Source organism: Paenibacillus farraposensis, from assembly GCF_020736845.1.
GTDB lineage: Bacteria > Bacillota > Bacilli > Paenibacillales > Paenibacillaceae > Paenibacillus > Paenibacillus farraposensis.
Genome location: NZ_JAFFQR010000112.1, coordinates 971924 through 1072450 on the forward strand (window position 1 = coordinate 971924; position 100527 = coordinate 1072450).

Below are 100527 nucleotides of genomic sequence, written 5' to 3' on the forward strand. Positions count from 1 at the left end.
GTTGCAGTATTTGTTGGCGTGGTAGTCCATCTTCTGGCCAGCTACCACATCCAAATGTTCCGTACGTTCTAAAAAACTTTTGCATCTCTTCTCTACCTTAAAATCGGTACATCCTCCTTTAATTTTGAGCATGCAAAAAAAGCTCATTCCTACTCATAATTCAAGTCGGAAAGAGCTTTTGAAAGTTTGGTTTTAAGTATTTGTGTTTGTTGCTTGTATTTTACGATCTTGTTGTTGGGGTCGTAAACCCATTAGTAAACTGAATAAGTTCTACTCACTTAATTTTTCTACTGTTACTCCCCTGCTAATAACCGATAACCATGGTACTTCTTGGTTAACGGTATAAATTTCCATATGCACTATATCTGATTTGTTATTTTTTTTATGAAATCACTTTCCTTAACCAGTCTGTAATTTTGAATGGTATACCAACTCATGCTGAATGAGTGCTTTTCCTCCTCTTGAACATTTAACAAGTTTATCATTACACTTCACCTCTACTTTTCAAAATAAAAATGAGTCAAATCTCTCAGTTCTTGTTTCGTAGCATTTGATGGGAAATTGCTAAACTCATCAAGCCATCCCCCACCCTTATTTTGGACTTTAAAATATGACTTTCCATCTGCTGGATTAGGCATAATTCGTATCACATCTCCATTTTCAGGATTAGTATTGTCCATATTGTTATATATGGTCATATTGATCACGCAGCAGCTCATACCGATTAACGGGGCGACCAACTCCGCCATAATGCACAACAAGGCGAACAATACCCCTTTTCTCCAGATAATCCAGGTATCTTCTTGCCGTTACACGGGCAATACCAACTCCCTCCGCGGTTTCTTCGGCAGACAGCTTGCCACCATGCTGCTCCATGACCGCAAGTACCTGCTTTAAGGTAGCAGCATTCAATCCCTTTGGCAGCTCATCGTAAGACATGGCCCATTCCTCGTATATTGGAGCAGGGTTGATTGATTCGCTGGCAGCTTCTCCATTTTGCATAATGAGGTCCAGCTCTTCCTGGGTTCCTACTTCTTCCCCCCATAATCCGGCCTGCTGCACCCGGTAACGCTCCAGCGTATGATGGATACGCTTTACCTTAAACGGTTTAATGATATAATCGAACGCTCCGTTTCGCATCATTTCGCGGATCGTCTCCGTGTCCTTCGCGGCGGTCACGACAACCACATCTACAGGCAATGCCATGGAACGGATACGCTGCAAGGTCGATATCCCGTCCAGCGACGGCATGAACACATCAAGAAAAACCAGATCAGGCTTCAGCTCCTCGATCAGCTCCACCCCCCGCAGTCCATTGGAAGCCACACCAATGACCTGGAACCCGTCAATCTGTTCGATAAACTGCCGGTTTACCTCTTGTACCATTGGATCATCCTCGACCAACAGCACACGAAAAGATGATTTTATATGTTTACTCATCGTCGCTCCCTCTCTCCTTTAACGGGAATAGAATCTCTATCGAAGTTCCCAAGCCGAGTGAAGACTCGCATGTCAGGCGGCCATTCCCCTTGTTGACAATTCCGCTCAGCAAATACAGCCCCATACCGCGGCTCTCTCCGTCCTTGGTCGTAAATCCGCGTTCGAGCATTCGTTTCTGCGTCGGCTCCGACATGCCACAGCCGTTATCCTCGACCAATATGGACATATATTCGTCATCCTGCCGGATGCTGACATAAATCTCCTTGGAGCTGGCCTCTGTATCTGCCAGCGCATCAAAGGCATTCTCAATTAGGTTTCCGAGCAACAAAACGAAATCATGCCGATCAACCAGCCAGGGAAACCCATTCATTTTGCTGTCAGGATCGATCCTAATATCAATGCCAAGCTCTTTGCCACGGCTAATTTTGCCTAGCAGCAAACCTGCAACTCCATCGTCATCGAAATGCTTCTGCAGGAAGCGTGTCATCTCCTCTTGCTGCTCTGTCACCTCGAACAGATAGTTCAAAGCCTCGTTCTGCTGTCCTAGCTGGAGCAAGCCGGCAACGGTATGCATTTTGTTCATATGCTCATGGTTTTGTGCACGAAGCGCATGGACAAACTCTTTCACGCCTGTGAGCTCCTCAGCCATTCGCGTCACCTCGGTTTTGTCCTGAAATATGGAGATCGCCCCCATCGTAACTCCCTGTTCGCGAATGGGAATTCGGTTGCTCCAAATAATGGTCTCGCCAATTTTCAGCTCCTGGCTCAAAATCGCAACTCCCGACTCAAGCACCTCTGGCAAACGGGTATCCGGAATGACCTCACGGATCGGCAATCCTGTTACGTCGCGGTGAATATCGAAAATTTGTTTGGCCCGCTCATTGAAAATGGTAATGATACAGTTGCGGTCAATGGCAATGACCCCCTCGTGCATTGCCTGAAAGGCTGCACTTCGCTCACGAAACATTCTCGCAATCTCCTGCGGCTCCAGATTGAACATCTGGAGCTTTATATGGCGAGCCAGCAAGGCAGAGCCAATCACACCAAACATCATCGACAGCAGCGAAGTCATGATGATGGATTGTTTTTCCTGCCGGATGATTTCCGTCACGCTTGGCAGCAGGCCACCCGCTACAACGACACCCACCTGCTCCGAGGAAGAATTCATAATCGGGACAAAGGAACGTAATCCGATCCCCGCTTCGCTGCGAACTTTGGAGACATACGTATGCTCAGCAAATGCGGCATCATCATCCCTGGCCTGAAACGTTCCGCCAATTCGCTCTGAAAGCGGATGAGACAACCGTTTGCGGTTCATATCGAGTACGACAATATAAGACGCGTTGTTTAATATCCGAATTTTGTCCGCCATAGGCGCAATCACGACAGAAGCATTCGGATCATTAATTCGTTCCACTACGTCCGGCAGGTTCGCAACGGTCTGAGCCGTAATCGTAAGGCGCTGTTTGAGTTCCTCTTCCTTGATCCGGGTGGCGATACCCAGCAAAAAAAGACCGCCAATCAAAAGAGAGAACAGCACGACCCCAAATGAAAGTATCATAATTTTCCAATACATGCGAAGTCTGTTCATCATTTTATCCTTCCCTACTAAAGCGTTTACCTTTGAATATCATTGTGAAATAATGGATCTAATATAGCAACAGAGGGGGTTACTTTGTGAAAAGAGCTGTTGGATTTGCCGTTTTGCTCATACTGGGCATTCTAACGGCTTATGTGATTGGTATTCAAAAAGATTTTGGTGAAGAGCTCCCTTATGACGATGAATTTACCGGTCTGAAGGATCGGATTGTGATCAAATTCAGCCATGTCGTGGCCGAAAATTCGCCCAAAGGACTGGCTGCTGCTCGTTTTGCACAGCTTGTCAAGGAAAAATCCAAAGACCGGATTGAGATTCAGGTGTTTCCCAATGGAATTCGCTACTCAGAAACCACGGAAGTGGCTGCACTGCAACGGGGAGAAATCCAGATGATAGCTCCTTCATTCTCCAATTTGAATGCGATTGATCCGGCCTGGCTGGTGATGGACCTCCCGTTTGCCTTTGAAAATCAAGCTGAGGTCGATCAGGCATTAAACGGGCCACTGGGCAAGCGGTTATCGCAAACCCTTGAACCCTATGGAATGAAAGGTATCGCTTTCTGGTCCAACGGCTTTCGGCAGATCACCAACAACACCCGTCCCATTCGCCAACCCGCAGACTTTAAGGGTTTGAAATTCCGCATCCAGCCAAGCCAGGTACTGGAACGTCAGTTTGAAGCGCTCGGGGCATCGACCATTAGCACGCCTTTCAATGAAATATATCACAACCTGGAGACAGGCACAGCAGATGGGCAAGAGAACACGATATCCAATATCCTTACCAAACGGTTTTATCAGGTGCAACGTTATATGACCGTCAGCAACCACAGCTATCTGGGTTATGCCGTCATCTTTAACAAATCCTATTGGGACAGTCTCCCAAGTGATGCTAAGCTGGTGCTGCAGGAGGCGCTTGAGGAAACAACGCGTTGGAACCAACGGGAAACCGATGAAAATGCTAATTGGCTTAGCCAGCTGCAGCAGAACGGAAACATTACAATTACCCGTCTGTCCGAGGGCGAGCGTGCACGTTGGAAGGAGCATCTGCGCGTGCTTTATTCAGAGTTCACTCCCCTTATCGGATCAGACCTGATGAGTATGATTCAAGGACCATAAAGACCAAAAAGAACGTTATGACCGTATTCTTGTTCGCCAAAAACATAGCTCTTACACTGGGGATACAGAAAATAAAGCGTTTTCAAAATTCAAAAGAAAGCGAGAGCGTATCCCTATGAAACTGAAAATAAATTTTAAAAACTTGACGGTTCAGGTCGTTATCGCTATTATTCTGGGCATTCTCCTTGGCCACTTTTTTCCTGCAACAGGTGAAAAGCTCAAAGTGCTCGGAGACGCCTTTATCAAGCTCATTAAGATGGTCATCGCACCCATTGTATTTTTTACGGTCGTGCACGGCATTGCCAGCATGGGGGACATGAAAAAGGTCGGTCGTATCGGCGGCAAGGCGCTTCTCTATTTTGAAATCGTTACCACGATTGCGCTGGCCATCGGTCTGATTGTGGTCAACCTCGTAAGACCGGGAGCGGGCATTGATGTGAGCAAGGCAACCGGAGACGTATCTCAATACGCTCAAAAAGCAGCGGAAACAAGTCATGGATTCGTTGATTTTATCGTCGGTATTATACCTGAAAATGTAGTAAGCGCTATGGCAGGCGGAGAGCTGCTGCCTATCCTGCTCTTTGCCATCCTTTTCGGGCTGGCTCTGACGGGCATGGGAGAGCAAGCCAAACCCGTCATTGTCCTGTTCGACAGGCTGTCGCAAGCCTTCTTTGGCATCGTCAATATGGTCATGAAATTGTCGCCAATCGCGGCATTTGGTGCTATGTCCTATACCATTGGCAAATTCGGTATCGGATCATTGACCTCTCTTGGCAAGCTGATGGGTTCTGTTTACCTGACGATGGCCTTATTTGTGATCATTGTGCTCGGCCTGATCGCTCGCATGTATGGTTTCAGTATTTTTAAGTTTATTGCTCACATCAAAGAAGAAATTTTGCTTGTACTCGGCACTTCATCGTCCGAATCTGCCCTGCCGCGCATGATGGACAAAATGGAGAAATACGGCTGCTCCAAGTCGGTGGTCGGGCTGGTTATTCCGACGGGCTATTCGTTTAACCTGGATGGTACGGCCATCTATTTGTCCATGGCCGCCATATTCGTCGCTCAGGCATCCGGTGTCGATATGACCTTATGGCAGCAGCTGACACTGCTTGGTATTCTTATGCTGACCTCGAAAGGCGCAGCGGGCGTCACAGGCTCCGGGTTTATCACGCTGGCAGCTACACTCGCGGCGTTCCCTTCCATCCCGCTGGCGGGAATGGCATTGCTGCTCGGTGTGGACCGCTTTATGTCCGAAGCACGCGCCATCACCAATCTGATTGGCAATGGAGTTGCTACCGTCATCGTCGCCAAGTCGGAAAATGAGTTCCATCCCGATAAACAAGTGGAGATGACCCCGGCAGCGACTGAGTTTGAACCTGCCCCCTTAAACAGCCCGGTTACGAAATCCGTATAAAAAATAGACATAAAAAGGGCTGCCCCTAAAGTGGTCCTTTTTATGCCTTAGCTACATCCTTGCCTAAGAGCCTTGCTTCTCCAACTGCCCCTCATATAAAGCGCTGTAAAAGCCCTTATGGGCCAGCAATGCATTATGAGAGCCCTGTTCAACCAGACGTCCGTCCTTCAGGACCAGAATCCGGTCAGCCCATTTAAGCCTTAATAAAGCTTTGTATCTGCCCTTGGCAAGGATTGGATAAGCCATTTGAAAGGCTCTAAAAATGAAAAATAGCAAGCCTCCAAATAAGCAGAGGCTTGCCATTTTCTAAATTCAATCATGATACATGCGGCGAAAGGTCTCAGGCTTCCGGTTTGCTGTTATAAACTCTCTGCTGGGTCTGCCGAGTCTGACTTCAATTCCTTCGCATCTCTTTCCGCTTCATCTACTTTTTTTACATCGATTGCCTTGCCATCGACCTCCGATGCCTCTATTGTTTCCGCTTCGTCGCTGTTCTCTTCTTCCATCAAGGCTCTTGGCGTGTAGAGCTTGGGAATCGGCACCTTCGCCCAATCCATATCGGATGCGAAGTAAAAGCTCGTGTAGGACGGCTGGTTATAGCAGGTATTTTGACGCGCTACTTCCGCCCGGTACTGCCGATCATGCATCAGCGTATATAATTTATGCGCTGTAGGCTCGGTGCTCAAATAGATACGAATCGCCGAGCTATCCGCTGTACGGACGAGCATTTCCTCCCGCCAGTCTCCGAAAATGTCAGCTACCAGCGATGGTGTTCCTTTCGTATAGTTGTTCGTCTTGGTGCCCGTTGCCGTCAGCAATGTGCCTCGCTTCCAATCTTCAATGGCCGGGGTTACGTCGATCGCCCCGTTCACGATTTGGGTCGTCATATCCGCTGCCCATTTGATGCTCATATTGGTACCAGGCATCCTCGTATCAAGCTGCTTGCCAGCAGCGGTCCATAAGCCTATGGCCCATGTTTCCAGCCCCCGCTGATCAGAGTCTATATCGCCAACCATACCCCGACCTGTATCTTTGCCCGAATAACCGCCGTAGATGACTTTGCCTGTCTTGGCATCCCGAAGCGAATAGCCATAAGGTGCATAGGTGCCGCCCTCATGCACCATAAAGATTTCTTTCCCCGGACGATCCGGGTCAATATCAGTCACATGCAGCGCATCCCCATGTCCCAGTCTGGCTGTTTCGCCGGGAATCGCGCTTTGCGGAGGCATGACGTCAAATGAGCTGTACAACAGGCTGCCGTCATGGTCAAGGGTGGCAGACCCGTATACGATTTCGTCCTTGCCGTCACCATCTACGTCCGCGGCGCTAAGTGAATGCGCTCCCTGTGTGGTCAAGGTACCGAATTTCGGGTCCGTTCCGTCACGCCCGTGCGGGCTGTCGTTAAACGGATTGGTCATCGGTGTCCAGCCGCTGTCCACCATCCAGTGCTTTTGCAGATGGTGTCCGTCCCATGTATAGGTGACCAGCGTGGAACGGGTATAATAGCCGCGTGCAAATACAGCATAAGGCTTGCGGCCGTCCAGATAAGCCACCCCTGCCAGGAAACGGTCGACACGGTTGGCGGGTTCAATCCGGGCCATAGCGTAATCCCCCCACATGAGACCATCGTCATGACGTTCCGGCTCATAGCGGATGGTATCCAGTTCAGCTCCCGTTTTTCCTTTGAAAATGGTCAAATACTCCGGCCCATCCACAATGAAGCCTTCGAACTCTCTCAGCTTGTTTTTGTCGCTCCGTGCAGGCGCGTATACATCCATAAAGTAATCCGTCAGGCTTTTCGCATCCTTTCGGGATAACGGATAGCTATACTTTGGTGGAATACCAAAGCATTCCTCCAGCGTAGCAGGCCACTGGCCTTTGACCACTTCTTGGTGTTTGGTCCAGTTCATGAACATGTTCACCACATGCTCATAATAATCCTCACGGCTTAAGCGGTAATCATCCTGATGCGTAATGCCTGCTTTGTGATCCTCACGGGGCAAAGTAATATACTTTTCTTTTTTGGGCTTACCCTTCTTGTCAAAAGTAATCGTTTTGGTGCCCGGAGCTGTCTTGAACATCAGTTCGGCTTTACCGTCGCCGTCAAAATCGTACACCATCATCTGTGTATAATGAGCACCTGAGCGAATATTTACCCCCAGGTCAATCCGATATAACAGCTTGCCCTCAACCGTATAGGCATCGACATACGTATTTCCGGTATACCCCTTCTGCGATACATCTTTGGAGTTGGACGGGTCCCATTTGACAAAAAATTCATATTGTCCGTCTCCGTCCACATCTCCCACACTCATATCATTTGCTGAGTAGGTATAGGATTCACCCGCAGGTGTGACTCCATCGCCAGGCTTTTGAAGAGGAAGCTCATAGTACCCCTGCTGCCATGGCTTCACCTTGGCACTGCAATCCTTTTCCTTTCCATTAACGACCGAAGCCACCCTGTACACCGCATTTCCGGTTCCTTCCTTATCGACATAGTTGGTGCTGTCGGTCACCATCGCAATCTTTTTGCCGTCACGGTATACGTTAAAGTTCGCTCCCGTCAGCCCTGTCGAGCCGTAGCCATTCACTTCCTGGGCCAACAGCCGCCAGCTTAAAAACACACCCTCCTGCGTCACTGCAGCTACCAAACCGCGATCCAGCTTTTCCAGCTGGATGCTGCCACTGCGATACTGTCCAGTAGCAATTGCTGATTCCGCCTGTAGCGTCGTCGGCTCAGACAAGTCTTCCGCAGCCACACCTCCGGTCGTGCCCGTCATCGCCAGCATCACTGCCAACGCGGCGGTCAAGCTTTCCTTTCGCCATGCGCCTTTCCTTTGAGCCATCCAAGTCGTCCTCCTCAATTGTATTGTGATGACAAGCAAATACCCAAAATGATTGCGCTTACATAATTTAAATTCCTTTTTATTATAGTTTTGCTATTATCCCAAAAGCGTTTAAATATCCGGGGATTTCTCTACACAAATCCGTGTTGTTGACCAAACATGGCAGAATGAGAGCTGATTGAGAATTTTGCAAAAAATGATCTATATAAGTTGAGCATGAGCAGGCTGTAAGAGAATATACTACGTTCTATAACCACGAGCTCTTTTTAGAAAAAACTAAACAACCGTTCCCCGGTTGAATACCAGGAAACGGTTGCTGCATGGGTGATTTGCCACTTGCATCTTCTCTGACTGTGCCAGCTAATCAGGAAATATGCGTGCCAGCTGTTCCCCTGAGAGCCGAAACAGCATCTTCGATTGAACATATAATGGTGTGTTTTCCTTGTTCTGCAAAGGATATAGCCGCCTCCATCTTCGGTCCCATACTGCCTGTGGAGAAATGTCCCTCCTGAACGTACTGTTTGGCTTCCTCCATACTGATATGGCCTAGCGTCTGCTGCTCCGGCTTTCCGTAATGAATGAAAACATTTTGCACGTCTGTCACCATCATGAAGATATCGGCGTTCGCTTCCTCGGCCAATTTGCGGCCGCTGCGATCCTTGTCTATTACCGCTTCGATGCCTTTAATCGTGCCGTCCGCTTGCCGAATAACCGGAATGCCTCCGCCCCCGGAAGCAATGACAATCGCTCCGCTCTCGACAAGCCTCATAATGGTTTCTGCCTCCAAAATAGACTGCGGCTGCGGCGAAGGAACGACGCGACGCCATCCCCGCCCCGCATCTTCCCGCATGTTCCAGCCTTTCTCCTGAATCATTTGTCTGGCTTTTTCTTCGCTGTAGAAGGTGCCGATTGGCTTGGTCGGATGCTGAAAGGCTTCATCTTCCTCGAATACCTGCGTTTGTGTCAGCACACTGACGACCTGCTGCGTCAGCCCCCGCTTCCGCAGTTCATTCTTCAAGGATTGATCGAGCATGTAGCCGATTAATCCTTGGGACTCCGCACTACACACGTCCAGCGGAAAAGGAGAGACCACCTCTTTCGCTTCTTCATTTTGCTGCAAAATCAATCCCACCTGCGGACCATTACCATGTGTAATGACGACTTCGTAGCCCGCCTCCACGATATCAGCAATCTTTTCACTGCTGCTGCGTACATTTTCAAGCTGGTTCTCATAGGTTGCTTCCTGGTGAGGCCGCAAAATGGCGTTGCCCCCCAATGCAATCACAACTCGTTCTGACATGTTTATACCTCCTTAGGGCCATGATGGCATTGGCGATCCCGAATGCCGTATCGATTCCGGAACTGTGTCCGGTTTGCAGCAATAGCGAAAGCCTGGTTTGAAAATAAGAGGCATCTTTCATAACCATCGCGTTCAGTACCCGGGTTATCTTGTCACTGAATTGGCCGTGCAGCGCATGAAGTAAATAGGCTTTGCTTACGTCTGTCGTAATTGCTTCTGTTTCCAAAATATGATGCAAGATGGGCACAAACGCTGAGTTAAAAGCGCCGGTCAGCCTATGAACGGCCAACAATCCGATAAGGAAATCGTCTCCCGACGGCGTTAGTCCTGGCCCACGCCCCAGAAAATAGCGCAAAGGCGCCTCGATGGCCTGGACTTCATCGGATAACAAGGCGTCGAGCAATTGTTCCGTTTGCCTTATCGTAGCGTACTGTCGATCATCTGGCCTGTAATCACTCGCTAGAAATCGGTCCCATTCGACGCCGAGTCCGGTCGTCATCCCCCAAGTGAGGCATATTTTCATGAATGTATCCACGTGAAATAAATCAAGAAAACTACTGTAACGATAGGCACTGATTTCATAATGGAATGGCGTGGCTTGCGATAGATCAAGTGTCACCGGATATTGGGGATGACAGAATTGAAGCATGTCCGGCGTCCTGGCAACAACTTCGTCATTGCACTTGATATAAAAACGCAGCCTTCTGACACTTTCTTGTCCCATATGAATGCCGAATGGAACTCTGCCGTTTTTCGTTGTTCCGACAAAAATCAATGCATCTTCCATAGCCAGGTTGATTCCGTTCTCGAAGATGCTGTGGACACGGCCAATCGGCCTCCGCGAGAGGAGTGCCGTAAGTCCGGCATGAATCTCCTCTCCCATGAGACAAGACGTATAAAGCGGCGCTCTACAGAAGTCCGAGCTTTGACGCATAAGCTTCAAGCGCCTTCTCAAAGCATTCGACAGGCGGACGAACTGTACCTGCGCCGATCTGCCCCACACCCGGCTCCTTGTGGGCTATACCAGTATTAATGACTGGCGTAATTCCCGTTTCCACTACCTTTCTGGCATCAATACCAAGACAAATTCCGCGGAAATTCCAGGTCGGAACAGTAAAGTTGGAGTTCTGGTCGATCGAGATTTCGACCATTTCATTGCTCGTTGTCAAGGCATCTTGAAATCCTCCGGCCCCGACGAACCGCGTAACGCCTGGAGCTGCAATCATCGCCATCCCCCCAACGCCAAACGTTTCCGTAATCGCGCTGTCGCCGATGTCCGGGTTGGCATCCGCTTGTGAAAAGCCGGTAAAGAACAACCCCTGCGGCGTATTTACGGGTGCGGTAAACCATTCGTCTCCCATGCCGCTAATGCGGATGCCAAAGTCCTGTCCGTTCCGGCACATGGCGGTTACGACCGTGCCTGCTTTGATCGTGCGGGCCCCATCCATTACAGCCTTGGCCGCCGCCATCATGATATTAAGGAAGAATTGATCGGTATCCGCCAAAAATTTGATAACACTTTGCATCTCCTGTTTGTCCATATCAAGATTGACAATATAAGGGCTGATTTCTTTCAAAAAGACGAGCGAAGCGGCAATGTTGCGTTGATGGAATTCATCTCCCATCGTAACGGCTTTCGCGATCATGACGTTCAGGTTAAGACCTTCCTTCGTCGCATGGAGCGCCCGGGAAAGCGTCGGACCAAGCACATCCTTCATCCATGTCAAGCGGGTGATGACTTCTTCTGAATAAGCGCCAAAGCGAAGCACCTTGCCGATCCCTTCGTTCATAATGCAGTAAGCCTCATTGCCTTCTGAACGGTTATTGACTACAAATACCGGCATATTACCCGATGTGATTCCCCCCATAGGCCCGACTGCCTTGACATGGTGGCACGGGATGAAATGGATATCGCCCCGTTCGAGCATGCTGCGGGCCTCCATTTCATCCTTGGCCCAGCCTTCGAATAAAGCAGCACCTACGCACGAGCCTTGCATGGGGCCCGTCATGTCCTGATATGCTATCGGCGGGCCCGCATGCAGCAGCGTCTTGCCTTCCAACTCCGGAATGACGGTATGTGCCGGTACTACATCGACGAGAAACGGTGCTCCGCCAGCAATTTTGTCAATAACCGCCCGATTGGCTTCATCAATTGTCTGATATTTCATATGATATTCCCTCCTGGGTGCTCATCTGCAACGTTGATTGTTCGACATAGAAGCAGTTCATAGGCAGTTGATTATCGTTAACTCGTAAAGCGGTAATCTTTTAATTGATTTAATATATGCTGCATCTTTACGCTGCCGCCCGCTATCGGTCTCCAATCGTACTGGATTGCCGGAGCCCCGCTTGCAGTAATGGATTCTGTAAATTTTCGCAGCCCCACATTAATGACAGACGGCTTCCCGGCAAGCAATGCTTCGATTGCGGCAGAGGCAGAGAACATCTCAGGAACGGTCTTGGCTGCCGGACGGTGCGTCTTCGGCACGTCTTCGAGAACGAGCTGCATCATAGCCAGCACGGTGCGTACCGCCTGGTTGTTGCTCTCTTTGACTACCACGCCCGCCTGTTCGAGCTTGCGCTTCTGCTCTGCATACGACTGCGGATCTTGATGGGTACCGCACAGAGCAGCTACAAAATAGAGGTTGCGCCCTTCAGTCTTCGCCTTGGCTGCGGCCTTCTCAATGGCCGGAGCCAGCACGCCCGCCACGTCGTCATGACCGCCGTACCCCAGCACGACGTCGAATAAAATGACCGCAGTGGCTGGATCTTGCGCAGCCTTCTCAATATGCTGAATCCGGGTAGCCGGATCGATCATCGGATGCGGCTTGCCTTGCGTGTACATATCGTCGCCTAAATCAACTATGACATGGCCGTTTGATCTGAGGACATAACCCGCTTCATGGATAAGCCCATCCTTCAGTTGAAGGGCATCCGCGATGAGCATAGCTGCTTCGGCAGCTAATGTGCCGCCTGCATACAAACCCTGAATCGAGGTTTGCCCCGGGTTCAATGCGGTCTTCGGCACATCAATCGGCATGCTATATAACGGCTGCACGGCGGCGCCTTTTGCCAGATCAATCGCAATCATCGCCGCTTCCTCCAATGTATAAGCTTCATAGACATTCCCTTCATGCCCGGACGGTTTCTCCCCCAGGAAGAGAGTCACCACCGGTTTCGGCAGCCCCTGTAGCTGACTTACGACCTTCTCGCGCACCGTCTCGGACGGCGGCTTGGAAATAATGACGATTACCTCGGTCTGTTCGTTATGCGCTAGTCCGCGGATGCTGTCCAGCATGGTAATCGCTCCAACGCCCTCCGAGAGGTCACGCCCCCCGGTGCCAATCGCGTGACTGATCCCGCCGCCCATGCGGTCGATCAGCGTAGTCACTTCTTGAATGCCTGTGCCCGATGCACCGACGATACCGATATTGCCCGCTTTTACCCGATTCGCGAAGGCGAGCGGAACGCCTGATATCACACCTGTACCACAATCAGGGCCCATCACGAGCAACCCTTTGTCATGGGCCTTCCGTTTCAGACTCAACTCTTCTTCTACCGGTACATTATCGCTAAAAATAAAGGCATGCAGTCCGTAATCAAGCGCTTTATCCGCTTCTGCCGCCGCGTATTGGCCGGGTACCGAAATAATCGCCAAGTTGGCATGCGGGTTCTCCTTCAACGCGCGCTCCCACGAGCGTACGCTCTCGGTTGAGGACTGGCTGCTGTTGACAGATTGATCGCTTAAAAAGCTGTCAACGGCAACGAGAATATCATCCAGTCCGCTGTGCGTCTCGGTATCGATGACAATGCACATATCGTTGGCCCCGGCCGGCTCCAGCTCATCTGTATACAACCCGGAATTGCACATAATGTCTTTGTTAGCTGGCGTCCCCATCATGATAGACGCTTGCATCACACCTTCAAGCGCAGAAATATAATTGGTCAAGAGCATCAAATTGACCGAATCTTGATACGAATTTCTTTTAATGATTGTATGCAGCATTCCTGGTTCACCTCACTTGTCCGTTTTGATTAATTAACATTTCTTATCATGCAAGTGTTACGTTGCAAAAGGATCTTTATGATCATACGTGTTGTTATGAACGACATCGGATACAAGATAGTCATATACCTCGGCTACAATCTCAATGCCGTTAACTTCGTTCTCCTGCTCGATCAGGTCATAATTCTGTCCCGGATAGAGTACCCGCTCAAAGCCAGGCGCCGGATTAATGCCGTTCAAATCACACATCGTTTTCGAAATATTGTGCCGGAACGTATCCAAATCGGTAAAAAAGGACGGGTTAATCACAATATGAAGCTGGCCCAGATTGCGGCCTTCGGTCAGGTCGTGGTACATAGAGCTGACCTGATTGCCGAACGGTAAACCAAGAAGGATGCCGGACAGCACATCGACCATCATCATCAAGCCGTACCCCTTTGGCCCTGAAATCGGAAGCAGTGCGTGCACTTTAAACGGGTCATCCGTCCTTACGCCCCGTTCATCCACCGCCCACGTATCCGGAATCGGCTCGTGCTTTGAACGGGCATGCAAAATCTTTCCCCATGCCTGGACGGTAGTCGCCATGTCGAAGGTAATGAGTGCATTGCCTTCTCCTGGTGCGGCGAAGGCAATCGGATTCGTGCCGTAATAAGGCTCGGCCCCGCCGAAAGGCACGACCATCGGGTCGGATTGGCAGACTGAAATGCCAATTAGCCCTTCCCGTGCCGCTTGCTGCACATAGTAAGATAGGGAGCCGCTGTGCCCGATACGTCTTACCCCGACTACGGAGACACCATTTTCCTTGGCGATATTCACTGCCTCTTGCATCGCCTGCTTGGCCGCCACATGCCCGGCTCCGTTATCCCCGTCGAAGACGGCGGAGCATGGTCCTGTCTTCTCGAACACAAAACGGGGATTTACGTTCGTTCCGCCTTTCACAATGCGCTCCGCATAATATTCGACACGCATGGCCCCATGCGAGTGAAGACCGCGGGCATCGGCATGAACGAGCACGTCCGCCACCACATCCGCATGGTCGGCAGACAATCCGGCGCGGGACAATTTTGTTTGGATAAGCTCATGCAGTTCTCGTTTGGTTACTCTCATGTCTATCCCCTCTTTGCACGTATTCCACCCTCTGCTGCCGATTCGGACGGCAACAGAAGGCAGTCAATTCCTGTCCTTTATAGGGAGGCATCCCGATTGCAATCTTTGGAATACAAGTAGGCGAATGGCTCTCTGCCTACAGCGTAGGTCGCTTGCGGCACATAAGGTCCCATATACAGGTAATCTCCTTTTTTAATCGGAATCCACTCATTGTCCAGATTGTAGACGCCTTCACCGGACAGCATAATCGCCCCATGCTCCTGATAATGCGTCTCCACGAACGGATGACAGCCGCCGGGTTCAAACGACAGAATATGAAAATTCATATCAAATGCATGATCAGTTGGAAGTAAATCCTTCAGCTTTACATTCGTCATGCCGTCATAATCGATCTGCTCAAGATCGTGCACGTTCCCTGAAACAATCCATGGCGAGGAGTCTTTTCCTTCAAGCGGCGTATATTTCTGCTTGTACAAAAACAACCGGGTATCTTCAGCCTGCTCGTTCTTCAAGTACAGCTTTACGCCTGGCGGACAATACAAGTACCCGCCTTCCTGCAGCAAGTATGATTCTTCATCCGCAGAAGCCTTCACCCGCCCTTCCATACAGTACACGAATGTTTCCACGCCAGCTTCACCGAAGCCTTGCACGTTCTTGCCGCCCTCGTGCATCGTCACCACATAATCGACGAATTTGGCGCCTAGACGCGGAGAAGCCAGTATCGTCAAATCGCATTGTTCAAAGCCAGGCACAATATTTTTAACCAAACCCTCCGGCGGAATTAAGGCGAAGTTGCCACGCTTGATAATGGAACGGCTCGATAACAAATCTTTTGGATAACCCATGTTACACACTCTCCTTTTTTTAATGAACCTGATTCCAGGACGGATTGTACAATCGCAGATGTTGAAAACCGGGAAACTTTAAGATAACTGAGGCTTCTTCTTCATATTGGTCAGCAGCATTACCGCCGCCCCGATGACAATGATGATCGTCGCCAGATAGAAGCCCAATACCTTGCTGCCCGTCGCATCAGATATGAGACCGGTGACGAAGGGAGCAACAACAGATGAAATCATGCCGAAGAAGTTGAAGAAACCAAATGTTGCCCCTACCCCTTGCTTTGGCGCGATATCCGCTACATACGAGATTAAGACAGGCTCGACGGCAAGCTTGCCAAGAAAGCCGTACAGCACAAGGCAGACGATAAGCAAGGTGTTCGTATTTACCGAAACAGTCAAATATAACATTGTCGCAGCCAGCAGTTCCAAAATGATAATAAACGTAATCTTCTTGTGCATAAACTTGTCGGACAGCCGGCTGAATAGCAGGGCTCCAGGTATGGCGCTGAAGGCAACCAATGCCGCTGCAAAGCCGATGGCTGACCCTTGAAAGCCCCGTTCATTCTGTAAATAAGATGGAAGCCAGGTCACGATCATGTAATATCCGTAGCAGGTCGCAAAATAAAGTACATAGGAGGCAATCATCTTCGGATCGGCTAGCAGCCGTCTCCATGTTGAATTATCTTTAGCCCCCTCTTCCGTGTCCTCCACAGCCGTTTTTGACGGCGCCGCGGTCTTCCTGATATTCTTGGCGAACACCAGCATTAGGCTGAAGGCCAGACCTGCCGTAATAAAAAGCAGCACCCGCCAATTCCAGCCGGCATCCTTCACAAGAAAGCTCGAGCCAATGAGACCTATGGCCATGCCAATGGCGGAACCGCTGTTAATGATGGCCGTGGAAATGCCACGCTTCTCCTTGGGGATTGTCTCCGACGAGAGAGAATATGCTGGACCGTAATAAGTACCTTGTCCCAGTCCCGTGACGAAGCTCGCTACCAGAATGAACATGAGCGAAGTGGAGAACCCGACGAGCAGAGCCCCGGCGGTGAACAGGATGAAACCCGGTATGATAATCGACTTCCGTCCGAACCTATCCGCCAGCAGTCCTGACGGAATTTGCATCATCGTATAGGCAAAGAAAAATACACTGAAGATGAGACCCATACTCGCATCTGATGTCACATTCAAATCTCGTTCAATTTCGGGAAGAATCGGATTCAAGATCGTGCGATAAATCCATATTACTGTCCATCCAAGACAAAGCATGACGATGACTTTTTTCCAATATTCCGACTTTCCCTGTTGGCCTGCGTCCCTCACATTTCCCACTCTCCTCAGCGCAGATTGATTTGTGCTTGCCTGCTTGTCCTGTTTTTCACTGCAATCATGCTTGATACGCCAGTTCATACAGCGCATGGGTCAAAGCTTGAATCCCGTCTGCAAGATGTTCCGGGCGGGTATACTCTTCCGGATTGTGGCTGATTCCATTACGGCTTGGAACGAACAGCATCGCCGTAGGCACAAACTTCGCCATAATCTGAGAATCATGACCTGCTCCGCTATGCATCAGCTTGAACGGAATGTTATATTCCTTACATTGCCGTTGCAATACGTCGATCATCCGACTATCCATCGGGACAGGGTCCTCATCCATCCACATGTCTATCTTCAATTCCACCCCGCTTGTGCTGGCGGTGAGCTGCATCAACTCTGTCACCTCGTCCGTGAATCGGATCAGCTCCGCTTTGTCCGTATGCCGAATATCGAGGGTGAACAACGCTTTGCCCGGCACGACATTCACCACGTTCGGCTTCACTTCGATCTTGCCGACCGTTGTCACCAGCGGATCGCCATGCGCTTGTGCCAGGTCCAGAATTTGTTTAATCATCCGGCTCGCTGCATGAACGGCATCTTTGCGGTATCCCATCGGCGTCGTGCCAGCATGATTCGCTTCTCCCGCGATCTCGACTGTAAAGCGCCGCTGGCCAACAATGCTGTGGACGACACCGACTGACAGGCCTTCGTGCTCCAAGACGCTGCCTTGCTCGATATGTAACTCGACAAAGGCTGTAATATCGGTGCGCGGCTCCGCCAGCTCATCGCGAAAACGAAATCCCGCTTGCTCCATCGCTTTCGGAAACGGAAGGCCATTGAAATCCGCAATGTCCTGAACATCCTCCTTTTTTGCTACACCGGCAAGGTTTTTACTGCCCCAGAAGGCATAAGGAAAGCGGCTGCCTTCTTCTTCTGCGAACGATACCACCTCCAAAGTACGAAGTGGTTGACCATACTGCTGATTCAAAGTCCGCATCGCCATCAAAGCGGCGATAATGCCATATTGCCCGTCATACTTTCCGCCATTGCGAACCGTGTCTACATGAGAACCGCTCATAATCGTTTGTTCAGGGTATTGGCTTCCTTCCAGCCGCCCGTACAAGTTGCCGATCTCATCGTAATAAGTGCTGAACCCTGCCTCTTGCATATACTGCTCCAGTGCTTCCTGTGCAGCCGTCCACTCCTTGGAATACAGCAGGCGCGAGACGCCACCAGCCGGGTCATGGCCGAATTGGCTCAACCACTCGACAAGGCGAACGGTTTCCGTTTGGATCTTATCCATGATCTTATCTATCCTTTCTGTTAGATATGCGCGTTTCCCGAACGGAATAATTGGTTTTTTGCTTATCCGCGGCGCAACTTTTTAGAGGTTGTTCAAACAATCCACTTTTGATTGCAAAGCACGAAGCAGGAAGTGACCTTTTTGAACTCGCACTTTTTAAGGCCATTTTTTGCTTGCACATTAATTGTAAACGCTTAAAAAGGGGATGACATCGAGGCATCCCGATAAAAAGAGCCCTGTCTTTTTATCCATATCGGATAAATGGACAACAAAAAAGCTCCGTTTCACGGGAGCTTCTTTCCCCTCATGAAGCGGAGCTTTAATAGAAAAGCCATATTCTACTCACACGTTTGCATGATCTAAATGCCAAATGACAGGATTATCGCCAATCAAGACGAGAATTTTCAAGCCGACTTGCACAGACAGTACCTCGTCCGGATCTTCCAGATCAATGCCTGTAATTTCCTTGATGCGCTCAATCCGGTAAGTCACTGTCTTATAATGGACGTACAGCTCCTCGGCTGTTTTAGCGCCGTTTTGATGATGCTGCAAAAAAGTTTGCAGCGTTTTGATTAAATCCTCCCTGTTCGGCTGCTTGTAGGCAAGCAATTTTTTTAACGAAGGCGGAATGAATTTCGCCAACTCTCCGGTGTCCTCAATTTGACATAGCAGACGGTATATACCCAAATCCGAAAAGGCTGCGATTGCGGAACTGCCATTCATCAACGTCCCAAGCTGCAAAGCGTCCTGGGCTTCCTTATAGCTGCGGGGCAGCTCTGTTATCGAATGGGCTGCATTCCCGATGCCGACCTGCAAATTGAGATGCTGAAAGCTTTTGTAAAACTTTTTCTGAATGCTCTCGGCTGCTTTCTTGATTTTGCGCACACAGGCTGATTTGTCTTCTTGATCGCTTTCCACATTCCACAAAACAATGAGTTGATCGCTCCGGACCCGGATGGTGCCTTCCGGAATCTGCCGATGAATGAATTCATACAGCTTACGCTGATATGGATTATGTAGTTCATACAGATCGGTCTTCATCGCATCGTATCCATCTGCGGCCCGCAAGCGGAACAGCACGACGACATAGATCTTGTTCAAATCCCAGCCAATCAGATTGGCCCGTTGATATACGCTCTGCAGTGATTCTATTTTGGCATGCAGCAGATCATCAATTAAGTCATCTTTGAATTTCATTTCGACTTCAGCTACAGCATATTGCTTGACGAGATCAAGCGACAAGGAAGTGGCCGCGTTCTCAATCGCAATGAAATCAAGTGCCTCTACCGCCTTGTATGTTTCATGAATAACGAGATGAATCTTGATATGATTCATGGTTTCAACCGGAATGACAAAATGGTTGCATATTCGACCGTCCCAATCCGGATAGCTCACGCGCTGCCGATAAAAAGGGAACTCCGTATCCATCCGGGCAGCATCCGCTTCCTCGTGTTCCAGCACTTCAAACTGCACCAAATGAGGATCGGTTGACGAAATGGAATGGAAGTTCCGATCATATAAAGTCACTGGATTGCCAATCAGCTTTCTTAGGGAGGCAATAATATGTTCCGAGCCTTTATTGGCAAGTGTAAGCGCAATAAATTTGTCATGGGCTTCCTTAAAGTATTTGAGCTTTACCACCTGGTTGTTAAAAAGGGCTTCCATCACCGGATATATGATCTCTCGGTAAGGGACCTGTTTCGGAATCTGAATAACAGGCAAATGGAGCGTCTCCGACGCTTCGATGATGCCGGCAGGAATATCGTGGACAAATCTCCCAGTTTTTATAATTAATGCGCTTGCTTGTTTTTTGGATAACTGGGCCATAAAAGCTTTCTGTTCGCTGACATTGTAGGATTGCAGCGGGTACAGACTGCTCAGCAACAATTCTCCCCCGCTAATCCACTCGGCAATATCCGGCGCCTCTATGATTGTCACTCCGCGGATCGGATTGTTCAGACCCTGCTTGCCACTGATGACGAACGCTTGCTTTAGTGTATCGATTAGAAACAAATCCTTTACCTTAAATTCCATCATTTCCGGCTCCCATCGATATAGAAGTTGATTAGTCGAGGAAAGAAACAAGCCCAATCTCTTATTTCCTTGGTATCTATTAGTACGTGTCTTCGATCAAAATTCACCTCCTGTTTCCACTGCTAATTCTTAGGAAATTTTCTATCATAATAATACTGTAATCGTTTTACTATCTCCAAATCTATCTTTAGAGTTTTAAATAGTACAGAATGAAAAAGCTATATATACGAAAATAAAACGCAATTAATTACCATGATACCTGCTATAATTCAATTCGGATTCAAGCGAAACCAAATAGCCAGTCGCCGATTGGTTTCCGATGACTGGCCGCTTAAGCGTGCATAGCGGTTTCATCACTGTATTTGCCAGGAGTATTCAAATAGTATAAGAATCAAATGAAATGCATGCAGTCTATCCTTTGGAGAAACAATTATTTCGGGTACGATGGAATATCCCAGTCCGTGGCGAACCATTTCCTTGCAGGTTTCATAGCTGTCTACCTTTATAGAAAAAGGTGGCGGCATGACTAGTCTTTCACTCCACCACACCTGAACGGATTCGTTGGACGAGAAATACATGTGACCGGAAAACGGACCAGGGAATGATCTTCATAGCCCGTTTTTCGTGTTAAGATTTATGAAAATTCGTCTGTATTTCTCCCGGTTAGTGAGGGACAAATGAGCTGAAATCGTCCCGACTGGACTGGTCTGCATGATAAAACACAATATCTCCATCCTGTAAATGAAAGGTATGACCGTACGGGTCTTGTATCTCTCTGCGGTAGCCCTCCAAATGCCATTGGTTCAGTAGCGGGCCATCAATATATTGCAAATGTGGGTGCCCAGTGTCTCCCTGACGAAGCGACTCCAGATTAAAGCGAACCACGATGTAGCCTGTTTTCTTGAATATATTTGCGTGTTCGTTCAGCACCCGGTGACGGCTTTCATTACGTAAATTCGTCCCTTTGGTGACCACATACACATCGGCAGGCAGACTATATTCACCATACCAGCGCTGAATCGCTGCATTCGCGCGATCGACATCCACACCCTCCGGCAGATTTGTCTTCGGGCCGATCAAGGTTCGCACAGCTGAGGGCAGCACCAGCCAATCGTAGCGGCCGATCCATGTTTTTTTACGTGTGATGCGCTGGGCATACAGCGCTATATAACGTTCCAGCGTCAACTGGCTCCGCTGTGTTTCGCTCAGTTCATACTTGTACTTGTAGGCGGCTGTATCCTGCATTTCGTCTGACGGTACGTTGCGCAGTCGCTCATTCAGAATAACATACCGCTTCTCTCGATCCTCTGCCGATCCCAACCGAATAAATTTGCGGCTTCCCGCATGTGTATATAGATCCACTTCTTCCCGCTGGCGGCCATCCCTGCTTACCCAATAAAACGATGGCGTGATGCGGATGCCATCCTTGGCGCCGAACATATTGCCTTTGGTTTTGAGATCAAACTTAAAATGGTAGCCTGTTTTGACTGCCACATTTCGGTATCCTTCATACGGATGACTGCCAGGACGTATAGGCAGAGTAAAAGGCTCCGGATTCCCTCTTGGCAATCCGTCGATGCTGCCTAGCCCTGTCCAATAGGACAAGCCGCTATGCACCGGGCTTCCCTTGTGCTGACGGAATACCCGCTCCCAATGATAATCGGCAATATCGGTGATATGAAAATCATACATCCGTCCGATGACCTCAATATTGACCACATCATTGGCAACATGATGGGCAAGGTCTTTATTGGCATGGCGCTGTTCGGTGAACCCGTCCGGTGCGTTTTCAGCAATAGTACGAAAATCCACTGTATAGTTGCCTTCATCCACCCATACGGGCAAATAAAAGTCTGCGTCCAGCTGTAGCACCGGGATGTCGATCCAGGTTCCCCGTGCATAGAATTGTGTTTTTCCTTGGTTATACACGTCAAACGGGAACCGTACCTGCTTGGTTCGCACATACTTGGCATATTCCCGATCCCCATAGCCGGGAATATTTAAATGCGGACCAGCCGTTGAAATGCTCACTCGGAAGGGACGCTCCAAAATAAGCGCCGACCGCCCCTTCGTAGGCTTGGTTTTTTGATTATGCGCAGCATCGTCTGACACACGAGACAGATTTACTACAGGAGTATGAACAGTCACTGTGTTGATCCCCTGTATCGTAAACGTCTTATCCGCACCGCCACGAATATTCCCTTTAAGAATTGCGAAGGTAATGTCACCGCTACTAACCGTGTTGGCCTTATTGATCTTGTGCTTATCAATCACGTGCCCCGGATTGTAAAGGACATCCGGCCCAATGGTCCCGGAAGTGGGAATAACACCCGGCTTTGGACCATTCACCTTCACACGCTCCGGATTCATAATGATCCTGTTCTCGAAGATCAGCGTATCGTTCTCCACTTCAATTTCCTTAACAGCTCCTTCTGCCTTGGATTGTAGCGCACTGCGTTCGTCAGGTACACTCGGCTTGCTGCTGCCCCCGTTCTTGCTGCGACTACCTGCATCCACTGTTCCCGGTGCAGGAGGCGGATAAAAGTTGCCCTCAGTCACTGCAATATAGGAAGGCGGGGTATAGAATTTCGGACGAAGGGTGATCGCTTCGTTAGGTAACGAATAATTTCGGAGCGTTGCCTGTTGGATACCGTACACCTCCAAATTATCTATCGTCCAATAAGAGTAAGGACGGACGATTTTGTAGGTATAGGTTTTTTTCACCGTTTCATTCCGCCGGGATTTTTCCTTGGGCCGCCAGGTCAACCGATATTCCCGTTTTAGGTTCACCGTATATGTACACTGACCCGTCATGTTCACAAACTTATGCTGAAAAAGGTATCTCTTGGCCTGCACCTGACCATACAAGCTCTCAGATGTAGGAATACCTTTGGACACGTCAAATTGTTCCCGACCACGCTGATCTGCTTTAATAACAGCAGATACTGTCGGTTCCAGATCGGCAGTCTCCAAGCGCAAGCCAGGAACGGGTCGGGAGCAGACAACACCTTTTGGCGGCTGTTCCTCATCTTCGCAATCTGTGGGCACTCCCTCTTGGCTTTCCCCGGGCTTCGGGCAGCCCTGACCTTCTTTGTAATACAAATAAGCGGTAAACTGCCCAAAAGAACCGTCATAGGTGAATCCGGGGACAATTCCCGGCAAAATATCTCCGCTCGGCGGTTTGCCTGTCGTGCTTTTTTTATAGCCCACATACTCATATTTTGAATGGGTTGGTGGGGTGAATTCATACGCTTGATCAGGTTTCAGTTCATCCTCAATTGGTGTAAATACGTTGTTAAGAGACTTTCCATCAGTTGTAAAATGCTTGACGATCAGGTTGCTCTCTAGTTCGATCTTGAACAGGATGGGCTGGTAGATGCGGTATGCTTCAACATTAGCAGCACAATTCGGACAGGATTCTAATTTTATATCCCTAGGCCTCTCAGCATTTAGTCTTATATTTACCGAAATAGGAATTACAGTACTGTCAGTCCCCAAACCTTTTTTTTGAAAAGGTTGTATATCAGAATCCTTAGTCCCTCCTTTTGGCCCCCCACTTATTGAACTCATATAGTCTTCATAGCTATCTGAACGAGATTTCTCAAAATATTCAGGATTGTTAGTTGGTTCGTATAATTTAGCCTCTACGTTCTTAATCTTTCGACCCGGAAATTGAAACTTATAAGTAAATGTAGCCATCCCCTGCATGTTCTTGTTTGGTTGTTTTCCATCATCAGTTACCCAACCACCAGCAGTATTCTTCCACATGTCGAAATACATCATGCCTACAAAGTATCGATTATTCTTTTCCGCAAAATAGTTCAAAGGAGTAACTTCTTCTGTATTAGCTAATACCTTCTGTATCGAAAATGAAAAAGATGGGAGTCGTAAAAGTATCAATACCCCTACCAGTATTAACAACAAAATGCGTTTGGTAGTCTGCATATATTAATTACCCTTCCATGGGTTGGCCATTAATGGTACGTAGTCTGTAGACCCACCATAAAATCCGATATATTGAATATCTTGGAGTTTAAAAGATTTATAATTTTTTATTCCATAGTACATTTCGTCAACAGAAGAATAAATTTTATAGTAGATCATCTTTGTCCCGTCACCGTTATCTTGCGTAAGTTCATCCATAGGATAACGATACCTCGTATCGTTATCCTTCGTGATATAAAATAATGGACTTGCTGTAGACGTAGTTTTAATCCTGACTTTTAAGTAGGGAACTCCTTCTAAAGAAGTATAAGGTTCAACTGAATAGATTTCGCGCAATAATTTGACAGGAAAATCTGATTGTTTAAAAATTATAGCTTTGCTATACTCTTGACCTTTTCTATTTTTAAGTAAAAATTGATCTTTAGAAAATGCCTTCTTATACGGCTCAATACTCACCGCATGATGCCCCGTATCCTCCAGCGTAGCGATTCCCTTCTTCCCAATCCAGACCCAGCGGCTAACCTTATCCCACTCCACGGTCTGACCTAAGCCTTCACTTACAAGCCGTAACGGCACAAAAGTACGGTTCTGCTTCAAAATAATCTTCGTTTCATATGTTTTGGTCTGTCCGTCCACAGTGGCAGTGTTTTGTCCGACTGTCATGCTAACGGCATGTGCCTCATTTTTGATCGACACAGCCAATTGACCGCCTGTTTTCTCCCACCCGACCTTCGCTCCCAAGGCCTCGGATACAAAACGAATGGGAACCATCACGTAATCGTTACTATCTTGAAAAGGTTTAGCGTCCGGGAACTGCATCTTTTTTGCGTTTAACAACACCTCAATCGGTTTTGAACTGCTGCCTGCCGCCTCCGTCGTTGGCATTGTACATGTCGTACCCCATAGCAGCATGACTGCGGTCAAACTCAACATCCATTTTTTCATAGTCATATCTCTATCCCCTTTGTCAACTTAAACTATAAACTATGTATATCAGCCGTACTCTCATAAACCTATCGCATCCCCCACTTTCGGAAAATACTGGATGCAACTTATATATTATATGGTTTCCCTATTACAAAATCTATAAGGAAATTCCAAATAGATGGGTAACTTTCAATTGGCTAATATAGCAACGTTTTATTTCCTTAATATCAGAGGACCAGTTCCTTTAAGTAGTTAAATCTCTCAAAAATCCCTCAAAAAACCAACAAAAAAGGACTGCCTCTCCCTAGTTAAGGAAGAAACAGCCCGTGTACTTCACGCGCAAACAACTATGAAATAAATCAGTTCATAACCCAATTGTTCCAGCACCATCCAACATTTTCTCTATCATAAATCATAGTCGACTAAAAATCAAACTCGTAAACCATCTCAAATGACATCTACCCAACGCTAACCTTCAGCCAATACCACCTCGTTCAGTGCGAACGGTCTAGCTTTTATACGTGCTTTTTTTGCTTTAAGCATCATCTTCCGTTTCTCCTTTAAGACGAATTAGGAATGTAAAAAAAGTAAGCACATATCAGCATAACTAGCGATTATACGCTATACTCCGCTGCCAGAGGTTTGCTCTCACTGCTGGTACAACTGCGTTCGCGCCTCTGTAATGCCGGGATGAAACTGAATTAGCCCGTTCTTCCGTGTAAAATCGACCTCGCGGATCGTCCCTCCTGTACCCGCTGTTCTCCTTTGGCTCCGCCGAGTCCGACTGCGTGGACCATGGAAGCGGCAGCCAATCGGCCTTAGCCCATGGCGACCAGGCCGATTTCGATGCCGGTAATATTCCCGGCAACGTACAGTCCTTTGAGCGAGGTTTCCATTTGCTCACCGTGAAGTGGTACATGCCCGCTCAACTCGGGGTTGTATACGAATTCGCACCCGGCGACCGCCGCCAGCTCGGCGAGCGGATACAGTCTGCCGCTCAGCGCTACGAAGTCGGCGGGTTCGACGCGCTCGCTGCCGGGAATAGGCGAGCCGTCCGGTTTGACATGGACCAGGGTCACGGATTCGATCCGGTCCCGCCCGTTGACGGACAGCACGGCCGTCCGCAAACGAATCGGGATATCCCACAGGCGGAAGCCTCTGTAGGGATAAGCGTGCGATAAGTCCCTCCAATCGCATCGCCGCTGCCGGCTTCCCGCGATACGTATCCAGGCGGCTGGGTCCAGACCTGACAGCTGAAGCAGCAGCTTCGCGGAGGCTGTTGGATTTGCCGCCGCACCAGCCAGCGGATGGGTGCACGGAAGTGTAATCGCTACCACCTTCACCCCGTCGACGGACAGCTCGCGGGCAATCGCCATGGACAGGACGTTCATGCCTACAATAATGCCGCGTTCCCCTGGCTTAACATAATGAACGTTGGTCATCACCTGCGCGGCCCCGCTGGACATCACGCCTGGCAGCGTCCAGCCGTCCAGCGGCAGCTCCGGTGGCCAGTAATACGTAGTCGGCAGTGAATAATCCACAGGAGGTGGAAATTTCCCATGTTGTCGTATATTCCATGCCATGCACCGATACGCCATAGCGGATGTCAACCCCAAGCTCGCTGCAACGGGTGATCAGGCTCATCGGACACATGCTTTCTAACCCACTATCCTTTGCTGCCTTCCTCATGATATTGTCCGGGCATCCTCCCGCCTGGCTCAGTAAACTCATCCAATACCATGACCGGCAATCCTTGTTCAGATGCTGTAGCCGCTGCTGACAATCCGGCGGGACCTGCTCCAATGACGATGAGATGCGCCATTTTATTCATGTCACGATTCTCCCTGTAATTTCATTCGAAAGCTGTCTGCCTGATTCTACGATCATGCCTCCCTCCAACCTGGACAGACAGGAGCGGACAGTGCCGAGCGAATGAATCGTCATCGGCATTCGTTACAGTGTCCAATGGCGGAATATACGCCCCTGGCTGTGCCGGATTCCTCTTGCCTTCTCAGCAAACGAACGCCGCTCGCCAGCAGCGCTGCCGAGAGCGACTCTCCAGCCAATCCCTGCATGGGAGGACCGTCAAAAACAAAAGACACCTGGCTCCGCTCCGGCTTCGTTCCCAGAATAGGATGGTTCACAATACGCGCGCGACTCATAAAGAATCCCCCTCTGCCAGCTGACCAACGGAGGATATTCCCTCCAATGAAGTTTCCTCCAATAAAGAGATTTCCTTTGAAGATTTTCTCACAAATGAACTGCATAAAGTGATAAGCAAATAGTACAACACTTCGACGATTTGAATAAATTCACAGTAACTTATGATGAAACATATGAAATATGGACATCATTGACCCCTTCAGAAAAAGCGTTAACTGTTTCCAGTCCAGTAAATGCGGCTCTCACTAAATCTGCTCGTGACAAAGCGTACCAATACACTAGAAATAATTATGGTAGAAGTGGTTCGGGAGATGTTTCAGATGCTTTTCGGCATGCTGTCTGGAACGCTCTAATGTGTAAATATATTAGCAAAGATTGGGCAAAGGCGATGGCTACGGCACACGAGGATAAGGATGCGGCCTACTTTAGCAAAGTTTTTCCCGATGGATTCACTGGAAGGCAACACACCAATATGGACCTAAATAATAATCAGAAAGGAAGGGACTGCTGGAATGTTTTAACGGATAGCCAATTCTTTGTATCAGATGGGGATCTATAAAATAGAGTTATCGCAAAAATCAGAGCTGAGGAAATGGTAGCCCTACGGTAAATATTGTAAAATATCATGGAGACAGAGATAACATCAACTGTCTCTATGATACTTTAGTATAAGAAAGGGGAACTTATAATGGGTAAAGTTTTACCCATATTTATTTTTTTATTTATAGTGAGTGGCTGTGACCTTTTTAAAAGTACTTCCTTACCAAGCATGACTGCAAAGTCTGACGATACGGAAATCCCAACAGTTTTAGTGTCCTACTTATGGGGTGCAAAGACTCAGTATGGGATCCCTTGGGAAATTATGCAACCAAAGCCTGCTGTTACTGTACCGAAAGGTGCAACTATAAATCTTGTATTTGATTCTGAGCCCAAAGAGGTAGCTGCTAGTGAAATTCTAAATAAAAAGGACTTTAAAGAAATTGATATAAAAGATAAAAAAATAGTTGTCCCGGAAACAAAAGGTATCATATTATTTTCGTTTATGCAACATGGGCTAATAGTAGAACCGCAGATTATGCTTTAAAGATTCATGTAAAAGAGTAAACAAAAAGCGTAAGGATACACCAGCATCGTTAAAATTGAGATTATTCAGAAATTTCTCTAGTAAAATCATTTTGTAACTATTACTTTTGATAACCCAAAAAATCTCGAGATTTGATTATTTCGGGGCTACATATTCAGAAGATAGGTTAGAGAACTGTTAGCGTCCTTTAACACCATCTTCGGGCACACAAGCCATACAAGGCGTAAGCAGCTTGTGCATATGCTGCTAAAGAAAATTACAGTAACTGGGGATAGGAAAATTAATCGAATTGAATTAAGGTTCGACAAGATACCTATCCAATTACTAATTAAATATGAAGTGTCAACCAACGAAAGTTAAACACTCGACAAGGCCATCCTTTAAAGAATGGCCTTTCGTTGATACACCGTGTACTTTTGTACAAGTAATTCTATTTATAAAAAGTAAAATTACTATAAATCAAACCGAATTTTATCTGTTTTTTCCTCAAGAATCGAGAGCGTGAAATATTATGTGTAAATAGAAACAGGAAGACCTTTTCTAGTAGAATGAAGTCACCACAACGACATTCACAGAAAAGAGGTCTTCCCTATGAATCATTTTACAACAGATTTAGTCCAGGCTCCTGTCACCAAACAGGATGTTACTCAGGTTTTCCGTGAGGCAGTCCCAACCGTGCCTGTTCGTCGAACAGCTTGCAGTTGAGTGGTTACCACACCGTTACGTTAGAGCTCCCACTACTCTGATACCCCTCTGTTGCTAACACCTGGTAAGACCAGCTATTCCCCAGATTCATTCCTTTGCTCGCCCATGCTTTCACGTGGTTGCTGAAAGTGATCGTGGAGTTGCCCCCGGTCGGTCTCTTCGTCTGTCGAACACTCCAGTACTGAATAAACGTCGATTTTTGGCCTTCAATGGAAGGTGCGTCGTATCGCATTGTTGTGTAGATGTCATATGTGCCTCCATCACTGGTCACCGTACCTTTATACGTTCCGGTAGGTCGATAGGTCCCCCAGCTATCAACGACGTAATATTCGATGAGTGAGTTTCTCGTCCACCCGTAGAGAGCCAAATATCCATTACCGGACGGCGCCCAGACACCGGCATTGTAGTTAATCGTTCTGTTTGGCGATCCAGTAGTCCAGCCTTTGCCGACAACAAAATTCCCGGTATTCTTCCATGTTACGCTGTAATTACCGCCTGATCCATTAACAGCATTGACCGTTCCGCCGCCATCGGTCCAATTTTGCCAATAGTCTGTCGCTGCACTTGAGGTTGTTGCAAACAACCCAAAACTCATGGAAGCTGCAAGAACTACCGTCATCATTTTCTTACTAAACTTAAACATACTCTACCTCCTAAAATTTTTGTGTTTGTCCTATACCCTGCTCGTTGGGTTGATTCTCTTTGCAGTATCACTTACTCGTGCCATATTCCGTATTTTTTTACTTTTACCTCCTTTCTGAGTGAAATTATACAATGACAGCGGTTACATAAAAACCTAGCAAATTAAAGCTTTAACTCTATTATGTTTAGCTTTCATTGAATTTTATAGAACCCGTCGAAGGGTAATCAGGCCTCGTAACGTTGGAAGAAGGTCTTCGCTGCTTTTTATTCATTCGAGCAATAGGCGAATTCATTTTTTATGTTTTCCTTTTTAGATATTCACCTAATCAGCAACGATACCAAGTTCTTGTCCTTTAAGGCAATGGAATCAAGTCCTGTACTCCGTCACCTTTGTAATCTTTGGTTGTTGAGGGTTTTCCGTAGGTTCTCAAATTATTCATTTTACCTGTAACGTTTAGGATTATCCGTCTGACCGAGAATAAAGTCGATGCTCACCTTGTGGAAATCCGCTAATTTGATTAAGACAACACTGGGGCGGTCCAGGTTCCCTTTTCATAATCGGGAATAGTTCGTTTGTGAGATATGTAAAAAGTCGGCACCAAGTTGAACAGGAACGAATGGGGCGAATGGGGCGAATGGGGCTGTACAAGCAATAGCGTTCGCCTTTGTGCCCGGATTTCAACCTTTTTAGTTTGATTAAGAAATCCGGGCACAACAGCGATGGGAAGTACCATCCGACCGCGTAGTGGTGTCTAATGTACATTTTTAGCTCAGTTTGTATACTAAAAAAATTTATGCGAATAGCGCATAAATATCAATATGTAGCTTCTACGTGTAGTAAACTTTGCCTTGGGTGATGATTTACGTGAGGAAAAAAGACTTAGCACAACAGAATTTATAGAGAGGCATGATAAACATGATTTTGGAGGATATGTATTAAAGTCAATTGTTCCTTAACCACCGCAGGGTCAGCTTATACGTGTCTAGCTTGTTATCAGCTTCATTTTTGTCCGCGATCAGCTTAAGGATGGAGCCTTGGACCCAGTTTGCAGTACGCCCTGCAATTGCAAAAGGGAGATGGCGCTTTGCCATCTCCCTTGCTCTTATTCTTATTCTTACTATACTCCCTGCTTAAAAACATATTGCCTGCACAGGTGATCGTAAGCGGAGCGGGCAGAATTGTTCCGGAGAAGCGTAGCGGTCGGCTAAAAGCTTTCCGAAGGAAAGCTCGCATCGTAAGCATAAGCTGTCCCCGGATTTTCACCTCTTCATTCCTATTCCAATGAAAAATCCGGGGATAACAGCGATCGGAAGAATAATCTGCACGCGCAGCGACTCCCCGACACACACCGAAACAAGCAACTGTATTTTTAATCCCCCACCCGATTCAAAAACATCTTCGTCCGCTCCAGCTGCGGGTTGCGGAAAATCTGCTCCGGCGTGCCGGATTCGGCAATTTCGCCATTGTCCATAAAAATGACGCGGTCCGCCACATCTCTTGCAAAATTCATCTCATGGGTCACGATGACCATCGTCATATGCTCCTCAGCCAGCTTTTTGATGACTCGCAGCACCTCGCCTGTCAGCTCGGGATCAAGCGCCGAGGTCGGCTCATCGAACAGCAAAATGTCGGGATTCATCATCATCGCCCGGGCAATCGCCACCCGTTGCTTCTGTCCGCCCGACAGCCGGGACGGATACGCATCGGCTTTATCCGCTAAGCCGACTTTGGCCAACAGCTCGGCGCTTTGACGGCGCAACTCAGCCTTGCCTGCCTTTTTCACCAGTTTGGGAGCCAGCTCCAGATTATCCTGCACCGTCAAGTGAGGAAACAGATTAAAATGCTGGAACACCATACCCATCCCGGTGGTGATGCTTTTGATGTCACCAGCCGAGGCGTACTGACCATTTTCCACCAGTGCTTTATCGTGAATGCGGATCGTCCCGCCCGTCACATCCTCCAGATGCACCAGGCTGCGCAGCATGGTACTTTTGCCTGAACCTGAAGGACCGATGACGGCTACAACCTCCCCCGCCTTAACGTTAAAGCTCACTCTTTTCAGAACATCGAGCGTGCCGAACGATTTTTTTAAATCGGTAACTTCTATTGCATTAGTGTTCATATCCCGACATTCCTTTTACTCAAATTTAAACCGTTTTTCCAGTACCCTGAAGAATAGCGTCAGCACCAGAGCCATCAACAAATAAATAACCGCCGCTACAACATAAGGTACAATCGTAAAATCCCGGTTCACAGCCGTATTGGCAAAATGCAGCAGTTCCGGTACCGCCACCGCATAGAGCAGCGCCGTATCTTTCACCAGCGTTGTCGCCTCATTGGTGACCGAGGGCAAAGCAATCCGCACCATTTGCGGTACAATGACTCTGATCAACGTCTGTGACTTGCTCAAGCCCAGCACCTGCGAAGCCTCGTATTGACCTTTATCAATCGACAACATCCCGCCTCGGAAAATTTCAGCAAAATAAGCAGCATAATTCAGCACAAATGCCAGCACCGCTGCCGTTGTCCGATCCAGAACGAGATATTCCCCGATGACAGGCAGCATAGGCAGACCAAAACAAAAGAACAACAATTGCAGCAGAAGCGGCGTGCCGCGTATAACATAAATGTACGTATGCATCAGCCAGGCAATTGGCTTAATCCGGCTTTTCGCTAGCAACGTAACGATAAAACCCAGCGGAATGGACAGAACGAGCGTGATAAAAAATAAAATAACCGTCATCTGTGCCCCTTCAAGCATAGGCTTCATAATTCGCAAAATATATTCCATACTCATAACTTTCGACTCCTAAACCCTTAGTTCAATTCATTACGTATTAGTTCAATACTTTATCTTCACCGAACCATTTTTTTGAAATCTCAGCGGCTTTTCCGTTCTTGTGCAGCTCATCCAAGGCGGATTGCAACTGTGTCAACAGCTTTTCATTTCCTTTTTTCACACCGATGCCGTATTCCTCAGGAGCCAGTGATTCATCAAGCAGCTTATACGTTCCTTTTTCCTTGGACATATAATATTTGGCTACCACCTCATCAATGACAACCGCATCCAGACGTCCTGTCTTCAGGTCCGTCAAAGCGAGAACGTTATCCGGATACTCGGGCACTTGCTTCAATTTGCCTTTGATCGAGCTTGCGTCCAATGCATCGGCTGCCGAGGACAACGTTTGGATACCCACAGTTTTGCCCGCCAAATCAGCCAGCTTGGAAATACTGGAAGCAGCCGGAACGACAATGACCTGACTATTTTTGAGATATGGCTTCGTGAACAGCACTTTTTGCTTACGCTCATTGGTAATGGTGTATCCATTCCAAATGAGATCAATACGTCCGCTGTTCAGCTCAGATTCCTTGGAAGACCAGTCAATCGGCTGAAATTCCACCTGTTTGCCCATCTGTTCCCCAGCCGCCTTCGCATAGTCAATATCAAAGCCGGTCAATTCATTATTTTCATCTCTAAAGCCCATCGGCGCAAATTTATCATCAATTCCAATAATCAACTTGCTGCTATCCTTACCGCCGGAACACCCGGCCAATATGATCATAATCACTCCAATCATCATTGTAAACATGACTGTTTTTCTCATCTTTTTCCCCTCCAGCGATGGTGACCTCCGTATCCAAGGACAGACTGCAAACACTTTAGTTCGTTAACACGTTATCAGAGTATCATCATAACATACCGCAGGATATTCGTCGAGAGAAATACGCTGAATCTTGGCCTTATAAAGATGGAAAACCTGTGACAAAAATTTGACCGATGGTCTATAAATGTAAAACCTTACCTTGACACGTCACCTAAACCGTTTTATTTTCCCTAGCCTCAAACAAAAAGGCGCAGCCTTCCAATCCAACAGAAGCACTGCGCCTTCTACCATAATCCACGGTTCATCACAGCCTTTTTCAAGCTTGTAATAAAACGCTTCGAGGTCTGTGTGTTCCGGCAGCCCCGAAACCTGTCCGTCCCCCAATTGACCAGCTCTGTATCAAAACCAAGACTGCATGCAACCTCATATTCTTCACGGTAATCCATATCCACACTTTTGGAATCCAAAGGGTCGCTGCAAAATAGAAGATGCATATGATCTTTGCCTATGCTCCGTTTCTATTTAACTTGTTCATTTTATCTATAAATTTATAATCCCATCTCTCTGATCCAACCCGGGTTTTCAACAATTCTTTAAACCGCCGACGCTCTAATCTACTTGAAAATTCGCTTGGGAACCAATACAAACTTATGATGAGGCAGCAATATATAAAAGGCAGTCAGCGTACTAATAACCCCCTTTACTTCATCCCAGTTGTAACCCGCAGAGTATGTAAAATGGAGGCCCTCTTTTGAAAATTCATATTCTTTTTCAATAGACCATTGTGGATGATTAAGGTATTTTGCTTTCACTTCCTTGATAGTAAAAAAAGGAATTACTATAAAAATTAAGAATAGAAAGAAGAACTCCGCTATCGTATTAGGAGCAACTTCATCATCTATTATAATATTATATGTAGCCATAATGACCATTAAAAACTGAATTGAAGCAAAAAGCTTAAGCCTCGTAGACTTCTGATACATCAAACAAAAATTGAACAATAGGATATCTTCTCCGATTAGCGAGTTTTAAAAGTCCAACTGTTGCTCGCTGATTTCCAGAAAAAAAGCTGTAGATGGTATAGATATTGTCACTGAGCATGCCGTCACCGATGCCGACGACGTGTTCTCCCCAGCCTGCGGCTGCGCTGGAACTAATGTCCGAACCTGCGTCACCAGTGCAGTCCCACGCGACAAAATAAGACCTGCACCATATCCGGCAACAGTCTGGGTCGTTTTACCTAAAGTGTGTTTTCCCGCAGATTGGCTATCAGGATGATTCGTCCGGATTGTTTGTCTGCTTGGCAGGGTCGCCAGTGAAGCTTTCATCTTCTTCGTCGTCCGTATGCGATGCACTGGCGTTCATCGCCGCTGCCAAAGCTGTCCAGAAGCCGCGCGTGCTCTCACCATCCGCATTTCTGAACTTTGCAGCAATGCTCTTCAGCTCGATTTCAATGGATTGAACCTTGTTTAATGCAGAAGAAAGTGTATATTTAGCTGTCCGATAGTCGTTATAAAAGCGATTTTTCTCCATACCGTCCCACTGGCTGTGAAGGTTGCTCATTATGCGATCTAGGCCATTCAGCTGGTTATACAGCGTTCGGTGGGCATTGGCAAATTGGGAGGCCAAGCTGTCCAACTGCTCCGGGTTAACTTGGATTTTTTTCATGATAATCACAACCCATCTACGAAAATAGGAGATAGACATTAGATTTTACAATAATCCTCATTTCATATTGTAAGCTATAAAAGTCAGGTATTCATGAGGATTTATACGTATTTGTATATTCACAAGCAGATCCTTTGATATAATGAGTCCATATGAATCAATTTCGACAATAACAATATTGAAAGTTAGGTGCAGGGACATGATAGACAAAAAAATCATCTTTTTCGATATCGATGGTACATTGCTGGACGATGACAAGAAAATGCCATTAACAGCAAAAAAGGCTGTCTTTGCTTTGAAGGAGCAAGGGCATGAGGTAGCTATTGCAACAGGCCGCGCGCCTTTTATGTTCAAGGAAATTCGTGAGCAGTTGGAAATTGATTCCTATGTCAGCTTTAATGGGCAATATGTGGTGCTGCGCGGGGAAGTCGTAGCTACCAATCCGTTAAACAGAGAAGCTTTGCAGGCGATGACAGATCTGGCCCTCACACATAATCATGCTCTCGTATATATGGATCATATGGCCATGAAGGCCAATATTCCTAACGATGAACTTGTGGAGAAAGCAGTCCAAACGCTTAAGGCCAAAATTTCGGTTGGGTACGATCCGCTCTATTTCCAGGGAAAAGATATCTATCAGACGCTGCTGATGTGTACGGCCGAAGAGGAGCCGTTTTATGAAGCGGTATTCAACACTTTTGATTTTGTACGCTGGCATCCGAGTTCTGTGGACGTTGTTCCTCACACTGGCTCCAAAGCGAAGGGTATTCGTGAAATCACAGCCAGACTGGGCATTGCCGAAGAGAATCAATACGCTTTTGGCGATGGATTGAATGATGTCGAAATGTTGGCCACTATACATAATAGCGTAGCGATGGGCAACGCTTGTGATGAGGCCAAGGCTGCGGCTAAAATGGTGACCAAACGCGCAGATGAGGACGGCATTTTGTATGGGCTGCAAAAGCTTGGTTTGTTAAGCTAACAGGCGATGGGCTAATTGGATATGTTTTAGGAAAAATAAGCTTTTTCGAAAAACTTACATCTGAGAAAATAGGGGGTTGTGTTTGGAAATGGAGACGGAAGGCTTACGTAATGTCGAACAGCTAGCTATGAAGAAGTACAAAATTTACAAGCAAAGCCTGCTCCGGTATTTGGCACGTTCCATGCTGGCAAGTATGTTCATCGGCTTCGGCGTCATTGTAGCGTTCAAGACGGGCAACTTCTTTTACATGGAGCATTCTCCATTCACTTATCCCATGGCGGCAGTCACGTTCGGGGCAGCCATCATTTTGATCGCATACGGCGGCGGGGATTTGTTTACAGGCAACACCTTCTATTACACCTATGCGGCGCTCCGCAAAAAACTGCGCTGGGGACAGGTGCTTCGGCTGTGGACTGCCAGCTATAGCGGCAATTTGCTGGGTGCCGGGGTGTTTGCACTCCTTATTTATTTGACTGGACTTTTTGATTCCTCCAGCGTGAACAGCTTTCTGCTGAACGTGGTTGAACATAAAATGGAAGCGCCTGCAATGCAGCTGTTTTTCCGGGCTATTTTGTGTAATTGGCTGGTCTGCCTTGCCTTTTTTGTTCCGATGTTTATGAAGGAAAATGGTGCGAAAATGTTTTCGATGATGCTGTTTGTATTCTGCTTTTTCATCTCGGGGTACGAACATAGCATAGCCAATATGTGTACCTTCGCGATTGCACTCGTGCTGGACCATCCGGGCACCGTCTCTATCGCCGGCTTGATTCATAATCTGGTTCCGGTTACACTCGGGAATCTGGTTGGCGGTGTGCTGCTTATGGGAGTTATGTACTACTCGGTGAATCTTCCGTTTTTGGATCAAGAGGAGGAGCTTTAAAAAAGAAGCCTTGGGGACTGCATTCCCCAGGCTTCTTTGCATTACTTCGAAATCGTATGCAGAATCTACAGGTGCTGCTTTCTTGCCATTTATCCTTCTTGAGCAGGAAAATGAATAAATTCCTCCAGCTCTTGAAAAAGCTTCTTGGGATTAACATTGTCAGGTACAACCAGAGTGAGCGGCTCATCCAGCTTCAGCACATACATGCCCAGAATGGATTTGGCATCTGCCATGCCGCTTTTGCCGTGAATCCAGATGTCATACGTATAATTGGATACGATTTGATTGATTTTCTCAATATCCTTAACGTCTTTTACCTTAATGGGTGTCATCATTGTACAGCACTCCTCTGCGCCTGAATTGGGCTTGCCAGGCAAGCCTTAACATCACTTTACCCCATTCTTGAAGCTTGCTGCAAAATTTTATTTAGTCTAAAAAATAACGTGCGGCGCGGAGCTGATTTTCCAGTAACTTCCGACCTTTTCGAAGTTGACTGTGATTTTCTCGTTCGCCTTCTTCGCTGCTGCCGGATAAGGCACAGTCAGCAGGTAACTGCGTTTCACTGGAGTCATCGTTACCATTTTCGCCGTAGCCCGGTTAAACTCTAGCAAATTACCGCCGTCTACAGCCAGCTGTGCCAGTTTACCGTTGATTTCAACAAAAAATTTGCCCGCAAATAACTCACTCGCCTGCTTGGTGTAAGCCTGCGTCAGATAGTTGATCAGCTTGGTCTTGGTGCCGATGTCGTCGGACAGGTAGCGGTAGCTTTTGCCGTTCCATTGGAACGTCTCCCCCACCGCGCTGCCACCGCTGATCGCGTACAGATAACGCGACTGCGCCTCCAGCACAAGCTGAATCGCGCTCTCGTGATTCAGCTTATCCAACTGCGTTGGCTTCACGCTGTTAGCCGCGGCGGCTGGCACCGAAGCGGACGGCGGCTGCGGAGTCGTCGGCTTCGCAGTCGACGGCACGGCTGGAGCAGCTGCTGGCGCTACCGACGCGGATGAACGCGGTGCTGGCACAGATGGAGTTGCTGGTGCAGCGGCTTTGGCGGAACCTGCGCCTGTGGCCGGGATTGATGCAGCTGGTGCGGACGGAGCTGGCGGGGCCGGTGGCGTAACCAGCGCAGATGCCGCTGGTGTTGGCACCTGGGCCGGGACGGCTGCGGACGGACTGGCAACGCCCGGTTGCGTTGCTTCCGCTGGCACAGTGACAGCGGGTGCTGCGGCTGCGGCCTGCGCTACGCTCATAAGTGCGGCTGTGATGCACAGCGCGAATAGCTTCGTGTTTATTTTCATCTTAATATACACCCCCATAAGTATAAGCCTGCATAAACTGCACACGTTACTATTATAAGAAACCTGCGTCTTGATTGGGTTGCTAAATTGTTTCTATTTTCCTTTATTTGCTCATTCGGCACGAAGTTTGTCCGCATTTGTCCTGCATGGCTCTTCTGGCTGCTTCACTCGCTTTACCTCTATCTCTTCCAGGGATTGTGATAGTTGCTTAACAGATCGGTCAAGCTGCTCCAATCTGCGGCTGAGGGTGACCAGAATATATTTTAACAGAATCAGACTTAATGCAGCGGGGAATCCGACATTGGTTGCGAGCTCAATTATGCCTTCGGTCGTCAGATAAATCACATATCCAGCCTCCTTTTTCTTACGTATGTTTCACCAATAGGAACTAGTGTTCCCATTATTGCAAAAAGCATACTTTGTCTCTCTTCTAAAAAAGAAGGCTGTAAAGATGATCCTCATCTATCCAGTAATTTCCTGTTTTCACTGATGTCGTTCTCTTTTTTGCCCCATCACATTCTGGCAGTACAAGCCCACTAGCATCAGATTAAGAGCGCATATGGAAATCCATCCTCCCAAGCTAATATCAATTTGCAAATAATCAAAATCGGAAAAAGACTAAATAAATTACACAACAAAAAGAGCTCCGATCAACCCGAAGCTCTTTCGTATTTTGGTTCATTCGTTATTCCATTCCGGCCTTAAATCAGGGAGTATAAATATTCGGCTGCCGGGGCTTTGACATCCCTTCTCCGAGGTAAAAACCGGTGTGTGGCGGCTGATTATAAGCTACATTCTGCCAGGCCACGCTTAAACGGTATACCGGATCATGCATAAGTGTATAGAATCGGTGTTCCGACTCGTAAGGTGTCGTGTAGATTCGCAGCGCCGAATTGTCGCTCTTGCGCCAAATGGCTTCCTCGCGCCAGTCACCGAACAGATCGGCCTGCAAGGATGGTGTTCCTTTCGTACCATTATTAGAGCTGGTCCCTGTCGCCGTAAGCAAATTGGAACTGGTCGAGTTCGTATAGTTCCATTTGTCGATTTTACCGGCGCTTGAGGAGGTATGATCCAGCAATTCGCGCAGCAGATCACCATCCCACCAAATTCCAAAGTTAATGGAGGATGGCAGCGTATTTGTAATCAGCTCTCCTTTAGCCGAACGCACACCGATCCCCGGTGCCCACTGCTCATTCCCCTTCGTACGCGGATCAATGTCTGCCGACATGCCTCGTCCGGTGTCCTTGCCTGTTTTTACGCCCCATAATATGTTTCCACTGCGCGGATCGTACATAGCTGCGCCGTAGGCGGCGTTCTTATCCTCATTTACCTTGAACACTTCATATCCTGAACGGTCCGGGTCCAAATCCCCGACATGAAGTGCATCTCCGTGCCCCATCCCTGTGTTAACCAGCTTCGCTCCGTTATCGTCCACGACCAGCGAGCCGTACACGATCTCGTCCTTATCATCTCCGTCCACATCCGCCACGCTCAAGCTATGATTCCCCTGCCCAGCCGTCCCGGGATTGGTAGAACTGTTGCTGTCAAAGGTCCAGCGACGACTCAGACTTCCATTACGCCAGTCATACGCGACCAGAACCGTCCGGGTGTAGTAGCCCCGTGCCATCACAATGCTGGGCCGTACGCCATCCAGATAAGCAACCCCGGCCAGAAAACGATCCACACGGTTGCCATAATTATCTCCCCAACTGGATACCGCCCCGCGTGGCGGTACATAATCAATCGTGCTGAGCGCTTTACCGGTATTGCCCGAAAATACGGTTAAAAACTCGGGCCCTGCCAAAATATAACCATTGGAGTTGCGATAGTCAGCAGAAGCATCACCAATTTTTACGCCTGTGCCATCCACCGTGCCATCTGCTGTTTTACATACAATTTCCGCCTTGCCGTCACCATCAAAGTCATAGACGAGAAATTGCGTGTAGTGCGCTCCCGCGCGGATGTTCCGTCCCAGATCAATCCGCCATTTGCGTGTTCCATCCAGCTCGTAGCCATCCAAAAATACATTTCCCGTATAGCCGGATTGTGAATTGTCCTTGGCATTGGAAGGGTCCCATTTTAATACAAGCTCATACTCGCCATCCCCATCCAGATCCCCTACGCTGGCATCATTGGCATTGTATGTGTAGCTTACATTATCCGGGGTTTTACCACCCGCAGGCTGCTGGACAGGAACGTCCAGATAGTTGCTGCTATATACCTTTACCGCAGGAGAAGCAGCCTGTTCTGCTCCATTCACCACAGCGCGAACCGTGTATGAGGAGGAGGTCGTACCTGTCTTATCCAAAAAGTTGGTTCTTGAGGTAATCGGCGTAGTATTCACCTTACTTGTGCCTCTGTACAGATTGAAGCTGACGGAGTCCGCTTCCGTCCCCAACATACGCCAGCTCACAAGCACACCTTCTGGCACCTTGACCGCAACTGTTCCCCGGTTCAGCTTTTCCATTTGCCTCGTGGAGGCAGCAGAGACCTGGCTATCCATCGGAGTGACCATTCCACACAGCATTGCACCGAGACAGAACAGCGCGGGATACCGAAACCCTTTGTTCATAAATCATTGGCTCCTTTCATAGTTTATTTTTTAATAAATTTATTTTATGTGACTGATAAATTATTGTTGTTTAAATTTTATGTTAGCGCTTACATGAGAGTAAAGAGACAAATTCATCTTTTTTGTTCAAAAATCCGGGCTAATGCGTTAAAAATCAGAGGTCCATGAATAATCGTTCCTCATCTGCTATGCTTTGGATATCCTCCGAGCTGATGCTGATATATTGATAGCCTTCCGCATGTTGTTTTTTCAATGCCAGCTCCTTCATAAAACGCGGACTTCCCTCTCCCGCATCCTCATCGTAAACAAGCAACAAGCCGTCTGTTTTGCGAAAAAGCAGTTCATCCCGTGCCTTGAGCTGCCATATCCCCTGATAAGGCTGGCGACTGACGACCCCCACGTAGTCAACTTCAGCACAAATTTGCTGAAAATACTCCTGTTTGTCCTTCTTCCATTTTTCCTCCATATTTTGATAAGCCATCATAATAGAGCATTTCAAATGGGGATATTGCTGTTTTAGGGCAATGACTACCTCACAGGCCCACAGGTCCACCCCATATTGACCCGGGGTAATCACCCATTCAAGTCCTTCTTCAATCAGAGGAATGAGCCTGCCTGCGATCGCCTTTTTGATGTATGGAATGCCTTCGTGTTTTTGGCTGAAAATATTCAATTCATGGGCACGATAGCCCGAAACGAGCAAATTTTTCATCACTTTCAACGTCCCTCTCGGATGATCATAACCGTTATTGTATCACTTCCAAGAAGATCACAGCAAAAAAGACAAACCTCATTTCCATCTGAACTGGAAGAGATTCATCTTTTGCAATTCACTACTGGTTCCGGGTAAATTCTTATCACTTAAAAGCGAATTTCATATTCGCAATGATCGTCTCCGTTTATATTACATTTTATTTCCCTGACATGAACTCTCTGGCCCTTGATTTTGTTCAATGCGCCCTCCATAATGGCTCCTTCCAAATCGCATACCATACTGCAAAGTTCGATAGGGAGCGTTTTACCCATTTGGGTTCGCGAGATTTTTTTCATATCATCAAATGTATACTCTTGTACAGAACTTGCTTTATTCATAGCTTCCCTACCTATTCTTGATGAACATTGTTGTCGTTTTAGCGTACATCCTGGATTCGAACGTTCCCGCTAAGTATGCCTGCATCACTAATCAGCCTGAATGAAGGATAATCAGGGTCTGCCTCAAGCCGCATTCTGCTGTCGAACTGCTGCTCCTGCTGCCGATCTACCCAAAAAGAATAGGGCTCGGACTGAACTTCCCTATCGGTTGCATCCGCGGCAGTGATCACCATAATGACAATGACTCCGTTGCAGCCGCAGCCTTCTGTATCATAAAACAGTTTAAACATTCCCGGTCTTCCTGAAAGGGCGCTATCCAGCCTTTCCACTGACAATGGGTTCAGCTCTAAATGTATGCTCATGAGACTTTCTCTCTCCTTAGTTAATGAGATGTATGGAGCTAACAGCTCCAAAAAGAAGAATTTAAACTATATCTATATTATAGCCATGTTTTTCTATGTATCCATGTGACTGCACTCACTGCTATACATGAACCCTGTTCACTTATTTCGCTATATAAGTTGAATACGAAAAAGTCATACGGATAACGGAGTAGGCGAAATGATGCTGTACAAGCGATAGCGGTCGCCTTTGCCACCGGATTTCTGTCATGATGCTGTAACCCTGAAAAAAAGAGCGCTCAGCCCAATGGACCAAACGCTCCAAAATCTTCTATAAACATTGTTGTGAAGCTGTATCATGAAGCCGCAGGATTCCATTGAAAGGTAGCCGCCGACTTGGAGGGAAGTGTAGCTGTGAAGACCTTGCTTCCCTGCCGAACCTTAAATGTCTTCCCTTCCGTTCCCGTATTGGCAGCAATCAGAACAAGCGTACCATCGGAATTGCGGTAAGCGACCGTAGAATCCCATTTCAAAGGCGAACGCTAACCTTCTCCAGATTCAAATCCTTCGCTCCACTTTTGAGGTACTGTAAAGTCATTTTTATTTCACATAGTGGGCGTTGCAAATGTAAAAGCCATCATCACCGCTTGTCGATCCGCCGGGAAATGGTGCTTCCGGTGACTGGATCGTTTGCACAAAATGATCATGACGACGATGGTGAACGCCATCAAGCCTGTCTCAAACCGCTGATAGCCGTAGCGGATGGAAAATCGCCTACCCCGCCGCCGCCCACAATGCCCATTACCGTGGAGTAGGAGATGAAGCTGATCGTGGACGTGGTCAAACCCAGTACAAGCCCGGAACGGGCTTCCACGTACAAAAACTTGAAAATAAGCTGGAGGGTGGACGCGCCCATTGAAGTAGCGGCTTCAATCACACCCCTCGGTACCTCCAGCAGCGACTGCTCTACCAGCCTTGAACAATAGGCGATGGCAACTACAGACAAGTGGACCGTAGCAGCCATCGTGCCCAGCGCCGTTCCCACGACCAGACGTGTAAATGGGATCATAAATACGACAAGCAGCAAAAACGGGAACGAGCGGATGACATTGACCAGACTGTTCATTATCGTGAACAGCAACCGATTTTCATATTTTTGCCCTTTGCCGCACAAATACAAAATCGTTCCTGCCGGAAGCCCCAACAGAACGGCTGCGGGGATGGAAATCCCAACCATGATAAACGTCTCGCCGATGGCCTTCCATATCTCTGACTGATACTTTGCAATGATGTTCAGCGTGTCATTCATCAGCTTCACCTGCTTTTACAGTTGAGCCGGCCGCAGCGTCAGCCACCCGCTGCGTTGAAAGCAAAAATCCGTCCCACTCATGAATAAAATGCCAATGGTCATGCTCATTGCTTGACCATCCACGGCACGAACGGAGTGCTGTGGTAAGACTACGTCTATGCTAAGGTAATCAGTTCAGATTTTGGGGAGAACGTGGATGGACTTAATAAAACGAAGTGAAAACTTCAGCTAACTGGAACGCTAGCTCAATAAAACTACGGAAGCAGCCGATCACAATGATCGGCTGCTTCATTACGTTAACTGGCAGTTTAGTTGAAGATTAATTCCGGTGAACCGTATCAAAAGTAACAGCGAAAAATCCACATGAGAAGGCTTTTCCCAAGCTAATTAACTCATTTCATCGGCGCCGTGGGATCCGCCGTGATCTTCTTCCCTATCGCATGGCTCAAGGCGCTTAATCCATCCTTTATGATCCTGCTCGGCATCGCGGTATCGACAATCGGTGCGGCTCTGGGGAAGCACTGGCTTCATCTGGCTGATCGGTACGACTTACGGGGCGCAACTGGGGTCAGTTAATACTATCAAGGTCGATATCCTATCCCGGGTGTCCGAGGCAGCCCGGCAGTCAGGAAGCCTCCCGATGAGATTGAAATTTCTAATACGGTTGCATTGTCGCGGCAGCCTTTGTATACTGGATCTATTAATTGATCAATCACTCTCAGATAGAAGGAGAACAAAGATGGTTAAATCCGAAACAAAATCGGTGAATCGCAAATCCGATATCATCTCCGCGGCGATTGAAGTGTTCGCGGAAGTTGGCTATTTTCGGGCTACGACGGCACAGGTGGCCGATCGGGCGAAAATCTCGCAGCCCTACGTATTCCGATTCTTCGCGACCAAGGAAACTCTGCTGTTAGCCGCGCTGGAGGCATCTTGGAACCGGGTAATTGAATCGTTCCGCCAGGTGGTGGAGACGACTTCTACGGAATTGCTAGAGACGAAGCTTATTCAGGAGTATGTGAACATTCAGGCGATGTACCAGAACGAGATGCTCTTGCAGATGCAGGCGCAGACCATTCGGGAGGACGCCATCCAACAGACGATGCGCAACGCCTACAAGGATATCCGCAATATGATTCTGGTGGCGTTCCGTGATGCCGGTATGGAGAATGCCGAAGAGCGGGCGATGCTGTTCCTCGCACGCGGAGTGCTGTGCAACGTTGCCGTCGCGATTAATCTGCCCGAATTGATGAAGGGATAAGGGGAGATTTTTTCTAAAATAGTTATCGAGACCAATCACTAACTGCGTTATAGTGAAACCAACAAGTTAGTGATTGATCGATTACATATTAACTGATTTGATTCGCCCTTAGTTCGATTGGTAAAACAACAGGGGTAACCAATCAAAAGTAAATGATTGATTAATAATTATTTTTTAGGGGGATAACTTTTGGCTAGAAGAAAAAGCGTAAAACGACTGATCAATATCGGACTGCCTTTAATCGTGGTTCTTATGATCGTAGCGGCGTTGACTACTTATTTTTGGCAGATGCGGCTTCAAAAGCAGGATGAGGTCAAGATGGCGAACATGGCTGATATGGCGGGAATGACGCACATGGAGCATATGGCGGGCATGGTGGCTTCTGATTCCGAAGAAGGCACGGTGAAAGTCTCCTTCAAAAAAAATTCTCAATATAGTGATTGACTAATCAATAACAAGATGATAAGATGAACTCATGTTAGTAATTGATCAATAACAAACGAAAAACGAAATGGAGCTGACGAAAATGGAAAAGGCAATTGTTATTGGAGCAACGGGCGGGACGGGAGCAGCGATCACGGAAGAATTGGTCAAACGGGGGATACGTACCATTGCTTTTGGACGCTCTCGTCAGAAATTAGAGCAGTTTGCTGGGAGGCTTGGTAATCCTGCGCATTTGACGCTTGCCATAGGGGACGCAATGCGCCCTGGCGATATTGTAGCTCAGGCAGGCGACGCTGACGTATTGTTCCATTGCGCGAACGTACCTTACCACGAGATGGTGAACAAACTGATCCCGTTAGGCGAATCGGTGATGGAGGCGGCAGAACGGCTGGCGATTAAAGTTGTAGCGATTGATGGAATTTATCCTTATGGGAGAAAGCAGATGGATCTGGTCACGGAAGAGCATCCCAAACAGCCTCATACGATAAAAGGAAAAATCCGTTTGGACTATGAACAAATGCTGTTCAGCAAGCGGTGGACGAAGGCCCAGGTGATGATTGTGCGTTTGCCTGATTATTATGGACCCACAGCTAATGAAGCTTCGTACTTAGGCTCAACCCTGGAAGCGATCGCTGCTGGTAAGATGGCTTTTTTCGTCGGCAACATGCATGTTCCCCGCGAATTCATCTATTTGCCGGATGCGGCTGTCATGGTCGCCGAGCTGGCAAGTAAAGACTTCGCTTACGGACAGAACTGGAATATTCCGGGTGCTGGGCTTATATCGGGACGAGAGATCGTACGGATTGCACAAAAGGCAAGCGGCCAGGTTAAACCGGTCATTCCCTTGAAAAAATTAGGTTTATCGTTGATAGGCATCGGCGTGCCCGTGATGAAAGAAGTTGTCGAGATGCTTTATTTAACCGAAGAGCCGCTGACGCTAAGCGGAGAGAAATACAAACGGTTCATCGGACCGATCACCGCAACGCCGTTTCAGGAGGGGATTACCGCGACTGTGTTGGCATTGCAGGAGACCAGGGCGTCTTTTGTTCAAAAGTAATTGATTGATCACTCATAATCCGAAAAATGAAATTAATCTTAAGGAGATGGAATATCATGCATAGATCGTTCAAGTTAAAAACATTCACGATGAGCTTTATTTTACTGATAATCGTTCTGATTGGTGGGGTCGTTTTTGGTGCGAATCGTTTTGATGATTCCCAACGGGCTGCCATCGATGTCGACCGAAACGCCCAGGTCATCGTTGACCTTTCCATTGAAATCGACGCTCCACTAGAGACCGTATGGCGGATACAGACTGGCATTGATCAGTGGCCAGCTTGGCAGAAAAACGTCTCCCAAGCACGTTTATCCGGTCCAATCGCAGTGGGAAGCGCCTTCCAGTGGGAGACGCATGGGCTATCCGTCGTCTCTACCATCCGCGAGGTTGACCCCATGAGACGCATCGTTTGGGGGGGGCCTGCACAAGGCATCGAGGGTGTCCACGTATGGACCTTCACTCCCACCGCCAAAGGAGTCGTCGTGCATACAACTGAGTCTTGGGACGGTCCACCAGTAGCAGCTGACCCCGATGGCATGCGCGCGGCACTCACGTCCTCGCTCAATGCCTGGCTTGCTGATCTCAAGACGACTGCCGAGGCGCAGAAATCAATAACAAATCGATAGATAGACTCAAGTTAGTGATTGGTAACAAATATATAAACGAAATGAGGCTGAATGAAAATGGAAAAAGCGATTGTAATTGGAGCAACGGGCGGGACGGAAACAGCAATAACAAGAAGAACTTGTAAAACGGGAGGCACGGACCAACATCGATGTCAACCGAAAGGCCCAGGTCATAGTGGACCTTTCCATTGAAATCGAGGCTCCACAAGAGATCGTATGGCGGATACAGACTGACATCGACCAATGGCCAACTTGGCAGGAATACGTTACCCAATCGCGGTTATCCGGTCCAATCGCGTTGGGAAGCACCTTCCAGTGGGAAACGCATGGGCTTCCTATCGTCTCCACCATCCTTGAGGTAGACCCTATGCGACGCATCGTTTGGGGGGGGCCGGCGCTAGGCATCGAGGGAATCCACGTATGGACCATCACTCCCACCGCTAAAGGGGTCGTCGTGCATACCACTGAGTCCTGGGACGGTCCGCCAGTAGCAGCTGACCCCGACGGCATGCACGTAGCACTCACGTCCTCGCTCAATGCCTGGCTTGCCGATCTCAAGACGACTGCCGAGGCGGCCAACTAAAAGTACCCTTAACCGAAGAGACCGATAGACACCTATCACCATATATTCTATTAGTTGAGGACAGGTAGCTATTGGGCAGGATTCTCTGATTTTGGGAGGAAAAAATTTTTCTTTTATGATGGATTAAAAGAATTAGATGTTGAAGTTATGTACCCAATCAAATAATTGAACAAGCTACCATCATTGACTTTGTGCTGCATTCCTTAGCGTACGGAAAAGTGCCGATTTTGCTGGGTTTATTTCCTTAACGTACGTTTTCCGCGTTTTGTTGGCGGTACCCCATTTAGAAGGAATCAAAATACTGTTTACAATTAAGCCAATTACTCCAATAACAGCAATACCAACAAATGCAAACCTCCAATCATATAATTGACCTAGAAATGTTCCAATTGGCACTCCCGTAATCGTAGCAACTGTTAACTCTGTGAACATGATGGCAATTGCACTTGCCCTTTTATTCTCTGGCACAAGACTAGCTGCCAATGTTGCGCCGATAGGCATAAACACTCCATGAGACAATGCTGTAATAATACGCGCTACTAATAGCATAGTGGAATTTGTAGAGATTGCAGCCACTGAATTTCCAAGTACAAAAGCGACCAATAATAATAACATTAGTGTTTTTCTAGGTGTACTAGATGTTATGGCAGTTAGTATAGGAGCCCAATAGTTGCTCCAAGTGCATAAAGAGAAACCGTTAAAGCTGCCGTAGTTACGGAAATACTTAGATCATCTGCCACCGAAGACAATAACCCTACGCTTATAAACTCCGCAGTACCTATCCCAAATACACTGATAGCTAAGGCAAGTAGTGCTAGCATGCTTTGTGAGTTCGATTATTTAATTGCAACAGCACTAGCATTTGTTATCATGTAAGCTCCTCCTTTAAGATTTCGTAAACCAAAAGAGCCCTTTAGCTATAAGAATTGGTGTCGACTTCTTTTATTATGCTCTAATTCTCTACGGCTACAAGAGAGCACTTTTAAGTTCGATAGGCACTCCATAGTACCTATGTCACCAAAAAGTACGCACTTCTCAACAATTCCGCAAATCTTCATAATAATAATGGGCTGATCCTATCTTTTGGTAATCATGGATTTTACCCTTAGATAATCATCCATATTACATTCTGTGGAGGAATCATTATGGAACTTCATCTTCAAGGTAAGAAAGCTCTAGTTACGGGCTCTACGTCCGGGATCGGAAAAGCCATCGCAGCCGCACTGGCTGCGGAAGGCGTACATGTCATAATTAATGGACGTCATGAGGACAAAGTCGTTCAAACGATCCAAGATATACGTCATTGCCATCCTGGTGCAATTCTTGAAACTGCGATCGCTGATCTGGGATCAGAACAAGGATGCGAGGAGATCATTTCGGAATATCCTGGAATTGACATTTTGATCAACAATTTAGGGATTTTCGAGTCGGCCAATTTTTTTGTAATACCTGATCCCGACTGGTATAAATTTTTTGAGATTAACATAATGAGCGGCGTACGACTCTCCCGGCATTACTTACATCGAATGATCGAAAAACAGGATGGTCGAGTCATATTTATCGGCAGCGAGGCTGCCATCACACCGCCTCCGGATATGGCTCATTACAGCGCTACGAAGGCAATGCAACTATCAATTTCCAGAAGTTTGGCGGAACTTACTACTGGAACGAGGGTGACTGTGAATACAATTATGCCTGGGTCTACACTTACGGAAGGCGTCGAAGCCATGTTAAAGGTTCTTTATCCTAATGAAACAATGACTGCGGAGGAAGCTGAAAAGAGGTTTATGGCGGAAAGTCGGCCAACCTCTATCATTAAGAGGCTTATTAGACCGGAGGAAATCGCTAATCTTGCCACCTTCCTAAGTAGTCCTTTATCTTCAGCTATAAATGGCGCCGTACTGAGAGTTGATGGAGGATTGGTGCGGCACATGATTTAACAACAATGAGCTAATTGGGTAAAACGTATCATTTAATCGAAACTTGCTCATCATACCGAATTACAAAAAGCAGGCCATCAGTTGGCCTGCTTTTTGTAATGATCTCAATAATACATTGACTTACTAGGATAGGATCAAGGTGCTCTTGTGTTACTTATTCAGTATACTCTCTTCAAGGACTTCATATTTGTTTCCATGAACTTTCACAATATGCCGCTCGCCCCACTTGCACAACGAATCCAGAATATCCTTAAGCGACCAGCCATACTCCGTTAATGTATACTCTACCATCGGTGGAACTTGGTTATAAACTTTCCGTTCAATCACGCCATCACTTTCGAGTTCACGTAGTTGTTGAGTGAGCATCTTTTGCGTGATGCCCGGCATTAGTTTTTTTAACTGATTTGTTCGTCTTGTGCCTAAGATCAAATGGCATAGAATGACTACTTTCCACTTACCTCCTATGACCTCTAACGCCGCCTCAACCGGAATATTATACTTCTTCACTTAATCACTCCTTGAGCACTTTTTAGTACCTATAGTACCACAAAGTGCTTATAGCACTAAATAGTGCGTACTTTTTTATTTTTCCTCATCACTTTACAATGATCACGAGATCTTAATTGGTCAATACAAATCAACTGGGAGGTAATAATGAAGTTAGGATTAGAAAATAAACTGGTTCTTGTTACGGGCTCTACTAGCGGTATTGGAAAGGGTACAGCTAAGAGCTTTTTGCAGGAAGGTGCTCGCGTCATAATCAATGGCAGAACTGAAAAAGGTGTTCAAGCTGTCGCCGAGGAGTTGGCGGCATTCGGCACAGTGTACGGGATTGCAGCTGATGTATCAAAGACTGAAGAAAGTCAAGTTCTTGTGGAAAAAGTCAACGAAATAGGTTCGTTGGACGTTCTAGTTAACAATACAGGAGTTTTCGAAGTCAAACCCTTTATAGATGTTACTGATGAGGAGTGGCTGGACTATTACCAAACCAATGTACTCAGTGCTGTAAGGCTTTCCCGTGCATTTCTCCCTGGCATGATGGAGAGAAATTGGGGACGCATTATCAATCTTGCCAGCGAAGCAGGCATTAAACCTTACCCTGAATTGATTCCTTATGGAGTCTCCAAAACTTCCCTCATTACGTTCTCTCGGGGATTGGCCGAGTTGGCGAAAGGAACTGGCGTAACCGTTAACTCTGTGCTTCCAGGCCCAACATGGACGGAAGGATTTGCTAAATTTATTACGGACTTGGCGGCGGAGAAAGGTCAAGAACTAGATTCTTTCATCCGGGAGTATTTCCAAGATAGCACGCCTACTTCCCTGATTCAGCGTTTCGCCACCGTAGAGGAAGTAGCCGATACGATCGTCTTTCTAAGCTCCGTAAATGCCGCGGCTATCAATGGCATCGCCCAGCGCGTTGAAGGCGGTATTATCCAATCCATTATGTAATTAAAATAAGTTCCTTTTTAACCCCAATATGTAAGATGCTTCGATTCTCACATCTTTAGTGGTTTCGGAGTGTCTTACATAACACATTGAGGTAGACTCACCCGAAAATATTAAGGAGGCCAGGAAAATGGTGAAAATATTGATGGTTGTGACAAATCAATCTGAGATTAAAACAGGTAAAGCGACGGGAATTTGGTTATCCGAATTTGCCGAAGCCTACCAAGCATTTAGCAAACAAGGTTATGAGGTTGTTGTAGCCAGTCCCCTCGGAGGCGAAGCACCGGTTGATCCAGTTAGTGTTGATGCTAATACGCCTAAAGAAATTTGGGATTTACAAAAGCATCTCTCGAACACGGTGTCACTAGACGAGGTATCAGAGAGCCAGTTTGATGCTATTTTCCTTCCGGGTGGACACGGCACGATGTTTGATCTGCCGAACAACGGAAAACTTCAACAGCTTCTGCGACACTTCTATGAAAGCAACAAAATAGTAGCTGCGGTCTGCCACGGACCTGCCGGTTTGGTAGGTGCAAATCTATCGAATGGTGAACCGTTGGTAGCAGGCAAAAGGGTTAACGCCTTTACTAATCTTGAAGAAGAACAGACAGGGCTTAGACCAGATTTGCCGTTTCTGCTCGAAAGTAAAATTCGAGAATTGGGAGCGATATATGTCGCTGCTCCGAATTGGACGAGTCACGTTGAAATCGACGGAAATCTGATTACAGGCCAAAACCCCCAATCAACCATTGCAGTTGCTGAGGCCGTTATCAAGAAAATTGGTCGATAAGGATATAGCAAATCACTATCCCTGGGCAATGGAAAAGTTATAATCGATGTCGTCGCGACCTTGTAAGTCAAATCGAGGAAGAAGACAGGAAATGCATAGACTCACCAGTTTACACGGATTAATCGGCCGCAGGTATTGGAGCAGTCAAAACGGCTGACAGCTTACTAAATGTCTATCAAACAATTATAAAAAGGGGGGATGGTCTAAACGGAAAGGGACTGAATCGGGCGGAATTGCCAAGCGATTGTTTAAATTTGTGGGAACGGTAAAGATACAAAGCAATCGCCTCCAATGCAATTTAAAGTAATACGACGAAAATTGTATAGCTTGATTTCAAAAGCGGCCGCGCTGGATCGATTGCGAGCCGCTTTTTTGTATAAAAATTTTCTAGATTTCGCCGGTTAACGTTCAGGGTATATAATTCTTAATCAAGCCACAATGAGATAACTCTGATTTCATTAGGAGTCATTTTTTAATGTCCAATGGTACCGTTCGATATTCAACCGGAGCAACGTTGACTTGCCGGCACCGCTGGCGCATATAATACCGTGAATTTCCCCTGCCTCCACTTGAAGGACACGGATTGAACCGCATGAAATTGGTTTCCTGATAATCCATTTCTGCGGGGAAATGCAATAAGCCCGCCAGCCCAGCCGGGTCTGTAGGAGCTGTCAATTCCCATTGTAAATATAACACAGAGCAGAAACCCGGCAAAGCCTTTTGGCAGCAAATTAGCGCACATTTAGCGCACATTTAGCGCACATCCCACACGTCTACATACGGAAAGCGGATACCTAGCTCCCAAGCCAGCGTAAGCATCACCACAAAATAACCAATAAACACAATATCTACAGTTGAATAGCGAATGACATAATAATACGTGCGCTTGGTTTCATTAACAAAGCCTTTGGCCTCCATCGCGATAGCGATTCGCTGTGCGCGCCGGATGCTTTGGGCGAGCAGCGGAATCGCAAACTTGCGAAGCGTGGCATACATATTCCATTTGGACACATGCTGATGCGAACCTCGAATGCGGTGGGCATGTCTCAACGTCTGGAATTCCTCTAGCATGATCGGCATCATCCGCATGGCGGCCAAAAAACTGTACGCATACTTCGGCGGAAGCTTCCATTGCTGCATCAGCGAATAAAAAAGATTTACCGGACGCGTCGTCAAGCCAAATAGCAAGCCTGCTGCCGCCATACACAGCGCACGAAAGCCCAAATGCATGCCCCGATAAAAGCTCTCCTCCGTAACATGAATCAGCCCCCATGCCCACCAGGTCGTCACTCCTTTTCCGAACAGCATCATGCCAGCCGAGGTAGAAATAAACACCACTATAAAAGGGGAGGCATACAGCAGCAGCCGCTTCCACGGATGCCCCGACCAGACCAGCAATAGCAGGATGGCACACGCTACATTCAACATGATGTTCGGATTATGAATGACAATTACGATCACGAACAGCAAGAAAAACATAACGAGCTTTAGCCCCGGATTCACACGATGCAGCCATGTTTCATGATGGGGAAAAGACAGATTCATGCCGCAGCTCTCCCTTCTGCACCCGCCATGTAGCTGTACAGTACCGGCGAACGATTTCCGGATCGTGCGTAACCATCACTATGGCTGTGCCTGCCGTTCTAAGCTCCTCCAACATATCCAGGATAACAAAGGTATTACGCGCATCCTGCCCAAAAGTCGGTTCATCCAGCAACAGCACGTCCGGCTTACGGATCATAGCCGTGGCAATACTCAGCCGTCTCTTTTGTCCGAGCGAAAGCTGATACGGATGGCGTTCGTCCAGCCGCTCCAGTCCGAACTGTACGAGCATTCGATTCACGCGCTCACTGCGCTGTTCGGCTGTAAACAAATTCGTGGGTAACGAATACTCCAGTTCCTTCCGTACAGTATGCGCTACGAATTGCAGCTCGGGATTTTGGAACACGAACGCAATACGCTCTGCCAGCTCTTCCGTACCACCAGCCTCTACTCCGTCCACACGATAACGTCCCTGGGTGTAAAGCAAGCGCATCATAGAAAGCAGCAGCGAACTTTTACCCGCCCCGTTTTCACCGACCACGCCAATCCAGTCGCCCGGATTCACCTGCACCTGCTCCGCATGAATGACTGGACTTGATCCACGCAAGCCGCAGAAACGTTCCAGCTCCAGTAAAGCAGATTTAGCCGCCGAGACGGATGGTCTATCGGCATTACCCGCCCCATTTTGCTGCATTACTTGCTCTCTCCAACGCGGCGAGGATGCTTCATCCCATACCCCCGGATACCATACACCATACTCGGACAAGGCCTGCCGATGCACATGAAATACTTCCTCCGCGTCTCCGTCCGCAATGATCTCCCCTTGAGCAGAAAGCACTACAATCCGATCCACATTATGGATAATTTCATTTATTTTATGCTCTACGATCACCAGCGTCTGGTCTCCCGAAATGTGGCGAATCGTATCCCACACCTGTGAGGTGCCTTCTTCGTCCAGTAAAGCCGTGGGTTCATCCAGAAAAAGCACCTCTGGCTCCATCGCCAGCACAGACGCAATGGCCAGACGCTGCTTCATCCCCTGTGACATGCTGCCAATAGGCATGTGTACATCATCTACTGAAAGTCCGACCTGATTGAGCAGCTCGCGAATACGGGGCGGCATTTGTTCACGGGGAACCTGATTATTTTCCAGTACAAAAGCCAGCTCCTCGTCTGCATACGACATACAAAACTGTGTATCTGGATCTTGAAATACGATACCGGAAAGAGCCGGGATTACGGCAGCATCGCATTTCATAGGCACTTCAATCGTACGCGGAATCAGGCCGCTCAGCACCTGAAGCAGCGTTGATTTGCCGCATCCGCTCGGCCCAAGCAGCAGCAGCTTTTCCCCTTTGCGGACGGATAAAGACATATTATGAAAAAGCAGCTCCTGCTCACCGGGGAATTTCAAACGAAGACGGGTGATCGACGCCACCACATCCCCGACTGCCCGGTTCATTAATCCAGCCCCTTGTAATCCTGCTGTGTTGCAGGTCTCAAGGTTCGCGTGACCCCGGTTACCTCCAGTGCCTTGGCCAGATAGAATGCAAATACCCCGGCAATCACAATGCTGCCTAGCATGCGGAATCCAATATACAACATGTAATTCCAGGTCGAAAGCTGATCAATATAACCGTAGCTGAAGTCCAGAATCAGAGAGGTGACAGCCGCTCCAACAGCAGCCAGTGATGTGACCCACAGGTTGGCGTTCCTGTACAGAAAAATCGCGAAGAACAGCTCCGCTCCCAATCCTTGCAGCAGACCATAGTACAAGGTGGACATTCCCCATTCGCTTCCCAGAAAAGCACTGACCGTTGCCGCAGCCACCTCTGCCAAAATCGTAACCCCTGGCTTGCGAATGATGAGATAAGCGAACGTGCCTGCCATAAACCACATGCCATACATCAGTTGCTCAGCGTGCAGACCGAATGGCTTCATCAAATCATAGGCAGGTCCCCATATTTTATAGACCAGCCCGAACACAACAGATATAACAATCGTGACCAGAATATCTGTCAGCTTCAACCCTTTGGACGCTCTTACATTAGTATTCATTGATGATATACTCTCCTTTTTCCTTAAAATAAGCCTCTTGGCCAATAAAAAAAGCCTGTCCGGAGCTGAATCTCCAGGCAAGCTTTATGCGCAGTACTAAGGTGATCACCATACAAATCATCAGTTGTCGATAGGTCTCATATAACTGTAGTCTAAGCTACTTCACTGAAACCAAGCCAAAGTCAGGCGCAAAACAAAACACTTCATAGTAGTCGTGAGTAGTCGTGCGAAGCATTCTACAGACCCGCAGCTACTTAGCTTATTATTATGATATGAATCGAATCCATCGACAAACCGCAAAACAAGCGGTATTCCTGTTTCTTGTATAGTGCTCTAGATTTCTCTACGCTGGCATTACCCAGATCAGATTTCACGGTCGGTGGCAGGAACCACCCTCTCAGCCTGACTATCTCAAGCTCCCGACAATGCTTTTCAATTCACTATAATGTACACCACATCTATGACTTTGACAATCCTATTTACAATTCAATAACGATCTACACGGAAAATTGGCTCCCGGCTGAGGAATTCCTGTTCTGAATAGCATGTATGCCCATGACAACCACAATCAGTTCATAACTATCCAGTAACAGGGAGCCATTTTCCAAATGAAATGTCCCGGACTGGAACCAGCGATTGGTCTGATTGAATACGGCCACTGTCTTCCCATCATGCCCCTGTATGGCATATTCCTTGGAGAATGCAGGAGATGTAATCTCATAGACACCTCGCGGCCCAGCATCATATTCATATCTTTTGGACATCAAGCTCATTCGGACTCGCAGGACACCGGCTAATTGCCCGGTAGCGTCTCTCACTTCCCACTTGCCAACAAAAAAGCGAAATTTGCCGCCATAGGCCAGCCTTCCTCCAGCATCATATACATCTACGGATGAGTTAAAGGCGCTTTTCAAATCCACACTTCCCGCCACTTCGCCATTGCCATCCATAATCTCGGTCAGTCCTGTGCTAAAAAAGTTGTCCCTGAAAAACAATTCCATCTGTCATCACTCCGATTGCATAATCATGCATACTACATTAGTCTTATTCCGCAATAGTTAATCCGAAAAAGCGTTTGGCCGTCTCCGTCGTCGCAATTTCGATCTCCATCATGCTCCGACCTGTACATTCGGCAATCATAGCGGCAATGTGAGCGAGATAGAAGGGCTCATTACGGCCATCTTTTGGCTTCACGGGCAAATTACGCGGGGTCAGGAATGGAGCATCCGTTTCAATCATCAAACGATCCAGAGGAATATCCCTGACCAATTCACGCAAATGCTTGCCGCGCCGTTCGTCACAGATCCAGCCTGTAATACCAATATACAGATCCATTTCTATATACGTATGTAATTCCTGTGCGGTTCCGGTAAAGCAATGCACCACTGCCTTATCCACAACCCCCTGATGCTCCCGCAGCATAGCGACAAAGTCCTCATGTGCATCCCGCTCATGCAGAAATAACGGCATATGCAGCTCACCCGCCAGTTGGATTTGTTCCCCTAACCATCGGCGCTGCACATCACGCGGAGAAAAATCACGGTTATAGTCCAGTCCGCATTCCCCTATGGATACGACCTGCGGCTGACCCGCGAGCTGGCGGAGCTGCTGAATCGTATCTGCGCTGCAGTTTTTGGCATCATGAGGATGCACACCAGCCGTCGCGTACAGCTTGCCAGGATAACGCGCTGCATACTCAGAAGCGTCTCGACTGCTGCGGACACTCGTCCCGGTAATAATCAGAGGCGTAATCCCTTCGGCTGCCGCTCTCTCTACCACCTGCTCCCGATCCGTACGAAACGAACGGTGCATCAAATTCACGCCAATATCAATCAATGGTGTACCCATACCCATCTAAATCCCTCCTTTGTAAGCTACAATCCCGAATCAATCGACTCCGATTCCTATGCTTCCCATACTTCCTTCACCGCAGCGAGGAACAAATCATCCAGCTGCTGGTCACGTCCACCCTCCATATACTGGAGCAAAGGCGCCGTCTGTTCAAAATAAGCAATTTGCTGTCGTATAAAATCATTTACCACCGAAAGCTGTGGCTCAATATCAAGCTCCTCGCCCGCTTTTTTTCGTTCCAGCAAATGTTCAATAACTTGATAAAGCTCTGTATCTGGTGGAATGAATGCCTCCAGCAGCGTTTTAAATTCCATCGGGGGCATGCTATGATTTCGTTCAATCCAGCCGCAGGCCAGCAGCGGGCGCAGTACGTAAAAATACTTTTTGATCTTCACCTGCTCTCCCTGTAAATAATCCCTGTAGTTCCCCCGTGCCATATTCAGATAGTGATACATGCAGGATTTCGGCGAGAAAGTTAACGGCGATATAGCGCGAATCTGCTCAGCGACTGAATATTGTTCCAGATAGGGAATCGGAGATTGCAACCATTCCAGCAAAGGCGGATTGGACTTGCGAAACAGATTGAGCGCCTTTTTCAAATCCCAGCCGTTCATATCCAGCACATCACTGATCGGCCGCTCAATCACATCGCGCTTGTCAAAAATGGACAAATACCATTCCATCGGTCTTACATAGATAAAACGCACATCATAGTCACTATCTTGTGAAGGAAATCCCCATGCCCGACTGCCTGATTCACAGGCATATACAATGCGCACCTGCTCCCCCTGCTCCAAGGCTCGCAGCTCACGCAAAATCGTTTCGCGCATATCCGGTCTGATTAAATCCTGCTTATCATTCATATCGATCATGCCATCCCCTTTCCAAACAATTTTTCCTGATACTATCTTTGATGGATTTTTATGTTCTATATGACAATAAACGTCGAAACTTCTCTGTTATTTCCTTTCCCCCAGTTCGGGAGGCCATACCTTTAACACTTGAAGCGCTGCATACCGATTGGATATGACAACTTCTATATCTATAATCCTTGATTTTGGAAGCTGTGAACAGAGTGAAAGTATTGCATAGATAAATCATTTACGGCATTTTCCGTTGTGCCAAATAGCGTCGGGATGTTCAAGTGTTGCTTGATCCAGTGAAAGGATACCTCTATCTACCTTCAAAATCACGGAAGATGACCACACGGTGACGCTTCACCGAACGACACTGTGGCGTGCCCAGTTGACAGGTCAGATCCCAATCGTGATAGATTTTTTCATGGAGTGTCGTCACCTTTCGGTTGGTTTGTAGGGGTACAACATTTTACCGAGTTGACGATTCCCCTTCTACCATTTAGTGGTTAATCAACAGGCCTGACCTACGTGAATAGACCAACCATTTGTCCATTAGACAAAAGGCTGGCCTTTAAACTACGATTTCATCCTTATCCGAATATCCCCATGCTCAAATAACGCTCTCCGGTGTCAGGTGCAATACAAAGCACCCGCTTGCCTGCTCCCAAACGCCGTGCTTCCTGAATGGCCGCCCATATCGTAGCTCCACTAGAGGGTCCGACGAGAATCCCTTCCTGGGCGGCGATAGCCCGGGTCATTGCAATCGCATCCTCATCGGCGACCTGTACGATTTCGTCATAGACCTTCGTATTCAGCACGTCAGGAATAAATCCCGGACTGGTACCGACCAGCTTATGCGGACCGGGCTTTCCCCCGGACAGTACCGGCGAGCCCATTGGCTCGACTACAACCACCCGTAAATCCGGCAAATGCTGGCGCAGCACTTCACCCGTTCCCGTGATAGTCCCGCCCGTCCCCGAAGAAGCAACGAACACATCCAGATTTCCTTCCGTCTGCTCCAAAATTTCAAGCGCCGTCGTTGTGCGGTGGATGTCGGGGTTAGCCTTATTCTCAAATTGATGCGGGATAAAGCTCCCTTCAATCTCAGCCCCCAATTCGAGCGCCTTGCGAATTGCGCCTGGCATCCGCTCCTCCGCCGGGGTCAGCACGACCTCCGCCCCGTATGCCTTCAAAATATTGATACGTTCCTTCGTCATGTTCGACGGCATCACCAGAATTGCACGGTAGCCTCGGGCGGCCGCATTCATCGCAAGACCGATTCCTGTATTGCCACTGGTCGGCTCAATAATGGTGCCTCCTGGCTGCAGCTGCCCCGCCTTTTCCGCCTCGGCAATCAGATTGCCTGCCGCCCGATCCTTAACGCTGCCGCTTGGATTAAAATATTCCAGCTTTACATACACCTCTGCATCCTCCGGCCTTGTGAGCCGCTGAAGCCGTACACAGGGCGTATCTCCAATTAAATCTGTAATGCTATGTACCACTTTAAGTGTCATCTCTATCCCCTCCTGGGTCGTTCCACCAAACGTTATTTACGATCCTAATACCCTGTAACCTTTAAGTTCAACTTATATATCAACATAACATAATTAGTTATTCCCGCCCTCCGTATTTGTGCTTCCCGTCCTCCTTGCTATGGCTGACCCTGGGTGCCTTCGCCACTGATATGAACGAATTCGTCATTATGGGACTTCTGCCCAATGTAACCCACGATCTTCATGTTACGATTCCGCAAGCCGGGCAGATCATCACCAGCTACGCGCCCGTTCATTGAAGTGCAAGTCCCTTTTTTCTATAGTCTCCGTCTGAATGCTCAGTTCAGCCATCGGTCAAAGAAATCCCGATACCCCTGCTTCATCACCTTGCTCGAAAACTGTTCCATGGCGTATGCCTGATTTTCCATCGAAACCCGGCGCGGTGAAGCGGCAGCCATATTGACCAGCTCGAACCAGTTCTTTTCATTCCCTGAAAAAGAATGCGTAGAGCTGATATGCCCGTAGCAAGGGTGCTCCGGCTTGACGACGATTTTCCCCATGGCCAGCGCTTCGGTCAGCGGCATCGCAAACGTATCGAACTTGGAGCAGTTCCAATACACCTTCGCCGTGTTCATCAGCGCAAACACCTCATCCTGTGTCAAGGCAAATTGAAGCTTTACATTATCCGGGATATCATATTTCTTCATGCTTTCCTTGTAGCGTTCACCGCCAAATACCATATAGATATCCTTGTCAGGATTATGCCGCGCATACTCCAGCACCAGATCAGGGCGCCGATTCTCCTCATCTCTCCCAATCCACATCACCCGGTTCTCCACAACCTGCGAAGGGTCGAAATATTTTTCCACCAGCCGCTCATTAAAGCCAATCGGGATGACGGTCACATCGGTTACACCAAACTTGGATGCCATCTCCTGCTTGAGAAAAGCAGTCTGCACAATAGCCTTGTCCACAATCTGATAAAAAGGCTTCATCATCTCGTAGCCTGTCAGCGCCGGATCAGGAAAACTGTGGGGAAAAAGCACACTGTTTTTAAAAAACATGTTCAAATAGGTAAAGCCGGATACTGTATAAATAACATGCTCAATTTGCTGGTTATGAAGCTGGTCCAGTACGATATCATAATTGACCAGATCGCCCTTTTCGTGCTCATAGCCTGGAAGCCAGTCATGGCTGCTCACATGGCGCTCCGGTGATACAAATACGATATCCACTCCTAATTCCAGCCCGATCTGCTTTAGACGTTCTGCAAAAATGCGAGGACCCTGTGCCTCAGCAAATTGTATCTTTCTCATGACCAAACCGACTTTTTTCATCTATTTCCCACTCTCTTTAACGATAATTTTGCATTCCGGTCCTGAACCGCTATTTATTCACAGCGTTGAACTTGTCCCCATTCCATCATCGCTGCGCATTCGTTCAAGCAGGCTGACGTTGCCTCCAGTTGAGCTTCTAACTGCTCTTTTGACCATTTGTTGCTATTTCTATGCACATCCGCTCCAATCCTCTGCAAATCACTGTGAATAAGCAGCAGCATCCACAGCGAAAATATCACGGCAAACATGCCATATTCCAGCATAAATACCGCTCGATCCACACTTATACCCAGCAGCTCAAGCTGCTCCAGATACGTGTCCAGCATACGAATACGCAAATCGGACGTCATGTGACGCGGGAACAACGGATGAGACATGTCGATCAGATGATACACATCCCAGAGCGGTATGTTCAGATGAGCATGCTCCCAATCCAGCACCACAAGCCGCTCGCCGCTCAATGCATAGTTCCCCGAATGAAGATCGCCATGCGACAGTACAAGCTGCTGTGAGAAAGACGGATGCTCTAGCTGTGCATAAATACGTTCCACCTGCTGCCTGGAGAATCCCAGCGAACGGCAAAGCTCCAGCACATCAGGCTTGCGCTCGTACAGTTCAACGACCATATCCTGAATGAGCGGCTTCGGCCCCCGCAGCGGAAGGCCAGTAAAACGCTCTGCCGGTAAAGCATGCCACCATGCGACAAGTCCAATAGCTCGCAGCATGGTTTCTTCTTTATGTATATGATGCAGCGGACCAAGGTCCTCGAAAATCATCCATTCCCCTCCGCCATCCGTGACAGCATCAGACCAGTCCAGCAGTCCTGGATAGATGGATGGCAACGAAGGAAGCACATGCTCATATATCCATCTCTCCCGGCCTTCCTGCTCTTCATTTGTTAGCGGCTTGAACACATAACTTTCAGAAGGAGATACGTAAAAACGTTCTACATGCCGGCCATTGGTACCTGTATATAAAATTTCGCGATTCTGTATCAGCGTATCATTCAAAGTACTATCGGCGTTCACATAATGATGAAATAGATTCATAGCTCCCCAACTCTTTTGTATAAAATGTAATAGCATGATCATATCATAGCACTTATTCTGAACGAAACCCGGATCTTACATGATAACTTTTGTCGTTATCAAAAAGAGGCTTGTCCCATTCAGATCCTGGCGATCTGTTGGACAAGCCTCTTCTTATATTCCTGCTCTATCCTAATTCGTATTAATATTCAGTATTTCCGGACTCGCTTGTGTTGCTGGATTTAAAGCCCTTGAACAATTGCTTCACATTGTGATAACGAGTGTTTGTAATTCTGGCCGAACTGCTAGAGGAGTCCGTTCTAGAGATTGAATCCTTTACGTTGGAAATATCGGAGTTATCCAGTCTTTTACATTCATTTGGAACACTTTGTCATAGGCATGGAACGCTCCACCCCCCGTAATGTTTACCGTGCCTGATTTTTTGAGCGTCAATGCATCTTCACCTACATCTGCCCACGTTACGTTGGAGATGGTGCCGTTGCCATAGACATGCACACTATCCGCAGCAGGCGCAGCGATGATCACATTTTTCAGTGTTGCATTATTTTCAAGCTTGAAAATAGGCTTTTGAGACTCTTTCTGGCTTCCGTCCCCCAGGGTATCGGGATCAGCCACTACGGTCTTCCCTTTACCATCGTAAACTTCTCCGGCTTTGACAACGATGGTCTTATGAACGACTTCCGGAGCTGCATGAGCAGAATAATTGCCGACAAATAAAGCAACCAGCATACCTGATAAAGCAATACTCATTCCCTTTTTCAATACTTTGGCTGTTTTTGTATTCATTTTAATTCACCCCCCTTGCGCAATGAACCCATAAACCGATACACGTCTGTGGTTATTATGCAAGTAATTACATATGTATATTTGGTATTGGTTTCAAAGTAATAGATTAATAGTTATTAAGAAACACAAAATGTAAATACAGTGATTGCATTTACATTTTATACAACTCCATTATATTAGTTTTCCAGTAATATCAATATATAATTTGGCAAATTGTGCATAAAGGACTTCATGACCAGCCATCTATGCTCTCTATCATCTTATGGTGATGAATGCCAAGTCAACTTGTGCCTTGCTTCCGATATGATCTATGCTACTTGAATGCGACGTTTGATCAACGTATAATGTATTTAGTGCTTTGAAGCGTTACATCTCAACATTACTGGTGAGAAAAGAGTGGTTAGGGTGCAAAACAACAGAGAGGTTCCATTAAGAGAGCAAAATATTGTGCTCATTGGTTTTATGGGCGTAGGCAAAACAACGATTGGTTCCCATCTTGCGCGCAAGCTGTATCGGGATTTCGTGGATATTGACCAGGAAATTGAACAAGAATATAACATGCCCACAACGGAGATTTTCAAAACATACGGAGAGCAGCGGTTCCGTGAAATTGAAAAAGAGCATATTCTGAAGTTGTGCAGCAACACCCGCCTCAAAATCATTTCCGTTGGCGGAGGTGCATTTTTGCAGGAAGAAGTGAAGCAGGCTTGTCTGGCTTCATCCATCGTTTTCTTCCTGGATTTGAATTGGAATTCCTGGAAAGATCGGCTCAAGATGCTGATTGATACCCGTCCTAATCTACAAAGCAAGACGTTGGAGGAGATTGAAGAGCTCTTCCATTCCCGGCAAAATATTTATGCGGTAAATCACTCCAAGATCGACACGGATCAGCTGGATGCGGAAGAAGTCGCTGACTATATTATCCAAACGCTAAATCTGGGTTGGGAGTTGTATGAGCCAACTCGGGGGTTGAATTAAGAACTATAACAAAGGAAGGCCCAACGATGTAATTGCATGGGGGCCTTCCTTTTTTTGCTCATAACGGATGCACGGCTTACCGCCAGCATGCCATGTATCTTTTAAGCGTGACGATGTAGCACCGTCAATATCTCTCTCAGTTCGGTGACAGGAATCTGGCCCGGTGCGGAAGCTTTTTGGGCTGCCCCGAAGGTTAGAGCCGAACCGAACAGTTCCCCTGTCAGACGGCTCACGACACCTTTTCCCGCCATCGACATCGTAATAATAGGTCGATCCGCGTATTCCTCCGCCATCGTGCGCGTTGCATCGAGCAAGGTCAGCACATCGGCTGTATTAGTCGGCATAACCGCTATTTTGGGCAGATCGCCTCCCAATTCCTGTGCCTTGCGCAACCGGGATATAATTTCCCCCTTTGGTGGGGTTTTATGGAAATCATGGTTGGATATGATCACAGCCACTTTATGCTGATGCGCAGCTTTCACCAGCGTTTTCACGTCTGCTTCCTCATTGAAAAGCTCCACATCAATGATATCTACTTGTCCCGTCTCCGCTATAGCGCGGTTTAATTTTACATAACTTGCCGCATTGATCTCCTTTTTCCCGCCCTCCCGGGCACTGCGAAACGTAAAGACGAGCGGAATATTCGCTAAAATGGACCGAATCTCCTTCAAGGCAGCCTTAACTTGTTCTAGATCCTCCACATGCTCAAAAAAATCGACTCTCCACTCGACGATATCCAGATCGAGTGTACGCAAATATGCAGCCTCTTCCTTCAATTGCTCCAACGTTTCTCCCACCATGGGAACACAGATTTTAGGTGCTCCCTCGCCGATTCGTATATCTTTCACCTTTACGATTTTTGCCATATTGATCTCACTCCTCAACCTCAATTTTCAAGTCGTCATTTACAATATTTCATAGTATAACGCATTCCAATGAACCATGCCCTGGTTTGTTGATTACTCCGTATCAAGCACGATTTGAGAGGATAATTTGCGATGTACTGAAAAAACGGCACTGTACCGGAAATTAACAAACAGTGCCAGTACGATCCCCACCACATTCACAATCAGTGCCAGCACAAACACACTGGAAATTTGAGAATACTTTAACTGCTGTCCAAAAGTAGGCAGCCATATCTGCACGATATACAGCAACGCTGCGGGCCTGTAAAGCCAAGCAAAATAAGGCTGCCGTATATTTGCAAAATTGCAAAATCGACAACCTTTATGCTCGTGTCATATGGATCATTCAACAAACTAATGCGCAGAAGTATTTTTCAAATCCGCCTCATAACGAAGGCCAATCTGCCGTCTTGCCTCCTCCATCACTTCAGCGACTGCAAGTGAGCATTCCAGTGTGTTAATGGAGCTATTGCGTTCTCCGCTTTTCACCAGATCTATAAACTCCTGAATTTCATAATACATCGGCTCACGTGTCTGAGCTTTTGTCAAATCCTCAATGGTGCCGTCCCGATAATGGATTTTCACCTCATATGGCTGGCTGATTTTGTCGATCACCATCGTTCCATTCTCACCCTGAATTTCAGCAGGCAGATAGGAATCGGTAATTTTGGAATGCATGACAACTGCATCCATATCAGGATACCGCATCACGGCACTTCCCTCACCATCGACACCGGAAGACAAGAGCACACCGACCGCACGTATCTCATCCGGTTTGCCGAACAATGCCACCATGGGGTACAAGCAATACACCCCCAAATCCATCAGGGAACCATTAGAAAAGGCCGGATTGAAGGCATTTAATACGTTTCCTTGCTTAAAAGCATCAAACCGTGAGGAGTATTGACAGTAGCTTGCAAAATAACGCCGAACCCGGCCTATTTTATACAGATGGTCCTTGATGATGCTAAAGTTGGGCATCAGCGTGGATTTAACCGCTTCCATCAACAGAACATCATTATTATGTGCGGCTTCGATCATGCTCCGCACCTCCGTTGCATTCGAAGCAAACGGCTTCTCACACAACACATGCTTTCCAAGATTCATACACAAAATCGCCTGCTCTGCATGAAAGGAATTAGGACTGGCAATATATACGGCATCCACCTGATCACTCGCGGCCATTTGGGCCAGGTCTGTAAAAACCTCCGGTTGGCTGTTATATTTGGCAGCAAAGGCTTTGCCTTTATCTTCCGTTCGTGAGTACACCGCGGTCAGGGAAAATTCGTCCGTCTCTATCGCGGCTTGAATAAACCTTTCCGTTATCCAGTTGGTTCCAATAACCCCAAAACGCATCACAATATCCCATCCTTCCCCGTGAATCATTCTCATTCAAATAGATGCTTCTATTCTCGCATTCCAGCTTAGGCTTGTCCACTATATCGCAGGTTTTTCTTGCATATCAACAGCATGTATTCAACAAAAAAAGACTGTAGTCATCAGCCCAATTATCTCTGATTGTACCACAGTCTTGGTATGCTTTTTTGCTGGTTTTATATCTCCGGGCTTCGTACTGTAAGCGTGCCTCTTTATCCTGACTTAATAATTTTTCCTGAAATCACCTTGCCTACTTCTTCCAAAATGGCATCCATAGAAGCCCGGTCATGTACATCATATTCATCAATGTTCAGGCGCAGTACAGGGCAGGCATCGAACTCGTTGATCCACTCGGAATATCTGCGATGCATTTGCTCCCAATAGGACTTCTCGGTCTGAATCTCCATCTCGCGGCCACGTTCCTTGATCCGATTCAATATAGATGGCAAGCTGCCTTCCAGATAAATCAGCACATCCGGATGGGGGAAAAACGGTGTCATCACCATCGCTTCGAATAGACTGGTATATGTTTCGTAATCCGTCGGGTTCATCGTTCCCTGATCGGCATGCATTTTCGCAAAAATGCCTGTGTCCTCATAAATGGAACGATCCTGTACAAAACCTCCGCCGGATAAGAAAATATTTTTTTGCTCTTTGAAACGTTCAGCGAGAAAATAAATTTGCAGATGAAAGCTCCATCTTTCGAAATCGTGATAAAACTTTTCCAGATACGGATTATGATCAACCTGCTCCAAAGAGGTTTTAAAGCCAAGACGTTCAGCCAAAGCAGCCGTAAGCGTCGATTTCCCTACACCCACCGTGCCTGCTACCGTAATCAGGGCATTCGCGGGAATGTTGTATTTATTCATTGTATAAGCTCCTTTACATCAGAAACAATCAGTTCGAACTGTGCCTGGTTGTCTACAAAATCAATCTCATTCCCGTTTATGGTCAATATTCGGAGTGAAGGGGATTGTTCCGCAAGAAACTGAATGCCTTTATCATAATCTGTAATTAGTTGCTCCAGATAGGCGGGGTCCATGTCCTGTTCAAAGGGACGAGCCCGCTTACGAATTCTGCCCAACAAAGTGTCCAAATTGGCTCGAATATAAATAATTATGTCCGGCTTAGGCATATCATCCGTAAGCAGATGATAGATTTGGCGATATTTTTCGAGCTTTACTCCTTTAAGTGTACGTTCGGCAAAAATCAGATTCTTGTAGATATGATAGTCGGAAATAACAGGCTGAGCCTTCCCGATATATTGCAGACCGGTGTCCTCCAGTTGCTTATAGCGGTTGCAGAGAAAGAACATTTCCAGCTGAAAGCTCCACTCGTCTATATTTTGATAAAATTTGTCGAGAAACGGGTTTTCCTCAACAATTTCTTTAATGATCGGTATATGCAGCTCAGTCGAAAGCATCGAAGCCAATGTTGTTTTACCTGCTCCAATTGGCCCTTCAACAGCTATAAATGGGGCTTGTTTCATGCGGTTCCGTTCCTCCTTGTACTCCAGTCCATCCTGTGGATAACTACCCTATTGTATCACAAGGCTGTATGCTAAAGGCATATCAAATCTAGGGATAGAACAAAAAAACAGAGCTGCTATTTCTTGCTTCATAGCCATCTCTGTTTCTGCTCAAATATTTCTGCCTGCCACTCATTTAAACCAGCCTTTTTCATTAAAACGTGTAATTGCCTCAATCCGGTTGCTGACACCCAACTTATCAAGAATGACTGAGATGTAATTACGTACCGTCCCTGTCGTTAAATACAGTTCACCGGCAATCTCCTTCGTGTTCTTCCCGTCAGCAATGAGCGCCAATACGGTCTTTTCACGCTCTGTAAGCGGATTGACTTCGGCATAGGCATCATCCACCAGTTCTGGTGCGTAAATGCGACGGCCTGCTAAAATGCTGCGAATGGAGGAAGCCAGCTCTTCACTGGGGCTATCCTTGAGTAAATAGCCGTGTGTACCTGCCTTAATGGCCCGTTCAAAATATCCGGGGCGAGCAAATGTAGTTAGAATCATCACTTTGCAGTTCAAGCCCTTGAGCTCTTCAGCCGCATCCAATCCACTCTTTATCGGCATTTCGATGTCCATGATGCATATATCTGGCTGGTGCAGCTTGACCAGTTCTATAGCCTCTTCCCCATTACTCGCTTTTCCGACTACTTTCATATCCTCTTCCAAGTCCAGCAGCGAAGCCAGAGCACCCAGCAGCATTCGTTGGTCTTCCGCAATGACAATTCGAATCATCGCTCCACCTCCTCGTCTGGCTTTTCAGTGATATTGGGCACTTTAATGACCAGGGTCGTTCCCTGATCTGAATGCAGTTCCATGCATCCATTCACAAATTCAAGTCTTTCTTTTATTCCTTGCAGACCATGTCCCCGAAAAATTGCATGTTCTCCCATAACACCGATCCCATTATCCTGAATCCGAAGGGTCAATTCCTTGCGAGACGGCTCAATGATAATGGAACAGGCGGTGGCTCCGCTGTGCTTAACCACATTGGTCACCGCCTCCTTCATACACATACTGAGCACATTTTCGTTCATTAATGAAGTATGCTTCAGCTTCGCGTCGCCCTCCAGAGTCAATTCAATATGTGCAGCCTTTAAAATCTGCCGAATACGCAATAGCTCGTCCTCTAATCGCATGCCGCGCATTTGAGTCACCATTTCCCGTACTTCTTTCAACGCGCTTCTCGCCGTAAGCCGGACATCGTTAATTTCAACACGAGCCCGCTCCGGGTACTGATCTATCAGTTTGCCCGCCAGATCGCTCTTCAACCCGATGAGTGATAACTTCTGACCCAAGGTATCGTGCAGGTCACGTGCAATTCTCTGCCGCTCCTCCAGCTTAATCAATTCCGATATTTTCTTATTGGCATCCTCTAATTGTACTTGAAGCCGATCACTTTTGTTACGATTAAAATTCGTGATCGGAAGAAGAATCACACCAATTAGATTGAGCAAAATGAAGGGAATCTGCTTAATAAAAACAGGATTTTCAGAAACAAAACCATAATTGATCAGTCCAATGGTAACAATCATCAGAACAATATACAGCGTCATGAATGCGGCTTTACTTTTAATATTACCGATCAGATAAGCGATAAATATGGAAAAATACATATAGCTGAACAGCAGCGTCATGGTAATCGATATAACAATCTGTACACTGGTCCAGAAGTATATCAGCCAGCCCTGCGAGACAAAAGCCAGAACATAACAAGCAGAAAACACCAAAATAATGGCGGTGCCCAGAATAATATGACTTGTAGAGGAGGAACTGAAATAGTAGAAGGGCAGGATATAAAAGACAACCCACACATAAGGGCTAAGTCCCGTATTTTTTTGGAAAATCTGATACCATTTTTGCATTCTGCCCGCCCTTCTCTCCTTCACAATTCTTTATCCTTTATCTTATCATATCGAAATAGGTACCAGTACTAATCATTTTCTTTCCGTGCTTACTACAGATGCAGGAATCCGTTTCGTAACAGCAACACGTTTGCTCAGCAGCGGCCTCACTTGTTTAAAGGTTAAAAAGGTTTTTGTGTTTTCATCCCAAAGCCGGAACTTTAGAGATTGCAGACTGCTGCTCATAGTGATAGTGGTCGCTTTTTGTAGCAGTGGTGTTGCTTCATGCGCCTTCTCCAAATTATAATTTGGCACTTTGGGACTCAAGTGATGGACGTGATGAAAGCCGATATTCCCCGTAATCCATTGCAATATTTTAGGAAGCTTGTAATAAGAGCTGCCTTCCACGGCTGCATTGATATAGCTCCATTCTTCATCATGCTCAAAATACGAATCCTCAAACTGATGCTGCACATAAAACAGCCAGATTCCCAGCATGCCTGATACAAAAAAGATAGGCACCTGTATCAGCAGGAACGACTGCCAGCCGATAGCCCAACACAACAGTGCGTACAAGGCAACGATAGATACATTTGTGATATAAGTGTTCATTTTTTCCTTACGCTTCGCTGTTTTGACGTTAAAACGATAGGAAAGCAAAAAAGTATAGATCGGACCCAATCCGAACATAACCCAAGGATTCCGGTATATGCGATAAGCCAGCCGTATCCATATGGAAGCCTGTGCGTACTCTTCTACCGTAAGTACCCACATATCACCTGTACCTCTTTTATCGAGATTGCTGCTGGTTGCATGGTGAACCGCGTGACTATTTTTCCATTGATGATACGGACAGAGCGTAATAACACCTGTAATCGTTCCCACAATGTCATTCAGCCTGCGGCTTTTGAAGAAGGATTGATGACCACAATCATGAAAAATGATGAATGTCCGTACCACAAATCCCGAAGCAATAATGGTAATCGGAAGTGTCAGCCCATAGGATACCGACAGACTGAGGTAAGCGGCGTACCATAGCAGGATCAGCGGCCCCAAAGTGTTGATGAGTTGCAGTACGCTTGATTTCGTGTTTATTTTTTCGTAAGGAGCCATATTTTTTTTTAATTGGGCTAATGAAAGTTGTGCCATACTTAATGTTGATCCTCCTTTAAAATGACGGCTGTACCTTGATCTCGCCAGACGTGCATATAGATCTTACCCCAGTATAAGGAGCTGTCTCTGGCCGCTGTAGTCATAAACGTCAGTTCAGGAGTATGACATTTGTCATATTGTTATACCCGCTTGACCCTTTACCAATCATTCGCGGGTTTATTTTCGGAAGGATATTTGTTAAACTTAAAGCAAATAACGCTGTATGTGACTGGCGAAGTCAGTGGAATAAACCACGAGGGAGCATACAAACAAAAGCGTGCCGTTCGCCTGGGAGAAGTATTTGCAGAGGATTCGTCTGTCTTGACGACCTTGTGCAAATACTTTTTTGCGTTTATAGGACCATGACACCCCGTTGATTCCATCAAGTGCACGATAAATTCAGAGGAGGCTCGAACTATGGCTATCATTATGAAATCCAAAGAAGCAGCTGAGCAAGTGTATGCAACGATCCGTTCCCGGGTGGAACAGCTAAAACAGCAAGGACATCGTCCTCATTTGGCAACTCTATTGGTAGATGGCGATCCAGCCTCTGCTTACTACGCCCGAACCAAGCAAAAAATAGCGGAGAAGCTGGGCATCTCCTTTCATCTTCACACCTTTGATCGTCATGTTAGCGAAGCTGAACTCCTTCACCTGATCGGCAGCCTGAACGAAGCTTCTCATGTACATGGTATTATGCTGGAATTGCCTCTTCCCCCGCATCTATCTACATCCGTCATCAAACAGTCCATCGCCCCGTACAAAGATATTGACGGAATAACCCCTGGCAATAAACTGGCCACCGTTACAGGGGAAGCGGGACTGTATCCCGCCACACCTCAAGCCTGTATTGAACTGCTCAAGCATTACGGCCACACCTTGTCAGGCAAAAATGTCACTCTTGTCGGCATCGGCCAGACAGTGGGACTTCCTCTTTTTCACATGCTGCAAAGAGAAAATGCCACCGTCACCGCCTGTCATGCAGGTACACGTGATATTGCAGAGCATTTGAGTCATGCAGACATTGCCTTTGTCGCAGTCGGATGTCCTGACGTGATTACACGAGATATGGTTCATCCGGGTCTGATTTTGGTAGATGCGGGAATTAACGAGACGCTGGAGGGAAAAATAGTTGGGGATGCCGCTTCAGACGTTGGGGAAAAGGTACATGCCATTTCGCCCGTACCCGGCGGTGTTGGCACATTGACAACTGCCATCCTGTACAAAAATCTGCTCAAGGCAATTGAACTGCAGCAAAAAACCAGAGAGGTGGTTTATTCATGAGTGAACTGTCATGGCATGATTCCATCGGACAATTTCTGAAAGAAGCAGGAAGCGCAGCTCCTACTCCCGGCGGAGGAAGTACATCTGCTCTGGCTGCGGCACTGGGCGCAGCTATGACCTCTATGAGCGCTAACCTTTCACAAGGAGAAAAATATGCGCATATTCATGAGCAAATCACTGAAGTGATTCGTAGCATGGAAACCCTGATTACGCGCTGCGAGGAATTGATGGGCGCCGACATCCGATCCTTTGAGCAATACATGACGGCGTTAAAATTGCCGAAGGGGACGGACGAAGAAAAGCGCTATCGTATCCACGCTCTACAAAGCGCGGTAATCGCAGCCATTGAGGTACCGATCCGCTTGCTGGAGGTATGCCGGGACGGATTGTCCCATGCTTACAGTATCGCGGAAGCGTCCAATAAAAATGTCATTTCTGATCTTGGCATTGGCGCGATTCTGTTTGAAGCTGCTGCTCAATCCGCCCTGCTGACCGTTGATATTAATCTTGCCTCGCTGAAAGATTTCGATGTCAAGCAGTCCTATGAAGCCAAAACAGCTGCACTTATTCGTGAAATCGCACAAATCAAAGAGCAAACCCTATTGATCGTACGCAATCGAATCGCAAATTGATCAGTCTACAGCAATGTGAGTTCTCCTGTAAGTGGATTTTCATATAGCTGATACGGTAAAAGAACCACGCGACCTAACACTACTGGTGGGTTGCGGGGTTCTTTTATTGAAATTAACGATTTATGGAAACTTTTTATAAATATTCTTCGTCTAATGATAAGGATATATTCCCAAGATATCGTTTTTATCCTTGTAAAACAGGTGAAGAAATGAGGAAAAACGCATAAAGGCAATCGCTAAAAACATAGCCTTAAAAAAGGACGATAGCCGTACCAATCTTGCGATTGATCGGCAAGGCCAGCTGTGGTTCTGGGGCGCGACAGTCACCGGTTTCTCTGATAGTACAACCTATCACAACACCAATACACCTGTACTGCTGACGGGTGTAAAGAATGTGAAGGATGCCTTCATCGTTGAGCGCTCCATCATCACACTGACCACAGAGGGGAATGTCTACGAAGCGTCATTGGATGGTGAAAAAATTTCGCCGAACGCCAAATTCACATTACTTTCCAGAAATATGCAAAGCATGAAAGCAGGCTCAAGACATGTGATCATGCAAAAAACAGACGGCACCCTGTGGGGCTGGGGAGTTAACAAACATGCGCAGCTCGGCATCGGGGATTATGAATTTCTTTATAGTACGCCAGTTCCTGTACAAAAGCCGATTCTTATCCGTCTCAACGGTGCTCCTGTCCCGCTAAGTAACGGTGTGATTACTCGCAACGGTCAAGCGTTTATTCCGCTCCGTTCTGTATTTGACAAAATGGAAGCTGAGGTCACCTTTGACTCCAACAACAAAGTAGCGAAAATCATTCAATCCAAAGCAGGAACCAATCCTGTCTCGATACAAATCAATCTCAAAACCAGCCAAACCACAGTGAACGATAAGTCTGTGAAGCTCACCCCTTCTCCATTCACGGTAAACGGCATTGCCTATCTTCCTCTACGGCTAATCAGCGAGACACTGGGAGCCAAGGTAGATTGGATACAAAAAGAAAATACGATCGTCATCACAACGAAATAAAAGATATTTTTCGGCAAACAGGATCTATTGGAGTTAAGCGGATTTCACAGAAGATACAAGGAAAAAGACCTGCCAAATGGATGACAAGTCTTTTATCGAGAGCCTGTCTTTAGCATGCTGCAAATTGGAGCTCAGATGCTAAAGGCGGTTTTCCTTTGAATGTTGCTTGGTTTTATAGTTTTCTCCCCAATCCTTCATTAGGCTAATAATCGGGATTAGGGTGCTTCCGAATTCCGTTAGAGAGTATTCAACTTTGGGCGGAACCTGTCGGTAAACCTCGCGATGAACGACGCCATCCTCTTCCAGCTCGCGTAATTGGAGTGTCAGCATACGCTGTGTAATTCCCGGACAAATACGGCGAAAATCACTAAATCGCTTTGTTCCATACATAAGGTGATATAGAATAACTCCTTTCCACTTGCCCCCAATCACGTCCAGCGTGTACTCCACAGGACAGGCCTGATCATTTCCGGCGGAACATTCCCCAAAGCCGCCTTTCCGATTGCGCATAGGTATTTACTTCTCCCCTTTGGTTACATTTTATATACTGCAGCACATTAATGTGCGTACTTCAAAAAAAATCACGTATATTCTAATATTAAACATGTCATTCGGTAAGCGTCAATCCAATCCATATCCATAAGGAGTGTATAAGCAATGGAAACCTTAGCTACCACTAAACAGCAAATTTTATCTGCATATCAGTTCAGACATGCAACCAAAGAATTTGATAGCCATAAAAAAATTAGCGATGCCGACTTCGATTTTATTCTTGAAACAGGCCGCTTGTCTCCAAGCTCATTTGGTTTTGAACCCTGGAAGTTCGTTGTCGTCCAAAGTAAAGCGGTGCGTGAAAAGCTGCTGCCTTACTCTTGGGGGGCCAAAAAACAGCTGCCGACAGCAAGCCATTTCGTGCTCATTCTCTCCAGACTGCCTAAAGATATGGCAGCCTCATCCGGTTACATCAAGGATATGATGGAAAACGTACAGCAATTACCTGCTGAAGTTATGCAAGGCAAAGAGAAGGTATATGACGCCTTCCTGAAATCGGATTTTGGGCTGGAGGAAAATGAGAGAGTTATGTTCGAATGGGCCTGCCGACAAACCTACATCGCACTGGGAAATATGATGACAGCCGCAGCCCAAATCGGCATTGATTCCTGTCCGATCGAAGGCTTTCAAAAAGAGGAGATCGAACGCATTCTCTCCGAGGAAGGCATCATGGACGCTGAGCATTTCGGTATTTCCTGTATGGTAGCCTTTGGATACCGTCTGAATGAGCCGCGCGATAAAACCCGGCGATCGGCAGATCAGGTTATTGAATGGGTCTAACCACCAACGAATATCCTTCTCTAAAGCAAAGGGGCGTCCCCTAGCCATTTCCATGGCTTTGGGACACCCCCTTTTTCATAAACCTCAGGTCTTAAAAAATCCTGTCATGTCAAACACTTACTGATAGTTCACTTTTTCTGAGAAATAAATCTCCTTCAAACGATTCTTTACGCGCTGAATTTCATCTGCTGTTAACGGAGCCGCAGGAGCTAGCTTGAAGTTCCTTCCGGTGACATAGCTTACATCCACTTTCGAATTCTTCTCGCCGTATGGCATCTTCGGAACCGGACTGCGGGTATAGTCCGTAAAATCAATAATGGACCATGCCGCATCTCCATCCTCCTTGGATAAAATGATCCGCTGTGAGGCGTTTTCAGTCCACAAGTAACGCAGATTGGCCGGCGAATTATTGGAGCCCGAGGCAATGCCGGAGCCCCTAAACATGAGTGAAAATTCCGAGCGATCATTATTCGATCCAGCTGACGATTCATAAATCTGCTTCAGCCCGTCCACTCCCACAATTTCGACCTCACGGTCAGCAGGGAAGTGTTTCACAAAGTTATCCCATATTTGAGACAGGTGTGGTTTTGTGGCAAACGAGTGGATGTCCAGAATAATGGACATGTAGTTTACCGTATTTAAGCGTTGATAAGGATTATCCAGATATTGCTGTGCTATATACAGTTGTGGTGCCGCATCCGTTTTTTCATTCATATTTGGGTCACCTGGTGCGAGCGTCCAGCGTGAGGAACCTTCTGTATAGCGTGATCCAATGGGATCAATCGTAACCGAGTTCATAAACACGGTACCGCTATTATCGGCAAGCCCCTGTGCGGGAACAATCGGATTATCCTTATTGGACCAGTAAGGCATCAAAGGTGAACCCTCACCATATATGTTGTTAACATTATACTGTGTAGCCGACCACCCCATGGCTGAAGTGATCCTATAATGATCTTTAAGCCATTGGGCCTGCTCAGGATTCACCGTATAGCTGGACAATGATTTAGGCAGATACTTCCGATACTGGTCTGTATCCATGCTTTCAAACACCGAAGGTGATCCCAACGTACCGCCTTGGTGCAGCTCATTGAGTGCATTATAACGATACATATACAACCACTCGGCCTCCCGGTCTTCCCAACTATGAAGATTAAACTGGTTATTCGGTTCCGAGTCCATAATCCCGACTTCATCGCCATACTGATCCACGTATGCCAAAACCTGTTTAAGCTGCGGGCGATTCTCAGCGTAAAAAACAAATTCATTTTGCATCGCCCAGGTCACTTTTAAGTTGGGGCCAAAGTGATTCATCAGCAATTGACGAGCTTGCTTAATTTCGTCTACCGTGGTCGTTTTGCCCTCTTCACTACTTCCTTGCAGTATTATGGAGACAGCAAAATATTGCTTTTTGCGTTCTCCGGGTACTACAGTTAACTCGGCATCGGATATGAAGTGAATTCCCTGAGATGGTGATTCAACCTCGATCTTGAATGGAATGACAGATTTCACTGCCGGAATCAGATGCAGATTGGCAATATGTCCATCCTCGTCAAATATTCCCGAGGAATCCTCTATCCGAAGCTTCAAGTCTGACGGCAACAAACCGGGCGGTATGACCTCTCCCTTGGCATTATGAAATACGTAGGGCATACTCCAGGCTGCAGGGTCTAGAGTAGCAGCCTGTGAAATGGTGGACGTGGCCAAGTATACGGACCTGATTACATTCGGAGCCTCTGGTGGAGGAGTCATCCCTTTCACGACCAGCTGGGTCTGTGCTTTAAGTACCCGATGGGGGTTCGCAATGGTGACTTCCAACTCGACAGGAATAAAACCATCAGCAGCTGGAATATTCTCAGGATGCGCGATTTTCCCATGTTCATCAAAAACACCTAATGTATCACTAAATTTGTAAGTGACACTTGTGACGCTGGCATCGGGAATGCTTACCAAGTGCCCTTCATTGTAAAGCTCAAAGGACAACTGATACGAAGGATACGTTTCCGGTTGATTTATAAGTTCCGGCGCCTTGATTACGGCCTCATCCGCCACAATTACACTTGGGTCATCTACCGGAGGAGCCTTCCCTTTCACAATCAGCTGGGTCTGTGCTTTAAGTACCCGATGGGGGTTCGCAATGGTGACTTCCAACTCAACAGGAATAAAACCATCAGCAGCTGGGATATTCTCAGGATGCGCGATTTTCCCATTGTCATCAAAAACACCTAATGTATCACTAAATTTGTAAGTGACACTTGTGACGCTGGCATCGGGAATGCTTACCAAGTGCCCTTCTTTGTAAAGCTCAAAGGACAACTGATACGAAGGATACGTTTCCGGCTGATTTATAAGCTCGGGCGCCTTGATTACGGCCTCATCCGCCACAATTACACTTGGGTCGTCTGCCTTCCCTTTCACGATTAGTCGGGTCTGTGCTTTAAGTACCCGATGCGGTTTCGCAATGGCGACTTCCAACTCAACAGGAATAAAACCATCAGCAGCTGGAATATTTTCTGGATGCGCGATTTTCCCATGTTCATCAAAAACGCCTAATGTATCACTAAACTTGTAAGTGACACCGACATCGGGAATGCTTACCAAGTGCCCTTCTTTGTAAAGCTCAAAGGACAACTGATACGAAGGATACGTTTCCGGCTGATTTATAAGCTCCGGCGCCTTGATTACGGCCTCATCCGCTACAATTACACTTGGGTCATCTACCGGAGGAGCCTTCCCTTTCACGGCCAGCCGGGTCTGCGCTTTAAGTGCCCGATAGGAGTTCGCAATGGTAACTTCCAACTCGACAGGAATAAAACCATCAGCAGCTGGAATATTTTCTGGATGCGCGATTTTCCCATGTTCATCGAAAACACCTAATGTATCACTAAACTTGTAAGTGACACCGACATCGGGAATGCTTACCAAGTGCCCTTTATTGTAGAGCTCAAAGGATAGCTGATACGAAGGATACGTTTCCGGCTGATTGACCAACTCTGGCGCCTTGATTACTACCTCATCCGCTACAAAATCCGAAGAATGATCCGGTTGTGTCACTGACGATTTCGGCTCTGGTGGCGTCACTGATGCTGGATTGCGCCTTGACCTGTGACTTTTAGGCTCCTCGATTTCCGGAGTCACACTTTGGTGATTAATTTCCGGTGCCGAGTCGACCGCTGCTTTGTCCGGGTCTGGCAGACTGGACGGCTGATTCGTCGTTACAGCTCCGTTTCCTGACTCCAGCAAACGCTTGGCACGTTCTTTCAGATCGTCACCGCCTATCCATACCCGATAAGCAACCAACGTGGCATCTTGTCGTGTCACAAATTTTTTGGGATAGAAATAATGATTCGTATCCCCCTTTATCAGCTCTAATCGCTCCATCATCCACACGCTCGTTTGTGCATAGTCTGAAATATCAGGCTGATCCACAAAACCGGATATACCGGCAGAACGGGTATCTTCAGAAACACCAAAATACCGGGCATACCAAACGGCCATATCCTGACGAGTCATATTCTGCTTGGCACCAAATAATTGATCATTAATTCCTTTCGTAATGTTCTCTTTTTGCAAGATCTGCACATAAGGCAGAGCCCATGGTGATACATCACGAAAAGACGTAACATCTCTGTTATTCGATGTTCGCTTTAAGGTTTTAGCGAAGATGGTAGCCCATTCCTGCCGCGAAATAAAATGTACAGGCCGAAAACTGCCATCCTGATAACCCGTAACATAACCTTGAGCAGCCATGGCCTCAATCGCATCCGCTGCGTAGGAATGTTCAATATCGTTAAAGGCCCTATCTGCAAAAACAGGCACAATATGTATACAGAACAACCATACGGCCAGTAAACCAGCGATGTATTGCCTAATGCGTATTAACTTTTTTTCACATCTCATTATTTTAGGTCACTACACCTCCTATATGAGATAGTACTAGATCGCTTTTACCTGTACCTCCATATCAACTTTGGAAATTAATTCCCTCTTTTCAAATGAATTTTAATTTCCATTAACACCAAACTGTATATAATTAAATTATCGGAATAATCTCCCCGGAATTGAATAAGGCCAGTAAAAAAAGTAATTCTGTCCTTAGGCTAGTTAATATACTTTTAAAGTCGTATATCCCTATCACTTAACAATGGTTTTCATTAACAATTAAATTAATCACCTACAAATAAAACAAGAGATAACATGATGTATCCGCCATTCGGTATGGGGAATACATGATGTTATCTCTTTCTTGAGTAAAGTGTATGCTCTTTTATTCTTCTTTAAACTTAGAACCCTTATAAACATAATAATAACCATTTAAAGTTCCATCTTGCGGATAAGCAGCAGGATCTTTGCCTTTTATTTGACCTACAAGCTCTCGATTTATAAACGTAGGAGTTCCTTCCTCGATTAGCGCTTCGGCAGACATCCCACTGATCGGTCTTACTGTACTGGACCAAAAAGTAACTAAATAGACATCGTCAGCATTAAAATGATATCGTCCTTCACTTGGTGTCCCCCTATAAAACAGATTAGACAAAGAAGTTGCATTTGACCCTCTCATAAAAATTCGAATATTACTAGTTCCGTCCCATCTATGAGGAACCCCGCCTCTTGGATTAACGTAGTTTACAATTTCAGGCTCCTTATTGCTAATAGAATCAATAACCTTAAATTTATAAACGCCATCCGTTACACTCTTGGTTACAACTCCTGTTGTTTTCCCTGTTTTATAGCCGCTGAAATTCCCATACACATTTGGGGTATTACTGATAGCGTTAAAAAACTTGTTCCGATCCATTTCTCCTGCTCTTCCAGGTACTGGAGTCAATCTGTAGGTCTTGATCTCCGTGCCCTTGTACTTATCCCAAGTGTATTCGTAATAATGATCTGCATAAGTTACTCCACCGTTCCAGCCTACAGATGCCACCATAAGAATACCTATCATCAAGAATAATGGCCATTTTTTCAACAACATTCTCTCAACCTCTTTTCTCCGGGTGAATTCAAATTATCATTAACATTATATATTTTCAATCATTCTGTTAACAGTTAAAGATTAGAAAAATAAATTCCAAACATGAATACTTGTTGTTCGAAAAGGATAATCTCACCTAAAATAAAAGCCGAGCGAACTCAGGATATAACCTGAATGACGCTCGGCAATTTAGCAACCTCTAGTGTTCCTCTATTTCTTCAATTCTCTGCCGCTTTCCTATACCAAAGACAAAATATCCAATAATGACGAGCGCCATAAATGATGCCCCTACAATCAATGACATGCGTATGTCCGGATTGAACCACATTCCGATAATTACTAGCAATAAGAAGATGATGGTGATGTAATTGCTGACCGGAAAGAAGCGAGACTTAAAGGTATGGTCCTTCATTTCATTTTTCCATTTTTTTCTGAATTTAAATTGGCTGATCGCTAATGCAAACCACGGTACCATGCCTGGAAGAACACTGGCGCTATAGATGTACAGAAACAGCTTGGAATCCGGGAATAAGTAATTAAACAGAACTCCTATCAGCAGTAAGAGGATCGTCGTGATAATACTATTTTTAGGAACGCCGCTCTCGGAAACTTTTCCAAAAAACTTGGGGGCTTGTCCGTTTTTAGCCAAGGTGTACAACATTCTCCCCGCACTATAAATCCCGCTGTTGCAACTTGACATCGCAGCGGTGAGAACAACAAAGTTAATGATGCCCGCAGCGGCTACAATTCCTACTTTGGCAAAGGTCAGAACGAAAGGACTGCCTATCCCGCCAATTTGATTCCAAGGATAGATCGTAACAATGACAAAAATCGCACCCACGTAAAAAATCAGAATACGCCAGACGATGTTTTTAGTGGCCTTGCGGAGTGTCATTTTCGGATTTTCTGCTTCCCCCGCTGTAATACCTACCAGCTCTATCCCCTGATAAGCCGCCGTTACAATGCATAGTGAGAACAGAAAACCTTTTAATCCGCCTGCAAAAAAACCGCCATGGGAGATTAAATTGGAGAGACCAATCGGATGCCCGCCATTGCCAAAGCCGAAGAAGATCAGGCCAGTGCCAACAATCAGCATAAAGATAATAGCAACAATCTTAATCATGGCGAACCAAAACTCAAATTCTCCGTAAAACTTAACAGCCGCCAAATTGGCTAACGCGATAATAACCACACCGACCAAGGCTGGCAGCCATTGGGGAATATCCGGGAACCAATAACCCACGTACACCCCAATCGCGGTTACCTCCGCCATTCCTACCGTAATCCATAAAAACCAATAGCTCCAAGCGGTCAGAAAACCAGCCAAAGGGCTGATATATTTATGAGCAAACGTCGCGAATGAGCCTGTCACCGGTTCGAGAACCAGCATTTCCCCCATGATCCGCATGATAAAAAACATAATAATCCCGGCTAAGAGATAAGCCAGCAGCACAGAGGGACCAGCCCACTTTATCGTACTTGCCGACCCCATAAACAAGCCGACACCAATCGTTCCTCCGAGCGCAATCAGCTCAACATGGCGTGGCTTTAGCCCTCTCGTTAATTGTTTCGATTCCAATAGAAAGCTCTCCTTCGTATATGTTTATCATCAAATATTAATGATCCGGAAAACTGCCCCCAAAACATTATTAATTTTTTGGACTGACGCAGTCCTGATCGAAAAACTACCCCGTAGCTGCACGATTCGCAAATAAACAAAACAACCAACGTCCTATCTACCGTCCAAACCTTACTGTTTCTAAGACCGAGTCCGTAGCATTAGGTGAATTGTATGACAAAAAACGCCTAAATACAACTGCTAATTCGTAGACATTTTTAGGAATAAAATGGAATGGAAGGTGTTTCTTTTATCTGAACATCGGTCAATTTAAACCAACCTATTAAACTAGCAAAAAAAATATCTACTCGTACATATTTTTTTCAAATGACTAATATCACGAATTATGCCCTCTTGTTCATAAAATCTGTGCTCATGTATTCGCCTGATTTCTCTAATATGTTTTCCTTTCCCTGCTCACAGACTTACTTCAACAAAATAGTCAGGCATCTTCTTTAACCATGGTTTGTCCGTTAAAACACTTCAGCATTTCAGTAAACGCTTCAAGTTTGGAATCCTCCCATGTTGAAATGCGTTTATAAAATTCAGCTTCTTTTTCAATTAGAGCATCCATAGCTTTTTCACGTCCAAACGCTGTCAGGGATATCAGGACTCCTCGTCGATCTTCAGGGTGAGTTTCACTTTTTACATAATTCAAGCGCTTGAGCTGTGCAACAAGCCGGCTGACAGAGCTTCGATCCATAGCGGTGGATTCCGCCAAAAATGTAGCGCTTGCCGGACCGTATGAAAGGAGACAACGTACAATCAGAAATGCAGCAGGCTGTAAAGCCGGATCGAAAAGCGCTGCAGTTCTTACGTTGAGTGCATGTGATGCACTTATAAGTACATTGAGCTGCTCACCGAGATTCAGCTCTAATTGCCCTCTTGCAGCATGTTGATTCTGAATTTTATTTTTCATAGGGTATCCACCTCATGATTGATTAGTTTGAATATAATTGACATATGTCAAACGAAAAACATATACTTGATATATATCAATCATATTTACGATTTTGATAAGCGTCAAGCAGAAAAGATAACGTTTGAAGGAGGACTTACATGTCGACATATCCGATTGTTGTAATTACTGGTGCTACAAGTGGTATTGGACAATTGGCAGCTATTGAATTAGCCAGACGCGGAGCACATCTTGTGCTAACAGCCAGAAATGAACAACGAGCTGAGGAAACTAAAAAAACTATAAAAGAGCTTGTCCCCAACACACAGGTAAACTTTTTTTTCGGAGACCTGTCTCTGATGAAAGATGTCAAACGTATTGGAAATGAGATTAAGGCTAGTTATCCAAAGATTGATGTATTAGTAAACAACGCGGGATTACATGGATTCAAACAGCGAATCACCTCAGACGGATTGGCTGAAATGATAGCAGTAAACTATTTTGCTCCATGGCTGTTAACACATACATTACTCCTGCCATTAATGAATTCAAAACATGCAAGAATCGTTAATGTTGCTTCTGAAGCATCACGCAACCACGGGAAGCTTACATTGCCTGAGGATTTGACAGATACATCTGACTTTACTGCAAGAGGCTCATCTATAATTTACGGTAAAACTAAACTTCTTAATATTATGTATACGGAAGAACTTGGACGTCAATTGGACGGGACCGGAGTCACGGTTAACGCACTTAATCCAGGTTTTAACGTGACCGGCCTTGGCCGTGAGTTAGGCTTTTCTTCGGCACTTGCCAAAATATTGAATGCTTTGCATATCGGAGATCCGAGAAAAGGAGCGGACATCATTGTTCGTTTAGCTACAGAATCTCAATATCAAGGAGTGACATGCGGATATTTTAATGTAGGCACTGGAAAGCCCATTGTGCCAGCATATCCTGGCGGGGATATCACGATGCAACACCAGCTATGGAGTACGACTAAAGAATGGTTACAGCAAAAAGGGATTATAGACCCCAACGAATGGGTCATTTTGTAAACTAAACTTCACTTTTAACCGATAAATACATATGCTGGGTTCACGATTACTTTTTAAGAAAAAGGGGACTTTCTGTGAACTATCTAGATGAGCATATTATTAGCCTCAAAGCTAAAATAATGGATCAGGCAACAGTTAATCCAGATGATTCGAAATCCATCTCAGTTGACATTCAGTACTTGGAACAGGACGGTTCTACGTCTGAGGAAGCATTGCTGCTTCAGATTGATCATGACCATCTCACGTTGGAGCCCAGAACATCCTTCATGGGGAGGTTGGCTTCCATATTCCCAAATCCTTTAGTCTTATGCCAGTAGAGCAATCTGTCTTCAAATATCCGTCGAATTACCGGCCCGAGATCATCTATACCTCACTGGATGAGACGGTCAATCTGACCTTTAATCCTACAGCAACGCAGCTCGAAGTGGACGAGCTTCCCGAATTTACAGAGGAAATGGCAGATGTATTACGGTCGGTACAACCGATTCGCAACTGGCTGGGCACGGAGATGATTGTCAATCGTTCCGGGCTTTCGGTCGGGCGGATTCTGCTTTGTAGCATCCCCCTGCATTCCTGTCCTTACGATGCCTTGGCTGAATGGGAAAAGCGACATGAGGATCGAAGGTCAGCCCGCTTTAACCCAAAACTGTACCCACCAGTGTCTGTATTGCGGGCATATTCAAATCGAAAATGATGGTCAGGAGCTGGATTGATGGTTATAGCCTGCTCCTTCCACGTTTCAGGTTAAAACAAAAAAGCGCTGGTGAGAGAATGGTTATCTTCTTACACCAACGCATTAAATCAGACCATCAGCCAAATGGCTCACTTCACATCAGGTACCGCAAAAGGTTCGGTAAGGACAAGCGGATTCCTCAGGCAATGCAGAGTAAATCTCCTGTTCCGCAGAGTAGGCAAACGGGTTCGAAAGAGCCTTGAGCAGCTGCTCCATCACACCGTAGTCTTCTTGTTTCACCGCAGCCTCCAGCGCTTCTTCTACCCGGTGGTTCCGCGGAATTATGGCGGGATTGCTGCTACGCATCAGTTGATGTACGGAGGCTTGCGATTCCTGCTGTCTGTCCAGTCTCGTCTGCCATTGCTCATGCCACTGGGCAAATTCCACAGTGCTGAACAGGGCCATATCCTCCAGCTTGCCCAAGGTTAGGGCGCGGAAGGTATTGGTGTAATCCGCACGATGCTGCTGCATCATTTCAAGAAGGTCTTTGATCAGGGATTCATCCTGCACCTCTTCATTAAAAATCCCCAACTTCCCCCTCATCCCTGACAGCCAATGACGGTGGAACATGTCTGTAAAATCTGAAATCGCATCCTCGGCCATTTCGATAGCCTGCGTCTCGTTGTCATGCAGCAGCGGCAAAAGGGTCTCCGCAAATCTGGCCAGATTCCAGGCAGCAATACGCGGCTGATTGGCATAAGCATAGCGGCCCTGAATGTCAATGGAACTGAACACCGTCGCAGGATCATAAGTATCCATGAAGGCGCAAGGGCCATAATCTATGGTTTCGCCGCTAAGGGCCATGTTGTCGGTGTTCATCACTCCGTGGATAAAACCAGCAAGCTGCCATTTTGCGATCAGTTCGGCCTGACGCTTGATCACTTCCTGCAGCAGGCCAAGGTAGCGATTTTCCTTAGCAGCAGCTTCGGGATAATGTCTGTCCAACGTGTAATCAGCCAGCACACGAAGATTCTGGGCCGTGTCCCATGCTGAGACGTATTGGAAGGTAGCCACGCGAATATGGCTGGCAGCCACACGAGTCAGAATGGCACCGGGCAGCTCGGTTTCCCGGATGATCGACTCCCCTGTTGTCACCACTGCCAAGCTGCGGGTAGTCGCAATACCCAGCGCATGCATCGCCTCGCTGATGATGTATTCGCGAAGCATCGGGCCAAGGGCCGCGCGGCCATCACCACCACGGGAGTATGGCGTTCTGCCTGAGCCCTTGAGCTGAATATCAACTCGCTTCCCCAAGGGAGTAATCTGTTCGCCAAGCAGCAGAGCACGACCGTCTCCCAGCATGTTAAAATGTCCGAATTGATGGCCTGCGTAGGCCTGGGCAAGGGGCGCTGAGCCTTCGGGAACCCGGTTGCCGGCAAGCACCGCTACTTCATCTTTTTGCTGCAGCGCTGAATCGTTTAATCCCAGCGATGCTGCTAGCGAATGGTTAAGGACAATCAGCTTGGGTGAGCGAACAGGGGTTGGGTTGAGCCTTGAAAACAATGATTCCGGTAAACGAGCATAACTATTGTCGAAGTTCCATCCTGTTTTAGCTGCTATTTCTTTTTTCTCCGTCATAGCGTCTCCTTTTCCGTTGTAATATCTCGGGGTTCCCCTGTGTAGTCTTTACCTGTATCCATTTATTATCCACTTTTGCCCATGCTGTTGTGCGCTTAGGCGTGGAAAAGGCAGCCGATACAATCCGGTTGCCTTTTTATGGTGATTATTGGAATACCGTTATCCAAGCGTAGTATTGATTCAACACGAATTCTTACGAAGAGGGGGCACATAATAATGAAACTCGGCAGAAATCTCAAACCCGACCGACTGGTAGCTTGTGACGAACAGGTAATCATAAAATCAAAATCCTCAGCTTCTTCGACTCGTAGAGGCTTGGTCTCTGCTATTTGCTGATTCGAAGAGTCATTCATTTTAGTAATGTAATATATTTGCATGCTGGTTGCGATCGCCTCATCAAGAAGGAAACACGCAGTTTAAGGACGAGCAGGCGCTATCCTTCTAAAAACTGTCCGTTTTATGTTCGTGGTCGCCAATTGCACCGCCTCCTTGATATCGTATAGCTATCATTTTAACTTAATATTGAAGCAAATCAATGTTATTACGAGCATGAGCATCTCGCAATAAATCGCTGATACAACAGCAGTTGAATATTTAAAGGAAATCTGCCAGCACCTTCCGAGCAGTATTGTCACCCACCGTAACTAATTGAATATGTTCGTCTTTAAAAGCATTCCTCCTAATAGATCTTTTTTAATGATTAATAAATCGATTTAGTTAAAACAAACGGAATAGAGCCCATAATACAATAAAAAAGGACGTGAAGTCAGGAGCGGCAAAGCTTACCCCTTCTACTCCTAAAAAAGGAAGGGGTGGAAAGATGAGGGCAGCAGAGTAGAAATCCGTTAAGACAGCTAAAAATGACAGCACCTTTGAAGCCACCGCTGGAATTTCCAAATATAGCGGCTGCACCTTCAGCCAGGAAGCAGGCCATAATTCCTGGGACAATACAAGTAACCCAATAAATGGGAAGAGGAAGACGTAGGCCACGCCAGTGAAGAAGCTGATAGTATCACATTGGAATTCCGTAAAAAATTGATGCAGTCGTTTATTTTTACATTTTCAGTATCATGCTCACAGTTGCCGAATATTTTTCCCAAAGATAAATGTATTTGAACCTGGTTAGACGTGCAAGCACAATATTGAGGATCATGGAAAAAGCAAAATGAGCGCGGCATCCGCACCGATCTGATCAATCGTCAGTGAGATGATGGCTTTATTGCTTGGTACGACACCTTTGAGATTGAAGGCATAAGAAAAAATTAGGCTGAAGTTGGTGAGAACGCCTCCTAAATCAATTTAGTGATTATGAAAAATTTATTTCTCTTAAGCAAAGACAAAAAACGGTAGTAATAGGCGGGTTATAGAAAGCCGCAGACGATACATCATCTATGCTGATCAAGGAAAAATCATGGGGGATAGTCAAGCGGTTATTTTTTGCATACATCAGTACCTGTTCCAAAATCATGTCATTGGTGGCGATAATTGCGGACCATGTTCGATGAATGTTTCGACCGACAATTCCTGGACAATGATGTAGGGGTTATTCTTATTCATAAACCTAGTACGAAATATAGATAACTGAGTCTGGTTACATTGTCGATCCCCCTATTTAGATTTCAGAATTCCCCAAGTTATATCACTTCGTAATATTATAATAATAGATAACTATACCAAGAAAAATTGTTGTTATGAGAATCATTAAAAAAATGTAAGTAAAAGATATGAGCATCCTCTTGATAAAATTTGCTTACTATAATTCTTTTGCGAAACAATTGCTCAACCTTTCCTCACCTATACAGCTCATCCACTTCCCGCGTGCCTCATGTATGTAAATAATGTATGTTCCCGTACTCAACTCTAAAGTACTTTTTGTGAATGCAGGAACATATTCAAGTTGTTCTTAATCCCTCGTTCATCAATGCTTTTCTTCTCGATATATTACTACCACGCACTCCACATGTGTCGAGACGATGGAAGAGATATATCTCTCGCTTAAGTTGAAAATACTTGCTTTGAGTAACAATACTCAATACTGAAAACCTGAAAAACAGTTTCTCAAACCGACGTTCTAAGGAGATATTCATTTTTATCGAAAAATAAGCGTTTGATCAAGCAGTAAATCATTTCTCTTTAAATAATTACCATTAAAAGTAATAGGCACTGAAGTTCCATTGAAGTAATCTCTCTTATTGTCATGTTTTATAGCATGAACATGAAGATGCGGCTCACTGCTGTAACCTGAGTTCCCTACTTTCGCTATTTCTTGTCCAATCTTGACAAAATCATTTTTCTTAACTAGCAGACTATTTTTTTTCAAGTGTAACAACAAAATATTATATTCTTTATACTTGATGATAATCATATTTGTAGCACTACCACCCAGGGTATTTGGCACATTATCATCTACTCCATCCACAACTTCGGTAATTCTGCCCTCAACAGGGCTATATACTGAATCGTCATAGATGGGATAAGATTTCAAAGATTCGAGACTCTCAAACTGTTCTTTTCTTGATCCTAAAGGGGTGAGCCTAGTTATATCCACCGCATATTTCAGAGTACGATGCGAAAAATGATAGTTCATAGATGAACTCATTCCTCCATTTACAACCTCGTAAATCCCTCCTTTTAACGGAAATGTTAAATCGACTGCCTCTTCGTGTTTAGGAATGGATGTAATGTATGACGTGCTAAATAAAATACATATAGAAACCTGATAAATCGCTATTAAGCCGTAAAGGATCGTGAATATTTTTGTTTTTTTATTTGTGCCTTTAGATTCAAAAGAGCGTAAAGAGGTCATTTTGCGAAATAAAGCGCATCCAAACAAGACGATGCAAACAAGACGTAAATAATAGCTGATTTCTGTCCAATCATTTATGAATAAAATCATGAACGTATATCCACTTGTAAACAAAGTGTGTATGACCCACGAGGAACGATTTCTAAATGGGAAGCAAGCCATCATCCAATAGAGCATAATCGGAATCAGCAGCATTTTTACGATATAATAGAACATTCAAATTCATTCCTTATTATCTGATAATTTGCGACTTACCTCTTCTTGAAATTCAATATCCGTTAATATTTTATAAAAAAACAAATCTAACTTCTGTTTAAGCCAGATATGATCCATCCCAGAATCATCTTGAATAAACAGAGCTAATTGAATATCGTTCCCTTCCAGATCCGTACAATATAAAGCCTCGGTTAGAACAGAAATGGTAGATCCTCCTTTGTTTCCAAACTCTATTAGCTTGGAATCATCTACTTGCCGCTGAATTAGCTGTTTCAGATATGAATTGGCTGTAAGAGGAACCAACTCCTCATTGTGTATGAGCTTCATGAGATAAGCATATTCTTTAGTCGTTGAACAAGGAAGCTTGCTCGATTCCAGCACTTGAAGCTTTCGTCCATAATTTCTCCTGGTGTTCCATTTCTGAATACATTCTATCTCCTGATCACGATTTAAAATCTGATGAATTTCAATAGATTTCTTCATGTATTCCTCGTAGCTCATCTCACTTATTCTTTGTATCGTCTCTGTAAATCCTATGTTCTCGGTCTCTTGGATATAAGGAGACATGAATCCCGCAGATGAAAAAGGAAAGATTTTATCATGGGAGGAAAGCGAGAGTTTCATAATATTCTCATTGATCTTATCCAAACCCATTTTCGCCATCAGAAATTCTGTATTGGCATTGGAACTATATGCTAACATTCCGTGAGCAATATCTAATAACGTGATTTTTCCTCGAACTTCTTTATGGTTGGAGCGAATGGAACTGATCCAGCTATTATGAGCGTTGCCATCAGAACCAGGAATATAAAATTTATTTAATTCCTCTAAATCCACAAGTTCATGTTCATCTAACAGCTTTGTCGCTACTTGGCGAGCAAACTCAATAGCGATGATCACTTTCGCAGTGCTAGCAAGCGGCATTTTAACTTCTGAGTTGTAGCTGATTTTCTCCATACCATTTTTGATCATATACAAAGATGCTTTACTCGGATTTTCCTTCAAAAAGCTTAGAACATCCATTTCTGTTTTCTTATTATTTTGGCGCTTCGCAATGAGCAAAAACAGGATACATATGAAAACAAATATTAAAATCATAGCTACTATCAATAAAATTATTTTCATAATTTGCTCCTTAATGGATACGCTTCGGGTGAAGTTCACATAAGTCGTCACAGTTCCCCACGGGAACCACTTTTCTTTTAGAAGCTATATAATCATACAAATAACCGCCTATACCTATCTTTTTGAAAATAATTATAAAAGGAACCGCCCACCAAAGATACGGTATTCTTGTACAAATTTGTGCAATGGAGTCAATTCCACGTTGTATTTTACTGGAATCATTCATTGAGAAACTATGCATTCGCATTTCTAATTCATTAACATCTAATTTGTATGCTTGAACCAATAAAGAATTCCGAAAACTAACAAGCCGCAGCATTCTAAAATAATCCAGCTTGTATAAATAGCCTTTTATATTTGTACAGACAGGACACCAACCATCATAGAAAACCAGAATTTGTTTGTGTTGAAAGCTTACATATCCTAATCTTCTTGTTTTTCTTCGAATTGTAACTGATATTTTCCGGAAACTGATCTTTATAAAATGGTATAACTTTTTATATTCTTGATCCGTAAACAACAATAATTCCATAACAATCATAATTAACGAAAATGTCAGCAGACCCATCCCTATAGCAATACCTATATGAAACAATATCATAGCAATAACTACAAACGGTTTAAGCCTCTTATTAATCACAGCAAAAGGGAATGCAATTTTAATAATTATAGATAAATAAGTGAATACAATGGTGAGTCCAACATAATGGTTAACCATATAATCCAAAATAGGTCTGCTAAACTCTCTCACTTGAGATATATAATAAAGAGCCGTTCCATTTTGCCACATTTCGCCCATAAGCTGGTACATTCCTGAGAAAAAATAAACGATACACAGTTGTATAATACAAAAGAGTACTGCAAAATTGTGGATTATCACGGATAACTTATAGAGTACAGAGTCTTTCGAGTCTTTTCCATGTGAGCTGTTCATTTTAGAATCCAAAGAGAAATAGGCAGTGTTATTGGTGAACAACAGAAAAAACATATTCACTATAAGTAAGTTGTCTCCTCCGTCACTAATATGAAAAGAGCGAACATACAATGAATAAAAAAATAGGTAGGCCAGAATTGAAAAAAGACGGCCTTTATATCCAATTAAATAAAAAATAGTAACTATAATTCCTAGATGATAGATAAAGTCAAAAAATAAAGCTGATGAATGCAAATTATATAAAGACCACGTTAATGACTTGTACCCAGCAGAATATATATTAATTCCAGATTCGTGCCAAAAAAAATACCTTTGTTTATAATGAATAAAATAATTGAAAAGTAATATCAACCCGATACATATCCGAAGGATACTTGTTCCAATAAGAAAGCGTTCATTTATAAAAAAATTACGGTAATTCAACAACATCCTTTACAACTCCTTTCCAATCATATACGACATTATCTTCTTTCACTTTAAAATGAAGATCATCTCGCTTTGAATATGGAATCGCATCCGATATTGAGGTCATAAACTGGACATCGGTTATTTCATGTTTCAAAAACTCTCTTTTCGCAAACGCAGAGGCATAGCGGTATATGATTTGTTCAACTTGATCCGAATCCTTTTCTAAAGAAGCATTTATTTCTTTGGCGACATTATCTTTCTTAGATATTTTCTCCATTAATTTATATGTCAGATCATCTTTTCCTCCTATATATAATTGATGTATGTATCCACTTCCAATTCTGAGCATCCTATTATAAGGTGAAAATACTGTCGCCTCATTCGTCCTGATCATAGGTTCAGTAACATCATACCAATTGCTTATAACAGTTTTGTTACGGCCCTCTCCCTTATACTTCACACGTACATATAATTTTAGATTTTGAGTCATAGGCTGGGGAGCAAATAGATGCCAGTTTTGTTGAAAAAACCGTCCAACATAGTTATCAGTTACTAATTTCAATGAAACAGAGACCGGGTTAAGCGGTCCAGCGTGAAGTAAAATAAAAAAGAAATGAACCATCAAGAACAACGATAAAGAGAATAACGTAGCATTTAAAATACACGCTTCACTTCTTTTTTTCATTTAAACAGTCACCTCTTTTTAATAACATCAGGGAGAGAGAATATAAAAATCTGATCCTCTCCCTAATATTTCATCTATTTATCAAAAATTACATCTGCATTCTCTACATCACTACTAGAAACACCTGTACCTAATAGACTTCCTAAGCGGGTCGCTTCTCTCAAAGCATCCTTGTTAGCTTCATAAGCTGCTTTACCAACTTGTACTGCTTTACGAGCAAGGGATGCTATTGCTTGAGGCTCAACAGCAGCACCATTTGCATTCGCGCTAATTAAAGGAGAAGAATTTCCAGAGGAAACGTCATAATCAGAAGCGTAAGAAGCGCTTAAACTTACAGTAGAGAAGGCTGTGATGGCTAGAGCCAGACTAAGTATTGTTAATTTTTTCTTCATAGATAATTCCTCCTAAGATGGTTAGTAACAAATGATTTACCATCCCTATCCCATCAGAGTTACCATACACACACTTCAACCACGGGAGGGAACATACAATGTCAAATTTTCCAGATTGGTTTCAAGAAGCGTTACGCCAACGATTTTATCAATTAGAATTCGCTAATGAACAACAGGCTTCATGTTCATCAGAGGACAAAAATCTATTCACTCAAATGAATCAATTCAAAACCAACCAACACGAGGATGCCCAACATCTGCTATCTGAATGGGAAGAAGCAATTGCCTACCAGCTAAGTCAGGACAAACAATCCATCTATATGGAAGGAGTAAAAGACGGGATTCGATTGATTCTTCCCGTCATACACTCCACAAATATTCGTTAGCCTATTGATAGTGTTAGCCTATGATTTTTTTAGTCCAATACTTCATCTATGCTCATTCCACTTTTCAAGGCAAAAACAAAATGCGCTGGTGAGAGAATCGTGATCTTCTCCACCAACGCATTAAATAGGTTATCATCAAATTGTTCTAGTATATCTTGTCGCGAGCTTGAAATTTGTATAATTTCATCAACTCGTTCCTTGATTTTTTCCTTCTGATCCTCTTCCTCCTCTAATATAAGCATCTGTTGCCATAGCTCGTTGAGTTCATTGAAAAGCCTGTTTGTTTCTTCTTCATATACGGCTTCATCAATCTGATTTCGCAGCTTGAGATTCACTAACTCCTTCAAGTCAGATTTCAATTGTTGCATCTGTCCTTCAATTTCCAATAGTGGTTCTCGCTCTACTTTGCTGGAAAGTATCGATTCAATATTGCCTTTCAGCGTTTTAATGAATCCTTTCTTATTCTTATACAGCCGATTGAACAATCGTACAAACGCGGAATGTAAAACTTGTTCATCAACCGATTTGGCATCACAGGCTACTTTACCTTCATTTACATACGTTTTGCATTGCCATACGACCTTCTTGGATGGGTTATTGCTGTTCCAGGTTCGGCGTTTAAAAATGGCTCCGCAGCATCCACAATATACTTTACTGCTTAGTGCGTATTTACTGGAGTATCTTTTACTGTCTCCCATCACACTCCCTTTCAGCTTGGCTCTTCGTTCCTTCTCCTTTTGCACCGCTTCAAATATTTCCTTGGATACAATCGGTTCGTGGTTATCCTCTATAAAATATTGCTGCTCCTGTCCTTTATTTCTTATTCGTTTGTGGGTTAGAAAATCTACCGTTACCGTCTTTTGCTGAAGCAAAGCTCCGTAATATTTCTCATTGGTCAGAATTAAGGTAATGGAGGAATCCCACCAAGTATCGCCACCCGTGACTGTTTTTATGTGGTCTCGCATCAATCCTCTAGCAATCGCCTGATAGCTTTTACCATCTAAATACTCCTCATATATTCTGCGTACAATCTCTGCTTCTGGCTCATTAATGACCAGTTCACCCTGCTCGTCCTTATCGTAGCCGAGGAAGCGAGTCGTGTTGCAGAAGACTTTGCCGTTCTGGAAGCCACGTAATATCCCCATCGACTGTTTTCAGAAATGTTTCGGCTCTCGTCTTGTGCAAGAGAACTCAGGATAGTCAGCAATACTTCACCTGTTGTATCCAGTGTATTAATGTTCTCTCGTTCAAAGAATACAGCCACTCCGAGACTATTAAGTTCCCGTACATATTTCAATAAATCCAGTGTATTCCTAGCAAACCTCGAAATCGACTTGACCAGTATAAGATCTAGTTTACCGTTGTCAAAAAAATTTGCGTTCAATATTGTCCAACTCATTTTTCACAAAAGAATCTCCTTCGTAAGCCAGCTTACCTTTCCCCCAGCCGGAACCTGAATAATCCCATCTTCTTCATACTCAACAAGTCTTCAGCTTCCAGCTTGGCATTCTTTATCACTAGATAGGCATTGCGATGATCTGCGATTTATTGACCAAATCGGAATTCAATGCGTTATAGGCATCAAACAAAGAAATCACATCCTGGAAGCCACTTTTTCTCTCTGTATTAGCTGGACAGGAGATGAGCGGTACTCTTCCAAAGATGTGATTGTGTTTGCCGATATATTTTAGTTCAGGTGATTGGGTTTGCTTACTCTTATTGTGTCTGTCATCGTTGCCGATTGTATAGTGTAGAATTTCATGGTCGGTATACACCTCCAGGTACACTTGCTTATCCAATCGACTCGTAAATTTATGTAGGCCAAGCAATACATTTCTTTCTGCGGTTCCGTCTTCTAACACATAGACATTCAAAGGAGATAGCACCGTCGCTGAAAATTGGCCATCCGAATCGATATAGTTCAATTCGTAGCTTTCACCAAAGATTTCGGATTGTTTTCAAAGCTGTACATTGTGCTCTTTGTCCCAATGACCCATATGTACATCTATACTATGTATGGCTTCATCCTGATCCGACTTAGACACATAGTATACGGGCTTTCCAAGCAGATAGCCCACTTCGTTATCTACAAACATACGTAGAAAGTTGAAAATGAGCTTTTGATTACTTCGACTTTCTTGCATCGCATAGTTCTTGACTCGGTTATTTGCAAATAGGTTCTTCCTTTCAAAATGGGCTGTGTAATTGTTGCTTAAATAAATATAGAACCACCTTTTAATAAGGTAGTTCCTTGTTGAATTAACGTTCACCGTTAGTAATCCACTCCAACCTCATTTACTTGATCCCTTAATAATATTGGCTTTATTCAGCAGACATGGCATCCGCTTTTGTTACATGAACCGTACCATATGGATGCTCAGGCGGCGCATAGATGACGTATATTTTAAGCGGGGTATTCCCTGTATTGGTAACATTGTGCCATGTTCCAGCAGGTATCATAATTGCATAGCCACCACAGGCCATTGCTTGAAAATTCAAATAATTTTTACTTTCACCCATCTGAACAAGTCCCTGACCTTCTTCAATACGTATGAATTGATCCGTTGTGGGATGAACTTCTAAACCAATATCACCTCCAACATTAATACTCATCAGGGTTACTTGAAGGTGTTTCCCTGTCCATAAAGCGGTGCGGTAAGTATTATTTTGCTTAGTAGCTTGGTCAATATTCACTACAAATGGCCTTTGCCCATAATCTGTTAATTTATAAGGATACCCGTTCGTGTTGGCCCCATTATAATAATGACCATTCCAACTATTACTCCAACTGATGTTATTCCAATAGCCATGCATTGGAGTATGCCATGGATATGGATAGCATGAATTACGGTACAATATTCATTCTCCTCTCAGCATTTCATTGTTTATTTTCATTCTATGCACTTGCCTATCTAAAGGTTTAAAAAACGGTCAAGAACCTGAGGCCATAAACGAATGACAACACCACATGCTAAACATTGACATCCAATCTTTATGGTTATTGAAGATAACTGCCCATTTGCTTAACGAGTGATTCAATACATATTTTTTTAGCAAATCCCTCAAAATAACAAACTCCGATCATAAAACTTCAGACTCTTGACCGACTGAATCAATTGAATAGCTCCATAGAGTGAATCCGGGGCATCATCATATGTACAATTTCGATTGTAGTCCTTCACCTGATGATTGTACCTGAGATTATCTGAATTGAACAAAATATGACCCTTCTTCACTTCCGGCTCCAAGCTAATAATGCGTTCATGCTTCTGCCCCTTGGAATGCACACTTTCTACGGGTGTATGTATATGGGCCTTCCATAGCTCTTCTTCAAACTTTTGTTTCATGTAGCTCTGTGCCTGATTCACCTCAAATCCAAGCTTATCTACAGGGTAAAGCTTCAACTTCTCAATAGCCACATGGAACAAATTATCCGGCAACAGTTTATAAATATTGCCATCGATCACGTACATCTGCTTCGTCTTCCGATGCTAACCAATAATTGAAATAGCTGAATAGTCATTTTTCTTCCCGGCTTTAATCGCTGGATCAATATACATGGCAAGTTTCCATATCCTCAATTCAGGCAACCTGTCCCAATACATGAGATTCTGAAATATGTATTCGTCTGTTGAACGTGGATGGTTTTGTAGCTCTTTATAAAAGCTTTTTTCACCCATGGCTTGCTTCTTGCACATCAAATAATAATAGTCTAAATACTCACTCCACAGGATTTTCGTACCCTCCAGCATCTCTTCTTCGTGAGCCATAAAAAAAGACAAAGCCGTATTGATCCTGTCCTCGTCTTGCAAGTTATTATATTGTCGTTCCCACTCTGACCACAGATCATCACGCTCTGAAAATTGAAGCACGACTGCTTTACGGACACTTCACACACCAGGAATTTTACCTTTGAGCAAATCGGCCATAATATCTTCTTCATTCAAAATGGTTCCACAGATCAGGATATCCGTATCCCTTGTGACAATAGGTAAAATGACATCCGTAAATGTATTTTTAATTTGTTCTCGTTTAGCTTCGGATCGAGCCGTATCCTCCTTGAGCAGATCATCCATTAGAACCAAGGTAGGACGATGATGCTTGTAGTGAATACCTCTCAAACTACCATCTATGCCACGAATCATAATGCAGGAGTCCAGTCCACCTTTACTCTTGAGCCATATTTCATTGTTGTTCCAGCGGCTCCCTTTACGAATGCCAAAATCCTCAATTAGGATCTGATTCGTTTCCAGTTCATCTTTGATCATACCAAGAACGGAAGAGCAATTTGTTCTGTCGTAGATATAATCAGCGTAAACTGTGATTTATCATAAAGTGTGGCATACAGCGGAAATAAAAAAGAACTGATCGTGCTTTTACCATGCTCCCTTCTTCACGTACCCAGACGGGAATATCCCTGAGTCTTGGCACAACAAATTGATCATATTTGGTCAGTATCTTCGGTTTGATCCTTTTTGGTTTTTCATTATTTTTGCTCATTAACTCCCCTCCATCACGAAAAAAGGGAACAAGCTATAATAGCCCATTCCCCATATGTATCAGTTTACGCTTCTAACTCAGCCTCGTAAAACAATTCGATATCCTCAATCACCTTCTGAATCAACTCATTGTCCACCCGAGCTTTCTCAGCCCCTAGCACATTTACCTTTTCGGCTTGCATACCCTTTAGGAACCGAATCACCATATTCACTTTTGCTTAACCCAACTTCAATCACCCTTTCGGTTTAGTCAGCACATGATACCTCTGACTTTGCCGACTCAGCAACCACTTCATGATAACCATACTGTTTATCATCTCGAATTAAATACACGCTGCTATTATCGCCAACGTTGGCAATGCTTAGCTTTCCCTCTTGCCTTAATAACCTTATCTCCAATACAAAAAGCCTATGCAAAAGAATATGCATAGACGTCTGTATATTTTTAATATCCGACCACTCATGATCACTTTTCGCTGATGAGCTTTTAACGCAACAGCCACTCCTTTATCGTCAATGTGGAAGATCCATTTTGAATGAGCGGATCTGAATTCCCAATCTTTGTAGCCTCATCAAGTGATGCTGCCTTTATTAAATAGGCTCCTCCCGTTGCATCGCTAAATGGACCATACATTTCGAGAAGCTCCTCTTTTTTTAACTTTTCCAGATGGTCATAGTGTCCTTGGATATCATTAGAATCGAACTTGTTTGTTCGGGTAGTCATTAATAAAAAGTAGTTCACTGATTTCCCCTCCATATTTTCCTTGTAATAAAAGTCTAGCATCACTGATCCATAAAATGAATATTAATTATTTTATCAAACCAATATATAACATTTATCTCAATACCTCTGACCTTGCCGACTCAGCAACAACTTGATGATAGTCATACCGCTCACCTTCCCGAATCAAATATACATCGCTATCGCTACCAACGTGGGCAATATACCGCTTTACAATCACATCTACATATTTGGGGTCAAGCTCACTTGTATAGTAATTTCGATCCGTCTCCTCGTAAGCAATCAACGTTGAATGGATCGGCTACACTCTTCTAGACAGAAAATTGTGGTCAAATATATTAGACTACGGACCAACCTAGAAGAAGCAGACGGATCATGACTAAAAAAGAAAGACGTACCTTTAGCGCTGAATTTAAAGCACAGATGGTTCAGCTCTATCAAAGTGGCAAAGCACGAAAAGATATCATTCAAGAATACGATTTGAATTCTTCATCGTTGGATAAATGGGTAAAACAGAGTTCCACATCTGGGTCCTTCAAAGAGAAAGGCAACTTGGACTCCAGAGGAATTAGAACTGATCAAACTTCGAAAACAGAACAAGCAACTACTTATAGAAAATGACATTTTAAAGCAAGCCGCGCTGATCATGGGACGAAAGTAAATGTCATTCGCCAGAATAAACATAAATACTCGGTATCAGCAATGTGCGACGTCCTAAAACTCCCGAGAAGCACCCATTGTACAAGCCTCATCCCACGAGAAGCAATGAAGCCAAGCAAGCGAATGTACTTGAAACCGAAAATTTGAACAAGAGCAGGAGTTATCTATCGTCGTAAGCGATCTGACATACGTCCGAGTGGGTTCATATTGGAGGCTTCTCAGATTGAGCGTTCTTTGAGCATGAAAGGCTGTCCCTATGACAATGCCGTTGCAGAAGCCACTTTTAAAATTTTCAAAACGAAGTTTGTGAAGAAACGTCATTTTGAAAGTCTTGCTGAGCTAACCACAGAATTACATGACTATGTACACTAGTTTAACCATATTCGGATTCACGGTTCTCTGGATTACTTGAGTCCGGCTGAGTTCAAGCAGAGGCACTACAAAAAAATTGTCTAGTTTAGTGTTGGTCAATCCAGTAGTGTCATGTGGCACTCTAGAAGCCTGCAACAATTGTATGGGGTTGTTTGTTCGTTTTCAAGCTCATGCAAATCCTGAAACCAAAGCGGAGTATTTAAATCTTATTAAAAGGGTGTGGGTAAACAATGTTAAAAAAATGGTTCTGTTAGTCATCTCAACTAGCTTTTTGTTTATTTTAGCTATGCCTATCCATCCGCACAGCCATAATACAAGCATCCAGCTTCAGGAAACGGTTGGAGGTTCCTAAACTTAAATAAAAACGTAATGAAAAAGAGTTAAAATAGTTTATCCCAAAAGGGTTAAAATTATTCACTTATTACTCCTAAGCATGGAGTCGAACACTAAATAAACATAGAAAATGCAGGAAGAGGCTAGATGATTATTTCGTCTAGCCTTTTGTGGTTAGAAGTTAAATGAGGGGATGGAAATGTGAAATTTAAATTTTTTATTTGGGATAACACCTCTAAGTTATAGAAAAAAGCAGTGCCAACTAATGACTAATTTTTTTGTCATTATCGGCACTACTTTTTTTCTAGACTAATTGAATTAATTATCTACCATAACTAAATAAAAAGCCTTGGCTAATTGGTTTTCTCATATGACCATCCGATCCTATTGTATAGCCAATAACACCAAGCGAAACCCGACCGGATTCTGTTTGTGGAGTATCAACTACAGCAGTTCCAGTAATTTGCACCTTTTGAGTAGGGAATTTACCAGTTGTAGAAATGGTTCTGGCATGTGTATCTATTAAAGTCCAAAATCCCTCACTTACTGCTGCCCAATATGTTTCAAGAACATTTGAAATCTCACCAAATGAACCGCTTCTATATACTGACATTACTGAATATAGTCTAGCAGTTATAAATCCATCTTTATAATCTTGATATAAAGTACGTGTTTCGTAGGCATTTGTACTAAAATCCTGAGGTATAATCGTTTTGTTATCTTTCAATTCGCCTACAGTTTGAACAACATTACCAGATTTTCTTTCAATAACATTTACTTCTACTTCCTTTTCAGTTTCAGTTCTTTGAATTTCATATTCATCAGAACTGTAAGGTAGGTCAACATAGAGCGTATTTAACTTAATATGCTCTGTAGGTGCTTCGCTTGCTTTGACTTTTTCTCCTAGTATTCCAGAGAAACAGGTTAAAAAAATAATCTTTTGGAATTAATCATTTTTTTCAATTACATCCGTAAAATGGAATTTTCCAACAACCTCATTATAGTACTATATGAAATAATTGTAAACAACTAATAAAAATGATATGTTATTGTAAACAATTATCTGGAGGTGTACTGAATGGATATAGGTGAATTAGTACAGTATCTCAATCGAATGAGTTCTAGCATAAGCGAAATGGGGGATAAAACTAGTGTTGGTTTAAAGGATATTAATATTAGATTGAGTAGCTTAAATAATACTCTTACTCTTACAAATGTTTTACTGATCATTCTAATCATTTTTTTTGCTATAAACACGTTTTTAAAATGGAAGAATTCAAAAGATTAATCATCTCTTATAAAGCGTTTCCCTCTATGCTGCTTATAAAGCTGCGGTAAGGTCGGGTCGTCCATGGGAAATAGAGTAGAGGAGATTTTATAATGGGAGCATTTGTTTTA

106 protein-coding genes, 8 pseudogenes and 2 riboswitches (1 of these 116 running past the window's edge) are annotated in these 100527 nt (G+C 45.4%); of the genes and pseudogenes, 26 read left to right on the forward strand and 88 right to left on the reverse strand.

The features are described 5' to 3' along the window. The 4 genes from JO375_RS23360 to JO375_RS23375 all read right to left on the reverse strand — a co-directional run. On the reverse strand, positions 1 to 85 hold the 5' portion of the coding sequence (locus JO375_RS23360) for a hypothetical protein (protein WP_229526703.1). It extends 170 nt beyond the left edge of the window; the window shows 85 of its 255 coding nt (coding positions 1-85); its start codon is at positions 83 to 85; the stop codon falls past the left edge of the window. A gap of 412 nt (positions 86 to 497) precedes the next feature. Beyond that, complete coding sequence (locus JO375_RS23365; RefSeq protein WP_229526704.1) at positions 498 to 680, reverse strand: hypothetical protein; 183 nt, start codon at positions 678 to 680, stop codon at positions 498 to 500. A gap of 4 nt (positions 681 to 684) precedes the next feature. Then, the gene (locus JO375_RS23370; protein WP_229526705.1) at positions 685 to 1440 is read right to left on the reverse strand and encodes a response regulator; all 756 of its coding nucleotides are present in this window, start codon (positions 1438 to 1440) and stop codon (positions 685 to 687) included. Further along, the gene (locus tag JO375_RS23375; protein ID WP_229526915.1) at positions 1433 to 3031 is read right to left on the reverse strand and encodes an ATP-binding protein; all 1599 of its coding nucleotides are present in this window, start codon (positions 3029 to 3031) and stop codon (positions 1433 to 1435) included. Before JO375_RS23375 ends, JO375_RS23370 begins: the two co-directional genes overlap by 8 nt. Before the next feature lie 86 nt (positions 3032 to 3117). On the opposite strand from JO375_RS23375, the gene JO375_RS23380 reads away from it, so the two are divergent. Together JO375_RS23380 and JO375_RS23385 are read left to right on the forward strand one after the other, a co-directional pair. Beyond that, positions 3118 to 4152 carry a DctP family TRAP transporter solute-binding subunit gene (locus JO375_RS23380; RefSeq protein WP_229526706.1) on the forward strand — a complete coding sequence of 345 codons (1035 nt, stop codon included), beginning with the start codon at positions 3118 to 3120 and terminating at the stop codon, positions 4150 to 4152. Positions 4153 to 4267: 115 nt separating this feature from the next. Next, positions 4268 to 5569, forward strand: coding sequence for a dicarboxylate/amino acid:cation symporter (locus JO375_RS23385; protein WP_229526707.1), 1302 nt, complete (start codon positions 4268 to 4270; stop codon positions 5567 to 5569). Between the two features lie 63 nt (positions 5570 to 5632). On the opposite strand, the gene JO375_RS23390 is transcribed toward JO375_RS23385, so the two are convergent. The 18 genes from JO375_RS23390 to JO375_RS23470 form a co-directional block, all read right to left on the reverse strand. Next, a complete protein-coding gene (locus tag JO375_RS23390) occupies positions 5633 to 5815 on the reverse strand; it encodes a hypothetical protein (RefSeq protein WP_229526932.1) in 183 nt (60 codons plus the stop codon). A gap of 113 nt (positions 5816 to 5928) precedes the next feature. Continuing rightward, the gene (locus tag JO375_RS23395; RefSeq protein WP_229526708.1) at positions 5929 to 8415 is read right to left on the reverse strand and encodes a rhamnogalacturonan lyase; all 2487 of its coding nucleotides are present in this window, start codon (positions 8413 to 8415) and stop codon (positions 5929 to 5931) included. A 364-nt stretch (positions 8416 to 8779) separates the two neighbouring features. Continuing rightward, positions 8780 to 9715, reverse strand: coding sequence for a carbamate kinase (arcC, locus tag JO375_RS23400; protein WP_229526709.1), 936 nt, complete (start codon positions 9713 to 9715; stop codon positions 8780 to 8782). After that, positions 9645 to 10598: a DUF2877 domain-containing protein gene (locus JO375_RS23405; protein WP_267497804.1), complete on the reverse strand. Its 954-nt coding sequence runs from the start codon at positions 10596 to 10598 to the stop codon at positions 9645 to 9647. The genes arcC and JO375_RS23405 overlap by 71 nt, the downstream gene beginning before the upstream one ends. 25 nt (positions 10599 to 10623) lie before the next feature. Further along, positions 10624 to 11883, reverse strand: coding sequence for a YlbE family protein (locus tag JO375_RS23410; protein ID WP_229526711.1), 1260 nt, complete (start codon positions 11881 to 11883; stop codon positions 10624 to 10626). A 77-nt stretch (positions 11884 to 11960) separates the two neighbouring features. Continuing rightward, complete coding sequence (gene fdrA / locus JO375_RS23415; protein WP_229526712.1) at positions 11961 to 13721, reverse strand: acyl-CoA synthetase FdrA; 1761 nt, start codon at positions 13719 to 13721, stop codon at positions 11961 to 11963. A 57-nt stretch (positions 13722 to 13778) separates the two neighbouring features. Next, a complete protein-coding gene (gene allD, locus JO375_RS23420) occupies positions 13779 to 14828 on the reverse strand; it encodes an ureidoglycolate dehydrogenase (protein WP_229526713.1) in 1050 nt (349 codons plus the stop codon). 77 nt (positions 14829 to 14905) lie between these two features. Continuing rightward, the gene (gene allE, locus JO375_RS23425) at positions 14906 to 15673 is read right to left on the reverse strand and encodes a (S)-ureidoglycine aminohydrolase (protein ID WP_229526714.1); all 768 of its coding nucleotides are present in this window, start codon (positions 15671 to 15673) and stop codon (positions 14906 to 14908) included. 78 nt (positions 15674 to 15751) lie between these two features. Beyond that, on the reverse strand, positions 15752 to 16990 hold the full coding sequence (locus tag JO375_RS23430) for an MFS transporter (protein WP_229526916.1): 1239 nt from the start codon (positions 16988 to 16990) through the stop codon (positions 15752 to 15754). A gap of 64 nt (positions 16991 to 17054) precedes the next feature. Further along, complete coding sequence (gene allC, locus JO375_RS23435; protein WP_229526715.1) at positions 17055 to 18287, reverse strand: allantoate deiminase; 1233 nt, start codon at positions 18285 to 18287, stop codon at positions 17055 to 17057. A 342-nt stretch (positions 18288 to 18629) separates the two neighbouring features. Beyond that, the gene (locus JO375_RS23440) at positions 18630 to 20324 is read right to left on the reverse strand and encodes a PucR family transcriptional regulator (RefSeq protein ID WP_229526716.1); all 1695 of its coding nucleotides are present in this window, start codon (positions 20322 to 20324) and stop codon (positions 18630 to 18632) included. 350 nt (positions 20325 to 20674) lie between these two features. Continuing rightward, positions 20675 to 20899, reverse strand: coding sequence for a LysR substrate-binding domain-containing protein (locus tag JO375_RS23445; RefSeq protein ID WP_267497805.1), 225 nt, complete (start codon positions 20897 to 20899; stop codon positions 20675 to 20677). An 85-nt stretch (positions 20900 to 20984) separates the two neighbouring features. Further along, on the reverse strand, positions 20985 to 24266 hold the full coding sequence (locus JO375_RS23450; protein WP_229526717.1) for a DUF5704 domain-containing protein: 3282 nt from the start codon (positions 24264 to 24266) through the stop codon (positions 20985 to 20987). A gap of 3 nt (positions 24267 to 24269) precedes the next feature. Continuing rightward, positions 24270 to 25217 carry a copper amine oxidase N-terminal domain-containing protein gene (locus JO375_RS23455; RefSeq protein WP_229526718.1) on the reverse strand — a complete coding sequence of 316 codons (948 nt, stop codon included), beginning with the start codon at positions 25215 to 25217 and terminating at the stop codon, positions 24270 to 24272. A 794-nt stretch (positions 25218 to 26011) separates the two neighbouring features. Then, entirely contained in the window at positions 26012 to 26791 is a 780-nt protein-coding gene (locus JO375_RS23460; RefSeq protein WP_229526719.1) for a hypothetical protein, read from the reverse strand. A 68-nt stretch (positions 26792 to 26859) separates the two neighbouring features. Then, positions 26860 to 27024, reverse strand: a complete 165-nt coding sequence (locus JO375_RS23465) for an NAD(P)-binding protein (protein ID WP_229526720.1) — start codon at positions 27022 to 27024, stop codon at positions 26860 to 26862. After that, positions 27021 to 27143: a hypothetical protein gene (locus tag JO375_RS25195; protein WP_267497806.1), complete on the reverse strand. Its 123-nt coding sequence runs from the start codon at positions 27141 to 27143 to the stop codon at positions 27021 to 27023. Before JO375_RS25195 ends, JO375_RS23465 begins: the two co-directional genes overlap by 4 nt. Further along, positions 27134 to 27355, reverse strand: coding sequence for a 2Fe-2S iron-sulfur cluster-binding protein (locus JO375_RS23470; RefSeq protein ID WP_229526721.1), 222 nt, complete (start codon positions 27353 to 27355; stop codon positions 27134 to 27136). Before JO375_RS23470 ends, JO375_RS25195 begins: the two co-directional genes overlap by 10 nt. Positions 27356 to 27495: 140 nt before the next feature. On the opposite strand from JO375_RS23470, the gene JO375_RS23475 reads away from it, so the two are divergent. Both JO375_RS23475 and JO375_RS23480 read left to right on the forward strand, forming a co-directional pair. Next, positions 27496 to 27915, forward strand: coding sequence for a DUF6973 domain-containing protein (locus JO375_RS23475; RefSeq protein WP_229526722.1), 420 nt, complete (start codon positions 27496 to 27498; stop codon positions 27913 to 27915). A gap of 129 nt (positions 27916 to 28044) precedes the next feature. Then, positions 28045 to 28440: a hypothetical protein gene (locus tag JO375_RS23480; RefSeq protein ID WP_229526723.1), complete on the forward strand. Its 396-nt coding sequence runs from the start codon at positions 28045 to 28047 to the stop codon at positions 28438 to 28440. 709 nt (positions 28441 to 29149) lie between these two features. Here the strand turns inward: JO375_RS23480 and JO375_RS23485 are convergent. The 9 genes from JO375_RS23485 to JO375_RS23530 form a co-directional block, all read right to left on the reverse strand. After that, positions 29150 to 29788 (reverse strand): glycoside hydrolase family 11 protein, encoded by a 639-nt coding sequence (locus JO375_RS23485; protein ID WP_229526724.1) that lies wholly within the window; start codon positions 29786 to 29788, stop codon positions 29150 to 29152. A gap of 941 nt (positions 29789 to 30729) precedes the next feature. Next, a complete protein-coding gene (locus JO375_RS23495) occupies positions 30730 to 30879 on the reverse strand; it encodes a hypothetical protein (protein ID WP_229526725.1) in 150 nt (49 codons plus the stop codon). 278 nt (positions 30880 to 31157) lie between these two features. Next, positions 31158 to 31910: an amino acid ABC transporter ATP-binding protein gene (locus JO375_RS23500; RefSeq protein ID WP_229526726.1), complete on the reverse strand. Its 753-nt coding sequence runs from the start codon at positions 31908 to 31910 to the stop codon at positions 31158 to 31160. Between the two features lie 15 nt (positions 31911 to 31925). Further along, on the reverse strand, positions 31926 to 32585 hold the full coding sequence (locus tag JO375_RS23505; RefSeq protein WP_229526727.1) for an amino acid ABC transporter permease: 660 nt from the start codon (positions 32583 to 32585) through the stop codon (positions 31926 to 31928). A gap of 40 nt (positions 32586 to 32625) precedes the next feature. Beyond that, on the reverse strand, positions 32626 to 33393 hold the full coding sequence (locus tag JO375_RS23510; RefSeq protein ID WP_229526728.1) for an amino acid ABC transporter substrate-binding protein: 768 nt from the start codon (positions 33391 to 33393) through the stop codon (positions 32626 to 32628). Positions 33394 to 33677: 284 nt separating this feature from the next. Continuing rightward, positions 33678 to 33860 (reverse strand): hypothetical protein, encoded by a 183-nt coding sequence (locus tag JO375_RS23515; protein WP_229526729.1) that lies wholly within the window; start codon positions 33858 to 33860, stop codon positions 33678 to 33680. Between the two features lie 147 nt (positions 33861 to 34007). Next, on the reverse strand, positions 34008 to 34376 hold the full coding sequence (locus tag JO375_RS23520) for a YcxB family protein (RefSeq protein WP_229526730.1): 369 nt from the start codon (positions 34374 to 34376) through the stop codon (positions 34008 to 34010). Positions 34377 to 34421: 45 nt separating this feature from the next. Then, positions 34422 to 34721, reverse strand: coding sequence for a hypothetical protein (locus JO375_RS23525; RefSeq protein ID WP_229526933.1), 300 nt, complete (start codon positions 34719 to 34721; stop codon positions 34422 to 34424). Beyond that, positions 34663 to 35061: a WXG100 family type VII secretion target gene (locus tag JO375_RS23530; RefSeq protein WP_229526731.1), complete on the reverse strand. Its 399-nt coding sequence runs from the start codon at positions 35059 to 35061 to the stop codon at positions 34663 to 34665. Before JO375_RS23530 ends, JO375_RS23525 begins: the two co-directional genes overlap by 59 nt. A gap of 199 nt (positions 35062 to 35260) precedes the next feature. On the opposite strand from JO375_RS23530, the gene JO375_RS23535 reads away from it, so the two are divergent. Next, a complete protein-coding gene (locus JO375_RS23535; RefSeq protein WP_229526732.1) occupies positions 35261 to 36043 on the forward strand; it encodes a Cof-type HAD-IIB family hydrolase in 783 nt (260 codons plus the stop codon). Positions 36044 to 36131: 88 nt separating this feature from the next. Beyond that, positions 36132 to 36923, forward strand: coding sequence for a formate/nitrite transporter family protein (locus tag JO375_RS23540; RefSeq protein ID WP_229526918.1), 792 nt, complete (start codon positions 36132 to 36134; stop codon positions 36921 to 36923). 89 nt (positions 36924 to 37012) lie between these two features. Here JO375_RS23540 and JO375_RS23545 read toward each other — a convergent pair whose 3' ends face one another. From JO375_RS23545 to JO375_RS23585, 9 genes are all read right to left on the reverse strand, one after another. Next, the gene (locus tag JO375_RS23545) at positions 37013 to 37258 is read right to left on the reverse strand and encodes an HPr family phosphocarrier protein (RefSeq protein ID WP_229526733.1); all 246 of its coding nucleotides are present in this window, start codon (positions 37256 to 37258) and stop codon (positions 37013 to 37015) included. Between the two features lie 96 nt (positions 37259 to 37354). Next, positions 37355 to 38221, reverse strand: coding sequence for an IseA DL-endopeptidase inhibitor family protein (locus JO375_RS23550; RefSeq protein ID WP_229526734.1), 867 nt, complete (start codon positions 38219 to 38221; stop codon positions 37355 to 37357). Between the two features lie 111 nt (positions 38222 to 38332). Then, the gene (locus tag JO375_RS23555) at positions 38333 to 38566 is read right to left on the reverse strand and encodes a YvrJ family protein (RefSeq protein WP_229526735.1); all 234 of its coding nucleotides are present in this window, start codon (positions 38564 to 38566) and stop codon (positions 38333 to 38335) included. 361 nt (positions 38567 to 38927) lie between these two features. After that, a complete protein-coding gene (locus tag JO375_RS23560) occupies positions 38928 to 40793 on the reverse strand; it encodes a rhamnogalacturonan lyase (protein ID WP_452470459.1) in 1866 nt (621 codons plus the stop codon). A 154-nt stretch (positions 40794 to 40947) separates the two neighbouring features. Further along, positions 40948 to 41505: a DUF1273 domain-containing protein gene (locus JO375_RS23565; protein ID WP_229526736.1), complete on the reverse strand. Its 558-nt coding sequence runs from the start codon at positions 41503 to 41505 to the stop codon at positions 40948 to 40950. A 149-nt stretch (positions 41506 to 41654) separates the two neighbouring features. Beyond that, positions 41655 to 41885, reverse strand: coding sequence for a 4-vinyl reductase (locus JO375_RS23570; protein WP_229526737.1), 231 nt, complete (start codon positions 41883 to 41885; stop codon positions 41655 to 41657). 38 nt (positions 41886 to 41923) lie between these two features. Further along, on the reverse strand, positions 41924 to 42247 hold the full coding sequence (locus tag JO375_RS23575) for an iron-sulfur cluster biosynthesis family protein (protein ID WP_229526738.1): 324 nt from the start codon (positions 42245 to 42247) through the stop codon (positions 41924 to 41926). Positions 42248 to 42582: 335 nt separating this feature from the next. After that, a complete protein-coding gene (locus tag JO375_RS23580) occupies positions 42583 to 42759 on the reverse strand; it encodes a glycoside hydrolase family 30 beta sandwich domain-containing protein (RefSeq protein WP_229526739.1) in 177 nt (58 codons plus the stop codon). Between the two features lie 194 nt (positions 42760 to 42953). Further along, positions 42954 to 43535: a methionine ABC transporter permease gene (locus JO375_RS23585; RefSeq protein ID WP_377529006.1), complete on the reverse strand. Its 582-nt coding sequence runs from the start codon at positions 43533 to 43535 to the stop codon at positions 42954 to 42956. 408 nt (positions 43536 to 43943) lie between these two features. On the opposite strand from JO375_RS23585, the gene JO375_RS23590 reads away from it, so the two are divergent. The 6 genes from JO375_RS23590 (at position 43944) to JO375_RS23615 (ending at position 47506) form a co-directional block, all read left to right on the forward strand. Further along, positions 43944 to 44111 carry a hypothetical protein gene (locus JO375_RS23590; protein ID WP_229526740.1) on the forward strand — a complete coding sequence of 56 codons (168 nt, stop codon included), beginning with the start codon at positions 43944 to 43946 and terminating at the stop codon, positions 44109 to 44111. Between the two features lie 163 nt (positions 44112 to 44274). After that, on the forward strand, positions 44275 to 44796 hold the full coding sequence (locus tag JO375_RS23595; protein ID WP_229526741.1) for a TetR/AcrR family transcriptional regulator: 522 nt from the start codon (positions 44275 to 44277) through the stop codon (positions 44794 to 44796). 189 nt (positions 44797 to 44985) lie between these two features. Continuing rightward, the gene (locus tag JO375_RS23600; protein WP_229526742.1) at positions 44986 to 45240 is read left to right on the forward strand and encodes a hypothetical protein; all 255 of its coding nucleotides are present in this window, start codon (positions 44986 to 44988) and stop codon (positions 45238 to 45240) included. Between the two features lie 82 nt (positions 45241 to 45322). Then, positions 45323 to 46297, forward strand: coding sequence for an NAD-dependent epimerase/dehydratase family protein (locus JO375_RS23605; protein WP_229526743.1), 975 nt, complete (start codon positions 45323 to 45325; stop codon positions 46295 to 46297). A gap of 56 nt (positions 46298 to 46353) precedes the next feature. Further along, positions 46354 to 46923 (forward strand): SRPBCC family protein, encoded by a 570-nt coding sequence (locus JO375_RS23610; RefSeq protein ID WP_229526744.1) that lies wholly within the window; start codon positions 46354 to 46356, stop codon positions 46921 to 46923. A gap of 175 nt (positions 46924 to 47098) precedes the next feature. Continuing rightward, positions 47099 to 47506, forward strand: coding sequence for an SRPBCC family protein (locus JO375_RS23615; protein ID WP_229526745.1), 408 nt, complete (start codon positions 47099 to 47101; stop codon positions 47504 to 47506). 285 nt (positions 47507 to 47791) lie between these two features. Here JO375_RS23615 and JO375_RS23620 read toward each other — a convergent pair. Further along, positions 47792 to 48327 (reverse strand): annotated as a pseudogene (locus tag JO375_RS23620) (MFS transporter); the annotation flags it as partial. A 324-nt stretch (positions 48328 to 48651) separates the two neighbouring features. Here JO375_RS23620 and JO375_RS23625 point away from each other — a divergent pair. Beyond that, complete coding sequence (locus JO375_RS23625; protein WP_229526746.1) at positions 48652 to 49446, forward strand: SDR family NAD(P)-dependent oxidoreductase; 795 nt, start codon at positions 48652 to 48654, stop codon at positions 49444 to 49446. 150 nt (positions 49447 to 49596) lie between these two features. Here the strand turns inward: JO375_RS23625 and JO375_RS23630 are convergent, their stop codons facing one another. Beyond that, entirely contained in the window at positions 49597 to 49953 is a 357-nt protein-coding gene (locus JO375_RS23630) for a winged helix-turn-helix transcriptional regulator (protein ID WP_229526747.1), read from the reverse strand. A 147-nt stretch (positions 49954 to 50100) separates the two neighbouring features. Here JO375_RS23630 and JO375_RS23635 point away from each other — a divergent pair, with 147 nt between their 5' ends. Both JO375_RS23635 and JO375_RS23640 read left to right on the forward strand, forming a co-directional pair. Beyond that, positions 50101 to 50895 (forward strand): SDR family NAD(P)-dependent oxidoreductase, encoded by a 795-nt coding sequence (locus JO375_RS23635; protein ID WP_229526748.1) that lies wholly within the window; start codon positions 50101 to 50103, stop codon positions 50893 to 50895. A gap of 127 nt (positions 50896 to 51022) precedes the next feature. Further along, positions 51023 to 51682, forward strand: coding sequence for a type 1 glutamine amidotransferase domain-containing protein (locus tag JO375_RS23640; protein ID WP_229526749.1), 660 nt, complete (start codon positions 51023 to 51025; stop codon positions 51680 to 51682). A 500-nt stretch (positions 51683 to 52182) separates the two neighbouring features. Here the strand turns inward: JO375_RS23640 and JO375_RS25200 are convergent. From JO375_RS25200 to JO375_RS23700, 13 genes and pseudogenes are all read right to left on the reverse strand, one after another. Then, positions 52183 to 52262 (reverse strand): annotated as a pseudogene (locus tag JO375_RS25200) (ATP-binding cassette domain-containing protein); the annotation flags it as partial. Positions 52263 to 52435: 173 nt separating this feature from the next. After that, positions 52436 to 53227: an energy-coupling factor transporter transmembrane component T family protein gene (locus JO375_RS23645; RefSeq protein ID WP_229526750.1), complete on the reverse strand. Its 792-nt coding sequence runs from the start codon at positions 53225 to 53227 to the stop codon at positions 52436 to 52438. Continuing rightward, positions 53202 to 54686 carry an ABC transporter ATP-binding protein gene (locus JO375_RS23650; protein WP_229526751.1) on the reverse strand — a complete coding sequence of 495 codons (1485 nt, stop codon included), beginning with the start codon at positions 54684 to 54686 and terminating at the stop codon, positions 53202 to 53204. Before JO375_RS23650 ends, JO375_RS23645 begins: the two co-directional genes overlap by 26 nt. Further along, the gene (locus tag JO375_RS23655; RefSeq protein ID WP_229526752.1) at positions 54686 to 55282 is read right to left on the reverse strand and encodes an ECF transporter S component; all 597 of its coding nucleotides are present in this window, start codon (positions 55280 to 55282) and stop codon (positions 54686 to 54688) included. Before JO375_RS23655 ends, JO375_RS23650 begins: the two co-directional genes overlap by 1 nt. A 323-nt stretch (positions 55283 to 55605) precedes the next feature. Next, positions 55606 to 55714: riboswitch (TPP riboswitch) on the reverse strand. A gap of 65 nt (positions 55715 to 55779) precedes the next feature. Continuing rightward, complete coding sequence (locus JO375_RS23660) at positions 55780 to 56283, reverse strand: hypothetical protein (RefSeq protein ID WP_229526753.1); 504 nt, start codon at positions 56281 to 56283, stop codon at positions 55780 to 55782. Between the two features lie 43 nt (positions 56284 to 56326). Next, the gene (locus tag JO375_RS23665) at positions 56327 to 57136 is read right to left on the reverse strand and encodes a TatD family hydrolase (protein ID WP_229526754.1); all 810 of its coding nucleotides are present in this window, start codon (positions 57134 to 57136) and stop codon (positions 56327 to 56329) included. A 50-nt stretch (positions 57137 to 57186) separates the two neighbouring features. After that, a complete protein-coding gene (locus JO375_RS23670) occupies positions 57187 to 58005 on the reverse strand; it encodes a nucleotidyltransferase domain-containing protein (protein WP_229526755.1) in 819 nt (272 codons plus the stop codon). A gap of 230 nt (positions 58006 to 58235) precedes the next feature. Continuing rightward, positions 58236 to 58393: pseudogene (locus JO375_RS23675) on the reverse strand (IS4 family transposase); the annotation flags it as partial. 187 nt (positions 58394 to 58580) lie between these two features. Continuing rightward, on the reverse strand, positions 58581 to 59504 hold the full coding sequence (gene cysK / locus JO375_RS23680) for a cysteine synthase A (RefSeq protein ID WP_229526756.1): 924 nt from the start codon (positions 59502 to 59504) through the stop codon (positions 58581 to 58583). 137 nt (positions 59505 to 59641) lie between these two features. Continuing rightward, positions 59642 to 59779: a hypothetical protein gene (locus JO375_RS23685; protein ID WP_229526757.1), complete on the reverse strand. Its 138-nt coding sequence runs from the start codon at positions 59777 to 59779 to the stop codon at positions 59642 to 59644. A 42-nt stretch (positions 59780 to 59821) separates the two neighbouring features. Further along, positions 59822 to 60820: a glycosyltransferase gene (locus tag JO375_RS23690; protein ID WP_229526758.1), complete on the reverse strand. Its 999-nt coding sequence runs from the start codon at positions 60818 to 60820 to the stop codon at positions 59822 to 59824. 53 nt (positions 60821 to 60873) lie between these two features. After that, entirely contained in the window at positions 60874 to 61869 is a 996-nt protein-coding gene (locus JO375_RS23695) for a phosphotransferase (RefSeq protein ID WP_229526759.1), read from the reverse strand. Between the two features lie 181 nt (positions 61870 to 62050). After that, positions 62051 to 62655, reverse strand: a pseudogene (locus JO375_RS23700) (pectate lyase). Positions 62656 to 63060: 405 nt separating this feature from the next. Between JO375_RS23700 and JO375_RS23705 the strand changes: the two are divergent. Beyond that, positions 63061 to 63633, forward strand: a complete 573-nt coding sequence (locus JO375_RS23705; protein WP_229526760.1) for a shikimate kinase — start codon at positions 63061 to 63063, stop codon at positions 63631 to 63633. 101 nt (positions 63634 to 63734) lie between these two features. Here JO375_RS23705 and aroD read toward each other — a convergent pair whose 3' ends face one another. The 8 genes from aroD to JO375_RS23745 form a co-directional block, all read right to left on the reverse strand. Continuing rightward, complete coding sequence (aroD, locus tag JO375_RS23710) at positions 63735 to 64499, reverse strand: type I 3-dehydroquinate dehydratase (RefSeq protein ID WP_229526761.1); 765 nt, start codon at positions 64497 to 64499, stop codon at positions 63735 to 63737. A gap of 93 nt (positions 64500 to 64592) precedes the next feature. After that, positions 64593 to 64778: a hypothetical protein gene (locus JO375_RS23715; RefSeq protein ID WP_229526762.1), complete on the reverse strand. Its 186-nt coding sequence runs from the start codon at positions 64776 to 64778 to the stop codon at positions 64593 to 64595. Positions 64779 to 64892: 114 nt separating this feature from the next. After that, entirely contained in the window at positions 64893 to 65894 is a 1002-nt protein-coding gene (locus tag JO375_RS23720; protein WP_322098783.1) for a Gfo/Idh/MocA family protein, read from the reverse strand. A 233-nt stretch (positions 65895 to 66127) separates the two neighbouring features. Then, a complete protein-coding gene (locus JO375_RS23725) occupies positions 66128 to 66784 on the reverse strand; it encodes a deoxynucleoside kinase (protein WP_229526763.1) in 657 nt (218 codons plus the stop codon). Then, positions 66781 to 67404 carry a deoxynucleoside kinase gene (locus JO375_RS23730; RefSeq protein ID WP_229526764.1) on the reverse strand — a complete coding sequence of 208 codons (624 nt, stop codon included), beginning with the start codon at positions 67402 to 67404 and terminating at the stop codon, positions 66781 to 66783. The genes JO375_RS23725 and JO375_RS23730 overlap by 4 nt, the downstream gene beginning before the upstream one ends. Positions 67405 to 67575: 171 nt before the next feature. Continuing rightward, positions 67576 to 68175, reverse strand: coding sequence for a response regulator transcription factor (locus JO375_RS23735; RefSeq protein WP_229526765.1), 600 nt, complete (start codon positions 68173 to 68175; stop codon positions 67576 to 67578). Then, positions 68172 to 69305: a sensor histidine kinase gene (locus tag JO375_RS23740; protein ID WP_229526766.1), complete on the reverse strand. Its 1134-nt coding sequence runs from the start codon at positions 69303 to 69305 to the stop codon at positions 68172 to 68174. The genes JO375_RS23735 and JO375_RS23740 overlap by 4 nt, the downstream gene beginning before the upstream one ends. Positions 69306 to 69377: 72 nt before the next feature. Beyond that, the gene (locus tag JO375_RS23745) at positions 69378 to 70433 is read right to left on the reverse strand and encodes a fatty acid desaturase (protein ID WP_229526767.1); all 1056 of its coding nucleotides are present in this window, start codon (positions 70431 to 70433) and stop codon (positions 69378 to 69380) included. Between the two features lie 218 nt (positions 70434 to 70651). Next, positions 70652 to 70737, forward strand: a riboswitch (ZMP/ZTP riboswitch). Positions 70738 to 70853: 116 nt separating this feature from the next. On the opposite strand from JO375_RS23745, the gene JO375_RS23750 reads away from it, so the two are divergent. The 3 genes from JO375_RS23750 to JO375_RS23760 all read left to right on the forward strand — a co-directional run bounded on the left by JO375_RS23750 (position 70854) and on the right by JO375_RS23760 (position 73379). After that, positions 70854 to 71720 (forward strand): bifunctional 5,10-methylenetetrahydrofolate dehydrogenase/5,10-methenyltetrahydrofolate cyclohydrolase, encoded by an 867-nt coding sequence (locus JO375_RS23750; RefSeq protein WP_229526768.1) that lies wholly within the window; start codon positions 70854 to 70856, stop codon positions 71718 to 71720. Further along, complete coding sequence (locus tag JO375_RS23755; RefSeq protein WP_229526769.1) at positions 71717 to 72352, forward strand: cyclodeaminase/cyclohydrolase family protein; 636 nt, start codon at positions 71717 to 71719, stop codon at positions 72350 to 72352. The genes JO375_RS23750 and JO375_RS23755 overlap by 4 nt, the downstream gene beginning before the upstream one ends. A gap of 394 nt (positions 72353 to 72746) precedes the next feature. Continuing rightward, the gene (locus tag JO375_RS23760; RefSeq protein WP_229526770.1) at positions 72747 to 73379 is read left to right on the forward strand and encodes a copper amine oxidase N-terminal domain-containing protein; all 633 of its coding nucleotides are present in this window, start codon (positions 72747 to 72749) and stop codon (positions 73377 to 73379) included. 138 nt (positions 73380 to 73517) lie between these two features. On the opposite strand, the gene JO375_RS23765 is transcribed toward JO375_RS23760, so the two are convergent. Next, positions 73518 to 73889: a winged helix-turn-helix transcriptional regulator gene (locus JO375_RS23765; RefSeq protein WP_229526771.1), complete on the reverse strand. Its 372-nt coding sequence runs from the start codon at positions 73887 to 73889 to the stop codon at positions 73518 to 73520. A gap of 147 nt (positions 73890 to 74036) precedes the next feature. Between JO375_RS23765 and JO375_RS23770 the strand changes: the two genes are divergently transcribed. Next, positions 74037 to 74711 carry an NAD(P)H-dependent oxidoreductase gene (locus JO375_RS23770; protein ID WP_229526772.1) on the forward strand — a complete coding sequence of 225 codons (675 nt, stop codon included), beginning with the start codon at positions 74037 to 74039 and terminating at the stop codon, positions 74709 to 74711. A gap of 117 nt (positions 74712 to 74828) precedes the next feature. Here JO375_RS23770 and JO375_RS23775 read toward each other — a convergent pair whose 3' ends face one another. The 4 genes from JO375_RS23775 to JO375_RS23790 all read right to left on the reverse strand — a co-directional run bounded on the left by JO375_RS23775 (position 74829) and on the right by JO375_RS23790 (position 82223). Then, positions 74829 to 78530 (reverse strand): S-layer homology domain-containing protein, encoded by a 3702-nt coding sequence (locus JO375_RS23775; RefSeq protein WP_407672839.1) that lies wholly within the window; start codon positions 78528 to 78530, stop codon positions 74829 to 74831. A 448-nt stretch (positions 78531 to 78978) separates the two neighbouring features. Continuing rightward, positions 78979 to 79686, reverse strand: a complete 708-nt coding sequence (locus tag JO375_RS23780; RefSeq protein WP_229526775.1) for a hypothetical protein — start codon at positions 79684 to 79686, stop codon at positions 78979 to 78981. Between the two features lie 199 nt (positions 79687 to 79885). Beyond that, a complete protein-coding gene (locus JO375_RS23785) occupies positions 79886 to 81265 on the reverse strand; it encodes an amino acid permease (RefSeq protein ID WP_229526776.1) in 1380 nt (459 codons plus the stop codon). A gap of 481 nt (positions 81266 to 81746) precedes the next feature. Beyond that, on the reverse strand, positions 81747 to 82223 hold the full coding sequence (locus tag JO375_RS23790) for a MarR family winged helix-turn-helix transcriptional regulator (RefSeq protein WP_229526777.1): 477 nt from the start codon (positions 82221 to 82223) through the stop codon (positions 81747 to 81749). A gap of 140 nt (positions 82224 to 82363) precedes the next feature. Between JO375_RS23790 and JO375_RS23795 the strand changes: the two genes are divergently transcribed. Together JO375_RS23795 and JO375_RS23800 are read left to right on the forward strand one after the other, a co-directional pair. After that, positions 82364 to 83260, forward strand: coding sequence for an SDR family NAD(P)-dependent oxidoreductase (locus tag JO375_RS23795; RefSeq protein ID WP_229526778.1), 897 nt, complete (start codon positions 82364 to 82366; stop codon positions 83258 to 83260). A 560-nt stretch (positions 83261 to 83820) separates the two neighbouring features. Further along, positions 83821 to 83973: pseudogene (locus JO375_RS23800) on the forward strand (PAAR-like protein); the annotation flags it as partial. A gap of 119 nt (positions 83974 to 84092) precedes the next feature. Here the strand turns inward: JO375_RS23800 and JO375_RS23805 are convergent. The 8 genes from JO375_RS23805 to JO375_RS23840 all read right to left on the reverse strand — a co-directional run bounded on the left by JO375_RS23805 (position 84093) and on the right by JO375_RS23840 (position 92137). Next, positions 84093 to 85571, reverse strand: coding sequence for a protein adenylyltransferase SelO (locus JO375_RS23805; protein WP_229526779.1), 1479 nt, complete (start codon positions 85569 to 85571; stop codon positions 84093 to 84095). 766 nt (positions 85572 to 86337) lie between these two features. Beyond that, on the reverse strand, positions 86338 to 86505 hold the full coding sequence (locus tag JO375_RS23810) for a hypothetical protein (protein WP_229526780.1): 168 nt from the start codon (positions 86503 to 86505) through the stop codon (positions 86338 to 86340). A gap of 372 nt (positions 86506 to 86877) precedes the next feature. Then, a complete protein-coding gene (locus JO375_RS23815) occupies positions 86878 to 87093 on the reverse strand; it encodes a substrate-binding domain-containing protein (RefSeq protein WP_322098784.1) in 216 nt (71 codons plus the stop codon). Positions 87094 to 87660: 567 nt separating this feature from the next. Next, positions 87661 to 88467: a M23 family metallopeptidase gene (locus tag JO375_RS23820; protein ID WP_229526781.1), complete on the reverse strand. Its 807-nt coding sequence runs from the start codon at positions 88465 to 88467 to the stop codon at positions 87661 to 87663. Between the two features lie 132 nt (positions 88468 to 88599). Beyond that, positions 88600 to 89718, reverse strand: coding sequence for a serine hydrolase (locus tag JO375_RS23825; protein WP_229526782.1), 1119 nt, complete (start codon positions 89716 to 89718; stop codon positions 88600 to 88602). Positions 89719 to 89728: 10 nt separating this feature from the next. Further along, positions 89729 to 90517, reverse strand: a complete 789-nt coding sequence (locus JO375_RS25205) for a DCC1-like thiol-disulfide oxidoreductase family protein (protein WP_377529039.1) — start codon at positions 90515 to 90517, stop codon at positions 89729 to 89731. A gap of 544 nt (positions 90518 to 91061) precedes the next feature. Beyond that, positions 91062 to 91745 (reverse strand): DUF5819 family protein, encoded by a 684-nt coding sequence (locus JO375_RS23835; protein WP_229526785.1) that lies wholly within the window; start codon positions 91743 to 91745, stop codon positions 91062 to 91064. A gap of 74 nt (positions 91746 to 91819) precedes the next feature. Then, positions 91820 to 92137, reverse strand: a complete 318-nt coding sequence (locus JO375_RS23840) for a hypothetical protein (RefSeq protein ID WP_013372457.1) — start codon at positions 92135 to 92137, stop codon at positions 91820 to 91822. Positions 92138 to 92235: 98 nt separating this feature from the next. On the opposite strand from JO375_RS23840, the gene JO375_RS23845 reads away from it, so the two are divergent. Beyond that, the gene (locus JO375_RS23845; protein ID WP_229526786.1) at positions 92236 to 92523 is read left to right on the forward strand and encodes a hypothetical protein; all 288 of its coding nucleotides are present in this window, start codon (positions 92236 to 92238) and stop codon (positions 92521 to 92523) included. 29 nt (positions 92524 to 92552) lie between these two features. Here the strand turns inward: JO375_RS23845 and JO375_RS23850 are convergent, their stop codons facing one another. From JO375_RS23850 to JO375_RS23900, 11 genes and pseudogenes are all read right to left on the reverse strand, one after another. Further along, positions 92553 to 93668 carry a recombinase family protein gene (locus JO375_RS23850; protein ID WP_229526787.1) on the reverse strand — a complete coding sequence of 372 codons (1116 nt, stop codon included), beginning with the start codon at positions 93666 to 93668 and terminating at the stop codon, positions 92553 to 92555. A 38-nt stretch (positions 93669 to 93706) separates the two neighbouring features. Further along, a pseudogene (locus JO375_RS23855) lies at positions 93707 to 93922 on the reverse strand (recombinase family protein); the annotation flags it as partial. 118 nt (positions 93923 to 94040) lie between these two features. After that, positions 94041 to 94793: pseudogene (locus JO375_RS23860) on the reverse strand (phage portal protein). A gap of 52 nt (positions 94794 to 94845) precedes the next feature. Next, the gene (locus JO375_RS23865) at positions 94846 to 95379 is read right to left on the reverse strand and encodes a cupin domain-containing protein (protein WP_229526788.1); all 534 of its coding nucleotides are present in this window, start codon (positions 95377 to 95379) and stop codon (positions 94846 to 94848) included. A 206-nt stretch (positions 95380 to 95585) separates the two neighbouring features. After that, positions 95586 to 95996, reverse strand: a complete 411-nt coding sequence (locus tag JO375_RS23870) for a hypothetical protein (protein WP_229526790.1) — start codon at positions 95994 to 95996, stop codon at positions 95586 to 95588. 18 nt (positions 95997 to 96014) lie between these two features. Then, the gene (locus JO375_RS23875; RefSeq protein ID WP_229526791.1) at positions 96015 to 96395 is read right to left on the reverse strand and encodes a hypothetical protein; all 381 of its coding nucleotides are present in this window, start codon (positions 96393 to 96395) and stop codon (positions 96015 to 96017) included. An 18-nt stretch (positions 96396 to 96413) separates the two neighbouring features. Then, positions 96414 to 96791 (reverse strand): hypothetical protein, encoded by a 378-nt coding sequence (locus tag JO375_RS23880; protein ID WP_229526792.1) that lies wholly within the window; start codon positions 96789 to 96791, stop codon positions 96414 to 96416. 40 nt (positions 96792 to 96831) lie between these two features. Further along, the gene (locus JO375_RS23885) at positions 96832 to 97023 is read right to left on the reverse strand and encodes a hypothetical protein (RefSeq protein ID WP_229526793.1); all 192 of its coding nucleotides are present in this window, start codon (positions 97021 to 97023) and stop codon (positions 96832 to 96834) included. A 64-nt stretch (positions 97024 to 97087) separates the two neighbouring features. Further along, a complete protein-coding gene (locus JO375_RS23890; RefSeq protein WP_229526794.1) occupies positions 97088 to 97228 on the reverse strand; it encodes a hypothetical protein in 141 nt (46 codons plus the stop codon). A gap of 281 nt (positions 97229 to 97509) precedes the next feature. Next, positions 97510 to 97764, reverse strand: coding sequence for a YciI family protein (locus JO375_RS23895; protein WP_229526795.1), 255 nt, complete (start codon positions 97762 to 97764; stop codon positions 97510 to 97512). Between the two features lie 94 nt (positions 97765 to 97858). Then, a complete protein-coding gene (locus JO375_RS23900) occupies positions 97859 to 98050 on the reverse strand; it encodes a hypothetical protein (protein ID WP_229526796.1) in 192 nt (63 codons plus the stop codon). A gap of 89 nt (positions 98051 to 98139) precedes the next feature. Here JO375_RS23900 and JO375_RS25210 point away from each other — a divergent pair. Then, positions 98140 to 98880, forward strand: a pseudogene (locus tag JO375_RS25210) (IS3 family transposase). Next, positions 98873 to 99148 (forward strand): hypothetical protein, encoded by a 276-nt coding sequence (locus JO375_RS23915; protein WP_229526934.1) that lies wholly within the window; start codon positions 98873 to 98875, stop codon positions 99146 to 99148. The pseudogene JO375_RS25210 and the gene JO375_RS23915 overlap by 8 nt, the downstream one beginning before the upstream one ends. 303 nt (positions 99149 to 99451) lie before the next feature. On the opposite strand, the gene JO375_RS23920 is transcribed toward JO375_RS23915, so the two are convergent. Next, complete coding sequence (locus tag JO375_RS23920; protein WP_229526798.1) at positions 99452 to 99856, reverse strand: hypothetical protein; 405 nt, start codon at positions 99854 to 99856, stop codon at positions 99452 to 99454. A gap of 351 nt (positions 99857 to 100207) precedes the next feature. On the opposite strand from JO375_RS23920, the gene JO375_RS23925 reads away from it, so the two are divergent. Further along, positions 100208 to 100417 (forward strand): hypothetical protein, encoded by a 210-nt coding sequence (locus JO375_RS23925; protein ID WP_229526799.1) that lies wholly within the window; start codon positions 100208 to 100210, stop codon positions 100415 to 100417. Positions 100418 to 100527 lie beyond the last annotated feature (110 nt).

Coding starts and splice junctions, on each gene's coding strand:
- JO375_RS23605 (WP_229526743.1), top strand. CDS start 45,323: ATGGAAAAGGCAATTGTTATTGGAGCAACGGGCGGGACGGGAGCAGCG.
- JO375_RS23870 (WP_229526790.1), bottom strand. CDS start 95,996: ATGTACGTGATCGATGGCAATATTTATAAACTGTTGCCGGATAATTTG.
- JO375_RS23385 (WP_229526707.1), top strand. CDS start 4,268: ATGAAACTGAAAATAAATTTTAAAAACTTGACGGTTCAGGTCGTTATC.
- JO375_RS23690 (WP_229526758.1), bottom strand. CDS start 60,820: ATGAAAAAAGTCGGTTTGGTCATGAGAAAGATACAATTTGCTGAGGCA.
- JO375_RS23685 (WP_229526757.1), bottom strand. CDS start 59,779: ATGAACGGGCGCGTAGCTGGTGATGATCTGCCCGGCTTGCGGAATCGT.
- JO375_RS23650 (WP_229526751.1), bottom strand. CDS start 54,686: ATGAACCGGGCAGTCGGGGATGTGGTGGCGTCGATCACCCGTCTTCGT.
- JO375_RS23375 (WP_229526915.1), bottom strand. CDS start 3,031: ATGAACAGACTTCGCATGTATTGGAAAATTATGATACTTTCATTTGGG.
- JO375_RS23585 (WP_377529006.1), bottom strand. CDS start 43,535: ATGAATGACACGCTGAACATCATTGCAAAGTATCAGTCAGAGATATGG.
- JO375_RS23500 (WP_229526726.1), bottom strand. CDS start 31,910: ATGAACACTAATGCAATAGAAGTTACCGATTTAAAAAAATCGTTCGGC.
- JO375_RS23925 (WP_229526799.1), top strand. CDS start 100,208: ATGGATATAGGTGAATTAGTACAGTATCTCAATCGAATGAGTTCTAGC.
- JO375_RS23735 (WP_229526765.1), bottom strand. CDS start 68,175: ATGATTCGAATTGTCATTGCGGAAGACCAACGAATGCTGCTGGGTGCT.
- JO375_RS23520 (WP_229526730.1), bottom strand. CDS start 34,376: ATGTATCAGAAGTCTACGAGGCTTAAGCTTTTTGCTTCAATTCAGTTT.
- arcC (WP_229526709.1), bottom strand. CDS start 9,715: ATGTCAGAACGAGTTGTGATTGCATTGGGGGGCAACGCCATTTTGCGG.
- JO375_RS23540 (WP_229526918.1), top strand. CDS start 36,132: ATGGAGACGGAAGGCTTACGTAATGTCGAACAGCTAGCTATGAAGAAG.
- JO375_RS23660 (WP_229526753.1), bottom strand. CDS start 56,283: ATGGAATTGTTTTTCAGGGACAACTTTTTTAGCACAGGACTGACCGAG.
- JO375_RS23755 (WP_229526769.1), top strand. CDS start 71,717: ATGAGTGAACTGTCATGGCATGATTCCATCGGACAATTTCTGAAAGAA.
- JO375_RS23790 (WP_229526777.1), bottom strand. CDS start 82,223: ATGAAAAATAAAATTCAGAATCAACATGCTGCAAGAGGGCAATTAGAG.
- JO375_RS23505 (WP_229526727.1), bottom strand. CDS start 32,585: ATGAGTATGGAATATATTTTGCGAATTATGAAGCCTATGCTTGAAGGG.
- JO375_RS23730 (WP_229526764.1), bottom strand. CDS start 67,404: ATGAAACAAGCCCCATTTATAGCTGTTGAAGGGCCAATTGGAGCAGGT.
- JO375_RS23470 (WP_229526721.1), bottom strand. CDS start 27,355: ATGAGTCGCGCGCGTATTGTGAACCATCCTATTCTGGGAACGAAGCCG.
- JO375_RS23750 (WP_229526768.1), top strand. CDS start 70,854: ATGGCTATCATTATGAAATCCAAAGAAGCAGCTGAGCAAGTGTATGCA.
- JO375_RS23575 (WP_229526738.1), bottom strand. CDS start 42,247: ATGAGCATACATTTAGAGCTGAACCCATTGTCAGTGGAAAGGCTGGAT.
- JO375_RS23725 (WP_229526763.1), bottom strand. CDS start 66,784: ATGAATAAATACAACATTCCCGCGAATGCCCTGATTACGGTAGCAGGC.
- JO375_RS23820 (WP_229526781.1), bottom strand. CDS start 88,467: ATGATTTTATTCATAAATGATTGGACAGAAATCAGCTATTATTTACGT.
- allC (WP_229526715.1), bottom strand. CDS start 18,287: ATGGATAAGATCCAAACGGAAACCGTTCGCCTTGTCGAGTGGTTGAGC.
- JO375_RS23780 (WP_229526775.1), bottom strand. CDS start 79,686: ATGTTGTTGAAAAAATGGCCATTATTCTTGATGATAGGTATTCTTATG.
- JO375_RS23530 (WP_229526731.1), bottom strand. CDS start 35,061: ATGAAAAAAATCCAAGTTAACCCGGAGCAGTTGGACAGCTTGGCCTCC.
- JO375_RS23880 (WP_229526792.1), bottom strand. CDS start 96,791: ATGATCAAAGATGAACTGGAAACGAATCAGATCCTAATTGAGGATTTT.
- JO375_RS23845 (WP_229526786.1), top strand. CDS start 92,236: ATGTCAAATTTTCCAGATTGGTTTCAAGAAGCGTTACGCCAACGATTT.
- JO375_RS23840 (WP_013372457.1), bottom strand. CDS start 92,137: ATGAAGAAAAAATTAACAATACTTAGTCTGGCTCTAGCCATCACAGCC.
- JO375_RS23565 (WP_229526736.1), bottom strand. CDS start 41,505: ATGAAAAATTTGCTCGTTTCGGGCTATCGTGCCCATGAATTGAATATT.
- JO375_RS23450 (WP_229526717.1), bottom strand. CDS start 24,266: ATGCAGACTACCAAACGCATTTTGTTGTTAATACTGGTAGGGGTATTG.
- JO375_RS23480 (WP_229526723.1), top strand. CDS start 28,045: ATGGGTAAAGTTTTACCCATATTTATTTTTTTATTTATAGTGAGTGGC.
- JO375_RS23485 (WP_229526724.1), bottom strand. CDS start 29,788: ATGTTTAAGTTTAGTAAGAAAATGATGACGGTAGTTCTTGCAGCTTCC.
- JO375_RS23510 (WP_229526728.1), bottom strand. CDS start 33,393: ATGAGAAAAACAGTCATGTTTACAATGATGATTGGAGTGATTATGATC.
- allE (WP_229526714.1), bottom strand. CDS start 15,673: ATGGGTTATCCAAAAGATTTGTTATCGAGCCGTTCCATTATCAAGCGT.
- JO375_RS23405 (WP_267497804.1), bottom strand. CDS start 10,598: ATGGGAGAGGAGATTCATGCCGGACTTACGGCACTCCTCTCGCGGAGG.
- JO375_RS23810 (WP_229526780.1), bottom strand. CDS start 86,505: ATGGCCTGCTTCCTGGCTGAAGGTGCAGCCGCTATATTTGGAAATTCC.
- JO375_RS23640 (WP_229526749.1), top strand. CDS start 51,023: ATGGTGAAAATATTGATGGTTGTGACAAATCAATCTGAGATTAAAACA.
- JO375_RS23395 (WP_229526708.1), bottom strand. CDS start 8,415: ATGGCTCAAAGGAAAGGCGCATGGCGAAAGGAAAGCTTGACCGCCGCG.
- JO375_RS23410 (WP_229526711.1), bottom strand. CDS start 11,883: ATGAAATATCAGACAATTGATGAAGCCAATCGGGCGGTTATTGACAAA.
- JO375_RS23445 (WP_267497805.1), bottom strand. CDS start 20,899: ATGTATTTCTCGTCCAACGAATCCGTTCAGGTGTGGTGGAGTGAAAGA.
- JO375_RS23720 (WP_322098783.1), bottom strand. CDS start 65,894: ATGCGTTTTGGGGTTATTGGAACCAACTGGATAACGGAAAGGTTTATT.
- JO375_RS23495 (WP_229526725.1), bottom strand. CDS start 30,879: ATGGCAAAGCGCCATCTCCCTTTTGCAATTGCAGGGCGTACTGCAAAC.
- JO375_RS23825 (WP_229526782.1), bottom strand. CDS start 89,718: ATGAAAATAATTTTATTGATAGTAGCTATGATTTTAATATTTGTTTTC.
- JO375_RS23795 (WP_229526778.1), top strand. CDS start 82,364: ATGTCGACATATCCGATTGTTGTAATTACTGGTGCTACAAGTGGTATT.
- JO375_RS23570 (WP_229526737.1), bottom strand. CDS start 41,885: ATGAATAAAGCAAGTTCTGTACAAGAGTATACATTTGATGATATGAAA.
- JO375_RS23550 (WP_229526734.1), bottom strand. CDS start 38,221: ATGAAAATAAACACGAAGCTATTCGCGCTGTGCATCACAGCCGCACTT.
- JO375_RS23545 (WP_229526733.1), bottom strand. CDS start 37,258: ATGATGACACCCATTAAGGTAAAAGACGTTAAGGATATTGAGAAAATC.
- JO375_RS23595 (WP_229526741.1), top strand. CDS start 44,275: ATGGTTAAATCCGAAACAAAATCGGTGAATCGCAAATCCGATATCATC.
- JO375_RS23365 (WP_229526704.1), bottom strand. CDS start 680: ATGGACAATACTAATCCTGAAAATGGAGATGTGATACGAATTATGCCT.
- aroD (WP_229526761.1), bottom strand. CDS start 64,499: ATGGCAAAAATCGTAAAGGTGAAAGATATACGAATCGGCGAGGGAGCA.
- allD (WP_229526713.1), bottom strand. CDS start 14,828: ATGAGAGTAACCAAACGAGAACTGCATGAGCTTATCCAAACAAAATTG.
- JO375_RS23465 (WP_229526720.1), bottom strand. CDS start 27,024: ATGAATAAAATGGCGCATCTCATCGTCATTGGAGCAGGTCCCGCCGGA.
- JO375_RS23835 (WP_229526785.1), bottom strand. CDS start 91,745: ATGAAAAAAAGAAGTGAAGCGTGTATTTTAAATGCTACGTTATTCTCT.
- JO375_RS23390 (WP_229526932.1), bottom strand. CDS start 5,815: ATGGCTTATCCAATCCTTGCCAAGGGCAGATACAAAGCTTTATTAAGG.
- JO375_RS23635 (WP_229526748.1), top strand. CDS start 50,101: ATGAAGTTAGGATTAGAAAATAAACTGGTTCTTGTTACGGGCTCTACT.
- fdrA (WP_229526712.1), bottom strand. CDS start 13,721: ATGCTGCATACAATCATTAAAAGAAATTCGTATCAAGATTCGGTCAAT.
- JO375_RS23665 (WP_229526754.1), bottom strand. CDS start 57,136: ATGGGTATGGGTACACCATTGATTGATATTGGCGTGAATTTGATGCAC.
- JO375_RS23440 (WP_229526716.1), bottom strand. CDS start 20,324: ATGATGGAATTTAAGGTAAAGGATTTGTTTCTAATCGATACACTAAAG.
- JO375_RS23765 (WP_229526771.1), bottom strand. CDS start 73,889: ATGCGCAATCGGAAAGGCGGCTTTGGGGAATGTTCCGCCGGAAATGAT.
- JO375_RS23740 (WP_229526766.1), bottom strand. CDS start 69,305: ATGCAAAAATGGTATCAGATTTTCCAAAAAAATACGGGACTTAGCCCT.
- JO375_RS23455 (WP_229526718.1), bottom strand. CDS start 25,217: ATGACTATGAAAAAATGGATGTTGAGTTTGACCGCAGTCATGCTGCTA.
- JO375_RS25195 (WP_267497806.1), bottom strand. CDS start 27,143: ATGCCGATGACGATTCATTCGCTCGGCACTGTCCGCTCCTGTCTGTCC.
- JO375_RS23525 (WP_229526933.1), bottom strand. CDS start 34,721: ATGAAAGCTTCACTGGCGACCCTGCCAAGCAGACAAACAATCCGGACG.
- JO375_RS25205 (WP_377529039.1), bottom strand. CDS start 90,517: ATGGGCGAAATGTGGCAAAATGGAACGGCTCTTTATTATATATCTCAA.
- JO375_RS23625 (WP_229526746.1), top strand. CDS start 48,652: ATGGAACTTCATCTTCAAGGTAAGAAAGCTCTAGTTACGGGCTCTACG.
- JO375_RS23805 (WP_229526779.1), bottom strand. CDS start 85,571: ATGACGGAGAAAAAAGAAATAGCAGCTAAAACAGGATGGAACTTCGAC.
- JO375_RS23560 (WP_452470459.1), bottom strand. CDS start 40,793: ATGAACAAAGGGTTTCGGTATCCCGCGCTGTTCTGTCTCGGTGCAATG.
- JO375_RS23670 (WP_229526755.1), bottom strand. CDS start 58,005: ATGATCGATATGAATGATAAGCAGGATTTAATCAGACCGGATATGCGC.
- JO375_RS23770 (WP_229526772.1), top strand. CDS start 74,037: ATGGAAACCTTAGCTACCACTAAACAGCAAATTTTATCTGCATATCAG.
- JO375_RS23885 (WP_229526793.1), bottom strand. CDS start 97,023: ATGAGCAAAAATAATGAAAAACCAAAAAGGATCAAACCGAAGATACTG.
- JO375_RS23850 (WP_229526787.1), bottom strand. CDS start 93,668: ATGGGGATATTACGTGGCTTCCAGAACGGCAAAGTCTTCTGCAACACG.
- JO375_RS23745 (WP_229526767.1), bottom strand. CDS start 70,433: ATGGCACAACTTTCATTAGCCCAATTAAAAAAAAATATGGCTCCTTAC.
- JO375_RS23890 (WP_229526794.1), bottom strand. CDS start 97,228: ATGGTGATTCGGTTCCTAAAGGGTATGCAAGCCGAAAAGGTAAATGTG.
- JO375_RS23655 (WP_229526752.1), bottom strand. CDS start 55,282: ATGAATACTAATGTAAGAGCGTCCAAAGGGTTGAAGCTGACAGATATT.
- JO375_RS23695 (WP_229526759.1), bottom strand. CDS start 61,869: ATGAATCTATTTCATCATTATGTGAACGCCGATAGTACTTTGAATGAT.
- JO375_RS23610 (WP_229526744.1), top strand. CDS start 46,354: ATGCATAGATCGTTCAAGTTAAAAACATTCACGATGAGCTTTATTTTA.
- JO375_RS23535 (WP_229526732.1), top strand. CDS start 35,261: ATGATAGACAAAAAAATCATCTTTTTCGATATCGATGGTACATTGCTG.
- JO375_RS23370 (WP_229526705.1), bottom strand. CDS start 1,440: ATGAGTAAACATATAAAATCATCTTTTCGTGTGCTGTTGGTCGAGGAT.
- cysK (WP_229526756.1), bottom strand. CDS start 59,504: ATGACACTTAAAGTGGTACATAGCATTACAGATTTAATTGGAGATACG.
- JO375_RS23645 (WP_229526750.1), bottom strand. CDS start 53,227: ATGAATCTGTCTTTTCCCCATCATGAAACATGGCTGCATCGTGTGAAT.
- JO375_RS23460 (WP_229526719.1), bottom strand. CDS start 26,791: ATGGCGTATCGGTGCATGGCATGGAATATACGACAACATGGGAAATTT.